At 62.9% G+C, this 114,270-nt stretch carries 112 protein-coding genes (1 of these 112 only partly in view); 62 read left to right on the forward strand and 50 right to left on the reverse strand.

The features are described 5' to 3' along the window. Positions 1-272: 272 nt before the first annotated feature. From NTCA1_RS18455 to NTCA1_RS18505, 11 genes are all read left to right on the forward strand, one after another. The gene (locus NTCA1_RS18455; RefSeq protein ID WP_159831356.1) at positions 273-1,583 is read left to right on the forward strand and encodes an integrase arm-type DNA-binding domain-containing protein; all 1,311 of its coding nucleotides are present in this window, start codon (positions 273-275) and stop codon (positions 1,581-1,583) included. A gap of 160 nt (positions 1,584-1,743) precedes the next feature. Continuing rightward, positions 1,744-2,988, forward strand: coding sequence for a hypothetical protein (locus NTCA1_RS18460; RefSeq protein WP_159831357.1), 1,245 nt, complete (start codon positions 1,744-1,746; stop codon positions 2,986-2,988). A 62-nt stretch (positions 2,989-3,050) separates the two neighbouring features. After that, positions 3,051-4,190, forward strand: a complete 1,140-nt coding sequence (locus NTCA1_RS18465) for a tyrosine-type recombinase/integrase (RefSeq protein WP_201282547.1) — start codon at positions 3,051-3,053, stop codon at positions 4,188-4,190. Continuing rightward, entirely contained in the window at positions 4,187-4,987 is an 801-nt protein-coding gene (locus tag NTCA1_RS18470; RefSeq protein ID WP_159831359.1) for a trypsin-like peptidase domain-containing protein, read from the forward strand. The genes NTCA1_RS18465 and NTCA1_RS18470 overlap by 4 nt, the downstream gene beginning before the upstream one ends. 19 nt (positions 4,988-5,006) lie before the next feature. After that, positions 5,007-5,675 (forward strand): PD-(D/E)XK nuclease family protein, encoded by a 669-nt coding sequence (locus NTCA1_RS18475; protein ID WP_159831360.1) that lies wholly within the window; start codon positions 5,007-5,009, stop codon positions 5,673-5,675. Positions 5,676-5,687: 12 nt separating this feature from the next. Beyond that, positions 5,688-6,308: a hypothetical protein gene (locus tag NTCA1_RS18480; RefSeq protein ID WP_159831361.1), complete on the forward strand. Its 621-nt coding sequence runs from the start codon at positions 5,688-5,690 to the stop codon at positions 6,306-6,308. Positions 6,309-6,376: 68 nt separating this feature from the next. Further along, complete coding sequence (locus tag NTCA1_RS18485; protein WP_159831362.1) at positions 6,377-7,117, forward strand: hypothetical protein; 741 nt, start codon at positions 6,377-6,379, stop codon at positions 7,115-7,117. A gap of 30 nt (positions 7,118-7,147) precedes the next feature. After that, positions 7,148-8,398: a hypothetical protein gene (locus NTCA1_RS18490; protein WP_159831363.1), complete on the forward strand. Its 1,251-nt coding sequence runs from the start codon at positions 7,148-7,150 to the stop codon at positions 8,396-8,398. A gap of 174 nt (positions 8,399-8,572) precedes the next feature. Beyond that, positions 8,573-9,682: a DNA repair exonuclease gene (locus tag NTCA1_RS18495; protein ID WP_159831364.1), complete on the forward strand. Its 1,110-nt coding sequence runs from the start codon at positions 8,573-8,575 to the stop codon at positions 9,680-9,682. Next, the gene (locus tag NTCA1_RS18500) at positions 9,679-12,330 is read left to right on the forward strand and encodes an AAA family ATPase (RefSeq protein WP_159831365.1); all 2,652 of its coding nucleotides are present in this window, start codon (positions 9,679-9,681) and stop codon (positions 12,328-12,330) included. Before NTCA1_RS18495 ends, NTCA1_RS18500 begins: the two co-directional genes overlap by 4 nt. Before the next feature lie 129 nt (positions 12,331-12,459). Further along, entirely contained in the window at positions 12,460-15,543 is a 3,084-nt protein-coding gene (locus NTCA1_RS18505; RefSeq protein WP_236549446.1) for a TrlF family AAA-like ATPase, read from the forward strand. 616 nt (positions 15,544-16,159) lie between these two features. On the opposite strand, the gene NTCA1_RS18510 is transcribed toward NTCA1_RS18505, so the two are convergent. Further along, positions 16,160-17,449: a hypothetical protein gene (locus NTCA1_RS18510; RefSeq protein WP_159831366.1), complete on the reverse strand. Its 1,290-nt coding sequence runs from the start codon at positions 17,447-17,449 to the stop codon at positions 16,160-16,162. Between the two features lie 109 nt (positions 17,450-17,558). On the opposite strand from NTCA1_RS18510, the gene NTCA1_RS28520 reads away from it, so the two are divergent. Beyond that, positions 17,559-18,518 carry a lytic transglycosylase domain-containing protein gene (locus NTCA1_RS28520; RefSeq protein WP_201282542.1) on the forward strand — a complete coding sequence of 320 codons (960 nt, stop codon included), beginning with the start codon at positions 17,559-17,561 and terminating at the stop codon, positions 18,516-18,518. 41 nt (positions 18,519-18,559) lie between these two features. Here NTCA1_RS28520 and NTCA1_RS18520 read toward each other — a convergent pair whose 3' ends face one another. Both NTCA1_RS18520 and NTCA1_RS18525 read right to left on the reverse strand, forming a co-directional pair. Continuing rightward, positions 18,560-19,087 carry an XRE family transcriptional regulator gene (locus tag NTCA1_RS18520; protein WP_159831367.1) on the reverse strand — a complete coding sequence of 176 codons (528 nt, stop codon included), beginning with the start codon at positions 19,085-19,087 and terminating at the stop codon, positions 18,560-18,562. Positions 19,088-19,155: 68 nt separating this feature from the next. Then, positions 19,156-19,680: a hypothetical protein gene (locus NTCA1_RS18525; protein WP_159831368.1), complete on the reverse strand. Its 525-nt coding sequence runs from the start codon at positions 19,678-19,680 to the stop codon at positions 19,156-19,158. A gap of 339 nt (positions 19,681-20,019) precedes the next feature. On the opposite strand from NTCA1_RS18525, the gene NTCA1_RS18530 reads away from it, so the two are divergent. The 20 genes from NTCA1_RS18530 (at position 20,020) to NTCA1_RS18625 (ending at position 39,573) form a co-directional block, all read left to right on the forward strand. After that, positions 20,020-20,340 (forward strand): TrbC/VirB2 family protein, encoded by a 321-nt coding sequence (locus NTCA1_RS18530; RefSeq protein WP_126001461.1) that lies wholly within the window; start codon positions 20,020-20,022, stop codon positions 20,338-20,340. Positions 20,341-20,398: 58 nt separating this feature from the next. Then, a complete protein-coding gene (gene traL, locus NTCA1_RS18535) occupies positions 20,399-20,689 on the forward strand; it encodes a type IV conjugative transfer system protein TraL (protein WP_069207811.1) in 291 nt (96 codons plus the stop codon). 1 nt (position 20,690) lies between these two features. Beyond that, positions 20,691-21,257, forward strand: a complete 567-nt coding sequence (locus NTCA1_RS18540; protein WP_159831369.1) for a type IV conjugative transfer system protein TraE — start codon at positions 20,691-20,693, stop codon at positions 21,255-21,257. Next, positions 21,257-22,060 (forward strand): type-F conjugative transfer system secretin TraK, encoded by an 804-nt coding sequence (locus NTCA1_RS18545; protein WP_159831454.1) that lies wholly within the window; start codon positions 21,257-21,259, stop codon positions 22,058-22,060. Before NTCA1_RS18540 ends, NTCA1_RS18545 begins: the two co-directional genes overlap by 1 nt. A gap of 1 nt (position 22,061) precedes the next feature. Beyond that, a complete protein-coding gene (locus tag NTCA1_RS18550; RefSeq protein WP_159831370.1) occupies positions 22,062-23,390 on the forward strand; it encodes a TraB/VirB10 family protein in 1,329 nt (442 codons plus the stop codon). Next, positions 23,377-24,258, forward strand: a complete 882-nt coding sequence (locus tag NTCA1_RS18555; RefSeq protein WP_159831371.1) for a DsbC family protein — start codon at positions 23,377-23,379, stop codon at positions 24,256-24,258. Before NTCA1_RS18550 ends, NTCA1_RS18555 begins: the two co-directional genes overlap by 14 nt. Further along, positions 24,255-25,163 carry a type IV conjugative transfer system lipoprotein TraV gene (gene traV / locus NTCA1_RS18560; RefSeq protein WP_159831372.1) on the forward strand — a complete coding sequence of 303 codons (909 nt, stop codon included), beginning with the start codon at positions 24,255-24,257 and terminating at the stop codon, positions 25,161-25,163. Before NTCA1_RS18555 ends, traV begins: the two co-directional genes overlap by 4 nt. A gap of 1 nt (position 25,164) precedes the next feature. Then, the gene (traC, locus tag NTCA1_RS18565) at positions 25,165-27,756 is read left to right on the forward strand and encodes a type IV secretion system protein TraC (protein ID WP_159831373.1); all 2,592 of its coding nucleotides are present in this window, start codon (positions 25,165-25,167) and stop codon (positions 27,754-27,756) included. Positions 27,757-27,760: 4 nt separating this feature from the next. Beyond that, complete coding sequence (locus NTCA1_RS18570; RefSeq protein ID WP_236549448.1) at positions 27,761-28,123, forward strand: hypothetical protein; 363 nt, start codon at positions 27,761-27,763, stop codon at positions 28,121-28,123. Further along, on the forward strand, positions 28,116-28,781 hold the full coding sequence (locus NTCA1_RS18575) for a TrbI F-type domain-containing protein (RefSeq protein WP_159831374.1): 666 nt from the start codon (positions 28,116-28,118) through the stop codon (positions 28,779-28,781). The genes NTCA1_RS18570 and NTCA1_RS18575 overlap by 8 nt, the downstream gene beginning before the upstream one ends. Next, positions 28,762-29,298, forward strand: a complete 537-nt coding sequence (locus NTCA1_RS18580; protein ID WP_159831375.1) for a S26 family signal peptidase — start codon at positions 28,762-28,764, stop codon at positions 29,296-29,298. The genes NTCA1_RS18575 and NTCA1_RS18580 overlap by 20 nt, the downstream gene beginning before the upstream one ends. Before the next feature lie 32 nt (positions 29,299-29,330). Beyond that, on the forward strand, positions 29,331-29,951 hold the full coding sequence (traW, locus tag NTCA1_RS18585; protein ID WP_374705204.1) for a type-F conjugative transfer system protein TraW: 621 nt from the start codon (positions 29,331-29,333) through the stop codon (positions 29,949-29,951). Continuing rightward, entirely contained in the window at positions 29,951-30,220 is a 270-nt protein-coding gene (locus tag NTCA1_RS18590; RefSeq protein ID WP_159831377.1) for a hypothetical protein, read from the forward strand. Before traW ends, NTCA1_RS18590 begins: the two co-directional genes overlap by 1 nt. Next, entirely contained in the window at positions 30,217-31,239 is a 1,023-nt protein-coding gene (gene traU / locus NTCA1_RS18595) for a conjugal transfer pilus assembly protein TraU (protein WP_159831378.1), read from the forward strand. Before NTCA1_RS18590 ends, traU begins: the two co-directional genes overlap by 4 nt. A 10-nt stretch (positions 31,240-31,249) precedes the next feature. Further along, positions 31,250-31,990: a type-F conjugative transfer system pilin assembly protein TrbC gene (gene trbC, locus NTCA1_RS18600; RefSeq protein WP_159831379.1), complete on the forward strand. Its 741-nt coding sequence runs from the start codon at positions 31,250-31,252 to the stop codon at positions 31,988-31,990. Positions 31,991-32,061: 71 nt separating this feature from the next. Then, positions 32,062-33,861 carry a conjugal transfer protein TraN gene (locus NTCA1_RS18605; RefSeq protein WP_236549460.1) on the forward strand — a complete coding sequence of 600 codons (1,800 nt, stop codon included), beginning with the start codon at positions 32,062-32,064 and terminating at the stop codon, positions 33,859-33,861. A gap of 40 nt (positions 33,862-33,901) precedes the next feature. Further along, on the forward strand, positions 33,902-34,234 hold the full coding sequence (locus NTCA1_RS18610; protein ID WP_159831381.1) for a hypothetical protein: 333 nt from the start codon (positions 33,902-33,904) through the stop codon (positions 34,232-34,234). A gap of 230 nt (positions 34,235-34,464) precedes the next feature. Next, the gene (locus NTCA1_RS18615; RefSeq protein WP_159831382.1) at positions 34,465-35,268 is read left to right on the forward strand and encodes a conjugal transfer protein TraF; all 804 of its coding nucleotides are present in this window, start codon (positions 34,465-34,467) and stop codon (positions 35,266-35,268) included. A 65-nt stretch (positions 35,269-35,333) separates the two neighbouring features. Beyond that, positions 35,334-36,734, forward strand: coding sequence for a conjugal transfer protein TraH (locus NTCA1_RS18620; RefSeq protein WP_159831456.1), 1,401 nt, complete (start codon positions 35,334-35,336; stop codon positions 36,732-36,734). 22 nt (positions 36,735-36,756) lie between these two features. Continuing rightward, entirely contained in the window at positions 36,757-39,573 is a 2,817-nt protein-coding gene (locus tag NTCA1_RS18625; RefSeq protein WP_159831383.1) for a conjugal transfer protein TraG N-terminal domain-containing protein, read from the forward strand. A 6-nt stretch (positions 39,574-39,579) separates the two neighbouring features. On the opposite strand, the gene NTCA1_RS18630 is transcribed toward NTCA1_RS18625, so the two are convergent. Continuing rightward, the gene (locus NTCA1_RS18630) at positions 39,580-39,795 is read right to left on the reverse strand and encodes a hypothetical protein (RefSeq protein WP_159831384.1); all 216 of its coding nucleotides are present in this window, start codon (positions 39,793-39,795) and stop codon (positions 39,580-39,582) included. A gap of 228 nt (positions 39,796-40,023) precedes the next feature. On the opposite strand from NTCA1_RS18630, the gene NTCA1_RS18635 reads away from it, so the two are divergent. The 3 genes from NTCA1_RS18635 to NTCA1_RS18645 are packed head-to-tail and all read left to right on the forward strand — an operon-like array spanning position 40,024 to position 41,533. Continuing rightward, positions 40,024-40,206: a hypothetical protein gene (locus NTCA1_RS18635; protein WP_126001443.1), complete on the forward strand. Its 183-nt coding sequence runs from the start codon at positions 40,024-40,026 to the stop codon at positions 40,204-40,206. A gap of 9 nt (positions 40,207-40,215) precedes the next feature. Next, entirely contained in the window at positions 40,216-41,073 is an 858-nt protein-coding gene (locus NTCA1_RS18640) for a hypothetical protein (protein ID WP_159831385.1), read from the forward strand. A 1-nt stretch (position 41,074) separates the two neighbouring features. Then, on the forward strand, positions 41,075-41,533 hold the full coding sequence (locus NTCA1_RS18645) for a hypothetical protein (RefSeq protein WP_159831386.1): 459 nt from the start codon (positions 41,075-41,077) through the stop codon (positions 41,531-41,533). A 9-nt stretch (positions 41,534-41,542) separates the two neighbouring features. Here the strand turns inward: NTCA1_RS18645 and NTCA1_RS18650 are convergent, their stop codons facing one another. Next, positions 41,543-42,592, reverse strand: a complete 1,050-nt coding sequence (locus tag NTCA1_RS18650) for a site-specific integrase (RefSeq protein ID WP_236549449.1) — start codon at positions 42,590-42,592, stop codon at positions 41,543-41,545. Positions 42,593-42,933: 341 nt separating this feature from the next. On the opposite strand from NTCA1_RS18650, the gene NTCA1_RS18655 reads away from it, so the two are divergent. Then, positions 42,934-44,670: a hypothetical protein gene (locus NTCA1_RS18655; RefSeq protein ID WP_159831387.1), complete on the forward strand. Its 1,737-nt coding sequence runs from the start codon at positions 42,934-42,936 to the stop codon at positions 44,668-44,670. Continuing rightward, a complete protein-coding gene (locus NTCA1_RS18660; protein ID WP_159831388.1) occupies positions 44,670-45,803 on the forward strand; it encodes a hypothetical protein in 1,134 nt (377 codons plus the stop codon). Before NTCA1_RS18655 ends, NTCA1_RS18660 begins: the two co-directional genes overlap by 1 nt. A gap of 180 nt (positions 45,804-45,983) precedes the next feature. Here NTCA1_RS18660 and NTCA1_RS18665 read toward each other — a convergent pair whose 3' ends face one another. The 19 genes from NTCA1_RS18665 to NTCA1_RS18755 form a co-directional block, all read right to left on the reverse strand. Next, complete coding sequence (locus NTCA1_RS18665) at positions 45,984-46,640, reverse strand: 2-dehydro-3-deoxy-6-phosphogalactonate aldolase (RefSeq protein ID WP_236549450.1); 657 nt, start codon at positions 46,638-46,640, stop codon at positions 45,984-45,986. A gap of 8 nt (positions 46,641-46,648) precedes the next feature. Continuing rightward, positions 46,649-47,140, reverse strand: a complete 492-nt coding sequence (locus tag NTCA1_RS18670; RefSeq protein WP_236549451.1) for a peptide-methionine (S)-S-oxide reductase — start codon at positions 47,138-47,140, stop codon at positions 46,649-46,651. After that, the gene (locus NTCA1_RS18675; RefSeq protein WP_201282544.1) at positions 47,137-48,000 is read right to left on the reverse strand and encodes an alpha/beta fold hydrolase; all 864 of its coding nucleotides are present in this window, start codon (positions 47,998-48,000) and stop codon (positions 47,137-47,139) included. Before NTCA1_RS18675 ends, NTCA1_RS18670 begins: the two co-directional genes overlap by 4 nt. Before the next feature lie 21 nt (positions 48,001-48,021). Continuing rightward, the gene (locus tag NTCA1_RS18680) at positions 48,022-49,557 is read right to left on the reverse strand and encodes an MmgE/PrpD family protein (protein WP_159831390.1); all 1,536 of its coding nucleotides are present in this window, start codon (positions 49,555-49,557) and stop codon (positions 48,022-48,024) included. Between the two features lie 130 nt (positions 49,558-49,687). After that, positions 49,688-50,188 carry a Dps family protein gene (locus NTCA1_RS18685; protein WP_159831391.1) on the reverse strand — a complete coding sequence of 167 codons (501 nt, stop codon included), beginning with the start codon at positions 50,186-50,188 and terminating at the stop codon, positions 49,688-49,690. A 189-nt stretch (positions 50,189-50,377) separates the two neighbouring features. Further along, positions 50,378-50,644 carry a hypothetical protein gene (locus tag NTCA1_RS18690; RefSeq protein ID WP_159831392.1) on the reverse strand — a complete coding sequence of 89 codons (267 nt, stop codon included), beginning with the start codon at positions 50,642-50,644 and terminating at the stop codon, positions 50,378-50,380. Between the two features lie 142 nt (positions 50,645-50,786). After that, entirely contained in the window at positions 50,787-51,542 is a 756-nt protein-coding gene (locus NTCA1_RS18695) for an SDR family NAD(P)-dependent oxidoreductase (RefSeq protein WP_159831393.1), read from the reverse strand. A 90-nt stretch (positions 51,543-51,632) separates the two neighbouring features. Next, positions 51,633-53,378 carry an arginine--tRNA ligase gene (argS, locus tag NTCA1_RS18700; protein ID WP_159831394.1) on the reverse strand — a complete coding sequence of 582 codons (1,746 nt, stop codon included), beginning with the start codon at positions 53,376-53,378 and terminating at the stop codon, positions 51,633-51,635. Positions 53,379-53,405: 27 nt separating this feature from the next. After that, on the reverse strand, positions 53,406-53,687 hold the full coding sequence (locus NTCA1_RS18705) for a DUF427 domain-containing protein (protein WP_159831395.1): 282 nt from the start codon (positions 53,685-53,687) through the stop codon (positions 53,406-53,408). A 45-nt stretch (positions 53,688-53,732) separates the two neighbouring features. After that, positions 53,733-54,005, reverse strand: a complete 273-nt coding sequence (gene grxC / locus NTCA1_RS18710) for a glutaredoxin 3 (protein ID WP_126001427.1) — start codon at positions 54,003-54,005, stop codon at positions 53,733-53,735. A 59-nt stretch (positions 54,006-54,064) separates the two neighbouring features. Continuing rightward, on the reverse strand, positions 54,065-55,798 hold the full coding sequence (locus NTCA1_RS18715; protein WP_159831396.1) for a cytochrome c biogenesis protein DipZ: 1,734 nt from the start codon (positions 55,796-55,798) through the stop codon (positions 54,065-54,067). Between the two features lie 118 nt (positions 55,799-55,916). Continuing rightward, a complete protein-coding gene (locus NTCA1_RS18720; RefSeq protein ID WP_236549461.1) occupies positions 55,917-56,273 on the reverse strand; it encodes a response regulator in 357 nt (118 codons plus the stop codon). A gap of 19 nt (positions 56,274-56,292) precedes the next feature. Beyond that, positions 56,293-57,891: a sensor histidine kinase gene (locus NTCA1_RS18725; protein WP_159831398.1), complete on the reverse strand. Its 1,599-nt coding sequence runs from the start codon at positions 57,889-57,891 to the stop codon at positions 56,293-56,295. A 180-nt stretch (positions 57,892-58,071) separates the two neighbouring features. Then, positions 58,072-59,142 (reverse strand): NADP-dependent oxidoreductase, encoded by a 1,071-nt coding sequence (locus tag NTCA1_RS18730; RefSeq protein WP_159831399.1) that lies wholly within the window; start codon positions 59,140-59,142, stop codon positions 58,072-58,074. 14 nt (positions 59,143-59,156) lie between these two features. Next, a complete protein-coding gene (locus NTCA1_RS18735) occupies positions 59,157-60,422 on the reverse strand; it encodes a thiolase family protein (protein ID WP_159831400.1) in 1,266 nt (421 codons plus the stop codon). Positions 60,423-60,501: 79 nt separating this feature from the next. Further along, positions 60,502-61,521: an NADP-dependent oxidoreductase gene (locus NTCA1_RS18740; RefSeq protein WP_159831401.1), complete on the reverse strand. Its 1,020-nt coding sequence runs from the start codon at positions 61,519-61,521 to the stop codon at positions 60,502-60,504. Positions 61,522-61,593: 72 nt separating this feature from the next. Further along, a complete protein-coding gene (locus tag NTCA1_RS18745; RefSeq protein ID WP_159831402.1) occupies positions 61,594-62,340 on the reverse strand; it encodes a ferredoxin reductase in 747 nt (248 codons plus the stop codon). Then, complete coding sequence (locus tag NTCA1_RS18750) at positions 62,333-62,938, reverse strand: sulfite oxidase-like oxidoreductase (RefSeq protein WP_159831403.1); 606 nt, start codon at positions 62,936-62,938, stop codon at positions 62,333-62,335. The genes NTCA1_RS18745 and NTCA1_RS18750 overlap by 8 nt, the downstream gene beginning before the upstream one ends. Before the next feature lie 373 nt (positions 62,939-63,311). Continuing rightward, positions 63,312-64,271 (reverse strand): VPGUxxT family thioredoxin-like (seleno)protein, type 2, encoded by a 960-nt coding sequence (locus tag NTCA1_RS18755; RefSeq protein WP_159831404.1) that lies wholly within the window; start codon positions 64,269-64,271, stop codon positions 63,312-63,314. A gap of 319 nt (positions 64,272-64,590) precedes the next feature. Here NTCA1_RS18755 and NTCA1_RS18760 point away from each other — a divergent pair, with 319 nt between their 5' ends. The 4 genes from NTCA1_RS18760 to NTCA1_RS18775 are packed head-to-tail and all read left to right on the forward strand — an operon-like array spanning position 64,591 to position 67,976. Further along, positions 64,591-65,064, forward strand: coding sequence for a peroxiredoxin (locus tag NTCA1_RS18760; protein ID WP_159831405.1), 474 nt, complete (start codon positions 64,591-64,593; stop codon positions 65,062-65,064). Between the two features lie 3 nt (positions 65,065-65,067). Further along, the gene (locus NTCA1_RS18765) at positions 65,068-65,556 is read left to right on the forward strand and encodes a DM13 domain-containing protein (protein WP_159831406.1); all 489 of its coding nucleotides are present in this window, start codon (positions 65,068-65,070) and stop codon (positions 65,554-65,556) included. A gap of 49 nt (positions 65,557-65,605) precedes the next feature. Beyond that, positions 65,606-66,610: a phosphogluconate dehydrogenase (NAD(+)-dependent, decarboxylating) gene (gene gnd / locus NTCA1_RS18770; protein WP_159831407.1), complete on the forward strand. Its 1,005-nt coding sequence runs from the start codon at positions 65,606-65,608 to the stop codon at positions 66,608-66,610. 31 nt (positions 66,611-66,641) lie between these two features. After that, positions 66,642-67,976, forward strand: a complete 1,335-nt coding sequence (locus NTCA1_RS18775; RefSeq protein ID WP_236549453.1) for an MFS transporter — start codon at positions 66,642-66,644, stop codon at positions 67,974-67,976. A 19-nt stretch (positions 67,977-67,995) separates the two neighbouring features. Here NTCA1_RS18775 and NTCA1_RS18780 read toward each other — a convergent pair whose 3' ends face one another. The 7 genes from NTCA1_RS18780 to NTCA1_RS18810 all read right to left on the reverse strand — a co-directional run bounded on the left by NTCA1_RS18780 (position 67,996) and on the right by NTCA1_RS18810 (position 72,995). Further along, entirely contained in the window at positions 67,996-68,445 is a 450-nt protein-coding gene (locus NTCA1_RS18780) for a hypothetical protein (RefSeq protein WP_159831408.1), read from the reverse strand. A gap of 67 nt (positions 68,446-68,512) precedes the next feature. After that, complete coding sequence (locus NTCA1_RS18785) at positions 68,513-69,085, reverse strand: hypothetical protein (RefSeq protein ID WP_159831409.1); 573 nt, start codon at positions 69,083-69,085, stop codon at positions 68,513-68,515. Between the two features lie 94 nt (positions 69,086-69,179). Then, a complete protein-coding gene (locus NTCA1_RS18790; protein ID WP_159831410.1) occupies positions 69,180-70,148 on the reverse strand; it encodes a magnesium and cobalt transport protein CorA in 969 nt (322 codons plus the stop codon). Beyond that, positions 70,145-70,849 (reverse strand): glutathione S-transferase N-terminal domain-containing protein, encoded by a 705-nt coding sequence (locus NTCA1_RS18795; protein ID WP_159831411.1) that lies wholly within the window; start codon positions 70,847-70,849, stop codon positions 70,145-70,147. The genes NTCA1_RS18790 and NTCA1_RS18795 overlap by 4 nt, the downstream gene beginning before the upstream one ends. 132 nt (positions 70,850-70,981) lie before the next feature. After that, complete coding sequence (gene msrA, locus NTCA1_RS18800; RefSeq protein ID WP_159831412.1) at positions 70,982-71,521, reverse strand: peptide-methionine (S)-S-oxide reductase MsrA; 540 nt, start codon at positions 71,519-71,521, stop codon at positions 70,982-70,984. Position 71,522: 1 nt separating this feature from the next. Beyond that, positions 71,523-71,966 carry a peptide-methionine (R)-S-oxide reductase MsrB gene (msrB, locus tag NTCA1_RS18805; protein WP_159831413.1) on the reverse strand — a complete coding sequence of 148 codons (444 nt, stop codon included), beginning with the start codon at positions 71,964-71,966 and terminating at the stop codon, positions 71,523-71,525. A gap of 153 nt (positions 71,967-72,119) precedes the next feature. Beyond that, positions 72,120-72,995, reverse strand: a complete 876-nt coding sequence (locus tag NTCA1_RS18810; RefSeq protein ID WP_159831414.1) for a LysR family transcriptional regulator — start codon at positions 72,993-72,995, stop codon at positions 72,120-72,122. Between the two features lie 156 nt (positions 72,996-73,151). On the opposite strand from NTCA1_RS18810, the gene NTCA1_RS18815 reads away from it, so the two are divergent. The 3 genes from NTCA1_RS18815 (at position 73,152) to NTCA1_RS18825 (ending at position 75,942) form a co-directional block, all read left to right on the forward strand. Then, positions 73,152-74,489: a bifunctional alpha/beta hydrolase/OsmC family protein gene (locus NTCA1_RS18815; RefSeq protein ID WP_236549454.1), complete on the forward strand. Its 1,338-nt coding sequence runs from the start codon at positions 73,152-73,154 to the stop codon at positions 74,487-74,489. A 50-nt stretch (positions 74,490-74,539) separates the two neighbouring features. Further along, on the forward strand, positions 74,540-75,064 hold the full coding sequence (gene msrA, locus NTCA1_RS18820) for a peptide-methionine (S)-S-oxide reductase MsrA (protein WP_255490540.1): 525 nt from the start codon (positions 74,540-74,542) through the stop codon (positions 75,062-75,064). A 107-nt stretch (positions 75,065-75,171) separates the two neighbouring features. Continuing rightward, positions 75,172-75,942, forward strand: a complete 771-nt coding sequence (locus tag NTCA1_RS18825; protein WP_159831415.1) for a ZIP family metal transporter — start codon at positions 75,172-75,174, stop codon at positions 75,940-75,942. Between the two features lie 30 nt (positions 75,943-75,972). Here NTCA1_RS18825 and NTCA1_RS18830 read toward each other — a convergent pair whose 3' ends face one another. Next, entirely contained in the window at positions 75,973-76,452 is a 480-nt protein-coding gene (locus NTCA1_RS18830; protein WP_236549455.1) for a MarR family winged helix-turn-helix transcriptional regulator, read from the reverse strand. Positions 76,453-76,762: 310 nt separating this feature from the next. Beyond that, entirely contained in the window at positions 76,763-77,449 is a 687-nt protein-coding gene (gene rpiA / locus NTCA1_RS18835) for a ribose-5-phosphate isomerase RpiA (RefSeq protein ID WP_159831417.1), read from the reverse strand. A 254-nt stretch (positions 77,450-77,703) separates the two neighbouring features. Between rpiA and gap the strand changes: the two genes are divergently transcribed. The 4 genes from gap (at position 77,704) to NTCA1_RS18855 (ending at position 80,469) form a co-directional block, all read left to right on the forward strand. Then, entirely contained in the window at positions 77,704-78,714 is a 1,011-nt protein-coding gene (gene gap / locus NTCA1_RS18840; protein WP_159831418.1) for a type I glyceraldehyde-3-phosphate dehydrogenase, read from the forward strand. A 190-nt stretch (positions 78,715-78,904) separates the two neighbouring features. After that, entirely contained in the window at positions 78,905-79,417 is a 513-nt protein-coding gene (locus NTCA1_RS18845; RefSeq protein ID WP_159831419.1) for a MarR family winged helix-turn-helix transcriptional regulator, read from the forward strand. Between the two features lie 48 nt (positions 79,418-79,465). Continuing rightward, on the forward strand, positions 79,466-79,951 hold the full coding sequence (locus tag NTCA1_RS18850; protein ID WP_159831420.1) for a YkgB family protein: 486 nt from the start codon (positions 79,466-79,468) through the stop codon (positions 79,949-79,951). A 77-nt stretch (positions 79,952-80,028) separates the two neighbouring features. Next, entirely contained in the window at positions 80,029-80,469 is a 441-nt protein-coding gene (locus NTCA1_RS18855; RefSeq protein ID WP_236549456.1) for a DUF6314 family protein, read from the forward strand. On the opposite strand, the gene NTCA1_RS18860 is transcribed toward NTCA1_RS18855, so the two are convergent. Further along, positions 80,457-81,425 carry a YeeE/YedE thiosulfate transporter family protein gene (locus NTCA1_RS18860; RefSeq protein ID WP_159831421.1) on the reverse strand — a complete coding sequence of 323 codons (969 nt, stop codon included), beginning with the start codon at positions 81,423-81,425 and terminating at the stop codon, positions 80,457-80,459. The two genes, NTCA1_RS18855 and NTCA1_RS18860, sit on opposite strands and share 13 nt — an antisense overlap. 432 nt (positions 81,426-81,857) lie before the next feature. On the opposite strand from NTCA1_RS18860, the gene NTCA1_RS18865 reads away from it, so the two are divergent. After that, positions 81,858-82,142, forward strand: coding sequence for a LysR family transcriptional regulator (locus NTCA1_RS18865; RefSeq protein ID WP_159831422.1), 285 nt, complete (start codon positions 81,858-81,860; stop codon positions 82,140-82,142). A gap of 80 nt (positions 82,143-82,222) precedes the next feature. Here NTCA1_RS18865 and NTCA1_RS18870 read toward each other — a convergent pair whose 3' ends face one another. The 3 genes from NTCA1_RS18870 to NTCA1_RS18880 form a co-directional block, all read right to left on the reverse strand. Further along, positions 82,223-82,639, reverse strand: a complete 417-nt coding sequence (locus NTCA1_RS18870; RefSeq protein ID WP_159831423.1) for a hypothetical protein — start codon at positions 82,637-82,639, stop codon at positions 82,223-82,225. Positions 82,640-82,723: 84 nt separating this feature from the next. Continuing rightward, entirely contained in the window at positions 82,724-84,097 is a 1,374-nt protein-coding gene (locus NTCA1_RS18875; protein ID WP_159831424.1) for a hypothetical protein, read from the reverse strand. Then, positions 84,098-84,667, reverse strand: a complete 570-nt coding sequence (locus NTCA1_RS18880) for a recombinase family protein (RefSeq protein WP_159831425.1) — start codon at positions 84,665-84,667, stop codon at positions 84,098-84,100. It abuts the gene before it with no gap. 140 nt (positions 84,668-84,807) lie between these two features. Between NTCA1_RS18880 and NTCA1_RS18885 the strand changes: the two genes are divergently transcribed. From NTCA1_RS18885 to NTCA1_RS18910, 6 genes are all read left to right on the forward strand, one after another. Further along, entirely contained in the window at positions 84,808-87,777 is a 2,970-nt protein-coding gene (locus NTCA1_RS18885) for a Tn3 family transposase (RefSeq protein ID WP_159831426.1), read from the forward strand. Between the two features lie 64 nt (positions 87,778-87,841). Next, entirely contained in the window at positions 87,842-88,600 is a 759-nt protein-coding gene (locus NTCA1_RS18890; RefSeq protein ID WP_374705205.1) for a bile acid:sodium symporter family protein, read from the forward strand. 631 nt (positions 88,601-89,231) lie between these two features. After that, complete coding sequence (locus tag NTCA1_RS18895) at positions 89,232-89,798, forward strand: RNA polymerase sigma factor (protein ID WP_159831463.1); 567 nt, start codon at positions 89,232-89,234, stop codon at positions 89,796-89,798. Continuing rightward, positions 89,795-90,781 (forward strand): FecR domain-containing protein, encoded by a 987-nt coding sequence (locus tag NTCA1_RS18900; protein ID WP_159831428.1) that lies wholly within the window; start codon positions 89,795-89,797, stop codon positions 90,779-90,781. The genes NTCA1_RS18895 and NTCA1_RS18900 overlap by 4 nt, the downstream gene beginning before the upstream one ends. Before the next feature lie 105 nt (positions 90,782-90,886). Then, entirely contained in the window at positions 90,887-93,472 is a 2,586-nt protein-coding gene (locus NTCA1_RS18905) for a TonB-dependent receptor (protein WP_159831429.1), read from the forward strand. A gap of 164 nt (positions 93,473-93,636) precedes the next feature. After that, positions 93,637-95,643, forward strand: coding sequence for an Atxe2 family lasso peptide isopeptidase (locus NTCA1_RS18910; RefSeq protein ID WP_159831430.1), 2,007 nt, complete (start codon positions 93,637-93,639; stop codon positions 95,641-95,643). A 53-nt stretch (positions 95,644-95,696) separates the two neighbouring features. Here NTCA1_RS18910 and NTCA1_RS18915 read toward each other — a convergent pair whose 3' ends face one another. The 8 genes from NTCA1_RS18915 to NTCA1_RS18950 form a co-directional block, all read right to left on the reverse strand. Continuing rightward, positions 95,697-95,828 carry a benenodin family lasso peptide gene (locus tag NTCA1_RS18915; protein ID WP_159831431.1) on the reverse strand — a complete coding sequence of 44 codons (132 nt, stop codon included), beginning with the start codon at positions 95,826-95,828 and terminating at the stop codon, positions 95,697-95,699. A gap of 223 nt (positions 95,829-96,051) precedes the next feature. Then, positions 96,052-97,740, reverse strand: coding sequence for an asparagine synthase-related protein (locus NTCA1_RS18920; protein WP_159831432.1), 1,689 nt, complete (start codon positions 97,738-97,740; stop codon positions 96,052-96,054). An 89-nt stretch (positions 97,741-97,829) separates the two neighbouring features. Further along, positions 97,830-98,441, reverse strand: coding sequence for a lasso peptide biosynthesis B2 protein (locus NTCA1_RS18925; protein WP_159831433.1), 612 nt, complete (start codon positions 98,439-98,441; stop codon positions 97,830-97,832). A gap of 139 nt (positions 98,442-98,580) precedes the next feature. Beyond that, on the reverse strand, positions 98,581-98,703 hold the full coding sequence (locus NTCA1_RS18930) for a benenodin family lasso peptide (RefSeq protein WP_159831434.1): 123 nt from the start codon (positions 98,701-98,703) through the stop codon (positions 98,581-98,583). A 124-nt stretch (positions 98,704-98,827) separates the two neighbouring features. Continuing rightward, the gene (locus NTCA1_RS18935) at positions 98,828-99,433 is read right to left on the reverse strand and encodes a GntR family transcriptional regulator (protein ID WP_255490543.1); all 606 of its coding nucleotides are present in this window, start codon (positions 99,431-99,433) and stop codon (positions 98,828-98,830) included. Beyond that, the gene (locus tag NTCA1_RS18940; RefSeq protein WP_159831436.1) at positions 99,430-100,317 is read right to left on the reverse strand and encodes a phytanoyl-CoA dioxygenase family protein; all 888 of its coding nucleotides are present in this window, start codon (positions 100,315-100,317) and stop codon (positions 99,430-99,432) included. Before NTCA1_RS18940 ends, NTCA1_RS18935 begins: the two co-directional genes overlap by 4 nt. An 11-nt stretch (positions 100,318-100,328) precedes the next feature. Then, positions 100,329-100,940 (reverse strand): acyl-homoserine-lactone synthase, encoded by a 612-nt coding sequence (locus tag NTCA1_RS18945; protein WP_159831437.1) that lies wholly within the window; start codon positions 100,938-100,940, stop codon positions 100,329-100,331. Positions 100,941-101,017: 77 nt separating this feature from the next. Continuing rightward, positions 101,018-101,749: an autoinducer binding domain-containing protein gene (locus NTCA1_RS18950; RefSeq protein ID WP_159831438.1), complete on the reverse strand. Its 732-nt coding sequence runs from the start codon at positions 101,747-101,749 to the stop codon at positions 101,018-101,020. 260 nt (positions 101,750-102,009) lie between these two features. On the opposite strand from NTCA1_RS18950, the gene NTCA1_RS18955 reads away from it, so the two are divergent. Together NTCA1_RS18955 and NTCA1_RS18960 are read left to right on the forward strand one after the other, a co-directional pair. Beyond that, positions 102,010-102,210: a transcriptional regulator domain-containing protein gene (locus NTCA1_RS18955; protein WP_159831439.1), complete on the forward strand. Its 201-nt coding sequence runs from the start codon at positions 102,010-102,012 to the stop codon at positions 102,208-102,210. 109 nt (positions 102,211-102,319) lie between these two features. Then, positions 102,320-102,793: a DNA -binding domain-containing protein gene (locus NTCA1_RS18960; RefSeq protein WP_159831440.1), complete on the forward strand. Its 474-nt coding sequence runs from the start codon at positions 102,320-102,322 to the stop codon at positions 102,791-102,793. Between the two features lie 33 nt (positions 102,794-102,826). Here NTCA1_RS18960 and NTCA1_RS28525 read toward each other — a convergent pair whose 3' ends face one another. Both NTCA1_RS28525 and NTCA1_RS18965 read right to left on the reverse strand, forming a co-directional pair. After that, positions 102,827-102,994, reverse strand: coding sequence for a hypothetical protein (locus NTCA1_RS28525; RefSeq protein ID WP_201282546.1), 168 nt, complete (start codon positions 102,992-102,994; stop codon positions 102,827-102,829). A 174-nt stretch (positions 102,995-103,168) separates the two neighbouring features. Then, positions 103,169-103,741 carry a MucR family transcriptional regulator gene (locus NTCA1_RS18965; RefSeq protein ID WP_159831441.1) on the reverse strand — a complete coding sequence of 191 codons (573 nt, stop codon included), beginning with the start codon at positions 103,739-103,741 and terminating at the stop codon, positions 103,169-103,171. 329 nt (positions 103,742-104,070) lie between these two features. On the opposite strand from NTCA1_RS18965, the gene NTCA1_RS18970 reads away from it, so the two are divergent. After that, positions 104,071-104,703: an SOS response-associated peptidase family protein gene (locus NTCA1_RS18970; RefSeq protein ID WP_159831442.1), complete on the forward strand. Its 633-nt coding sequence runs from the start codon at positions 104,071-104,073 to the stop codon at positions 104,701-104,703. Between the two features lie 187 nt (positions 104,704-104,890). Then, positions 104,891-105,541, forward strand: a complete 651-nt coding sequence (locus NTCA1_RS18975) for a hypothetical protein (protein ID WP_159831443.1) — start codon at positions 104,891-104,893, stop codon at positions 105,539-105,541. A gap of 122 nt (positions 105,542-105,663) precedes the next feature. On the opposite strand, the gene NTCA1_RS18980 is transcribed toward NTCA1_RS18975, so the two are convergent. From NTCA1_RS18980 to NTCA1_RS18990, 3 genes are read right to left on the reverse strand one after another with little or no spacing between them, the layout of a single operon-like run. Further along, the gene (locus tag NTCA1_RS18980; RefSeq protein WP_159831444.1) at positions 105,664-108,924 is read right to left on the reverse strand and encodes an error-prone DNA polymerase; all 3,261 of its coding nucleotides are present in this window, start codon (positions 108,922-108,924) and stop codon (positions 105,664-105,666) included. After that, a complete protein-coding gene (locus NTCA1_RS18985; protein ID WP_159831445.1) occupies positions 108,924-110,783 on the reverse strand; it encodes a DUF6504 family protein in 1,860 nt (619 codons plus the stop codon). Before NTCA1_RS18985 ends, NTCA1_RS18980 begins: the two co-directional genes overlap by 1 nt. Next, complete coding sequence (locus tag NTCA1_RS18990) at positions 110,701-111,495, reverse strand: ImuA family protein (protein ID WP_236549457.1); 795 nt, start codon at positions 111,493-111,495, stop codon at positions 110,701-110,703. Before NTCA1_RS18990 ends, NTCA1_RS18985 begins: the two co-directional genes overlap by 83 nt. A 264-nt stretch (positions 111,496-111,759) precedes the next feature. Here NTCA1_RS18990 and NTCA1_RS18995 point away from each other — a divergent pair, with 264 nt between their 5' ends. The 3 genes from NTCA1_RS18995 to NTCA1_RS19005 form a co-directional block, all read left to right on the forward strand. After that, positions 111,760-112,449, forward strand: coding sequence for a heavy metal-binding domain-containing protein (locus NTCA1_RS18995; RefSeq protein WP_159831446.1), 690 nt, complete (start codon positions 111,760-111,762; stop codon positions 112,447-112,449). A gap of 304 nt (positions 112,450-112,753) precedes the next feature. After that, the gene (locus NTCA1_RS19000) at positions 112,754-112,999 is read left to right on the forward strand and encodes a hypothetical protein (RefSeq protein ID WP_159831447.1); all 246 of its coding nucleotides are present in this window, start codon (positions 112,754-112,756) and stop codon (positions 112,997-112,999) included. A 304-nt stretch (positions 113,000-113,303) separates the two neighbouring features. Beyond that, positions 113,304-114,270, forward strand: partial view of a DUF4062 domain-containing protein gene (locus NTCA1_RS19005; RefSeq protein WP_159831448.1) — the 5' portion only. It continues 161 nt past the right edge of the window; the window shows 967 of its 1,128 coding nt (coding positions 1-967); its start codon is at positions 113,304-113,306; its stop codon lies beyond the right edge, outside the window.

Below are 114,270 nucleotides of genomic sequence, written 5' to 3' on the forward strand. Positions count from 1 at the left end.
GTGGAGCAGCCCGGTAGCTCGTCAGGCTCATAACCTGAAGGTCGTAGGTTCAAATCCTACCCCCGCAACCACCGCCTAGCCCCATGCAACCGTCCCGATTTGTCCGGCGACGTCCATGGGCGACCACTTTCCCAAACATATCAAATAATTCTGGCCATCCCGGCACGCGACTGAGCGTCCCGCTATGTCCCGTTCCATGCACCCAAAGCCATTTGGATTGGGGGTATTTTTGGGGGTACCATTTCGGCGATACCCCCAGGTGGACACAGCCGATGCCGCTCACAGAACTCGAGGTCAAATATGCCGCCAGGCGCGGCAAGCCGTACAAGCTTGCCGACGGCGGCGGACTGCATGTTCTCGTGCAGCCGAACGGCTCCAAGCTGTGGCGGATGAAGTACCGCTTTGCCGGCAAGGAAAAGCTCCTCAGCTTTGGCAAGTACCCGGACGTGTCCTTGGTCGCCGCCCGTGCCAGACGAAATGAAGCGCGCGAGCTGTTAGCGCAGGGGCAGGACCCCGGCGTTCAGCGCACGGCCGAGCGCCAGCACTCCGTGACCTTCGAGATGATGGCGCGCGAATGGCACAGTCGGCGAGAGGAAAGCCTCGACCCCGCGCATGCGCGGCGCCTCATGTCCCGTCTGGAGCGGGACGCATTTCCAGCTCTGGGCGCGACACCCATCCGTGAACTGACGGCGCCGGTGATACTCCAGGCGATCCGTACCGTCGAAGCGCGCGGTGCGCTGGATGTGAGCCGCCGAGTCCTGCAATCGATCGGCCAGATATTCCGCTATGCGATCGCCGAGGGTGCCGCAGAACACGATCCTTCGGCGCATCTGACCGGCGCGCTCAAACCGCGCCCCAAGGTTCGACATATGGCGCGGTTGCCGCTCCAGCGGCTTCCCGAGCTTGTACAGGCGATCCACGCCTACGACGGTGAGGAAGATCCCCGGCGGCGCGAGATCACGCGTGAGGCGCTGCTGTTCACGCTGCTGACCTGGGGGCGGACGAGAGAGACACGCTTCGCGGCCTGGCACGAGTTCGAGGACCTCGACGGCAAGAATCCGCTATGGCGAATTCCTGGCGAACGGATGAAGAAGAAGCGTGAGCATCTCGTGCCGCTTTCGCAGCAGGTGGTTGAGCTCCTCCGCCGGCGGCTTCGATCGACCAACGGTGAAGGTCTTGTGTTTCCCGGAACCAAGATCGGTAAACCGATCTCTCAGAATACCATGATCTATGCCTGCTATCGGATGGGTTACCGCGGGCGGCAGACCGTACACGGGTTCCGCGGCATGGCGTCGACCTGGGGAAACGAGCAAGAAGTCTATAATTCCGACTGGATCGAAATGGCGCTTGCGCATGTCGACGACAACGACATCCGCGGAGCCTACAACAGTGCGCTCTATCTCACTCCGCGTCGGCGCATGCTCCAGGATTGGGCGGACGTCATAACATCTGCAAGTCGGCAGGTTATTTCAGTGAAAGTGATGTGCCCCCAGTCGAAGATTGCGGCAGATCGCAGCAATGTAGTTGCGTTTCCAACCTCGAATTCCACGGAACGATATGGAGTCATTAACGATCAGTTATGATCTGATATAAACCCACCTTGGATGCAGTATAAGTCCGATATTTTACCGAAATTGAACTGATCAGTGGGCACGCGATAATTGCAGTTATCACATAAGCGGAATTGACAATGCTTTGTAAGGTGCGATATGCGTGCGCCGAGGTGGGCAGGGGCAATCACGCGTGGAAAAGATAGTTTTCTGGTCTTGGCAGAGTGATCTCGATGGCCGCGTGACCCGAGAGCTCATCCGCTCCGCGCTCGACCAGGCGATCGGCATGATTTCTGCCGACCTCGATGAGGCCGAACGTCCCAGCCTGACGTCGGGCACGCAGGGCGTGGCCGGCACGCCCGACATCGTCGCTACGATCTTGCGCAAGATCGACCAGGCGGCGGTTTTCATCGGCGACGTCACGCCGATCGCGGTCTCGGCCGACGGAAAAGCCTGCGCCAATCCGAATGTGCTGATCGAGTTGGGCTACGCCCACCGCGCTCTTGGCGAAAATCGCGTACTGCAGATTTGGAACACGGCGTTCGATGGAGCAACCCTCGACAAACTGCCGTTCGACATGCGCGGGCGCCGCGGACCGATCGGATTTCACCTACCCGCCGATGCCGATCGCGAAGAACTTCGGCGCGTCCGCGCGGATCTCGCCAAGCGCCTCGCAGAATATCTAAAGCTCGCGCTGGACCAGTTGCCGGCGCCGCCTCCCGAGGCCGTGCATTGGCAGCCGCACTGTCCCGGCGACCGTGATCTGTGGTTCGATCCCGAGGTTCCCCAGGTCGTGACCAGTCGCAGCGGCAGCAGGAAGGTCCGTTGGAAGCAGCATTTCCCCGGCTACGCCCGGATCATTCCGTCAAAGTGGTCGGCGAAGCCTGGCGCGAAGCAGGCATTGATCGAGCATATGGGCCATCCCGCGCTGCTCGCCCGCGCCAACTCCTTCAACTACGGGATGAGTCAGGGCGGCGTGATGACATATTGGCCGGCCACACCGGAAGATGATGTCGATCCAACGCTCGCGATCACGCAATGGTTTGAGAAAACCGGCGAATTCTGGGGCGTAGCGGGCGGATTTCTTTTTCAGCGCGATGGGGAGCGGATCACGCTCGCAACGGGGTCTTTTTTCAATCACTGGCTGAACTTTTTGAAGCGCAACTGCGCGCTCGCGCTAGAACATGGAGGATCGCTACCGATCCATGTGCGTCTGGGCATCAGCAACCTGACCGGTAGTTGGTGGCCGATGGGTCCGTTCAGTTTCCGCGATGAGGGCTATGCCGCGGTCGAACTTTCATATGAGTATGATCAAACGCTCACAACGATCGAGCCAGAGGCTCTTAAGGCTGTCGCCGTCGACGCATTCAACGGCTTAGCTGCAATCTACGGGCAGGAGCCTTTCACCTACGATGAGATCGTCGAGCTTTCCCGATGACCGCTTTGACGGACGATCTTGCACCGCAGCTCCCGGTCGAGGCAAATGACCTTCTTCGGAAGATGACTAGCCTGCATGCCGCAGGCAGGATCACCATCAATGCCGATCTGATCGCCGCCTATCAGGCTGCGTCCTCGCCTCACACTATCAGGGCGCTCAAGTCGGATGTCGAAGCGTTCGATTTTTGGTGTCGGCGGACCAATCGCATCGCGCTACCGGCTACGCCGGAAGTCGTTGCCGACTATCTCGACATGCGGGCCGGGGAGGGGGCTCGTCCGGCTTCACTCGGCCGCTACAAGGCATCGATCGCCAAGATCCATCAGCTGCTCGAGCTGAAGGATCCGACCCAGGCCGAGCTGGTCAAGTTGCGATTGCGTGCGATCCGGCGAGAGAAGGGCACAGCTCAGGCTCAGGCACGCCCGCTGCGCTTCAAGGGCCCGGTAAAGGATGTCGAGCGCGACAAACCCCGTGGGATCAACGTACGGGCGCTCCTAGAGGCTTGTGCGGGAGATCTGCCGGGGTTGCGAGACCGCGCACTGCTCTCGGTAGCCTATGACACTGGACTGCGCGCTTCAGAGCTGGTCGCGATCGAGGTCGAGCACATCCTCGAAGCGCTCGATCCCGAGGCGCGGCTGCTTTCGGTTCCGCGGAGCAAGGGCGATCAGGAGGGGGAGGGGGCAACAGCGTTCCTTAGCCCGAGATCGGTACGCGCGATCACCGCGTGGACCGAGGAAGCTGGCATAAACCACGGGCCGCTGTTCCGGCGCGTCCAGGTCCGGCGTTACAAGGCACGGGCTGCCGTGAAAGGACGGAGCATCGCCAGTTTCACGGGACGGGAGACCTGGGACTTACGCAAGACGCTGTCGCGGCCGGCAGTGGCGGCTCGCACCGAGTATGACATTGGCTCCGTCGCGCTTCACGCCGGCTCCATCGGACCCATCTACCGGGCGATGGTTCAACGCGCTTTCGAGAGTGGAGCGCTGGCCGATCTAACCGCTGATGATATGGTGCGGCTGCTCAAGGGTGTGAGCGCGCACTCGACCCGGGTTGGCCTCAACCAGGACCTCTTCGCAAGCGGTGAGGATCTTGCCGGGATTATGGACGCCTTGCGTTGGAAGAGTCCGCGCATGCCGCTTGCCTACAACCGCAACTTGGCGGCCGAAGCCGGCGCTGTGGGTCGCCTGCTGGAGAGGTTGAGGTGACGGCGCCCGGGATCGACACCTGCTCGCTAGTGCCCTTGTACATCGAGGCCTTCTTCGGCGATCAGCTCCTTGGCGGTGCGACGGCGTTCCCGTGGCTGCGGCTCGACGGGCGTTTGTCCCTGCTAACAAACTGGCACGTCGTCTCCGGCCGCAACAACGAGACCAATGAAGTCACCCATAAGCAGGGCGGTATTCCGAATCACCTACGGGTGCACGTCCCCCTGAACGATCGGGATCGACCGCCGCTGATCATCCGGGTGCCTACCGTCGATCCAGACAACGAGCCGCTATGGGTCGAGCACCCCGAACACGGCCGCACCGTCGACATCGTCGCATTGGATGTTGATTTGCCGCCGCCCGGTGAAGCGTCGTTGATGCCGATGAATGTCGTTCGCACCGTGGCGCTCAAGCAGCGGATCGGAATGCCGATTTTCATCTTGGGATATCCTTTCGGTCGCCTCGGTATCGGGCTGCCTGTCTGGAAGCAGGCAACGTTCGCCAGCGAGCCATTTTTTACCGCGAGCAAGCATCAGCGCTATCTGATCGTGGACTCCGCGTCGCGGCCGGGCATGTCCGGGTCACCGGTCATCCAGAGAGCGCACGGCCAGATCGAGCTGGAGGGCACGCACGGCCGAATTGAGGCCGGCGATGGTGCCGTCAACTTCATCGGCATCTACTCAGGCCGATTTCACACCAATGATCAGTCGGATGCCCAGCTCGGTCGCGTATGGCCAGCAGTACTGGTGCGAGAGGTTATAGCGGCGGCTGAGGCTCGCGCGAGGTCTCAACATGGCTAACGCTCTTCAGGCGGGTGCAATGGAAACCGCCTTCCTGGCTCTCCGTGCCGTGTTGCCAACCGGGCAGCCTCGCGCCCCAAAGCAATTCCACACGCTCGGCGACCTGCAAGCTGCTTTTCAGTCGCTGAGGGGGCCGCTCGCCACCGCCAAGGCGCGGGGCGGTCTCGTTAATCCCTGGGCCCTGGCAAATTTGGGTCATGATGAGGTGCGGAACGCGGGCGCACTAGCCGGGCTCTGGATGACCGAGTTCGGGGGCGACACGTCGAGGATGTTTCTGGCGCACTATCTTCTTGCCGCGCTGCCAACGACAAATTGGTTTGAAGCGCTGGAGACGGGGTACCGGGTCAGCACTGAAGTATGTCCTATGGGCGATGTTGCCGACCGGGTGGACCTCATTATCGAGACCAGCGTCCATCTGATCGGCATCGAGGTAAAGATACGTGCCGGCCTCGGCCGCGATCAGCTCGAAAGATACAAGGCGTCGGTGTTTCGGCGGGCGGATCTGCAGAAGCGATCGCCGCGGATCGTGTTGCTGGCGCCATTCTCGGCCGACGTGCTGGAGGTATCGTCGACAGGCTGGCCTGACATTGCACGCGCCGCTCGCACGGCAGCCGGCGTTTCGGCGTCTGGTCGATCCTTCGTACAACAGATGATTTCCAAGTTCGGCGAGCATGTCGACGCGTTTTAGGAGGAACTGATCATGCCGGAGCCCGCCGTCGGCGCGGTCATCGTGACCCATATCGAGGAGCTGGAGGCTGCCATCCGATACGCTCACAGCACGATGGAGCCCATGCTTGAGAAAGCCGTAGCAGCGCTACTCGACGACAAGCGTCGCGCGCTCGGCTGGGCGGGCGAGGCACCAGCTGATTTTGACAAAACGCAGTGGTTCGCTCCTGAAGAGTGGCGCATGCCGCAGTCAGACGAGAATGACTGCTACCTCTCGTTCGTTTTGGACACAGTGTCCTGCATAGACGGTCATGAGCCTGAAACTTGGGTCGGCACGATCGCAGGCTTCGCTGGCGCTGGTATCCGGTTCTCGGCAAGCACGGAGGCCTTGGGCCAGCGCGACTGGAAGGCGCTGTTGAGGTCGCAAGGCTCCCTGATCGATGAGCTCATTGATCGAGGCTTTCTCTTCGATCCGAAAACCGGCGATGTCGCCTTGACGATCCCGGTCAGCAGAGAAGCACTGGTGGCGGGGTTTGAGGAGGAGGATTTGGAGGCTGCACTCGAGCCGCTCGGCTTGGCGATCGATCGGATCCATGCGGCGAGGAGCCCGCTGGATCGGCTCGTAGAGGCAATCAAGGCGGCGCGGAAGACGTGACCGTCGGTCACGTCCAGTCTGGATCTGCAGATTATCCCCGGCGGCTGGCTGAAATGTGAGGGCAAGGCGTGCTCCTTGACTATGATCACCCGGCAAGCTGGCCGCCAGCGGTCACCGCCTTCCTCGACGAGCATCTCGATCTTCTGGACGATTGGGTGACGACGCAACGCTTCGCCACCGGATTGCAGTACGACCGTTTGGTCGAGCGATTGGGTGAGCTGCTACTACCCCACGAGATTCTAGCCTGGCATTGCAGCCGTTTGATGCCTCATGAGCGGGCGGCCATCCTGGCGGAGGGAATGGATCTCCCAAGTGTCGACGGGTTGATGGGAAGGATCGAAGCGGCGGTGTCGGCCGGCGCGTTTACACCGGAGATAGCAGCGCAATTCCGGCTTCGCCATCAGGCACGCTCTCCGACCCGAGCAGGACGGATCTGGTTCCTCTTCACGCGGCCGCGCAACGACGACGGGGTCGAGGATTTCTTCCGGTTCTGGGGCGGCGAGTCCCTGTACGCGGCGATCGACCGTGATACCGAGCTTGGGCCGATCCTCCGCGCGACGGGTGTGCCTTGCGTGGTGGAAGCGGTTATCCCGATTTCCTATTTTCAGGACAGCCTTGGCTATGAAACCCACATCGTGCGCAAGTTTTGTGGCTGGCGAAGGGGACGGCCCTATGACGGCGTTCCTCATGATCGCGCACTCGCCCCAGTACCACCGCGCTTGATCCGACAGATCGTGACATTCCATGATCCGGACTTTGCTGCCCTGAGCGGCTGCAACAGTTATTTCGAGCCGCTAACGATCGTATAGACGTCCCGCCGGGCTGCATAAGGATAGGAAATGAAGGTATTCTGGTCTTGGCAGAGTGATCGCGCGGCGAAGTTCAACCGCGACGTGATCCAGGCGGCTCTTGGCCGTGCCCTCGAAGCGCTCAGCGAGGAACTCGAGCTTCAGCCGAGCGAAGGGCCAGAACTCGATCACGACACCAAGAACGCCAAGGGCATGGCGGCGATCGCAGACACGATTTTCGACAAGATCAAGAATGCTGGTGTCTTCGTCGGCGACATGACGACGGTCGGGCGGTCTGAAGGGGGACGCGAACTGCCCAATCCCAACGTGCTGATCGAGCTCGGCTGGGCATGGGCGCATTTGACCCACGAGCGGATCATTCTTGTCGCTAACAAGTATTATGGCCCGAAGAAGCCGGAGAATCTGCCGTTCGACATCCGGCACAGGCGTGCTGTCATATTCTACAATCTGCCCAAAACCGCCGACGATGTGGCGATAGAGGAGGCAACCGCCGAATTGGCGGGGGCGTTCACCGAGGCGCTGCACACATCCTTGAGCGAGTGGTTGGCAGAGATATCCAGCACGCCAGGACCGGCGGGTATGCCGAGCCGGTCAGGCGACCCGTCTGTTTGGTTTGAGAAGGGCGCGGTGATCAAGCATCAGCCCTACCACGGTGGTGCCGGCGAAGAAGCGATTAAGCCGGTCGAAGCACGGCGGCTATACGTTCGGATCATACCGGAAAAGTTTAAAGGTGCACTGCCAAAGGCGCTTTCTGTCCATCGCTTCCAAGGCCCGCAAGGTAATTCGGGCATGAATCCGCTGGGCCCTTACAGTGGGGCCGAGGGCGGTCTGAATACGGAAGGCACGGTGATGTATGCGGTCGGGCGACGTGATGGTCAGGCGGAGACCTGGACGATGACACAATGGTTCCGAGAGACCGGGGAATTGTGGTCGTTCGACAACGCTCGGCTGGAGAAGGATCGCTTTTTTGTCGGATCGCTGATCACAGAGGTCGCGCAGTTCCTCGCGCGCGGCTTGCATATGTTGACGAAGCTTGGGGCGATTGGACAGATCCGCATCGAGGCGGGGGCCGTAGGTCTGCTGGGCACTGAGTGGGCGGGCAATTTCGCACACGAGCGAGGCAATGCCTTGCGGGATCGCGTAACAGTGTCCGAGACAAGGCGACGCTGGGATGAACCCGCCATCGACGAGTTCTTGTTGAATCTGGCGAATGAGATGGCGGATGCGTACGGCCGCGGCGAGTTGAAGATTGAGCAAGTGCGCGGTATGCTTTCTGGATAAGGCCCGCTGATCCGGCACACTCGGTAGCTGTAGGTCGCTCAAGTTCGACAAACGCGAGAGATTGGCGGCGGGTCGGGCAGCCGATGATCGCCTGCTCCGCGTCCCGTCGATTGTCATCATTCTAGTTGCCTGAGAACCGTGCGCTGGCACCGTCAGATCGGCTATACGCGGGCGATGAGATTCTTGCATTCCGCCGACTGGCAGCTCGGCAAACCATTTGGGCGTTTCGAACCCGATGTTCGTGCCGCGCTCACAGAAGCGCGCTTCGATGTGATCGACACGCTTGCCAAGACCGCTCTTGAGCACGGCGCAGCGCACATTGTCGTCGCCGGAGACATCTTCGATACGGAGGGGCCGGAGGATCGAACGATCGTCCAGGCCGTCTCAAGGATGGCTCGTTACCCGGTGAAATGGTGGCTCCTTCCAGGCAATCACGACTTTGCGCGCAATGGCGGCTTATGGGATCGCGTGCGCCGGCGAGCAGGGGAGGGGATCGTCATACTCTCCGAGGCATCTCCACAGGAAATCGAGCGCGGCACCTGGTTGATGCCGGCACCGCTTATCCATCGTCATAATCTTGAGGATCCTACAGACGAGTTTGACGCCATGGAGACGCCAGGGGCCAGTCTCCGCATCGGGGTTGCGCACGGTTCGATCCGCGACTTCGGCAATCAGGGGGAGACCAAGAACCAGATCGCTCCCGATCGGGCACGGCGTTCTAATCTCGACTATCTCGCTCTTGGCGACTGGCACGGCGCCCTGAAGGTTGATGCGCGGACCTGGTACGCCGGCACGCCCGAGACCGACCGCTTCCAACGTGACGATCCAGGCCACACACTGCTGGTCGATCTCGCGGCAGGTCGTGAACCCGAGGTAACCCCGCTCCGCACAGGCCGCTTTCAATGGCTCCGCCGCGATTGGCTGGTCAATGACCGTGCCTCTTTCAACGCCGAGCGTGATCGCCTCCTGACTTTTATCGATCCCGCGGCTACGCTGCTTCAGCTAACGCTTGCTGGCATCACGAGTCTGACCGACCGGGTCGGAATGCTCGGCCTCCTTGAGGACGATCTTGCCCATCGTCTCCGCTTCCTCGGCCTGCAGGCTGACAATCTGGTGGGGCGTCCGAGCGACGAGGATCTGGCGGGTCTAGCGGTCGAAGGGATGCTCGGTGCCGCAGCCGCCAAGCTCGCGGCGCGCGTTGATAATGGCGGGTCGGACGCCGCCCTTGCCAAGCGAGCGCTTGAACGACTCTTTGTGGAATATAGCCGGGAGGAGCGCGCGTGAGCCTTCGCCTTCGACGTATCGCCCTCGATGGCTTCCGCAAATTTCGCAGGCCGACCGTGATCGACGGTCTGACTGACGGCCTGAACATCATCATCGAAGACAATGAGATCGGGAAATCGACGTTGTTGGAGGCGCTGCGCGCCGCGTTCTTTGTTCGTCACAATACCAAGAACCAGCTAGCCCAGTCTTACGCGCCGCATGGGGAGGCAATTGGGCCAAAGATCGACGTGTCATTCGAGGCAAATGGCGCGCCTTGGTCGGTCTCGAAGCGCTTTCTTCGCAGCGCTGCCGTCGAGGTCACAGGGCCGCAGGGCCGGGCGACGGGCGAGGATGCCGAGGTGCAGCTCAACACGCTATTAGGTTCGGTAAAGGATAGTAGCCGTGGCGGCGATGTCGCCAGCTACGGCGCGCTCGGCTTGTTGTGGGTGGCCCAGACCGAGGCATTGGCTGTCGCGGCGCCTGGCCAGATCGTCCGCGATGGCGTGACCTCAACGCTCGAGGCTGAGGTGGGCTCGATCATGGGCGGCTCGGCCTACAAGAAGGTTCGTACCAGGATCGATGATCAGTACGGTGCCTATTGGACGCCGACCGGCCAAAAGAAGGGTAGGCAGACCGAAGCCCGCGAGCGCCTCGAAGCTGCCGAAATTTCGGCACGGGTGGCGTCCGAGCGGCTGGCCGCTCTCGAGCAGACATTTGCCGATCTGGAAAGCGCGCGCGCCAAGCTGAGGGGGATCGAACGCGAGATCGCCGACGAGACCGACGCAGAAGCGCGCCAAGCGCTGGTCGCGTCCCTCGAGATCGCACGCGCTGCGGTCCAGATCCTCGCGACTCGTCGAGCAGAGCAGGAGGCGGCAAAGGCAAAGGTTAACGGGCTTGAGGACCTAGAGCGCCGTCACCAAGCCGCAATAAAGACCCGAAACACAACACGACAGGCGCTCGAACGCGCGCAGGAGCGTCGCAAAGGGGTCGGCGAGCGATTGTTAGCGAGTAGGCAACGCGTCACGGACGCACGATCAAAGCTGGAAACGGCCCGGCAGGCGCGGCAGGCAGCGAAGGCCGCGTTAAGCGCCGGTGAGCAGCTGATCGTCGCCCGGCAACGAGCCTCTGCGTCCACGGCAGCCCGAGCGCGGCACGCTGAGCTCGTCGAGCTGGAAGGCGAGCACCGCGATGCCAAATTGCTCGCGGCAACCTCCATTCCGGGGAAGTCGATCGAGGGGCTCGAGATCCTGGAGCGCTTCGTCGCCGAGGCACGCGCGGTGGTGAACTCTGGCGCGACGCGGGTTGCGTTAGATGGTCCTGACGGTGTGGTTTTGATGGACGGAGAGCCGATAGCCGCCGGCGAGCGCACGTTGATCAGGGCAACGACCTTCACCTTCGGTGACGCGCGCTTGACTGTCACGCCGCCGAGCACTGCCGAGAGCGCCGAAGAGGCTTTGGCCGCCGCAATGCGAAAGCTGACGGCTGCGCTGGCTGAGCTCGGCGTCGATAACATCGCGGACGCACGCAACCGTAACGAGAGGGCTCGCGACGCGGCTGGGGAAATCCGGACGCTGGCCGCTCGCATCGAGGCCGCGACGCCTGCTGACCCAGCTATCGATCTGGTCGCGGGTCCCGAGGCTCTGAAGCTCTACGTCTCCGGGCTGGGTGAAGACGATCCACCAGTTCCAGGTGAGCTCCCTGATCTTATTTCGCTGACTGAAGCGCTGGAGATCGCTGAGGACGATTGGGCCAAAGCGGAAGGTATTCAAGAGAGCGCGGTCGATGCCCTGCGCCGTATTGAAGAGGAGGATGCGCCGCTGGCGACGGAGGAGGCAGGGTCAGCGAGCGACCTTGCCAATGCACTTGGCCAGATCAAGGCGGTTGAGAGCCACCCGGAACATCCAACGCTTGAAGCGACTCTAATGTTGGCTCGGGAACGCGCGGCCTACTGTGCCGTGAAGTTGGAGGAAGCGGAGCGCAATGCGACAGCCCATGACCCGGCAGCGATCACGAAGAAGATTGACGTGATAGATGCTCGGGGCAGAACCGCAGGCGAAACCCGCAATCGGCTTCTAACCGAGATCGCCCGGCTGGAGAACACGATCGAGATTGAAGGGGGAGCGGGGCTGGGCGATCGTGCGGCTGCCGCCGGTGAGGAGGCCGAAGCGGCGCGCGCCGCGTTCGAACGCGTGACTGTCGAGGCCGACACGCTCAAGCTGTTACGCGAAACGCTCGACGAGGCGCACGACGAGACCTCCGCACAGTTCGTCGGACCCGTGGCCAAGCGGGCGAAGCGGCACATCGAACGCCTGCTACCCGGCTGCGAACTCTGCTTCTCCGAGGACCTCGCTCTCGTGAGCGTGACCCGCAACGGGTTGGCCGAAGATTGCGAGCATTTGTCGCGCGGCACCCAGGAACAGCTGGCGGTACTCACCCGGATTGCTTTTGCCGACATGCTGCTCGAGCAGGGCAGGCCGGTGTCGCTCATTCTTGATGACCCGCTGGTCTATTCGGATGACGAACGCCTCGATGTGATGATCGAGATCCTCGCGGAAGCGGCGACGCGCATGCAGGTAATACTCCTGACGTGCCGGGATCGGGCGTTCCGGCATGTGCCGGGCCATCGCATAAGCTTGATGGGCGGAGCGATGTCGCGTCAGGAAACTTGATCATCGATTTGAGATCGCTTGACGCTTCCAGCCGGTAAATTCAGTCTTCCTCGGGCGGGGCGCTCGACCATGATCCAGGTAAAGTGCGCCGCGTCGAGATGACTAAGACGTTTGTGGTTCGAGGGCATAGTGAGCAAGCAATATCCGCGCGGATCTGAATGGCGGCAGTGGGATCTCCACATCCACACACCCGCCTCATTCCACTGGAAGGGCGAGAGATTCACGCAATCAGGCTCCGGCGATCGTGACAGACAACTCGTAGATGAAATGATCAAAGCGCTTAACGAAGCGCCACCAGCGGTGTTCGCGATCCAGGACTATTGGCATTTTGACGGCTGGTTCGCGTTGAAGCGGCGCCTATCCGAAGTCGGCTCGCCCGCGCTTGAGAAGACGATATTCCCAGGCATCGAGCTCAGGATCGCGGCTCCTATGGCGAGCCGCCTCAACGCTCATGTGATCTTTTCGGACAAGATCCCGGATCAGCTACTCCGCGACTTCCTGTCGGCGCTCAAGCTGGAGATCACCGGACAACCAGTCTCCGAGCACGCGCTTATGACCTACGCGCGAGCGCTCACGGCGGACAAGCTCAAGCTCCACAACTTCGATAAAGCGGCTGTTATGTCTACGGACTCTGTCGCGCTGGCGGCGGGCTACGTCACTGCGGAGATCACAGTCGAGAGTTACAAAGCCGCGGTGCGGGCCGTTCCGGATGGCTTGGCATCGGGGTTCATGCCTTTTGATACGAACGATGGGCTCGCGTCGATCAAGCATCTGGAGCATTACGCCTATGCCATTGGTCTTTTCGACAGCTCGCCGATTTTTGAGACGCGCAATGACGGGCTCTGGAATGCCTTCGTCGGGCGAAGGACGGTAGCCAACGAGAAGTTTTTCGACGATTTTCAGGAAACGGTCGGGAAAACTCCCCGGCTTCCCGTCTCCGGCAGCGACGCGCACCAGTTTCGGGGTCGGGCTGGCGACAACGACGCACGGGGCTACGGTGACTATCCTTCGCAGAAGATCACTTGGATCAAGGCAGATCCTACGTGGCGCGGCCTCCAGCAAGCGATTAAAGAGCCGCAGAAACGCTGCCATATCGGCTCCATGCCACCCAAACTGCAGCGGGTCGCGGCGAACAAGACTTTCTACATTGATGCCGTGACGCTCGCCAAGGTAAGTGGCAGCGCGCTCGCGGACGACTGGTTCGACGGCTGCTCGATCCCACTCAACGCCGACCTAGTCGCGATCATCGGCAATAAGGGCAGTGGCAAAAGCGCGCTCGCTGATGTGCTCGCGCTGATCGGGAACTCCCAGCAGCACTCGCATTTCTCCTTCCTCAAAGCAGATCGGTTCAGAGGAAAGTCCGGCGAGCCGGCGCGCCAGTTTGAAGGGGAGCTGCGCTGGCTGGCGGGTGAGCCGACGCGGGCTAATCTGGCGGATAATCCTGCGGCCGATAGGGTCGAGCTAGTACGCTATGTGCCGCAGGGCAGGTTCGAAGCCCTTTGCAACGAGCACGTCACGGGCCGATCGGAAAATTTCGAGAAGGAACTTCGCTCCGTCATCTTCTCCCATATTCCGTCCGAGGATAGGCTCGGGGCGCTTGACTTCGATCAGCTAATCGAAGCGCAGGAAGGTGTGCTCCGGGTCCGCCTCGACGAGGCCCGGAAAAACCTCGTCGCTGTTAATCGCCTCATTGCCGGCATCGAAGATCAACTTCATCCAACCACGCGGAGAAATATCGAGGAGCAGATCCGGCTGAAGGCGGTCCAGATTGCCGAGCTGGATCTAAGCAAGCCGCCGTCTGTTCCCGAACCGGCGGAAACACTCACGCCTGAGCAGGAAGCCGCGGCCACCACTCTGGCCTCGTTGGTCGCCACGAACGAGGCGCTAGATGCCGAAGAGAAGCTATCCGGCGAGACGCTGACCGCCCTATCGGCTCGACGCAAGGCCGTTCGCAATATCCGTGAGCGTCTAGCTCTGTTGAGAACTCAAGTGGCGACCGCGACATCCGAAATAGCAGAGGATCTTCAGCAAATTGGTCTTGAGCCCGCGGACGTCGTAGCTCTCGAGATCAAGGACGAAAAGCTGCGCGAAGCTGATGTAGACGCTGAAACCAAGACGATGGCGATCGCCGCACGCCTTCAGGAGATCAAGACGCTCAAGGCAGGTCATGCCGAGCAGATAGCTACCGCGACCGACGCACTTGATGGGCCGCAACGAGCGTACCAGGAATTTATAAATGCGCTAAGAACGTGGCAGACCTCGGTCGATGTTATCCTAGGCACGGCCGAGATACCGGACAGCAAACGCGGTCTTGAGGCGCGTCTCGCCCAACTCGACCAGCTTCCAGCGGCATTGGCGGAGCGGAGGCAACACCGTATCGATATCTCGGAACAAATCTTCGATATTCTTGCGATCCAGCGTGATCAGCGGTCTGTTCTGTTCGAGCCCCTTCAAAAGCTGATTGGGGAAAATACGCTCATCCGCGACGAGTACAGACTTCAATTTAAGGCAAACCTAGCGGCCTACCATGACGCGGTGTCCGAAAAGCTGTTTGCACTTATCAAGCAAAGTATCGGTGAATTGCGCGGTGAGGATGAAAGCCGTGCTGCCGTCAAAGCCCGTCTCGAAGCTCATGATCTGAACACCAGAACCGGTGCGCTGGCATTTGCGGCGGACGTGCATCAGCTTCTGCACGAGTCAGCTCGGCAGCGATCGCCAAGCCAGGCCGATCTTATGATGCTGATGCGCAAGGATCGGACTCCGAACGAGGTGTACGACCTGATTTATGGCTTCGAATATCTCGAGCCGAAATATACGCTCCTGTTCCAGGACACGCAGATCGAGCAGCTATCACCCGGCCAGCGCGGTGCCCTACTCCTTATATTTTACCTGCTTGTGGACAAGAAGCGGAATCCGATCATTCTCGATCAGCCCGAGGAGAATTTGGATAACGAGACGATCGTCAGTCTGCTTGTGCCTGTCCTTAACGCTGCCAAGGAAAACCGGCAGATCATCATGGTCACGCATAATCCGAACTTGGCGGTTGTGTGCGATGCCGAGCAGATCATTTTCGCGGAGTTCGACCGCAAGGCAGCCTGCAGCATCACCTACCTCTCGGGAGCGATCGAGGACGCAGCTCTCAATACCGCTGTCGTGAACGTTCTGGAGGGAACGAAGCCTGCCTTCGACAACCGCGGCCTCAAATACCAGTGACACTCACGACTCCGGAATTCTTGTGGAGCCGAGGTATTGTTCCTGACCGCTGACATCGCCGGCTCTCGAGAGGCGCCAATGACCCGCCTTGCCCGACTTCGGATCGCATCCCTGGGATAGCTGGCGGCGTAGAACGAGAGGCTGGCGGGCATAGGAGCGGTTCTGCTAAGCCCGAGCGTCCTGAGGCGTGCACGTAGAGCGAGTGCGGCCGTGCCGCTCGGCTATGCGGGGCGTAATCTTCATCGCTTCTCAGGCTGCGCCGTTCGTTAAAGACCAGGGGTTTGGAACGGACGATAGCAAGGGCCGTTACGGGCAGTGAAGGTTTGCGAGGCTGTATGGCTCACCTGTCGCCGATTGAGATAGAGAACTGGTTGGCGCTGTATGTCGCAGTTGGGATGTGCTGTGCATTTGCAGTTGCTCTTTCGATCACGACGACAGCGGTGCAGCTTTTCCGAGAAAAGGCTTGGAGTGAATTCCGCACAGTCCACGGCGCGCTCCTTTTCATCCCTCGAACCTGGTGGCGTTGGCAGAAATTGTATCTGCTATCGACTCCCGTAACGCTGGCAATCGTCGGTTCATTCGCTGCTACCCTGACTTGGAGCTGAGGCGGCACTAATCAAAGATGCTGCTCGAAACCGCCGGTGAGGCGGCGATAGACTAGCCCGTTCTCTACATCGCTCGGTTGAATCGTGATGGTGGGAGCGATCTGCTCCAGGCTCCGCCGAAGCGCGGGATGTACCTCGATCTCGATGTGCCCGGCTTGCGCAATCAGCTGCCGGATTTCGCCCGTCGAACGGGACCGCGCCTCGCAAAGAAAGTCGGGCCGGCATGATCCCAGCGGAGTGAGCCGATCGAACACCGGCTTCTCGATCACGAAATCGATCCCGTCGCGATCGAACGCCTTCCTCGCTTCCAGCAGCGATCTCAGAACGCGGCGCTCGAACTCCGTCTCGACCGGAATGAACCGATTACCGGAGAAGATCGGCTGCGCGTACGCCCTCAGCGGCGCGTAGCCTCTCGCTTCTGGATATTCGCCGACGACGACGATCACCAGATATGGCCCCTTCACTGCGTTGCCCAGCACCGCCGGCGATTGGACACGATTGGCAACCCTTATCGGGTCACATCCCGCCGGATAGATCATCGACCCTCTGAACTCCGAAGCGAAGACAGTGAGGAAGCCTTGCGGAGCGTGCCCGCGCGGCCATTGACAAGCGAGGGCTCGGATGCCGGCGTAGGCGCGTCTGCTGTGCAGGGCCCGACCGTGCGTCCAGAGTACTCGGCCGAGTTCGATGCCCGGCGCTATGTCGATGTGGGTGGCCGCCCGGCTCAGCGCGCGGAACTCTTCGACGATCGTCCGCTCCGCAGGCTCGTCGGCGAGCGGCGGACAGATATTGAGGCGGCTGGCGGCGAGCAGGCGCCACAAGAGACGAGCGAGACGCGGGACCGATGCGCTTCGAGTCCGGTCATCGCCACCGTCATCGTCTGGGCGCTGCGCGAGCTTCTCGGGCGCCGGTCTCAACACCTCGAAATAGCCGGTTGGTGGATCGGCCGGTGTCCGCGGGTCGCGCGTTTGCGTTATGCGGTTGGTCACCTGGTCGCGGAAGAACGGGCAGTCCGAAAGATGCTCTGGCCGCTTCGAGCTGGTCAGGCGACGAAGGTAATAGGTCTCGGCTTCAGACAGGAAGGCAGGCGTGAGGATGGGCGGCGGCTGATTGCCCCCGAGACAATCGCAGGCGAGCCATTTGTCTCCAATCCGAGCCTGTTGGACGAGCGTGATCCCGGCATCCTCGTCGTCGTGCGTCCCCTCGCCGCGGTACCACGTCACCAACGCCTCCCGAAGCGGCGATGGCAGGGGAATGCGGGTTCCACAGAGCCCGTCGGTATGGCGATCGATCAACCACATGGCACAGCCTGTTCGAACACTTGGTGTCGATGCTCGACACGAATCGCAGGATTGACAACCGCAATTCGCATGATCTCCACTTCTGGTCTCAGCCGGATCGGAGACCCGAATGCGCTTTCCTAGCTTTTGCATCGTCGCCGTCGCTGCGGTTCTCACCGGCGTGCAGGCTCAGGCGCAGCCGTCTCGACCAGGAAGAACCGTCGAGATACTCACGATGCCGTCACTGCCCGTAGCGCGGGCGATCGATCGAGACGAGGGGTCAGGGGCCGCCGAGTTCGCGCTGTCGGACGCCACAGCCGTGGTCGACGCCTTCCGCACTCATGATCTGAGCCGGCGCTGGGTTTCCTTCGAGATGGCGAGCAGTTTCGCCTCAGCAGGCACAGTGGATGCATCGTCGGACTCAGCTGCCATGTCGGCCGGCACAGCGATAGCTGGTCCCGATCGGCCGCCATTGGCGCTCCGTCCGCCGCCTGCGATCGCAATTCCGGGATGGATGGGCGGACGCCTCGCCTTCGCGGACGCAACGACCCGCTTCACACCTGGCTGCACTCCGACGAGCTACCGACCGGCAGGGTTCCTGAGCAGTAACGTCGAGAGGCGCCGATTCGGCTACTATGCGATGATGAGCAATATCGCCTGCGAGCATGGAATTCCGGTCGGTCTCTTCGATGCGATGATCATTCGGGAAAGCGGCTATCAGGCGGACATATACTCTCCAAAGAATGCCTTCGGGCTGACTCAGCTGATGCCGGCCACCGCGGTTGGTCTCGGCGTCGATCGGTACGATGTTGAGCAGAACCTGCGCGGGGGCGCACGCTACTTGAGGCAGCAACTGGACAGTTTCGGGCAGGTCCATCTCGCCCTTGCTGCCTACAATGCCGGACCGGGGCGGATTCGCAATGGCGCCGTTCCCAGGATCCTCGAGACGCAGAACTACGTTGACAGCGTCCTTCTCAACTGGCGGCGGCTAGCGGGCGTGCCGCGCGTAGCGATGGTGCAAGCGGCTGCCGGAGCGCCGTTCCCGCCGCCCCTCGCTACCGGGCGTACAGCGTCAGTATCATCCTTCTAAGGCGTTGCTCTGGATGCAAATCAACGACTGAATCGTACGAGCTACAGCCCGATCTTCGAAACCTCGGAAAGGAAGTCTCTGCGCGCCATCACGGCCGAGACTTCCTTGACGAGCTTCTCAACGAGCGCCTTGCGCAAAGGCCCGGCCCATTCCTTCCGGACCTCGGTGCCGTCCATGCCCTCGATCTCATCCAGCGCGGAAAGAAGCATCGACGGAAGGCCCTGGAAGAGTTCGGTCAACATTGCGATCGAGGTGGCAAACCGCTCGTCGTGGAAGAGGCGCTGATCGCGGTATGTCTCGACGGTGATGATCGCTTGGACAATGTTGATATCGAGCGCGTCGAGGATTTGCTGAAACTCCCGCAGCGACATCGTCGCTCGTTTGCCAGGGTCGCTGTGTAGAAGGAGACCGAGGCGACTTTTGCTGATGCCAGCCTTCAGCGCGAGCTTCCGCTGCCCCACGTTTTTCTCGGACATGGCTTCCAAGATCAGCGGGATGAAATCCCGCTGGTTGCCGTTGACCGAATTTCCGGCGTCCTCCGACGCCTCGATCCGGGCAGGGGAAGACATGCACCGAGCCCCCTCTACTAGGTTAGGGCTCCGACGAAACCATAGGTGCCCAGCCTTGGCAAGGTCGACTATCTCACTGCAACAGCACCGTTTTGGATGGAAGTGGCGCGAAGCCGGACCACGTTCCCGCCACTGGCGGACGATTCCGCCTCTGTCGCCGCGTCACGCGACCAGAGGCGCTGCAGAATTCCGGCAGCTTTCTGTCCGACGACGTAATTGAACAGCGCCACAGAGATCGTGTCCGCCAGCGTGAGGCTTCTGCCAAGCATTTCATCAAGTTGGCGCTTCAAGGCAGCCAGATTGTCGGCGCTCGCCTCAGCGATGTTTACAGAGATCTGGATGTCGCCCCCGGTAGGAACGGTCGAGAGATGCTCGCGAATGGTCTCGGCCTGCTGATCGACTGCGGCGGCATCGCAAAAGATTCTCCGGTCGAGGAGGCTATCGAGCGTCTGAAACTGCATCGTCTCGTTTGCATGCAGGCGCAGACTCTCGGTCGTAAGGCGGAAGAAGTGTTCAGAGATCTCGAGCGGAATCCGGCGCGGAGCCGCGCTCATTGCATCGATCGTCGAACGCTCCTCGATCACGTTTGCCAACCCGCTCGCTTCCCGGTGCTGCCACGCAGACCAGCTCGATCCGAAGATCGACGGCTGCGAATCTACTCTCATTTATGCGTAGTCGCAATAATCGAGCGGCGCCCCAAATTGTGGGCGCTACGCCCTTGGCCAGCGGGCGCAGCGCCCCTGAATCCGGGGCAGTCCGCCCGGTCCGACGGGGCAAGGTGCCCTGCGGGGCCGGGGTGGCAGTAGTCTTCGATGTATAAAGCGAGCTGATCCACGGGGCACGTTGGAAACTTTGTTGTCGGTCATCGTTGGGGAGGGTCACCCTTCAAATGGGCGCGGAAACAGTCGCGTTCGATTTGAAGGGAAACTCTCATGCAGTCTGTCCTCAAATACAGCGGCCGTGCGGAGCTGGCGATTCTCGCCCTCATCGCGTTGGCGTTCGCGCTGTTCCTCCTTGCCGGTCCGGCCTTTGCCGGAGCGGATACCACGTTCGACACCGCGCTGACGAAGTTCACCGACTTCCTCGAGGGTTCCGGTGGCAAGATCATCACCGTGCTTTCGCTCGCCGGCGGCATCGTGGCGCTCGCTTCGGGCCGTTTCTCGATGGGCCAGATCGCGATCCCGGTCGGCGTCGGCGTGGGCGCCGGCACCGGCATTCCGATCGTCACCTCGACCGTGACGGCAACGATCTAAAGAGTCCGATGGTCGGTCGGACTAGCAGATCCGGCCGGCTCTTGGAGGGGGTGGTGCAATGGCTGCGGACAAGTACGTCATTCCGTCTCATCTAGACGACCCGGAGCTAATCGGGCTGTGGACGCTAGATGAATTCCTGGCGATGGTGATCCCATTCGTTTGGGGAATCCTGTCTCAGCATATCCTTCTTGGCATGTTGCTTGCGGGCGCAGGCTGGTGGGGATTGAAGAAGGCTAAGGCAGGTCGGGCGGCATCCTGGCTGCTTCACATGGCCTATTGGCATCTTCCTGCCGGGTTCACCGGCATGAAGGCCACGCCACCCTCTTACCTCCGGCTGATGGCGGGGTAAGATGGAAATCTCCTACACCCACGCCCAGAGCCAGCGCGTCCTGAAGCAGCGCAACCTGCTCATAGTGACGACGGTCGGCTTGAGCATCCTCTCCGCGATCCTGCTGCTCGTCACCGCGACCCGTGATCGCGAAGTCGTCCTGCAGCCGGTGCTTCATTCGCCGCTTTCCGTGAGCAGCGCTGGCGTGTCGAGGGAGTATCTCGAGCTTATCACGCGGGACGTTGCCGTGCTGACGCTCGACCGCAGCCCGTCCAATCTCGAATACTGGATGAAGTCGGTCCTCGAGATCACAGCGCCCAGTGCGCAAGGTCGCGTCCGCGCCGATCTGATGAAGATCGTGAACGAGCAGCGCGGCTCGTCGATCGCGCAGTTCTTCACAATCCAGACGATGGAGATCGACCCGAAGAACCTCTGGTCGACGGTCACCGGCGATCTCCACACGATCGTCGGCAACAAAGTGATTGCCAAGGATCGGCGGACCTTTCGCTTCAATTGGCAATATTCCGGCCTCTCTCTGAAGCTTGTGGGCTTCGGGATGGTGACGACCGGCAAGGAGAGGGATCAGTGATGTCGGTCTTTGTAATCGGCAGCGCCGCGACCGGCGTTGCCCTCCTGAACCGCTACTATTGCTTCGTCAGTCGCTTCTTCGGCGCGTCGTTGGTTGCCATCGCCGCGCTGCTCATCGCCGCGCCGGCTTGGGCCGACCAGACCGTCCTGGCCTCCGATGGAAGCCAGGTCGACTGTGCTGCCTCGGCGAAGGACCTGACGCGGATCAGCCTGGTCGAGGATGAGTTCGCCTCGGTCTCGAAGATCTCGACCGGCAACACGCAGGACGACTTCTCGGTCGTGAACGAGCCGGTCCGGGGTGACATTTATCTGTCGGTGCCGGATGGCTTCGGCCGCCGGGCGCTCTCCTTCTTCGGCACCAGCAAGCGCGGTTATGTCTACAAGTTCGTCTGCCGCATCGCGGGCGATCAAGCGGTGCAGGTTTTCATCTCCAACCCTGCCATCGCAAAGGACAAGGCGGAGGAAGCTTCGCCGCAGGTCGCCGCGGCCAGTCCGCAGGACAACGCCGTTGAACTGGTGCAGGCGATGTACGCCAACCAAGTCGCCGAAGGCTACGAGATGCGGCAGCGCGCGCTGCGTCCGGTCTACGTCGGCGACCTCAAGGTGCAGATGATCGCCGAGTACCGCGGGGCGGAGCTCACCGGTCGTGTCCTTCGCATCGAGAACAGCGGCAGCGATGCGGTCACGCTGACCGAAGCGACCGTGGCGCCCGCCAGCGCGCTCGCCGTGTCGATCGCGGAACCAAGACTCGATCCCGGGAAGGTCACGACGGCCTACCTCGTCTCTTCGAACGGGAGGCAATGACATGGCTTTGAGCGATCTCCTGAGGCGCAAGCGCGCGCCCCTCGACAGCACCACGGATGAGGGTGTGTCCCCCGTCTCGAGCGACCTGACTACGAACGAAAGCGTGCGGAAGCGGCAGCGGATGCTGCTGGCAGGGGTCGCCGGCGTCGGACTCGTGGCGTCATCCTTCTGGATATTCGGTGACGATGGCGACCGATCGGGCGCGGCGCTGGACGATGCGACCAAGGTCGAAGTGTCGACCAAGGACATGGTCAACAAGAACCTCAATCAGCAGGAGTGGATGGCGCTCTCCGAAAATCAGATGCAGTCGGTCGAGAACCAGCTGAAATCTGTCAACGGGCAGCAGCAGCGCATGGACCAGCTCGCGCAGCAGGTCGAGCTGCTCAAGGGTCAGAATCAGGCGATGCAGGCCGACGGCGCCCGTGTCCTGTCGGCCTATCAGCAGGAGAACGATCAGCTTCGACGGGACATGGCATCGGCCAGGGCAGCGCCACCGCCGGCGCCAGGTCCCGGCGCCATGTATGGACCGGGTGGGACGCAGAGTTATCAGCGACCCGACAGCCCTTCCGCGACGCGGGCATTGCCTGCCGCCGGTAGCGGGGCGGAGGTCAAGCTGGTGAGCTTCCAGACTGCCGATGGCGGTACGGCGACGAGGATCGCCAAGGGAAGCACGACCTTCACCGACAGCATCAACTACCTCCCGCCGAACAGCTTCGCCAGCGCGAAGGTCATCGTCGGCGTCGATGCGAGCGCCGGCGTGAACAGCCAGACGGACCCTCTGCCGGTCGTGCTCCGTGTCACGGGGCCTGCGCGCTCGGTCTATCAAAACGGGCGTCTTCTTACGACGAAGATCGAGGGGTGCCTGATCAACGGTGCGGCGCGCGGCGATCTCTCGAGCGAGAAGGTCTACGTCAAACTTCAGAAGATGACGTGCCCGCAGCCGGGTGGCCGCTACGCAGTGTCCGAGGTCAAGGGCTTCATCGCTTTCGGCGGCAAGACCGGCGTTCGCGGCCGGGTCGTCAGCCGTGAGGGATCTCTCGCGATGCAAGCGTTCCTGGCCGGGTTGGTCAGCGGCGGCGGCAATGCGCTGAACTCGGCGTTCAATCAGCCGCTGGCGACCATCAGCGACAATGGAGAGGGCGGTCTAAATCGTACCCCCAATCTCGGCAGCGTCGGTTTGCGCGCGCTCGGCGGCGGCGCTGCCGAGGCCGGGAAGGACGTCTCGAAATACCTGATCGAGCGCGCTGAACAATATCAACCGGTCATCGAGATGCCGACGGGCGTCGACGTCGAGATCGTTTTCCTGGAGGGTGTCTATGTCCGCAACTGATCGGATGCGACGGCTCGGTGCCGTCGCCCGTTCCGCTCCTGCGATCCTGGCGGTCGGGGCGCTCGGCATCGCCGGTATCGCACTCGCGGCGGATGCGGCGAGGGTCGATGAAACGCAGGTCGTGAGCTTGCTGAAAACTCGGCTGCCCAAGACCGAGCTGACAAAGGTCGACTGCAAGAAGATCGACGGTCTGTGCGAGGTCACCGCAGGATCCAACCTATTCTACGTCAACCACGGCTCGCGCTATCTGATCATCGGCCGGGTCTACGACATGGAAACGCGCCAGGATCTGACTGCCGCGCGATTGTTGGAGATCAACCCGGACATGCTTGTCGGCGGCGCGGCGAGAGCCAATGCCGCCGCCGATGAAGCCGGCAGCCCCGATTCGGGCATTGCCGGTGTGGCGAGCGGTGCGAAAAGGGTTACCGTCCCGGCCAAGCCCGCCGCGCTGAACCTCGCGAGCTTGCCGGCCGACGGCGCGATCGTGTGGGGTAACCGGTCCGCCAAGCACACGGTTACCGTCTTCACCGACTTCCGCTGCAGCTACTGTCGGGCGTTGACCAACGTGCTGCGCAGCATGGAGGTCAAGGTTGTCGAGCGGCCGATATCGGTGCTCGGCAGCCGCGACATCGCCGACCGCGTCTATTGCTCCAAGAACCAGGAAGAGGCCTTGCACGCGGCATACGCCGGCGAGCCCTTCAAGGCGCCAAGTCCGTGCAATACCGCGGGCCTCGATGCCAATGAGAAGTTCGCACGAAAGCACGGCCTGAACGGTACGCCGATCATCGTTCGCAGCGACGGAGTGGTGATCGAGGGTTACCGGCCCAAAGAGTTCCTCGAGGCGTGGCTGAAGGGTGCGACGTCGTGAGCGCGCACGATCCACGGTGCGCTCGCAAACGAGCTTTCATCGGCGTCTTCGGGCTGGCTGCGCTCGGCGGGTGCACGACCTTCGGCGGCAACGTGAAGGGAAACTTCTCTTGCTCGGCTCCCGACGGCATCTGCGCGCCTTCGTCATCCATCGATGACCGCGCTCTGGCCATGATCGCGGACAGCGCCGGCAGCTCGGAATTGTCGCCAGCAGGCGGTTCCCAAGCTCAGGTATCGACCGCCAGGGTTTCCCGGAAGGCTTCCACTGTTCAGCCGCTGCCGCTCGGCCAGGCCGATCCTCGGCGAACCCAGGAGCGCGTCCTCCGCATCGTCTTCCAGCCGTACATAGATGATAGGGGGCGGCTGCATGAAGCAAGCGCCGTGCACGCGGTGGTCCAGCGAGGCGAGTGGCACCAAGAGGTGGTGGCCAATTCGACGAGCTTGCCCGATCGAAATGCGTTGCGAGCACCGGCGCCTGCGGAATCGCTCGCCGATGCCGTCAACCGCGCCGATCAAGGAAGCGTCGCGTTTGCCGTCGATCCGGACCTTCCCGATCCCGCTGCCGTGGCGGCCGCGCGCGCTCGCGCGGTGGATCCGGTGGCAGCTATTAAATCCGAGGTTGCGGCTCGCCTAGCCCCCAAGGCGGGCCGCACGCCGCGAGCCGCGCCTGGCGCCGAGGGCGTGGCAACGCCGAAGCCAGCGGCCGTCGCGCCCAAGGCGAGCAGTGACGTCGGCAAGGAAAAGCTTGGCGCAGCGGGGAGCCCGGAGAATCAGGCACCTCCGGCTAACGCCGCTACCGCGATCGCCGCCGCAGATGAGCCGCTCGCTCCCGCCGGCTCGCTTCCCGCCCCGAAGCCCACCGTTAGAGCCCCCGGCTTCCCCGGCGCTGGCCCGGAGGACAATTAACATGGGTCAAGGCTTCTTCGACGATCTTCTCGCCGGCGTCTTCGGCGACAGCAAACGGCCGGACACACAGCGACCGGATCTGGGAGTACCGATGCTGGCGCATTGGCTACCCTACCGGAGCTACGATCCGAAAACCGGCATCTTCTACAACAGCGCGTCGCGCGGGTTTGTGATCGAGGCGGCACCGCTGGTCGGCGCAGACGAGCGCACAGGGGAAATCCTCGCGCAGTTTCTTTCGGAAGGTATTCCGGCGCCAGGGTGCCTGCAGTTTCATCAGTGGATGTCGCCGCGGGTCGGAGAACGCCTGTCGAGATGGTATCTGCCGCGATACTCGGCTCGCGGCGTCTACGAGCGCATGGCAAAGCACCGCGTCGATTTCCTGACGGACGGCGTGTGGGCGTCGCTGTCGGCCGATGCCCCTTTCTGCCTCCGCAACCACCGCGTGGCGATCTCCTACTCGACGCCGGAATCCTCGAGCGTCTCGGTCGAACAGATCGTCTCGGTGATGGAAGGCATCATCTCGGCGCTTCAGTCGATCAATGTCTCGGCCCGTAAGATGGACCCCGTCGCGCTGATCGGCTGGATCGACGACATCACCTCGCCGACCACCGCGGCGGGCGAGGATGCGGTCAGCTATAATCCCCTCGATCCCATCGCCGACCAGGCGATCCGGCGGGACATCGAGCTGCACGTCGAGCCCGACCGCATGCTGCTGCGCACCGAGCGTTTCCGACCCACGGGTAAGACGCTCGAGGGCGCGCCCGAGATTGGTGAAATCTATCCCGACGTCTTCGACGTCCGATCCTTCTCGGTTCGCAACCTCCCGAACCGCTGGGCCCCCTGGGATGTCGCGCGGCTGATCGGCGACATGTTCACCGACAAGCTGCGCATGCCGTGCCCGGTCGCGACGAACCTGTGCATCGACTTTCCCGATGCACAGGCCACCACCAACAAAGCCAGCTACAAATTCATGCGGACGACGAGCCTGGCGGATTCCAAGTCATCGAAGTTCCTGCCGCAACTTCGCGAGCAGTCGCAGGAGTGGCGGCACGTCAATGAGGAGATCCGGCAGGGTCGCAAGCTCGTCCGGGTGTTCTTCAGCGTCACGTCCTTCTCACCGAAGGGCAAGGGCGACAGCCATGAGCGAGTGCTGAAGTCCATCTATCGCGCCGCAGGCTGGGACCTCCTCGACGATCGCTACCTCCAGGTGATGGGCCTGCTCTGCGCCATGCCGATGACGATGGCCAACGGCCTGTCGAAGGATCTGGAGCGCATGAAGCGTATGCGCACGCTGCTCACGACGACCGCCGCCAACCTGGCGCCCCTGCAGGGGGAGTATCTGGGAGGCGCGGTGCCCCATCTGCTTCTGATCGGTCGGCGCGGGCAGCCGTTTTTCTGGAGCCCATTCGAGAACGCAGCCGGCAACCACAATGTGGCGGTGTTCGGCAAGTCCGGCTCGGGCAAGTCCGTCGCGCTCCAGGAGCTCTGCGGGTCGCTCTGCGGCGCCGGTGCCAGGGTGGTCGTCATCGATGACGGACGGTCGTTCGAGCATTCCGCGAAGCTCCAGGGCGGGGCGTTCGTCGAGTTCACGATGAGCTCGGGCTTCTGCCTCAACCCTTTTTCCATGATCGATCAGGCGCAGGCCGCGGAGGATGAGGACTATCTCCTCGACTGCATGGCGATGCTGAAGGCGATCATCAACCAGATGTCGCGTCACATCAATCTGCTCGACGACACCGAACGCGGGCTGATCGACGGCGCCGTCAACCAAGTCTGGGAGGCCCACGGCAGCGAAGGTTCGATCGACTTGGTGATCGAAGCGCTCGAGGCGACCGGCAACCCGCTCGCCGCCAATCTCGCGATAGCGATGCGGCCTTTCTCGTCGGCCGGGACCTATGGTCGGTTTTTCCAGGGCCAGGTGTCGTTCGAACTGAAGGCGCAGCTGACAGTGTTCGAGCTCTCGGACCTGTCGGCGCGCGAGGAACTCCGCAGCGTCGTCCTGACCGCCATCATGTTCATGTCGCAGCAGATGATGCGCAAGCTCGATCGGTCGATCCCCAAGGCGCTTCTTCTCGACGAAGCCTGGCAGATGCTCCGCGGCGGGGCGATGGCCGACTTTATCGAAACCTATGCCCGAACGTGCCGAAAATATGGCGCGTCGCTCGTGACGGCCACCCAATCGCTCAACGACTATTACAAGTCGGCCGGGTCGATCGCTGCGCTCGAGAACTCGGACTGGTTCGTGATCCTGCAGCAGAAGCCGGAAACGATTGCCGACTTCAAGAAGCACGATCGCTTCGAAATGGACGACTACACCGACGCGTTGCTCCGATCGCTCAAGCGGAACGGGTTCGAATACTCCGATATCATGATCAAGGGTCCCGACACGCTCGCGGTCGGGCGACTCGTCCTTGATCCCTATTCGGCGACGCTCTTCTCCTCCAGCCCCAAGACCTTCGCCGCGATCGATGGCCTGATCGCCGAGGGCCTGAGCATGGACGAAGCGATCGAGCGCATCGCGTTCCCCGACAACCCAGAGAAATGGACCAGCAATCTCGATCAAAAGAGCGAGATCGCGATGGCCGCGGAGTAGGATCATGGCGACGATCATCGACAAGGTGCGGACGGCTGACGACGAGTGGAGCGCTCGCGCCGTTCCCTGGCGCGCTGTCCTCCACTTCATGCTTCACGGCTTGGGCGTCGTGGGTTCGACGCTGCTGATCACATGGGGCCTGTTCTTCCTGTTCTTCCTGCTCCTGGGCGACCTGTCGTTCGGTGGTCTCGTTCATCAGCTCCACAATTTCACGAGCCGTTACGTGGCTGCGGACGCGGCTCGCACGGCTGCCTTCCAGCATACGTTCGGCACAGCGCATCTGATCCTCTCGAGCGCGATCATCCTGCTGCGCCGGGACAAGCTTCTGCCCCGTCGTCGCGAAGAGGGAGCCGGTCGCCGTGGCTGAACAGACCGAACTCGACCTTCCGGCGGCGCCGGCGAGCGCCGGCGCAGTTGCCCCCACGGCTCGAAAAGCGGCCTTCGCAGGGTTCAGCCGACGCCAGATCCTCGCGGGAGCGGCGCTCTTCGCCGCGATCATATGGGGCATGTGGGTCACCCGCGCGCTTACCTCGGTAGAGGAGGAGCCCCTCGTGGCAGCGCGCCTGTCCGCCCTTGTCGGCGACTATGTCGAGGCTCAGCGATTTTCCGGGTCGCCGCCGGACCGCGTCCAGGCCGAGATGCGGGCCTTCATGGCATCGCTCGACAAGGAATTGCAGCGGCGAAGCGCGCGCGGGCAGGTGGTCCTCGTCGGCGAGGCGGTCCTGACCAAGAACGTGCCGGATATTACAGAGAGCTTGAAGGCCGCGGTGTTTGCGTCCGGTGTGCCGGTACCGAAGCGCGCCTCCGTCGAGGAACTGCAGCGCATGCAGGAACTGGCAGCCGCGCAGGCCGCGCTGGCGGCACGCCCCGCCCAGGCGGGTTCGATCGATCCGATCGGCGCGGCTCAGCAGCTTGTGCCGCCGGCTGCGCCCGTGCCTTCCGCGATGCTGGAGCCGAGAGGGCAGGCCGGGCAGGGCGCAACAGTATCGACGTTCGGAGGGCCCGATGGCAGCCCCCGTCCTTGAGGTCCCACCGCTTCGGTGGCGGCCGAGGAAGCGGCTGTGGGCCTTGCTCGGCGTCGCGGTCGCCTGCTCGATCGGGCTGAGTGCGATCGGCAGCTGGCGCGACAGCCATGTGCTGCTCATCAACACGACCGACTCCTTGCCCAATTGGGCTTTCCTGATCCGCCGCCACGCCATGCCGGAGAGGGGAGAGCATGTGTTCTTCGATCCCCCGCGCTCCGAGCTGCTCAAGCGCCATTTCGGACCGAAGCCGCAGATGTTCGGCAAGATCGTCTATGGTGTGCCGGGAGACATCGTCAGCCACTCCGGGCAGCTCGTGACGATCAACGGCGAGCCGGTCGCGCGCATGAAGCCGAGGACCAAGGCGGGCGATCCGCTGACACCGGGGGCGGTCGGTCAGATTCCGCCGGGCTGCTTCTTTGCTGGGTCTCCGCACCGTGACGGCTTCGACAGCCGATATGCCGAAATCGGTCTCGTGTGCGGCCGGCAGATTGTCGGCGTCGGGGAGCCGGTGCTGTGATCCGCCCTGTCGCGAGCGCTGCAGGCGTCGCGCTGTTCGGCGTGACGATTGCCCTAATGGGCGCGATGCGCAGCGAGGCGCGGGACTATGGTCAGGCGGCCCAAAGCTTCCCGGTCATCGAGCCGGACCTGCTCGCGACGATCGAAGCGCGGCTCAAGCGAGCTGAAGCGACAGGCGAGCTTGCACGCACGAACGCGATGTTCGCCAAACGCGTCGAGGCCAAGGTGCGCCGGCCGACCCCCGTCGCCGGTCTCTCACCGGCGTCGGTTGCGCGAGCTTGGGAGTATGATCCGTCGGTCCGGCTCGAGCGCGACATCCGTGATCAGAAGGGCAATCTCATCGCCGCGGCCGGTCAAACGCTCAACCCGCTGGACTTCGTGGCGGTCAAGCAGGCGCTCGTGTTTGTTGACGGGGACGATGCCGGCCAGGTTGCCTGGGCGACGGGTCGCTACGATGACCGAGCCGCCAAGATCATTTTCGTCGGCGGCTCGCCGATCGAAGAGATGACCCGCAGGAAGCGGCGATTCTACTTCGATCAGGAGGGCAAGCTCACCTCGCGCTTCGGCATCGAACACACGCCGGCGGTCGTTCGCCAGGACGGGCGCGTCATGCGCGTGACCGAGCATGTAGTTAAGCCCGGGGGGGCGAGCTGATGCCGCTCTGGTTCGATCTGCTCCGGACGCCAATGGCCGCCCCCGAAACCCGCGGACTGCGTTGCCTCAGGCTGGCTTGGCAGACGCTCTGCTTTTCGAGCGCACTCGTTATCGGCTTCTTCGGTCCCTTGCACCGCGCCGTCGGACGCCCCGCAGCGGTCGCGGCCGCGTCACTGCTGGCGGCGCTCCTGGTCTGCACCGCGGTCTACATCGCGAAGAAGCAACGCGCCGATCGGGCATTCCTTGAGCAGATCGGGGAAGCCGAATGACGTCGCGCCTGCTCCGCCATCTTGTGATCCTCGTCGGAATGGTCCTGACCGGCCTGGTTCTCTCGCCAAAAGCCGAAGCGGCACCAACCTGCCACGGCAAGTTCGTCAATCCGGTCACCGACGTTTGTTGGTCATGTCTGTTCCCGCTCTCCGTGGGCGGCTTGAAGATCTGGCCGAGCGGCCGACCCGATCCGAAAAATCCTTCCTCGCCGATTTGTGCGTGTTCCGATCCGCTCCCGCGGATCGGCATTGCGGTCGGCTTCTGGGAACCTGCCCGGCTCGCGGACGTGACGATGAAGCCGTGGTGCTTTCCGAATCTCGGCGGCGTCCGGATCGCGCCAGGTTTCGACATCGGGCAAGGCTATCTTGCCGGCCCTTCGATGGTCGGCGGCCGCTCGCAGAGTACGGCTAAGTGGCACGTCCACTGGTACGTATATCCGCTTCTATACTGGATGGAGATCCTCACCGACTTCGTCTGCTTCGAACAGGCTTCGTTCGATATCGCCTACATGACGGAGGTCGATCCGCTGTGGCAGGATGACTCGCTCGCGGCCCTGATCAACCCGGAAGCGATCGTCTTCGCGAACCCGGTCGCCCAAGCCGCGTGTGCTGGCGATTGCATCGCCGGAACGGTGAACCTCCCGCTGGATCCGCTCTTCTGGTGTGCAGGCTGCCAAGGCCCGATGTACCCGCTCAACGGGAACATCCCGGCGTCGATTGGCCACGTGCAGTCGTCCCGGCTCGCCCTGTCGCGATTTGCCTACAAAATGCATCGCCAGGCGCTGGCATGGGGCACGATGGGGTCGGCCGGACTCTGCAAAAAGTACCTGATGCCGGTGATGAGGAAGCAGCAATATCGCTTCCAGATGGTCAACCCGATCCCGACCGTCAGCGGACGCTTTGCCTGCTCGGCGATCGGGGCATCCACGATGCCACCCGATGCTGGACGCGCCTATCCCGCCGGTGGCGAGGACATGGGCTATCTCGTCTGGCGCAAGCGCAACTGTTGCGTCCTCTAGGGGGATTACGATGCGCCTTCTCACCCTTGGTGGTCTCGCCCTCTTCTGTACCGCAGGCCTGTCGACGCTGCTCGCGCAGTCGGTCGATGGCGTCGATGTCCAGGCCGTGAAGAAGCGGGCCGCCGATCTCGCAACGGAGGCCCAAGCGTTCGTCGAGCAGGTGAAGGATCGCGGCGATCGCTTCCGGGAAGATGCCGCGACGGTTCAGAGCGATGGCCTCGAGAACATGCGGCGGGTCGCATCAACCGATCTGCCGAAGGGGCCGGCGGGTGCGGTCGATTTCGATGAGATCGTGCAGGGCGCAGCTGGCAATATCGGCGCCAACGGCGGCGAGGCCCCCCAGTTCATCGTCTTCGCCAGCCTCTCGATGCCCGAAAACTCACTCCGGCAATTGGTCCGCGATACCGCCGCTGCTGGTGGGGTGGTCGTGTTTCGAGGCTTTCCCAACAACTCGGCGAAGGACTTCGTCGCGCGCCTCAGCAAGGTCGTCGATCAAGGCCAGCTCGCCAGCATCGGCATCGACCCACGCCTCTTCCGAGCATTCGAGGTCCAAGCGGTACCCACCTATGTGACGGTCTCGTCCGACTTCGACCTTTGCGCCGGCTTTTCCTGCCAGACGAAGCTGCCCCCTTACGACCGCATGATCGGCAACGTGACGGTCGAATACGCGCTTACGACCTTCGCCGAAGGCAATGGGCCGGGAGCGCGGATCGCCGCGGTTGCCCTGTCGAACATGAAGCGCAGCCGGTGAAGCTCAGGCGTATCCTGTCGAGCGGCTTATTGGCGCTCATTCTGACGGTGCATCCGGCCGGCGCACAGGAGATGACCGTTGAGCAGGCCCGCGAAGAGGGCAAGGCGATGGCCCAGCAGAAGCGCAATGATCCTTCATTGGTGCCTTCCAGCGACGAACAGGCGCAGGCGGTGCCGGGGTTCACCGGCACCAGTCTGCCACAGAGCACATATTTCGACGATCCGGACAGGCTTGTGGCGGATGCCCAGGCTTCGAAGGCGGGCAACGAGAGTTACCGGATCGTCACAGACGCTGACCGCGTGCGCCCGACCTTCAGCAATGCGGAGATTCTCGCGACGACCAGTCGCGCCACGCAGGTCGAGAACGATCCCACCGCGTTTCTCGATGGAGAAAGCATATCGGCGGGTTCGGGGACGTGCACGCCGTTGCCGCCGGGGATTGGAACGGAGGGTTATTACGAGGCGACCTGCAACACGGGCACCAAACTCACGGAAGAGCCGCGCACCTGTACGATCAGGATGGTCCCGCAGATTACGAACAGCGAGCGCTGGTTCTACTATGGCGTCCCGGCCAACCTGGCCGGCTACGGGTTCGCGGACTTCAATTATCTCAACGCCAAGTCGGTGGCGGGCGTCTGCCGGTCGACCGGAGTCAGCAAGCACATCTGCGATGCACAGATGGATCTAGGCGCGGGTGGCGATGATCCAGCCGCCTACCTGCGCTTCTGCAAGCGGCGGCTTTCCGGGACCGCAACCCAGTTCTCGTGCGGCGCCGAGCTCCCGCAAGGGGAGCTCCCTCATCATTATAACCATGCGACCGGGACCGTCTTCCTCAAGAAGGAAGGCGAGGTAAGCGTCACCGTCTCGCGTGACGACAGCAGCTGCGCTGGTTTTGCATCGGACGAGTTGTGCCGGAGATCGTCCGACGACGACGTCTGCGTTGAGGGCGCCGAAACGCGGACCTTCGAAGGCGTCCCGATCACCCAGTCGTGCTGGGCATGGCAGCGCAACTACATGTGCCACACGCTGAGCAGAGGAAACGACTGCACGGACCTCGAGAACAACCGCCAGTGCAATCATCTCCGAGATACGTGCCTGGACGATCCCCAAAGCGGACCCTGCAAGGTCGTTGAGAAGGTCTATAAATGTCCGGCGCCGGGCAGCACCGTGCCGGGTGACAAGCAGTATATCTGTGGAAGCGACGTCTATTGCATCAACGGCGATTGCGAGCCGATCGTCCGGGAAGCGTCGACCGAGTTCAGGGACGCGCTCGTCGGACTGCACTCGCTCGATCAGGCGGGGAAGGAATTCAACGAGGCTGATTACCGCGTCTTCAGTGGGAAGCGGGAAACCTGCCACAAGCCGGTCTTCGGATTGATCAACTGCTGCGCTGGCAAGGTATCCGGTGTCGTGCCGGTTGCGGCAGGGGCTGCGGCACTCGCCGGCGGACCGGTTGCCATCGCCGCTTTCGCCACGCCGTTCCTAACCCTGTTCGCCTGCTCACAGGATGAGATGAAGCTCGATATCAAGGATCGAATGGGCTTCTGCCACAATCTCGGCAGCTACTGCTCTTCGAGCTTCCTCGGCATCTGCAAGACGAGGCGCACCGCCTATTGCTGCTTCGAGAGCAAGCTCTCCCGCATTCTTCAGGAACAGGGACGAGTCCAGCTTGGAAAGCCTTGGGGTCCTCCAAAGCGGGAGCAATGCCAAGGCTTTGCGATCGAAGAGTTCGCCCAGCTCGATCTATCGCTGATGGATTTCACCGAGGTTTATTCCGACTTCATGGAGGCCGCGAAGCTGCCCGATGAAGTGCAGACGCTGTCCAACATCCAGCACAAGATCCAGGCCTACTATGACCTACATGGCAACTGATCCGCGGCCCGCCGGGGTTGGCAGCCCGTGCCCTTGGGCCATGACGGTCTTCGAGCTCGCCATCTTCCTGGCCGTCTATCGTGCCATGAGCCCGATCGGTTCGGACGCTCTTGCGGAGACATTGAGCGGCTGGTTCGAGACGGCGATCACCGGTGAGGACGTTACCACTGCAGCAGCTGGAATGGTCGGTCGCGGTTGGCTGGCGATGATTGGCGGCAGCCTGATGGCGACCGAGGAGGGCCGACGGGTCTCCCGCGTGCTCGCAAACGGCCTCATCCGAATGCTCGATCAGGGGACGCGCCTGATCGACGTCGCCCTGATGATGGCCGTGCTGCGCCTAACGACAGGGGAGCTGGACGATGGCCGTCTTTGAATTGCCCGCCATCGTGGCGTTGCTCCTCATCCAGTCGCCGCTTCCGCCTCCCAAACCCGGCCACCCATGCGGAACAAGAAGCACCCGCGGTTTCGACTGCTGCCTCCACCTCCCCGCTTGGAGCACGCCGGCCGCACCCGACCCACTACCCCACCTGCCCCCACCCTCCGCGACAAATCAAACTGACGGTGAAAGGACGCCAACGGATGTTGCGACACGCTAAGGTAGCGATGCTTCTGCTCGTCTTGTCGCCGGTCGTGGTTGGAACGCCGGCATTGGCGCAGGACGGAGCGGTCGCCGAAGACGGGCTCGATCGCGATGCGCCTGACGCCTTTTACTGCGGCGAGCGGAAGCTCGGCCAATGGTTTTATTGTGCCAAGCCGAAGCCGGCCGAGAACAGGGAAGCGCGCCAGCCGCCGCCCGTTGCCAGCGCTGCGGAGCGAATGGCGGCGATCACGAAGCAGCTCGACGAGTTGAAGGCGCGCGCCATTCTCGAGCCGACCGAGGCCAATGTCATCGCCTATGTGCGCTTCCAGCGAGAGCAGCTCGATCGGGCATCGACCTTCTCCGACACTTGGCAACGCGCGCTGTGGCAGAACCCCGATCTCGACTACACCCTACAACGGCCGGTTTCGACCGTTGGAAAGAGACTGTGGCTCGACAACCGGAAGGCCGATCGCGACGCCGTGCTCACCAGGCTGGGCCAGCGCTATGGGCTGTTCTACTTCTACGCGCAGAGCTGTGGTGCGTGCGAGGTGTTCGCTCCCATCCTACGATCCGTGACCGACAGTCACAGGATGTCGGTGATGGCCGTCTCGATGGACGGCGGACCGAGCAAGGATTTCCCGAACTACGTCGTCGACTCCGGCCAGCGCGCTCGAATGGGTCTGGCCGGAAACGAGACGCCGGCACTCGTGCTCTTCGACACCCAGACCCGGCGGACGATCCCGGTCGGCTACGGCGTGCTCAGCGCCGACGAGATCATGGATCGCATCTTCATGCTGACCAACACAAAGGTGGGGAGCGACTACTGATGGCTCAGGCAAGAGGGAAGGGCAGGCGCCCTGGATTCCGCAGGTGGGCATCGACTTGGCTGGGCCTGATGGCGGTGTCGCACTTCGCCCTGGTCGGCGTTGCGCGCGCGGACGTCGCATCGGAGATGAACGGCTTTTTCAACGAGGCCGGCGGCGCCGCGAACGTAACCGGGCCGACGGCGTTTCAGGGGCAGTCGGCCGGCTACTATTCGCTCGGGAACGTGTGGACCCGCTTCCCCCAGAAGAGCGTGTCGCCGTTCAATCTGCAACTTCCAAGCGCCCGGGCAGGCTGCGGCGGGATCGACCTGTTCAGCGGCAGCTTCTCCTTCATCAACGCCTCCGAGATCGTGGCGATGCTGAAGGCCACCGCGAACAACGCCTTGGGCTTTGCCTTCAAGCTGGCGATCGATTCCGTGTCGCCAGAGATTGGCAAAGTCATGGACGAATTCAGCCAGAAGGCTCAGCTGCTGAACCAGATGAACATCTCGAGCTGTGAAACGGCTCAGGCGCTCGTGGGCGGCATCTGGCCTCAGATGGACTCGACCCGATCGACGATTTGCGAGGCGGTTGGCAACAGTCAGGGAGTATTTTCCGACTGGGCGGCGTCGCGGCAAGGGTGCAACAACGGCAACAGACGTGACGCGACGATCGCCGGCAACACCGATGGCAGCATGAAGGATCAGCTCGTCGGTGAGCCACACAACTACACCTGGGAGGCACTGAAGAAGTCGGCCAAGTTCGGCGCGTTCGATCAGTCGTTCTCGGAATATGTGATGACCCTGGTCGGCACGGTCGTCACAACGCCTTCGACCGATCCGGCCGTTGGCGGCAAAGTTGTCATGTTCGGTCCCGCAGAGGAGGCAGTGGTCACCGCGCTCCTCGACGGGACGACGAATGCGCCGGCTGTGAAAATCCTGAAGTGCAACGATGCCGACTGCTACGACGTCGGCGAGCAAACGCTGACCGTTCCGGCCTCTGCCGCGCTTCGTCCCCGGATCGCCTCGATGATCAAGTCGATGAGCGGTAAAATCCGCTCCGATACGGCGTTGGACGCCGCCGAAAAGCAGCTTCTGAATATCGCCACTGTTCCGATCTACAAGATTCTGGCCGTTCAAGCCTACGCGCATTACGCCTTGACCGATGGCGAGATCGAGACGCTGTCCGAGATCGTGGCGGTCGATCTCCTGGCGGCGATGCTGGACAACATGCTCGACCGTGTCGAGCAGGCCCAGACGCATTACCAGACTTTCGATCAGGCGACGGCGGCGCAGTGGAAACAGCAGATCGCTGCGACCCGCCTGAAATTCTCGCAGCGCGACGTCAAGCTCAACAACAAGCTTCAGGTGACGATGCAGATCATCAACCGCAGCATCATGCTCGAGTCCACCCTGCAGAATTCGATGACGCCCGGGATGTCGTCGGCACTCAATTTCTCTCGCGGGCTCAACGCACAGGGTCTGATGTAGGGCAGCGGCAGGGGGTGGGGCGATGTTGGAGGTCTTCACAGTCGGAGGTGGCGAGTATCTCGTCAACACCTTCAACGCCGTCGCGGCCTGGTCGGGGGGAGGGGGCTACCGCTCGCTCATCCGCGTCGTGCTGGTCATGGGCTTCATCTACTCGCTGTTCGTTGTCGCATTCACCCTCAACTTCCGCGCCTGGTTCAACTGGTTTCTGCAGTCGACGCTGATCTATCTTTGCCTGATGGTCCCGACGGTTGACATCAAGGTGACCGACCGGATCAATCCTTCCCTCGCTCCCGCCACCGTGTCGAACGTGCCGCTGGGTCTCGGGGTATTAGCCAGCTTCACAACGCAGATCGGCGACTGGCTGACCCGCACGGCCGAGACGGTCTTCGTGATGCCAGGAGAGCTCAACTACACCACCAACGGCATGGTCTACGGTGCGCGCTTGTTCGATGCGACGCGCAACTTCATCATCAGGGACGCAGAGTTTTCGACCAATCTCGAGGAGCACTTCAAGAAGTGCCTCTTCGGCGACGTCATGCTCTACCAGAAGTCGCTGACCAACCTCGCGCAGTCGAAGAACCTCTGGGTCGACATCGGCCCGGGATCGGAGGCTCGCTCGCAGGAGTGGCTGGAGCGGCAGGGCGATGGCACGGTCAACAACTTCATTGTCACCTGCCGTCAAGCGTACCAGATGCTCGATGCGCAGTGGGCGCCGATGATCGAGGCCAATACGCCGCTCTGGGGGAAGGAGCTCTATCCGAAGCTGAGCAACGCGCTGGCGGGCGATAAGCTCAGGCACGACCTGCCAATCGCGAATGCCGCCTTCACGGGGGCAGGCAGCAGCTATACGGAAGCAATGCGCCAGAATACGGCGATCAATGCCTTCATGCAGGCGCGCAACAGCATGTCGGGTGGCAATGGCGCTGCGACGATCGATACCTTCGCGCAGACGCGCGCCGATATCCAGGCTCGAAACACCTACAACTCGATAGCGCAGCAGGCGATGGCATGGGTGCCCATCCTGAACATTGTGCTGACAGTAGTGTTCTTCGCGATGTTTCCGGTGATCTTCCCCCTGTTTTTGATGCCTCAAACGGGGGTCAGCACTCTGAAGGGCTATGCCGTCGGTTTCTTCTATCTCGCGGCGTGGGGACCGCTGTACGTCATCCTTCACATGATCTGCATGACGCGGGCAGAGGCGGCAGCGACCGGCGTGGCCGGCGGGGGCGTGACCCTCGGCTCATATGCCGGGGTCGCGGCGGTGAATGGCGAGACGGCGACGATCGCCGGCTTCATGCTGATGAGCATACCGTTCCTCGCGGCCGGGCTGGCGCGGGGCGCCATGTCGATCGCAGGCCAAGCGACATCGATGCTGGCTCCCGCGCAGAACGCGGCCGAGGCGGCCGCGGTCGAGGCGACCACCGGGAACTACTCCTACGGGAACGTGAGCTGGGCGAACGCGACTTCCAACATGCGGCAAAGCGACCAGTGGTCGATCGCCCCCAGCTTCATGGGCGGGTCGACCAGCGTTGGCTGGCGGCAGGACAACGGCGCCGTCGTATCCGGGTTTGGCAACGGCCAGGACGTAATCGATATGGGCGGCGCGATCTCGCGTCTTGGCTTCACGCCGACCATGAATAGCGGGACCGTCTCCGAGTGGCGTCAGATGGCGAGCCAGGCGCATCGACAGGCACAGGCGTACGAGAACGCGGCTCAAGAGATTCTGACAAGCACGCACACCGACCGTAGCGCTTTCGGTACATCAACCGAACGCACGACCGGTTTCGAGGCTGGAACCGGGCGCTCCTTCAACACGAACGTCGAGCAATTCGATCGCACATCGGGGTCGAGCTCGCAGGGTCTCGAGGAGCGATCTTCCACCGGGCAAAGCCAACGCATTTCGGAAGGGCATGATCGGACGGCAGGGACGCTCGACCAGGTGCAAGGCAGCCTGACCGGTGGGATAGGTCGGAGCAGCGGCGGGCAGCGTTCGGGCAGCAACGGCAGGGCAGGTGGCCTCCTGCCGAGCGTGGGTGGATCGCTCGGTGTAAGCAGGACGGGAAGCCAACAAGACACATTACGGTATGGCACTGACGAGACGCGCTCGACAGATAGCTCAAGCTCGTCTTCAAGTGGTGTGCGTGACGAACATTCCAGTGGAAGTGGCGCCTCGACATCGGACGGCACCTACGATCGTTCAGGCGTCTTTAGCCGAGCTTCTTCCACGTCTTCGTCCTCTCAAAGCACTGAGGACGCGCTAGCGCGAGCAAAGTCCTACTCAGAGGCAGCGCGGCGACTGGAGGAACTTTCTCAATCGCTTTCACGCGATGCGAGCTTTGCCGAGTCTCATGGCATGCAGCTAAGCGAGAATATGAGCCAGGATTTGGCCCAGTGGTATCGCCAACAGCAGGCTCTTCATCCAAACATGGACGCGCCAGAGCTTTGGGCTACCGACCTCACTTCACAGCAGAAGGCCGTTCGGGACCAGATGATACAGCAATGGTCTCAGGAAAAGCGCGATGACCTTTGGAATGAGATCAGCGGAGATATTAGGGAGCCGGCACTAGTTGACGTGAATCGCATTGGCATCGGTGGAAATAGTGACGTCCGCGCTTCGTATCGCCCTCACGGAGTTGGTCGCATTGGCGGCGCGCCGTTGGGCGGCGATCCGGACGCAGCTGCAAGTATAATCGCGGACGGCCGGGCTCGCCTTGATTCTGACCGAGCGGCTGCACAGGCCGCACGCACGAATCGCGGTCACGCGGCCGTGGATTTGCAGTCTTCAGTATCGGAAGATCACAATCGAGGATTCTTCAACGATCCAGACCTACGAAAATAGAGCCCATCATACAGCTAAATAGAAATAGATCACGGTAGCGCCAAGTAACGCTATCGAGACTGCTCCGCCGATTGAGCGCCCGAGACTCGTGGGCTCAGCTTCCCCCTCAGAAAGCTCGCTGTAATCCTCGCACAGCTCATGAGGCTCTCGATCGATGAGCCTGAGAATGGGGCCGCCCGGATTATCCTGTGTCGAGAGATAGGTCGTCGTATCAAGCATCATCGTTATCCTAGGTGATGATATCATGGCCTTAAGTGCAAGCCAATGACCACGCCGTAACCGATCCGGCCTGCGTGACGAATATAAGCGCGGACTGGTGATCGATCGCGAGGAGCCGACGCACGGAGGGGGCGAGCGTGCGAAGGGCGGTGCGAACGGCCGCCGCTATGCGGCGGAACCAATCGGGAACCAGACCTTTACTCCGAGGCGGATAGGACATAGATTATCGCCATGGCCACGATCCTTTCTTCACGCGAACAGGCTGAGACCGGTGCTCTGGCGCGCCGTGTGGGCGGCTATGACGTGATGATCCGGCTCGAAAGAGAGCTCAAGAGGATCCAGGATGCTGGCAAGACCGGCAAGATCGAGCGCGATCCGAAGACCAAGCAGCTCCGCGTCGTCGCAGTCGCGTAGTTCGCTACTATGGCGCTGACGCTTTCGGTCATCGCCGGCATTGCTCTGCTCCTTCCCGGACTGTTCGCGGTCCTGTTCTGGAATGTGCGAGCGCGGCGCCATTCCGCCTCTCGCCCAGACCTCCCGATCACGGCCGTGAGCGTGCTCGCCATCTCGATCTGCGTGTCGATGATGACCCATCTGACGATGTGGTACGTATTCTTCGCGGGCCGGTTGTTCGCGGTGCGGGTCGGTGACGGATTGACCTACCTGGCACCTGACCTCGCGCTGCTCCCGCCGCTGGCCAACCCCATAGAGACCATCGTGCAGCTTACCCACGGCACGGCGACGAGCCCAGGCGAGGTGGCATTGGTCGCAGTCACCATTCTGTTGGAGATCGCATTTGTAGCAGCCGTGGTCGCGGACGACGGCTTCGACCTGATGCTCGAGGGCATGGACCTCAACAATCAGGGGTGGGTCTACACGTATATCATCCGGCCCGCACAGAACGACTACCGCCCGCTGGCATATGTGCTCACCACGCTCCAAAAGGACAATCTCGGTATCGGATTCCGCGGTGTCGTCGCCGATATTCGGCAAAGCGAACGCGGTGAGACATTGGCGCTGAGCCTCAGCGAGCCGGAACGCTTCCTGTTCGAGCTGAATGCCGGAAAGGATGGGGGTGGATATGGCGGTGAGGCCAGCGAGCCAAGCTTCGTTCGGCATAAGGATGAAGGCGTCGGCGATGTCGTGTCGCTCGACGGCAAGGTCATTCAGAACATCGTGATCTCCAATCCGCAGGCGAAGCGGCTGCAGGAGCTCAAGTCGCTTCTAGACGCAGGTGGCATACCGGCGACGCCGGAAGAGCCGTCCTCGGAGGATCGCTGAGATGCTCAGCGCAATGTTTATCCGTGCGACGATCGTCGTGAGTATGCTCGTCGCGGTAGCGGCGATTCTCGGCGGTCTGGTCTTGCTGCTTCAACGACCATGGTGGCCGTCAGTCGTGTTTCAGACCGGGCAACGACCGCGAGCCTATGCTCCTTGGCTAATCGGGACATTCGCGGCGGTTGCGGTGCTTGGGTACACCTTTCTCGGTGGGGCGGGATTGGCGATGGCTACGCTACTTTGGTTCATCCTTGCGCCGGCGGTGATCGTTCCCCGCGCGACCAAGGCGGCTTGGAATGCCGACACCGAAGAGCAGAGGGAATCTGCGCTCGCTGTGCGCAACCGGGTCCGGCTCGCTGCGCGCGAGTCCGAACTCGACGGTACCGAGTGCTGGAACCAATATGTGCTCGATCGAGCCCGAGCCGAGCGACAGGCGGAGTATCAGCCTCCGGGCGCAGGCTAAGCAGCTACCTCACAGGAAGCTCTCTCCGGCATGGTTCTTGAACCTTTCGGCCGAGCGGACATAATCCGACAAGATCTGCACGGTTTTGTGCCGGCTGACCTCCTGCATTTTGAAGATCGTCGCGCCTCGGCTTGCCGCTTCGGTCAGAAACCCGGAGCGTAACGAGTGTCCTGAAAACGTGCTCGCGTCGAAGCCGGCGTCTGAGGCGCAACGCTTGACGAGCCGCGCTACCGCTCTGTCGGACATCGGCGACGCGGTGAGCTCGTCTCCGCGGGTCAAGCGGCGGAACAGCGGCACTCGCTTTGCTTCGGCCTCAGTCCGTTCCAGGCCGGCTTCGAGGATCCGCACCGCGTCGATCCATTCGAGCAGCAGCGCCTTCGGCATGATCTGAGCGCCTTCCGGGATGGCGATCGTCGCGCCTTCTCCTGCCTGGTCGGTCTTGCTCGAACCGAGGTACAACTCCAGCCCTTTTTCATGCAAGCCGACGCTTCCCATCGTGAGACTCACCAGCTCGGACCGGCGCAGTGCTGCGGCCATGCCGATCGCAAGGACCGCCCGGTCGCGCTTCGCCCGCAATCCCGCACCTTTGATTTCGGCGAGCATGCTCAGCAGCGCGGCAGCATCGGCCGCGCTCTTGCGAGACTTCCGAATCGTCTTGGTGTGGCGGATGCCGGCGAGTGCCTCGCGGAGGCCGCCGGCAGCCGGGTGCGCGGTCGGCGCAGGATAGTTGCTTGACCGGTGGTGGTGCCCGATCGCGGCGACGCGCCGCTCGATCGTCGACGCCTTGAACCCGGCCGTGGCTTGGTTGGCCACGAACGCGGCGATCTGCTCCGGATGCGCCGGCATGATCGCCAGCCCGCGCGATCCGCACCATTCGCAGTAGATGGCCCAGTCTGACCCGTATGCGCGGTGAGTAGCGGCTGCACGCGCGGCCTCCTTGAACGCCGCGGCCTGCTCGAGGTCCTCGCGCAGGTTAGCGAGCATGCCATCCTGCGGCGCCAGCGCCTGCAGGACAGTTCCGTCCGAACCAGCTACATCGTCCGTTGCTTCGTCCACCACGACCGCTACCGCCTCATATCGGACGGGTTTGGCATCCCTTCCGCGCCTTGCCACCTATGTCCGATAAGGCATCTTATCGGACATATAAAGTGACTTTGCGCGTTCGAAATGGTGGTTTCGCATCTTGCACATCCAGCGAATGAAGCGCGGGGACTTAGCAGCCGTTGCCGCCGCCTGTCGTGTAGCGAAGGTCCTGGCAGTAGCGGACGTTTGGCCGCCGTTAGCGGCAATCTTATTTTCTCTGCGACAACTTGGTCGGTGGTGATATCGTCTAGTCGACGGCGGTTCCGTTTTGTCCTGCGTAGCGAGTCGTAAGACCACAATGCTGGGGAGATGGACAATTGGCGCGTACCGAATTTCCGACGAGACAGACTGTAAGCAGCGCTGGCGTTGCTCGAGGTGCGGCGTCCGATGTCGTCGGCACGCTCACACGGGAGGACGATAAAGACATACTGTCCTCACGGCGGCTGGATCTGCCGCCCACGGGCAATTTGAAGGCCAAAGTCGCAGTTGATGACCGTCCATCCAACACCACGCAGGCGGGACCGTTGCTGCGCTTCGTCGCCGGGATTGATGCCGCCGCCGCGCCGATGTCGCTAGACGAGCTTAGGAAGCTCGGCGACCCCTTCTCGCGGGGCGTGCTGCTCAAGGGTGGCACGCCAAGGACCGTGCGGGACCTATTCGAGGCCGTGGCTGCCATCGACGAACCGCTGCTGCCGCTCCGCCGTCTCTTCCTGATAGCGGAAGGCGGGCAGGCTAGGCTGGGTAGGCCCGACTTCGAGTTTAACGCGAGACTTGTCGTGACGTGGCAGTCCGCCGTACCTGGCGCGAGCATCGACGTCATGTTGAGCACCGTGCCCGTCGCCGACGACCCCAGCGCGCTGATGCAGGTGATCGCGTGGTCGGAAACGGACGGCGCCTTCCACTTCTTCGAGCGGGAGCGCCGCTCCGGAGAGTGGGTATGGGCCGGAAACTCGTTCCACGCGCTAGACACGCGATCCCGCGGCAAAGGACCTTTCGACAGCCACATCAACGGGGGCCTTGTGATGAAGGAGCTTAAAGCTCCGTGGAACCATTGGCACAGCGTGAGCGCGGGGATCGCACCTGAAGCGATCCCCGCGGACAGCGAGCTGTTTGCCGAGGCGATTTTCAAACCGATCGAGAGCGCACATTTGCTCGAGCCAATCGTGATGACTGCTGTGCGCCGCTGGACCAGGAGCCGCATGCAGCGGTCCATTGCCGATGCGCGGTTACGCGACGCCCATGACTACCTTCGGCAGCTTCTATGGTGCACCTCGGTGAACTTGGTGTCTTCGAATCGGATTTATGGGCGGCCCGACGACGGCACGTATCCGCTTCCGACCAGCTTCTTCATCGACTTCGATGCGCTCGCCTTTTTGAGTGATGAGTTAGCGCCCGATCAGCCTCTGCTGCCAGCGACACGGCTGAGTGTGGCGGCCGACTTATACGAAGTCGCGGTCACCGCGGCCGGAGTCGGCGTCGTCGAAGACGGCGGAGACGGAACGAGGCTCGAAGGCGACACCCACTTTGCCTTCCTCGTCCCCGAACGCGCGTTCGAGGACTTCGCCTCGCTGCAGCAGCTGGTCTCGTCAGGAGCCCTTAGCGCTCGCACAGCGCTTTGCCTGTTGCTCGTCGACTTCCACAACCCTGTCTTCTCACCTGAGCGCGCCGCGCTGTTGGCACATGCCCCGGCGGAGATCGCGCTTGACGGTGGGTCTGACCTAGATGCCCAGCTCCGCCGCTCGATCGGCGAACCGGCGGCGGGGTCCCCTGAGGCCCACTTCCTTGAGCTTATGGACGACGCGGACGTAGTCGGAACCGCGCGCAAGCGGATTCTAGATTTCCTCTCAGCGGTGCAGGCACGCCTGCTGACGGCAGACGGGGCCGCTGAACTCGTCAGGCTGGCTGACTCCAGGCGTCGCGCCTTCGCGTCCCGCAAGTTGGCCGAATTCCGTTCGTCGCTCGCCATCGGGCGCAATCCGGTCGCACACTTAGCAATGGCGGCAGACGGCTCGCTAATCACTAAAAACACCGACTTCGCCGAGGGAGAACGCTGATGGCATACCGCGCGCCCGGACTTATCGACGAGCTTTCGCCCGCGACGCAGCAGGCGTGGAACGAGCGCCTCTCCATCATCTTCCAAAGCCAGATCGCGTTGGCGAAACGGCTTGTGGAGCCCGACGCCTTGCGCGCTTGGCTCTTCGATCCGATCGCGGATGGAACCGACGGGACAGCGGAGGCAACGATAAGCTGGACGGCCTTTCCCAAGCGGGTCTCCGGATCGGGGCTGCCACCGTCGCAAGGATGGCAGTTGGTGGACGCCGATCGAAACGGCCACGAGGAATATTGCGAGTGGGAGGTCGCTCGCGACGCATCGGGCAAGGTCGTACGCGTTACCTTCACCTGCGAGACCGAGGACTACTTCGAGTTCCTTTCTGACAATGACGAGGACCTGCTGCTCGAGCTCTACCGCCGGCACGTGTCGCCGAACATCGAACTAGCGGACCTGCGGTCCGCCAACGGTGCCTACAACCCGCAGAACCGGTGGAACTTTCCGCAAAACGGCGGGGCTCGTGGTTTGATCATGCATATGGGGCAGGTGAACAATAGCTTCGGCGCTGCGGTGAACCTGTCGGCCGTCGCGACTTGGCCGAGGGTCAGCGATAATGGCACGCCGATCGTGGGCGAGCAGGAGTTGATTGCCTGCGCGCGCTTTGGCGACCGGGTGAGGCACAGCGATCCCCATATCGGCTCCGAGATCAACAAGCTGGTCCGGACAGGCAACGAGATCAGCTTAGCGGACCCCGTTGGTCTCTACATGGACAGCATTGACCTTTCGGACTTCGAGCTGCCGGCTGGCGTTGCGCCGGGCGATCTAATGCGTGTGGTCAGGGGCTCCGCCAACCATATGCTGCGTGTTATCTTCGAGGCACCCGAAGGCAGCGGCTTCGTTCTGGGAGACGTCCGCATCGGCGGGAACCGCATCCGCTTCGGAAGTCAGATCGCAGAGAAGGTCAACGTCCGGATACGTGGAATCGCGCGTCCCGCTGCCAAGCAAGCCCCCGCGCTGCGATGCGACAACCGACCCGAAGCAACGTTCTTGGACGCCGCTGAAGCGAATTTTGCGACCTTGTCCGCAATCTCCAAGAGCAGACTGTCCGCGACCCTGAATAGTGTCTCGGCGGAGTGAGCCGACGTAGGCGAATAGCGCCATCCCGCATGCATGCACGCGGTTCTCACCGCCTTCGAGCGCTAATAAGCCGCGCCGCAGTCACGAGCGTTACGGGCAGAGAGATCGCGAGGCTCACCCCCGAGCACCTTCATTCGTTGGGGAAGGCTATTTACCTGCTCCCTGTCCCGAGCCCTCCGCCTATCTACTTGCCGCAAGAGCACGGTGAGCGGCTACAAACGCCTCACCTCGTGCTCGCACTTCGAAATGTGTCATACCAGCCGAGTAAAGCGCTGATCCTAGCCCGAAGCCGGCGGCGCCTGCCGATCGCCAGCGGGACATTGATTCAGGATTGATTCCGCCGGTCGGGAGTATGCGAGTTCGTTGCGGCAGCACCGCCAGCGCCGCGTGTACGAACGCGGGGGTGAAACCCTCGGCCGGAAACAGCTTAAGTGCCGCCGCACCTGCCGCTATCGCCGCATATGCTTCTGTGGGTGTCGCGAAGCCCGGCAGCGCCGCCATGCCTCGCTCGGACGCGGCGGCGATGATGCGAACGTCTGTATTTGGCGCGATGACCAGCGTACCGCCGGCATCCTCGACCCTTGGGACATCCTCGACGTGAACAACGGTCCCTGCCCCCACGATCGCGCGTCCCGCAAGGTGCTGTGCTAGAAGCTCGATACTGAGCAGCGGCTCCGGCGAGTTCAGCGGTATCTCGATTAGGCCGATGCCCACTTCTACGAGCGCTTCGCCGATCGCCTCCACTTCCCGAGGATGGACTCCGCGCAGGATCGCTATGAGCGGGCAGCGTTCGAAAGCGTCGTTGAACAAATCAATGTGCGAAGACTGATGCGTCACGGGACTGCTCATTTCGAGGGGAGCGCAATATCTGCATACTCTCGGCGGATGAAATCGAGCTTCGGATCGATGTACCGACGACAGAACGGCCGGCTAGGGTCGGTGCGATAGTAGTTCTGGTAGCGCTCGTCCGACGGTAAGAAGCCGGTGAAAGGAATCACCTGCGTGTGAACTTCTTTCGCAGCTTCTTCCGCGAATCGGCGCACTGCCCGCTCAGCTTCCGCAAGTTGGTTAGGTTCGAAGATGTAGACCGCGCTGCGGTACTTGCCGCGGGGTGAACGTGCTCTGCCTGAAGAGTGTGTTCTAAGATGTACTTCGGCCAGCGTCTCCAGGCTGATAACGGACGGGTCGAACGTTACAATTACGCCTTCGGCCCAGGTGTCCGCCGGCGGTTCGGATTGAAGGAAGCCCTGATCCACCTGGGCGACGCCCCTGAGCGCCTGAAAGACGCCCTCCGTGCACCAGTGGCAGCCGCCACCGAGGCCGATCTTCATCGTCATCGACTTTGGGTCAGCGGATGGGTGCCGTTCGTCCTATTGCGAGAGCGAACGGCGTTGATGAAAGTCGTGATCCGAGCCGCGACCGCACCCGCCATCTCGACATGGGGATAGTGGCCGGCACCCTCTACCATCATCGTCTCCGCGGTGAGCTGCGCTGCAAGCGCTTGCGCCTCGGCGCTGGGATCGAGGAAATCCGGATCCTTGGTTCCCATGATCACTAAGGCCGGGACGGTGCTGTCATCCAGAATGGCAGCAGTATCAGCCTTCGAGAGTGACAGCATCCTGAGCAGCGCGTCCATCCTGCCAGGCTCCTTGAGATTTCGGGCGATCGCCTCTTTCACCTCGTTATGATCTGGCGCTCGCTGAGTCGTAAAAAGGCTGGTCCAGTATGTGGTCCAGAACCATGTGCGCCATGGCCCGGCGAAACCGATCTTGAGGATGAGCTGCTGCGCGGTCGAGAGCGGCAGGTCGCGTACGATAGGCCCCAGCAAGACCACTCCTCTGACGAGGCTTGGCGCTTCCCGTGCTGCCCACAGCGCGGATCCCGCGGCAAATGAGTTGCCCAGGATGAACGCCGGACCCGCATCGAGGCTTTGCAGGACAGCGATAGCATCACGAGCTACCGCGCGAGCTGAATAGTCAGACCATTGCGCCGACGTTTCGCCGAAGCCGCGCACATCCATCGTGACGACTCTCAGGCCTGCCTGCTGCAGCGCCGGCCTGATCAACCGATACTCTGATCGGAGATCGCCCATGCCGGGAATGCCGAGAACGATCGGACCGGCACCTTCTGTGTCGTCGAATGCGACGGATCCGCCCTCGTGGCGAACTACGTGCGTGTTCGGAGTGCCATCGATCATGATGCTTCCTTGCAGGACATGTTAGGCCAGCGCCATCGATCCGAAGTCGAACAGACCGTGCTCGTGCCTATGAACGAGATGAGCCGGGCAGACGGCGAAGGACAGTTCTCGCACCTGGGCTGCTGTCAGCTCCGGAAGGCGAGCGACCAGCCCCAGAAAGCGGTCCTGCTCTTCGCGGCCGACGACGCCGTCGGAAAGATCGCGGAACTTTGCGATGTACTGCTCGCGCCCGAAGGGCCGGCGTCCCAATGGGTGAGCATCGGCCACGGCGATCTCATCCTGGATGACCGAACCGTCCAAGAACGTGACGGTGATCCGTCCGCCGAATGCCTTCTCCGCGGGATCGCTCGAGTGATACCGACGTGTCCATTCCGGATCTTCGAGGGTCGATATCTTTCGCCACAGGGCAATCGTTTCTGGCCGCCTCGCGCGCTGCGGCGCGTAGGAGCGCTCATGATGCCAAGCGCCGTCCTCCAGCGCGACGGCAAGAATATACATGACGGAGTGGTCGAGCGTCTCGCGGCTCGCCCCAGAATCCATCTTCTGCGGATCGTTGGCGCCAGTGCCGATGACGTGGTGGGTATGATGGCTGGTGTGCAGCACGATATCACGCACGCGATCGAAGCCGCCTGCGCCTCGAATTCTTGGTCCCAGGCGGCGCGCCAGATCGATCACCGCTTGGCTCTGATACTCGGCAGAATGTTCCTTGGTGTAAGTGTCCAGAATGCCGCGTTTGGGCTCACCCTTGGCGGGCAGGGGCACCCTGTAGACATGGTCCGGACCGCTCAGCAGCCAGGCGATGACACCGTCCTCTCCTTCCCACGCTGGAGAAGGGGCGCCCTCGCCCCGCATCGCTCGATCGACGGCTTCGACCGCCATCTTTCCCGCGAAAGCCGGCGCGTAGGCTTTCCAACTGGAGATTTCGCCCTTGCGCGACTGCCGGGTGGTGGTCGTGACGTGCAGCGCCTGCTGCACGGCCTGATAGATGATCTCAACTGGCAGGTTTAGGAGTGCACCGATACCGGCCGATGCGGAGGGTCCCAGATGGGCGATATGGTCGATCTTGTGCTCATGCAGACTAATGCCTCGAACAAGACCGACCTGAATCTCGTAGGCGGCAGCCAACCCTCGTATCAATGCCGCGCCATTCTTTCCGATATGCTGCGCGACGGCCAACACCGCCGGAATGTTATCGGCTGGATGTGCGTAGTCCGCCGCCAGGAATGTGTCGTGGAAATCGAGCTCGCGGACCGCCACACCGTTGGCCCAAGCGGCCCATTCGGGCGACACTGTCTGGTCAAGCCCAAGACCGAACACGGTTGCTCCGGGCCGGTAGGGATGAGCCCCCGCTTGGGCGCGCGCATTCGCCACCGGCCGGCGCGAAACCGAGGCCGCGGCCACGGCGGCGTTGTCGATGATCCGATTGCCGATCATCTCGGACACTATGTTTTCCACCGGCGTGCGATCCGCGGCGACCTCGGCGATCTTCCAGCCGAGTTGGTCCTCGCGTGCCAGCGGCTCCGCTGAGCGGTACGTGCGGACCTCGTGAACGATCATCGTGCCGTGGCTTTCGGATCGACCACCGCCGGACTGTTCCAAGTCTCAGAAGAGGCAGGGTCGCTGATTTTATGAAGCGACGCGCAAGACTTCGCTGCTCGCGCGAGCATGGCTGGCTGGTGAGAGCGCCTTAGCTCGGTCGGCCTGCCTCGAAGAGAAACCATGCGCGGCGTTCGGCCTCATCCGTCCAAGTGTCGATGAGGCCAGAGGTGGCATTGTCCTTCGCTTCATCCGCGACGTCCTTCGCCCGTCGAAACCCTTCGACCATGTGAAGGTTGTCGGCCCGCAGCTCGGCCAGCATATCCTGCGGCGACACGAGTTCGGCATCGTTGTCCTTGATTGTCTGGTGGCGTGCGATGTCACCGATCGATGTCAGCGTGCGATTGCCAGTCTTCCTGGCCCGCTCGGCGATCGCATCAGTGACGGCGAGGATCTCGGCCGCCTGTTCGTCGAGCAGGAGATGATAGTCCCTGAAATAGGGACCAGAGACATGCCAGTGAAAATTCTTGGTCTTTAGATAGACCGCGTAGCTGTTCGCGAGGATGATCTTGAGCGCATCGGCTACGGTCATCGTTGCGGACTCGTCGAGGTCAGTGGGAGTTGCAACTGGCGCGGGACTGGCGTTGGTCATCGATAAGCTCCCTGAGTGGTGGCTTTCACAGGAGCCGGCATCGATTCCCCTTCGGCCGCTGAGGCCGATAGAATGAGTTTGCCTCGGTTCGATGTCCAATAACCAGCGGCTATAGTTTCGATAGCCTTCGGCAACGAAGGCGCGAGCTGCATTTAGGTCGCAAATCTTACACCGCGCGCGAGATGGAGTTTATCTGGCGGTCGTAAACCCAAGTACAAAGCTCACCACTTTCTCCGAAGACATCTCGCAAGGCCTGAGGAACGTCTTGCCGTTCGCCACTCGGTACAAATTGAAGCTTACGATATCGGTGCCGGCGAGATCTCTCGCAAACAGGCTGTTTCGCCGGCCATCGTCAGACCGCTGTACCGTCACGCCGTAGCGGCGGCCGTCAAAAGTCCCTTCACTATAGCCGCGCGGCAGACCTTCGAGCGCTGCTTCGAAGTCGGCGTTCTCCATTCAGGCAGCCGGTGCACTATCGGGACGGGACGCGGTCGGCAGGCACCCTTGCGCGGCGCGCCAGCCGACCCGCCTGCCTGCTGCCCGCGGCGCCGCGGTGCGGCGACCCGGCGAGGACGCGACTACAATCACGAGCGCGCCGTTAGACCAAGACACCGCCCGAAACGTCGATCACGGCCCCGGCTGTATAGCTAGCCGTCGGACCAACGAGATAGCTTACCGCGGACGCGACTTCCTCGATGGTAGCGATGCGACGTATCGGATGCAGGTCCAGGACAGCTTCAGGGAAATTTTCCGCAGCTCCTGCCGCCATGTCGGTTGGCATAATGCCCGGCTGCACCACGTTCACGGTGATATTGCGCGGCCCCAGATCGCGCTGCACGCCGCGGGCATACCCGGCGATCGCCGCCTTCGTGCCTGCGTAATCGGCAACCCCTGGCACGATCGCGCGAGTGCCTAGTCCGGATCCGATGAAAACGATCCGGCCGCCGTCCGAAATTGTCTGTGCCGCCGCCCGGGTTACCGCCACGGTCCCGAGGACGTTGACGAGCCATTGCCTGTCGAAAGCCGGCCCATCAAGCGTGGGATCGTCGACCAGCTTGCCCTGGACCGCGATCGCTGCGTTGTTGATAAGGATGTTTAGCTTGCCGAGCTCCGAGATCACCTGCTCAACCATCGGTTGCGCAGCGGAGCTATCTGCCTGATCGCACTGGATGGCGATCGCGCGCACCCCTTTGGCCCTCACCTTCTGGACCACGGCTTCCGCCTTAGCGGTCGAGGCGGCATAGGTGATCGCGATATCAGCGCCCTGTTCGGCGAGCGTCTCGGCCAGCACGGCCCCGAGACCCCGAGAGCCGCCGGTGATCAGCGCGACCTTGCCTTGTAGAACCTTCGACATTTGAGCTTCTCCTGTTGAGGCTTGGATGTCTGCGCGCCGATCGAAAGCAGGGGCGCCGACAGGTGGGTAGTATGGGCGCGGTTCGAGGGTTCACGGCGCTCGAGGCATCTGCTGCATCGGTTCGACACCCATCAGCGCCATGCCGTTGCGGATGACTTGTCCAATGGCGTTCGCCAGCGAGAGCCGGGCGTGACTGAGCGGGGCGTCGTCTTCCATGAGGAAGCGGCGCTGCGGATCATCGATGCCGGCGTTCCACATGGCGTGGAATGCGGCCGCGAGCTCAGCAAGGAAGAAGGCGATCCGATGCGGTTCGCGCGCAGCTGCAGACGCCTCCACGACGCGCGGGAATCGTGCCGCGTGTTTCACGAGCGCGAGATCGCGGTCGTCCAGTCGTGTCAGGTCGGGTGTGCCCCCCTGCTCGATGCCGGCTTCGGCCGCGCGATTTGACAGCGAGTGGATGCGCGCATGGGCATAGTGCACGTAGAAGACCGGGTTGTCCCTGGACGCCTCGACGACCTTCGCGAAGTCGAAGTCCATCGGCGCCTCGGCTTTGCGGGTCAGCATGGTAAAGCGGACGACGTCCTTGCCGACTTCCCGAACGACATCGGAGAGCGTCACGAAGTTGCCGGCGCGCTTCGACATCTTCACCGGCTCGCCCGCGCGAAGCAGGCGAACGATCTGCACCAGCTTGACGTCGAAACGCTTGCGCCCTTCGGTGAGGGCATCGGTAGCCGCGACGATGCGCTTCACCGTGCCCGCATGATCCGCGCCCCAGACGTCGATCATCTGATCGGCGTCACGTGCCTTCTCGAAGTGGTAGGCCAGGTCGACGCCGAAGTAGGTCCAGCTTCCATCTGCCTTGCGTATCGGCCGGTCCTGATCATCGCCAAAGAGTGTTGAGCGGAACAGCGGCAACTCGATCGGTTGCCAGTCCTCCGGTTCCGATCCCTTCGGACGGTCAAGCACACCATCATAGATGAGATCGCGCTCGCGCAGCCACGCCTCGGCGGCGGCGGGCCTGCCCGCTTCGAGAAGTTCGGCTTCGGATGCGAAGCGGTCATGACGAACGCCCAGCAGCGCGAGGTCCGCGCGGATCGTTTCCATCATCGCTGCGACGGCGCGCGAGCGGAAGATCGGAAGCCACGCGGCCTGCGGGGCGTGTCGGTAGCGGTCGCCGAAGTCCGCAGCCAAGGCCTGGCCGACGGGCTTGAGATAGTCACCCGGATAGAGGCCTTCTGGAATATCGCCGACGCTGTCGCCCAGCGCCTCGAGGTAGCGGAGGTGGGCGGATCTGGCGAGGACGTTCACCTGCCCCCCGGCGTCGTTGACGTAGTATTCGCGGATCACGCGGTGCCCGGTGAACGCCAGCAGGTTCGCCAGCGCGTCCCCCACGACCGCTCCGCGGCAATGTCCCATGTGCATCGGGCCGGTCGGATTGGCCGAGACGTATTCGACGTTCACCGTCTTGCCGGCACCGGAGTCCGATTTGCCATATCGCTCGCCCGCGTGCGCGATCGCCGCCAGCTCGTCCCGCCACGCGTCGTCGGACAGGCGCAGATTGATGAAGCCCGGCCCGGCGACGTCGACCCTTGTCACTTCCTCGAGCGCCGCCAACTGGTGGGCGAGCGCCTCGGCGAGCTGCCGCGGCGGGACGCCGGCAAGTCTCCCCATCACCATCGCAGCATTGGTCGACAGGTCGCCGTGCGCAGCGTCATTCGGCATCTCCACGGTCACGCCGCTCCGTGCGAGACCGGCCGGCAGGTCGCCAGACGCCTCCAGCGTATCGAGCGCCCGCTCGAGGTGTGCGGCGACGCGAGCATGAAGCGCTGCCGGCATCAGCGGCCGCACCTGGCGAGGAGCTTGCTACGCAACCTCCACCCCTTTCCAGAATGCGAAATGATCCCTGATCGCTTCGGCATCCGCGGTCGGGTCGGGGTAGGTCCAGGCCGCATTCGGATTGCGCTCGCCGCCCACCCGAACATGGAAGTAGCGTGCCGAGCCCTTTATCGGACAGACGGACGAATGAGCACTCGCCTCGAGCCGGCTACGATCGACCTCCTCCGGCGGAAAGTAGTGATTGCCGTCGACAATCACGGTCTTTTCGCTCGCGGCGATAGTGGCGCCGTTCCAAACTGCCGAAACCATTTCCTATTCCCTCTTTTCATTGCTGGCTGGACGCGCCCAGGCGCATCAGGTGGCAGACGCCTCACCCGCGAGAAGCTTGTCGAGGCCGCCTTTGGCATCGAGCTCCAAGAGGTCGTCAGACCCTCCGATGTGCGTGCCGTTGATGAAAATCTGTGGAACCGTGGCCCGGCCCGACGCCTCGACCATAGCCTGCCGCTGAGCAGGATCTTCCTCGATGTCGTGTTCAGTCCATTGCACGCCCTTCTGCGTGAGCAGCGCCCTCGCGCGGCGGCAAAAAGGACACCAGCTGGTCGTGTAGAGAGTGATTTCGGGCGTCATGGCTACTGTCTCCGATCGTTCGCTGTTGAGGTCGATTGTGATGCCTCGGGCATTTCGTCTCAGCCGAAGGTGAAGGCGAAAGCCTGAGCGCCGGCGTCGAGGAACTCGATCGAGAAGGTGCGCTCGCGCACGGCTCCCTTCTGCCGAACGAGCTGGTAGAGACGTTGCCCCTCGATCATGCCGTTCCCAGCGTCATCGATGTCCGTGCCGTGATCGCCAGCGGGTGGCTTGCCGTCGATCGTGACGCGGAACCGAACCCGCCGGCCCGTGGCGGAAGGGCCGAGCACCAGGTGCACGTCGCGGGCATGAAAGCGGTAGACGATGCGGGCGCCGGCCGATTGGGCCGTGGCATGTTCCGACCCTGCAATCCAGCGTCCGGAAAGCGCCCAGGCATTCAGAGGCAGCCGAGGCGGCGCGACATAGTCATGCCCGGTTTCGCGCACGAGGCCCCCCGGTGACGTGAAACGCTCGCCACGCACATAGCCCAGGTAGGTCTCGGGTGAGCGTACATCGTTCCAGCTCGCTGCCGCCGAGCTTCCCGCAGTGCGCACCGATACGGTCCGCATGTCGCCGACGGCCTGGCCATTCTCGGCGAGGAGCCGCTGGATGACCTTTTCGGATTCGGCGTAGTTGCCTTCGCCGAAATGATGGTATCGGATGCGGCCGCGGCCATCGATGAAATAGTGGGCCGGCCAGTAGCGGTTGTCGAAGGCGCGCCAGATCGCGTGATTGTTGTCCAGCGCGACGGGATAGGTGACGCCTAGGTCACGCACCGCCTTCGCGACGTTGCCGGGATCCTTTTCGAAGGCGAACTCGGGGGCGTGAACGCCGATCACGACGAGCCCGGCCGCCCGATACTTCTGCTCCCAGGCTTTGACGTAGGGCAGCGTTCGCAGACAATTGATGCAGCTGTATGTCCAGAAATCGACCAGCACGACCTTGCCGCGCAACGCCTCTCGCGTGAGCGGTGGAGAGTTCAGCCAGTTCGTTGCACCGGTGAGCGGTGGCAACTCCCCCTCGATGGCGAGCGGGCCGTCTCCCAGCATGCTGGTTTGTGCCGAGCGATCATCCAGCCGGAACCTGTCCAGGAGTTTCTGTTCGACGGTCGACGTGCCGGCGAGCGAGAGCCTGGTCAGCAGGCCCGTGTCGAGCCCCAGCGCGATGGCGGCCACGGCGACGAGCACCAGCGCGCCGAGTGAGCGGCGGAACCAGTCGCCGACGCGGATCGACCGCTTCATCGCAGCGAATACGCGCCCGCCGACGAGTAGCGCCAGCGCGAGCGACGTTGCCGCGCCGGCGGCGTAGGCGAGCAGCAGCAGCGACGTGCCGACATTGGCGCCCTGCAGGGCAGCTCCGGTCAGAATCAACCCGAGGATTGGTCCCGCGCATGGCGCCCATAGAAGACCGGTGGCGAACCCTAGCAGCAGGGATGCCCAGAAGCTGCCGCCGGAGCGTTCCGGGCCGGTCGCCTCCGTGAGACGGGCGCCCAGCTTCACGAGCGGCCTGGTGGCCCGATCCGCGAGCGCGGGAAAGAGCAGCAGAAGGCCGAACAGCCCCAGTATCAGCAGCGCCACTGCTCTCCCGAGGCTGTTCGCCTGCACGGCCCAGCCGCCTCCGACAGCCGCCAGCGTCGCCACCCCGGCGAAGGTTACCGCCATACCCAGCAGAAGCGGCAGGCCACTGCGCATGAAGGGCTGACCTGCTCGCGCGAACACGAAGGGCAGCACTGGCAGGATACATGGGCTGATGATCGTCAGCACGCCGGCGAGGTAGGAGAGCATCAGCAGCAGCATCACGAGCACTCTTTCAGCGAGAAGAGGAGTAGCCGGGGTCTCCAGGCATCAGCGTCTCGTCCCGACCGGGGGCTGGAGCTTGCGCCGGCATTGATCCGCAGCGAGCGGGCGCGAGGTATCATGCCGCCATCCTCCGGACTGTCTCCAACACCCGGTCCTGACGATATGGCTTCGAGAAAAAGACGATGTCCTCGGGGAGGTCGGTCCCTTCCGGCCAGGGTCTCCCCGACGTGATGATGATCTGAATGGCGGGCCAGCGCTCGCGAATGCAGATCGCCAGCATGATGCCGTCGATCCCGCCGGGCATGTCTACATCGGTGAAGACGACTCGGACATCGAGCCGATCTTCCAGAGTGACGATCGCGTCCGTGGCATCGGCCGCTTGCAGCACCTCGAAACCGGCCTCCTCGATCATGTCCGATGCGAAAAGCCGAACAAGTGGCTCGTCTTCCACGACGAGAACCACGGGCCTCATCATTATACGCATTCCTCCGTCAGCCCTTGGCCAGGTGGCGCATGGGGGCTTGCAAGTCGGCCGCGAAACCGCCCGGGTCGTAGCGAAGGTCCACTCCGCCGGTGCCGGCCAAGCCGATGCTGATGAGCTTCGAGCCGAAGCCGCGTCGCGTCGGTGGAGTGACTGGAGGTCCTCCCCGCTCGCGCCATTTGATCATGAGGCGATCGTCACCATCGTCACTCTCGATCTCCCAGGTCAGCGAGACTTCGCCGACGTCGCCCGTCAGAGACCCGTATTTACAGGCGTTTGTCAGAAGCTCGTGCACGATCAGCGAGAAAGAGAGCGCCGCCCGCGCGCCCAACGCCACTGGTGGACCGTCCATCTTCACGCGATCCATGAACCCGATCGCCTCGACCACGGTCGTCGCGATCGACTTGAGGTCGGCCTGCGCCCAGCTATTCTGAAGCAGTGCGTCATGCGCGGCGCTCAGCGCCATCAGGCGGCGTTCGAAGGCATAGACTGATTCACGGTCGCTGGCCGATCGCAATGTCTGGCTCGCGATCGCCTGAACCATGGTCAGCATATTCTTCAGCCGGTGCGCTATCTCACCATTCACGATGCGCTGCTGCTCGTCCGATCGATGTCGCGCCACGCCGGCTTCGAGACGGTCGGTCGCGCTACGGAGGAACGCAATTTCTTCTGCCAGCCAAGGCCTGGGCTGCGCTGAATGGACGAAGAACAAGGCGATCGTCCTGCCATGTTCCCGTACCGGCATGTCGATGAGCGCGCGAACCCCGATGCGCATTGCGATCGAGAGGTTCGAGAATGCGCGTTCGTCGGTGAGAGCGTCAGCGACCACCAGCGGGTCGCCATAAACGAGCGGCTCCCGCAAACTCACATACTCGTCGAGGCGATGACGGCCGGCGATGCTGAGAATGCCGGGTGCAGTCCAGTCGGTCTTGATGTCGATCGTCTCGACTGCGTCATCGACCGACCCCAGGCCGGCGCGATCTGCGGTCAGCACGCGACCGACGATAGCGGCGGTAGCTGATGCCATCTGCCCAGCGTCTCCGCTACCCCGAATGGCCTCGCCGATCTCGACCAAGGCGGCCTGCAACTCCGTCAGGCGATTGCTGACCCTGGCGGTCCGACGAAGCTCAAGGTTCTCGCTGGCGAGGCGAGCGAGAGCACGCAACATCGCCCTTTCCAAGTCGCTCAGCCCTTCGGGGCGTGGCTCGGTGTCGATCACGCACAGCCGGCCGACCACGGTGCCGGAACGCAGAACCAGCGGTGCGCCGGCATAAGCGCGGAAGTGCCGGGCGCCTGTGACGAGCGGGTTGCAATTTGTGCGATGATCGGCGGTCAGATCCGCAATTTCGAGCATGTCTCCGCGATCGATCTCGATCCGGCATACGGAGTGCTCGATCTCCGTTTCCCGGACGTCGAGGCCGTACTTGGCCTTGAACCACTGTCGGTCGACATCGAGGAGGGTGATCAGCGCGATCGGGACATCGCAGGCCTTTGCCGCGATGAAGACGAGGTCGTCGAAGGCTTGCTCGTCAGGCGTGTCGAGAACCATGAGATCCGCAAGCGCACTTGCCCGATGGACCGAACCGGCGTCTGCAACGTCAGCGTTCACTGCCACTGATCGCCTCCCATCAAGGAACCGCCTTGTCGAGACGCGTGATCGCGAAAGGCCGCGGCGAAGCTTTTCGGCGCGCGAGACACGGCCCGCGCATGCCCGCTCGGGTAGCTGCGTACCGAAACAGCCCCGAGCTGCCGACGGGCGCGAGCAAAAGTTGGGGCGAGCGCCTGCACGTCAGTGTCCGATGGTGCGCGGCGGCCATGTCGCCGGAGACACGGCAGATGATCCTTGAGGGCGCGGATCTGCGCCATCAACGGTGAGAACGATCTTCCCTTGGATGTGCCCATCCGCAGCGCGCTCGTGCGCGGCCGACGCCTGCGAAAGCGGGTAGGTGCTGTCGACGGCAACACGGACGGCCCCGCTTTGAAGCAACTGCCCTAGCTCGGCGAGCTGCGCGCCGTTCGATCTGACCTGTGTCGCCGAGACGGTTACACCGAGGCGAGCGGCCTCGTCCTGGCCGGCGAAGCCTAGAGGGAAAATCGGGAAGAGCGCGCCCCCGCGTCGGATCGTGCGCAGGAAGCGGTCCGCCGTAGGACCGCCGACGGCGTCGACCACAAGATCGACGTCGCGCACGACATCCTCTGGCGCAGTCTTCGTATAGTCGATGAAATCGTCCGCACCGAGATCGTCCAGGAAATTCTCGTGCCGGCCGGATGCGACGGCGATAACGCGCGCGCCCTGTTGCTTCGCAAGCTGGACCGCGAGATGGCCCACCCCGCCAGCCGCGCCATTGACGAGAACCCATTTGCCGGCAAGCGGGACGGGATCGTGACGATCTGGCTGCAGCGGATTGGGCTCGTCGTGACCCAGATTGATTAGGAATTGCCAAGCTGTGAGGCCCGACATCGGGACGGCCGCGGCATGCACGTGATCAATCGCCCGCGGCTTGATGACCAGGTCCGATGCCGGCGCGGATACATATTCGGCATATCCCAAGCTGTCGCCGTAGCTCGGGAAACGGATCATGCCGAAGGCTTCGTCGCCCGGCGCGAATCCCTGCACATCGTCGGCGACAGCAACGACGACACCGGACACGTCCGACCCGGGAATGACCGGGAACGCGACCTCCGGCCGCCATTCCGGCGGCAGGGCCTTGTACCCTTCCCGCAGATACCAGTCGGGGGGGTTGATGCCCGCGGCGAGCACGCGGACGAGCACTTCTCCCGGTTTGATGTCAGGCTTTGGAGCATCTTCGTATCGAAGCACGTCCGGAGCGCCGAATTCATGGAATCGGATGGCTTTCATATTGCTGGCCTCCTTCAGACGCGCTCGAGGAGCGCGACGGTGCCCTGTCCGCCGTCGGCGCAGATGCTGACGATCGCCCGTGATCCCGCCGGCAGCGCCCACAGCTCCTTCACCGCCTGGCTGAGGTCGCGGGCGCCGGTGGCGCCGAACGGATGCCCGATCGCCACGGAACCGCCGTTCGGGTTGACGCGATCCCAGTCGAACTGGCCCATGTCTTCGTCGACACCCGCCTTCGCGCGTACCCAGTCCCGGTCGGTGATGGCCGCGACGTTCGCCAGCACCTGGGCCGCGAACGCCTCGTGGATTTCCCAAAGCGCGATGTCGGAATAGCTAAGCCGATGCCGAGCCAGCAGGCGCGGAATGCCATAGGACGGCGCCATCAGCAGACCTTCGGCGTGAAGGTCGACCGCTGACACCTCGTAGTCGACCAGCCGGACGCACGGCGTGTCGGTCGGCAGTCTTGCGACGCCCGCCTCGTTCGCGACCCAGCAGCCGGCGGCACCATCGGTGATCGGCGAGCTGTTGCCAGCCGTCAGGGTCCCGGAACCGCTCTCTCGGTCGAAGGCAGGCTTCAGGGCGGCGAGGCGCTCGGCCGACGTGTCAGAGCGCGGGTTAGCGTCACGCGTCAGCTCGGGCAGCCGGATAACGAGATCATCGAAGAAGCCGGCATCCCAGCCAGCGACCGCGCGCAGGTGGCTCTTGAGCGCCCAATCGTCCTGGGCTTCGCGCGAGATCGACCAGGCCTTGGCCGTCTCCTCCATGTGATCGCCCATGGTTCTGCCGGTGATGCGGTTGGCCCACCCCTTTGTCGGCAGGACATAGTCGCGCGGCGTGAGGGCCTGCAGCGCCGCCAGCGCAGCGGCGGGATCCTTCGCGAAGAGATCCGTGAGCCGTTTCGATGCATCTGGGGTCACGGCCAGCGAAGGCCGGCTCATGACCTCGGCGCCGCCGACCAGTGTCAGGTCAGTTCCGCCGCCGAGCATTCCTGCCGCTGAAAAGGTCGCCGTCATGCTGGTCGAGCATGCGAGAACCACGGAGAATGCCGGCACGCTCGGATTGAGCCCGGCATCGAGCCAGACCTCGCGGGCGATGTTGCTCCAGCCCAGGTTCGGGATCACGGTTCCCCAGAGGACGAGGTCCGGCTCCGCCTGCCTCGCCATCGCCTGCGCCACCGGGACGGACAGCGAGACCGTGTCGTATCCCGCCAGCGCTCCGCCGCCGCGGCCAAACGGGGTCCGAAGGCCGGCGGCCACGAAGACGGGTTCGGCGAAGCGGCTCATGCTGGTCTCCCGAGAGTCTGGAATTGCGCTGGAATGAGGTAGAGGGACGCGGTCGCGGTTGCGCGGCGTGGTCGTCGCATCACGATCCTCCCTGGGGATCGCCGCGCAGGTCGATCACCATCTTGCCGCTGTTCTTCCCCGCGAAGAGGTCGAGGAAGGCAGCTGGCGTGTTCTCGAGGCCGTGAAGCACGGTCTCCTGCCATTTGACCTCGCCGTCCAAAATCCATCGCGCGACGTCGCGCTGGAAGTCTTCCCACACGGACATGTTGTGGATCGTGATGAAACCCTGCAGCAGGATGCTTTTTTCGATCGCGGCGTAGATGTTGCGGGGGCCGGACGGCTCGCTGTTATACTGGTCGATCATTCCGCAAAGGGCGAAGCGGGCAAAGTCGTTCGCGGCGTTCAGCGCTGCCTCTAGATGCGTCCCGCCGACATTGTCGAAATAGACGTCGATGCCTTCTGGTGCTGCCTTGTCGAGCGCTGCCGACATGTCCCCCGCCTCCTTGTAGTTGATCGCGGCATCGACGCCCGCCTCGTCGCGTAGCCAGCGAAGCTTTTCCTCTGAGCCGGCGGAGGCCACGACCCGGCATCCCTTGATCTTTGCGATCTGGACGGCGAGCGAACCGACCGAGCCGGCTGCGGCGGAGACGAAGACGGTTTCGCCCGACTGCGGCTTTCCGATCCGCAGAAGGCCGATGTAAGCGGCGAAGCCGGGAAACCCGAGCGGCCCGAGATAGGCTTGTTCCGGGATCGCAGGATCGAGCTTGGTGGCAGAAGTGGCTTCGATGACCGCATAGTCACTCCACCCGGCGAAGTGGCTTACGACATCGCCCGGCTTGAGGCCGGTGTCTTCGCTTTCGATGACGACGCCGATCGCGGCCCCATCCAGGGGCTCGCCTATCTCAAACGGCGGCATGTAGCTTTCGCGCCCGGTCATCCTTCCGCGCATGTAGGGGTCGACCGAGAGCCAACGATTGCGGACGAGAACCTGCCCGGTGTGCGGAGGCGCGAGCGATCGTTCGACGAGCTCGAAGTTGTCCGGCGTGGGTAGGCCGTCAGGACGAGCCCTGAGATGAAACTGTCGCGCGACGACCGTCATCCCATCAGCCCTCCCCGCCTATCGCCGAGGTTTAGCGTCCTTGGCCGAGAGGGCGCGGCGAGACCCACGCCGCTATCCACCGTAGCGCTCGGTTTTAATTACCGCGGCATCCAGACCGGCGAGCAGAGCGCCATCGGTCGCTTTATTCACGAAGCCGTTCGACCCGCAGACGAAGACGTGGGCAGGCGTGCGGGGAAGCCGACCGATGACCTCCTGGACGACTGCGCTATCGATCCGCCGCGCGAAGTCTGTCGCGCGCCTCGGAGATTCACGCGTGATCGCCAGCGTTAGCACGAAGGCGGGATCATTCAATTCGATGACCTGCAGCTCGTCCGAGAACAGGACGTCACGAGCCGTGCGGGCCGACAGGAGCAGGGCTGTCGGAACAGTCTGTGCCATCTCGCGGCGCTGTCGGATCATCGCCATCAGCGGGACCAGGCCAGAGCCTGCTCCGATCAGGAGGATCGGCTCGGCTGCCTGCCCCGGCCAGAGGAAGTGCCCGCCGAGTGGGCCGCGGAGTTCGATCTCGTCACCGACCGCTGCCACGTCGTGGAAGAAGGGGGACACTTCCCCGTCGGGCAAGCGTTCGATGGCGAGCTCAAGGACCCCTGTATCGTTGGTTGGCGAGGCGATCGAATAGCTACGCATCGCCGTGTAGCCGTCAGGCGCCGTCAGGCGCACGTCGACGTGCTGACCCGCCACATGGGTGAAAGGCGTGCGCAGCCGGAAGAAAAAGCTTTTGATCGCCGGGGTCTGTTGGAGGACCCGGTCAATCACAGCCTTCTGCCACGGCGCTGCCTGCACGGCGCCATCAGTCATGAGTGTATCGCTGCTCGCGCCACGGATCGCCGTAGATGTGATAGCCGCGAAGTTCCCAGAAGCCGGCTTCGTCGCGCGTTGTGAACTGCAGCGCTTTCACCCACTTGGCCGACTTCCAGAAATACAGGTGCGGCACGAGCAGGCGCGCTGGGCCGCCATGATCGCGCGGAAGCGGCTGCCCGGCATATTTGAGCGCGACCATCGCCTTGTCCGAAAGCAAATCCGCCAACGGCACGTTCGTCGAGTAACCGTCGTACGAATGCACGAGGACGAAATCGGTGGGGTGCTCGAGCCCGGCGTCCGCGAAGATGTCCTCGATGAGTACGCCTTCCCATGCCGTATCCAGCTTGGACCAGGACGTGACGCAGTGAATGTCCTTCTTCACCTTGGTCTGAGGCAGAGCGTTGAACTGGCTCCAGTTCCAGACCTTGACTGGCTTCGGCCCGATCTTGACCGTGAAATTCCATTTCGCGGTATCAAGATCTGGCGTCGGCCCAGCCGTCAGAACCGGAAAGTTCTCGACGAGATGCTGGCCAGGCGGAATCCGGCCGGACTGGTCGCTACCCGATCCGCGACCGGTAAAACCTCTGGTGACCATGCCGGACTCCCCTTGTTCGTCGCGACAGCCCCGGCCTAGTTTTCAGCTCACTCTCCTGCGTCACAAGTCTTACGCACGCGGATCGAAACGAAGATAAACTTTGTGAAACCTAGGTGCCCGATGCTTTGCCAGTATAGACATGATTTCGTTCGTCATGATTCGTGACGACAGCGTGTTGATTATAACTTCGGAGCAGAGCCGTTTCCCAATAGCCTGTGACTATAGTTTCAATAGCTATGAGGGCATTGGTTGCCGCGCGATCGCCAGAACCCAGGCAACCGCGAGCACCCGCAAAGCTGGGGATTAGTCCGCAAACGCGAGCGGCTGCACCGCGATCGACCGCGATCCGATCCAGTCGAACCCCGATATGCATTCAAGGTTCGATCGAGCTATCTCGCAAATCCACTTCATGAGCGGAAGCGAGCTGCGCCTTTAGCACCGGCCAGCTGTCGCGAATGTCTTGGCGGTAGGTTTCTCCATCGCTGACACGCTGCAACAGCGGATCGGCAAGCCAGGCGGACTGCTGCGGGCTGAGCAAGTCAGGGATCGAGTTGCGGTACGGCACGGCCAGATTGATCCGAGTTCGCTGCGCCGCCGACAGCGGCAGGTGGCGGACGGCATTCTTGCGCAGGTAGAATTGCGGCTCGCGGTCTAAACGGAAGCTGCCACGCGCCACCGGTGCGAAGCCCTCCGCACGGGCGTAGGCGTTCAAGTCGACCCGAGTGACGGCGCGCGGGTCGAAATGCACCTGCACCGCTTCTTCGCCATCCACCCAACCCGCATCGGTCGTGATCACGGCGGGATGTTGAGCGAGGCTCGTCTCCCCCGACCAAAAGCACGGCGTCGTAAAGATAGCCCCCTCGCTCAGACCATGTTCGATGAGCAGATCACGCCCCAGCAGACGGAAATAGGCCGGCACGTCGCTGCCGAGAGCTTCCAGAGCAGCGCTGAGCTTCTCGTGAAGCGCGAGCGGATCGTATCGATTCGCTAGACGGGGCAAAAGCTCGGTTCCATCTGACCGAAGGAAGCGCATGACCGGGTTGTTCCAGGATCTTTCGCCATAAAGGCGCATAATCCTGGCATCAGCGCCGGGATGATTGTTGAAGACCGCCACCGGCACGAACCGCTCGGCGATCAGCTCCACCATCAGTGGATGCGTAAGAACGTCCTGCCCGAAGTTCACGCAGGTCGCGCACCCCGGAATTTCCTGAAACAGCAGCAAGACAGGCCTGCCCTGAGCGGCCGCGAGCGAGGTGGCCTGATCATAGTCGCGCAGCCATGCGACATCGCCGAGCTCATGATGCTCGCGATGTGAAACTCGTGTCTTTGTCATGCCATCTATTTAGTAAAGCGAAGCGGCAATGCACCTGATCGATATCTGCGGCGTCGAATATTTCGGCTCGCAGAAAGCGATCCAAGCCGCTGATCTTACAGCTTGGCTATCGAAACTATAGCCCACGGCTATTGGAAAACAGAAGGCGCAAACTTCATAGTGCCGACGCCCGGATCGACGTCGAAGCTTGTGCAAGGTGCGGTCATGATCTCGCGGACAAAGCAGATCATAAGCACCAAGCCATTCAACAGGCTGGCCGCTGTGATCTGGAGACATTGATTTCGGATGTCGAACGGCATCTCTGAGGAGGAGAGACGCAGTGGCCGCTCCCGAGCAATCAGCCCCCGAATTGCGGGTTAGCCAGTGGATCGGAGGAGACGGCACGAAGCTGGACACCCCAATTACACTTTCTCAATTGGGGCAAGGACCGAAGATCCTCTTTGCGTTTCAGCACTGGTGTCGCGGTTGCCACCTGCACGGCTTCCCGACCTTGCAGCGCCTCTATGCCGGCCTGGCGCCGAAGGGCGTCGGCTTTGCCGTGATTCAGACGGTTTTCGAGGGAGAGCACGAAAACAACTTCGAGAAACTGCGGGCAAACCAGCTGAAATATGAGCTTCCGGTCGTATTCGGCCATGACCCTACTCCGCAAGGCGCCCGCCTTCCGACGTTCATGGAGGATTACCGGACGCGCGGCACACCTTGGTTCAGCGTCATCGATGCCGCGGGCGCGGTCGTATACTCGGACTTCCAACTCGACGCGGACAAGCTGGTGGCGCATCTGGAACAGGCTTGATCGATGCGCCGTTGGCTCATCCTTGCCATCACCCATGTCGCGACGCTGTCACTGGGGTTTGCCGCCGGCATCTACGCTCTGCCGATCCTGACGGCGCCGCCTCCGCCGGATGCGGCGGCGTTCGCGTCGACCGAAGCGGAAGCCCTCTATACCGGGCGATTTGAGCGCCGTCTCGAGGGCAGCGATTTCGTCCACTGGGGCGAGGGAGAGGTGAAGGTGTCGCGCGACCGGATAGCGCACATCGGCCGTCTCTCCCCCGGTCCGGATTACAAGCTCTATCTCGCTCCGCGCTTCGCAGGCACGAAGGACGCGTTCCTCGCCATCAAGAACAAGTCGCGCCGCATCGGCGATGTGAAGACCTTTGATGGCTTCCTCATAGCCGTCCCGGCCGACGTCGACGTCGCCGCCTTCAACACGGTGGTGATCTGGTGCGAGGCGTTCGACCGCTTCATCAGCGCGGCCGAGTACCGACGCCCTGCGCGAGCATCATGAAACCTGAGGGGCGCGCCGATACCGCACGTCCGATGCGGCCACCTTCACAATGTGCTGCAAGGCGGAGAAGAATATGAAGATCGGCATCATCGGGCTCGGCCGCATGGGTGCAAACATAGCCCGGCGGCTGATCCGGCACGGCCATGACCCCGTAGTTTATAACCGCTCGCCCGAGCCTGTTGCCGAGCTCGTGCGAGAAGGAGCAGTCGGTGCCTCAGGGCTGGCCGACATGCGCAGCAAGCTAGACAAGCCGGCGATCTTCTGGGTGATGCTGCCGGCCGGCAAGCCGACCGAGGTCATGATCGCCGCGATCGCCGACCTGGCTGCGCCGGGCGATATCATCATCGATGGCGGCAACGGCTTCTACAAGGACGATATCCATCGCGCCAAGGGCCTTGCAGAGCGCGGTATCCATTTCGTCGATGTCGGCACCTCGGGCGGGATGTGGGGGCTCGATCGCGGCTATTGCATGATGATCGGCGGCGAGAAGCCGGTGATCGACCACCTCGATCCCATTTTCTCTGCTCTTGCGCCGGGGCTGGGAACGATACCGCGCACCGTCGACCGCCGCGACGGTCACGACCCGCGCGCGGAGAAGGGCTACATCCACGCCGGCGCTGCTGGGGCAGGCCACTTCGTCAAGATGGTCCATAACGGCATCGAGTATGGGCTCATGCAAGCCTATGCCGAAGGCTTCGACATACTCAAGGGCCGGTCGTCGGCGAAACTGCCTGAAGACGAGCGGTTCGACATCAACCTCACCGATGTTGCCGAGGTGTGGCGTCGCGGCAGCGTGATCTCATCCTGGTTGCTCGACCTGTCGGCTGCGGCGCTCGCGCGGGACCAGATGCTCGAGCAGTTCTCGGGCCATGTCTCGGACTCAGGCGAGGGCCGATGGACGATCGAGGCGGCGATGGAAGAGGCGGTCCCGGTCAACGTCCTCTCGGCCGCGCTGTATGCGCGTTTCAGGAGCCGCGTCGAACATACCTTCGGTGACAAGCTGCTTTCGGCGATGCGCTTCGGCTTCGGCGGACATGTCGAGATGCCGCAGTGATCGTGACACCCTTCGGCGACAAAGGCTCGCGTTGGCCAATCCCCAGGCGATCACGCCGCAGCTGGGTGGTCCGGCGGGACAGAAGATGACCCCTCCGATGGAGTCGGTTAAGGCGGCTGCCACGCGCGGTCTCGCGCTCGCGCCCGTGGCCGCGCTGCTGCTGAGTGTCGCCTTCCTTTTGCTCGGCAACGGATTGCTGGGAACCCTGCTGATCGTCCGGGCCGGGCAGGAGGAGTTCTCCAGCAGCAGCATCGGCGCTATGATGTCGGCCTATTTTTCGGGGTTTACCATCGGCGCGCTTTTGCTGCCGCGCGTCATAGTGTCCGTCGGTCATGTGAGGACGTTCGCCGGCTTTGCGGCCATCGCATCGATCACCGCCATTCTCCATGCCGCACTGGTGGAGCCGTTTGCGTGGATGCCGCTGCGCATGATCACCGGCGTGGCCTACGCCGGCATGATCCTCGCGACAGAAAGCTGGCTCAACGCGCACGCATTGCCTTCGACGCGCGGGCAGCTGCTGTCGATCTTCGGCGTCGTTTCGATGGGATCCTGGGCAGTTGGCCAAGCGCTCCTGAACATCGCGCCACCAGCCGGGGTGACGCTGTTCCTGATCGTGTCCGTGCTGATATCAGCGGCGGTGGTGCCGATCACCCTGCTGCCCAGTCACCCGCCGGCCGAAGTCGAACAGGAACAGGTCGCCCTCCGGGATCTCCTATCGCTGTCACCTCTCGCGACAGTCGGAGCCTTGCTGACGGGTCTAGCCATCGGCGGGTTCTGGGGCATGGGTCCGAGCTTCGCCCAAAAAATCGGTCTCGATGTATCCGGAATCTCCGCCTTCATGGCTGCGGTCCTAGGAGGTACGCTCGCACTGCAATGGCCGCTTGGCTGGCTGTCCGACCGGGTGCCACGAAATCTAATCATCGCCGGCGCCGCCTTGGCATCGGCGGCGGCCGCCGTAGGTGTAGCGTTGACGGCCGAGGCACCCCTGCCCCTGCTACTCGCTGCGGGAGCGCTCTTCGGCGGATTTGGGATTCCGATATACTCGCTGTGCGTCGCGGTCGCGAACGACGATCTCCCAGCTGCTCGTCTTCTGGGAACCGCGCGCGGTCTTTTGCTGCTCAACGGCATAGGTACGGCCGTGGGACCGCTGGTCGGGGGGCTGGCAATGAGCCTTGCTGGTCCCGGCGGCCTCTTCCTGTACGCCGCGGCGCTGCTGATGGTCCTTTCAGCGCTGGCCATCATCTACCGGTGTCCAGAGCACTCATTGCCGGTGAAGGCCACCCGCTGCCCAAGTGCGCCGATGATCACGGGGGCGCTCGACGCGATGATACAAAAGCAAGACCGACGTCGAAGCGGCACACGCTAAGGAACGACCACGTCAGGTCCTACGCGACCTCCTCCACCAGTAGATCGCGGCCATTGAACTGCACGGTCTCTCCGGGTTGCGCGCCCTCGATGGCTTCGTAGATCGGCGCCATTGTCGAGATCCCCATGAGCTCTTGTCCGTGGCACATGAACTTGCTCGTCGAGACGGCGATTACGAAAACGCGGCCCGACAGCTTTACGAGCGCGCCTTCCGAGACTGCGGATTTCGGTCCGAAGTCGATCTTCCTGAGTTTGTCGAGCTTGTCGGCGTAATCATCGAGCGTGTCATCGAGCGCCTCCGCAAAGTCGCTCGCGACCTCGGCCTGGGCCTGTTCGTCGTTCTCGATCGGCTCGCTTCGATCGAGCCGGGCGGTGGAAACATAATCCAGATATTTCTCGCGGGCGCTTTGCAAGGCAGCCGTTTCAAGCGAGAGCATCGTGTCTCGAACGTGATCCTTATTCCAATGCATGACAACCTCGTTGCATTTCGCTTACGTACACCGGAGAGAGCAGCGACTGCTCGCCGCACCAAGTCCGCTACTCGTCTGTGACGACATCTTCGCCCTGGTACGGGATGCGGATGAGGCGCGGGTCACGAATGATGCTCGTGACCAGCCATACGTAGGTTTGCTCTGCGGTGTCGAAGCCTAGAATGCTGAAGGCGCCGCCGAACGGACAGGCAGGGAAATCCGGAAAGCCTTCGCGGAGAACGTATCGTTCGGGATCGCTGTCGAACTCGGCTTTGTAGACCTTGCGCAGACCGTGCTTGCTTGGCACGTCTTCATCGCCTGCGGGCATCGTTTCGCGCTGCTCTGAGAGACGGTCGGCCAGATCGCGATGGCAAATTTCATCGAAGACGTCGAACGCATCGATCAGCAGCCCTTTGTGTTGGGTTGCGGGATCGGTGATCGCGTAAATGTTGGAGGCGTCCTCGGCATCGTCTCCACTTTCCAGACGCAGGGCGGCATCCACCTGAATCGCGCAGGCATCCAAGGTCGATCCGAGCTCGAGATCCAAAAGGCGCCCTTCTTTCACGCGATACTCCCGATCGTATCCCTTCGCTACGAACGACTGCACGGCTTCTAACACGGCGGAGACCTGAGAGTTCATGATTGCACCTTTGCGTCTTGTATGATCCGGGCCGCTTGAGCGTGATCTGCACGTTGGCAGGGAGCGCAATTGCCAAAATGTGTTGGAGTGGCGCTCACAGCCACTTCGCCTTCTTGAAGCGCAGGAACAGCAAGAGGCAGAACAACGTCATTACACCGAGCACGACGAAGTAGCCGTAGGCCGTGTCCAGTTCCGGCATATGCTTGAAGTTCATGCCGTAGATTCCGGCTATCGCCGTCGGTACGGCGAGGATCGCCGCCCAGGCCGCAAGTTGACGGGTGATAACCCCGGTCCGCTGCGCTTCCAGCAGGCTGCTGAACTCGAAGACGGACGACAGGACCTGCAGGAGGCCGTCGACCATGGTCTGCACTCGCGAGACATGATCCGCGACATCGTTGAAGTACGGCCGGACCTCGGTGCTGATGCAGGGGAAGTGCCCGCGGACGAGCTTTCGGACCAGCTCCGCCATCGCTCCCAGGGTCCGCTGGAATCTCGTCAGCTCGCACCTCAGGCCGAAGATGCGAGCGACTTCCCTGCGGCCGAGGAAGTCGTCCAGCGATTTGCGCTCCATGGCCAGAACGTCGTCCTCGATCATCTCGAAGATCGGGAGGTACTGGTCGACGATGCGGTGCAGGATCGCATGCAGGACGTAATCGACGCCTTTGCCGAACAGCGTCGGCGAGGCTTCGAGCTGCTCCCGGAGATTCCCCAAGGCGCCGGGAGTGCCGTGTCGCACGGTGATGAGATGATTGTGGCCCATGAAGATGGCCGTCTTGCCGTATCGGATGCGGTCGCCGTCCAGCTCGGCCGTTTTTGCGACCACGTATAGCTCGTCGTTGTAGACCTCGAGTTTTGGAGGACATTGCGGGTGCATCGCGTTGTCGATGGCCAATGGATGCAAGCCGTAGGTTTCCTGAAGCGAGCGGAGTTCGCCCGTCGTCGGTTCACTCAATCCTATCCAGCAAAAGCCCGACCGGCTCTTGTCCAGCGCGACACATTCGTCGATCGCGACTTCTCGTACGCGCTTTCCCTCGTTGTAGTAATAGCTGGCGATGACGCTCATGCGGTTCTGGCCGGAACGAGCAGCCCGCGCTTCACCGCTGGCCGCGCGAGACCGCGCTCGAGCCAGGCCGCTATGTTCGAGAAATCGCTAAGTCCGAGAAGGTCGCCGGCGTCATATGTTGTGACGAGCGCGTTCACCCAGCCGAGCGTCGCAATGTCAGCGATCGAGTATTCGCCGACGATCCAGTCGCGGCCATCCAGCCGGCGATCAAGGATCTCGAGCAGCCGCTTGGACTCATCCGCGAAGCGCTGCTGAGGGCGCTTGTCCTCGAAGTCCTTGCCGCCCCATCGCAAGAAAAAGCCCAGCTGACCGAACATGGGCCCGATCGCCGACATCTGGAAGAATACCCAACTCAGCGTCTCGTAGCGCGCAGCCGGAGCGATCGGGATGAACTGGCCGGTCTTCTCCGCCAGATAGACCAGAATGGCTCCGGACTCCCAAACGCCGATCGGCGTGCCGCCCGGGCCGTGGGGATCGATGATCGCTGGTATACGGCCGTTCGGATTAAGCGATACGAAGGCCGGGTCCTTTGACTCGTTCTTGGAGATATCAACGAAATGCGGCTCGTAGGCGAGCCCGGTCTCCTCGAGCATGATGGAGACCTTCACGCCGTTCGGCGTCGGTGCCGCGTAAAGCTGCACCCGCTCCGGATGTGCCGCTGGCCATCGCCGCGCGATGGGGAACGAGGAGAGTTCTGGCATACGGCTGCGATCCTCGGGACAGGCTTGGTCCGAATAGGTGCCGGTCAGGCTTCAATTCGAGGACCGCATCGCACGACGATGCGGTCACGAAGTAAGCGGTCTCAGTCGACGATGGCGCGTGAGGGCGCCGGCCTATTCCGCTCGGGCGGTCGCCGCAGCCTGCGTTTCGCCGGCTTCCTGGCGCTTCGGAAGCACCCAGTCTTTTCGCTCGAAGTGACAGGTGTAGCCACCCGGACGCTTCTCGAGATAGTCTTGATGCTCCGGCTCGGCTTCCCAGAAATCGCCTACGGGCTTGACCTCGGTGACGACCTTGCCGTTCCACAAGCCCGATGCATCCACGTCGGCGATCGTATCTTCGGCGACGCGCTTTTGCTCCTCGTCGACGTAGTAGATGCCTGAACGGTAGGAGAGCCCGCGATCGTTGCCCTGACGGTCCTTCGTCGTCGGATCGTGGATCTGGAAGAAGTATTCCAGGATGTTTCGATAGCTCGTCACCTCTGGGTCGAAGACGATCTCGATCCCCTCGGCATGCGTGCCATGGTTGCGATAGGTGGCGTTGGGGACGTCGCCGCCGGTATAGCCCACGCGGGTCGAGATGATGCCGGGTTTCTTGCGGATCAGATCCTGCATGCCCCAAAAGCAGCCGCCGGCGAGAACAGCGCGCTGTTGCATGTTAAGCCTCCTCTACCTGGTCGAGATATTCGCCGTAGCCTTCCGCCTCCATCTCATCGCGCGGGATGAAGCGGAGCGCTGCCGAGTTGATGCAATAGCGCAGGCCGCCCCGGTCGGCGGGGCCATCCGGGAAGACGTGGCCAAGATGGCTGTCGCCATGGACCGACCGAACTTCCGTGCGGACCATTCCGTGCGAGCTGTCTCGAATCTCATTCACATGCGCGGGAACGATCGGCTTGGTGAAGCTCGGCCAGCCGGAGCGCGAGTCGAACTTATCGGTCGAAGCAAAAAGCGGCTCGCCCGAAACGATGTCGACGTAGATGCCCGGCTCCTTGTTGTCGTTATACTCGCCAGTGAAGGCCCGCTCGGTGCCGTGCTCCTGGGTAATGCGACGCTGCTCGGGAGTGAGGCGGTCAATTGCCGCCTGTGTCTTCTCAAACTTCATGATCCGATCTCCAATGCTAAGTTTAGATTGCCAGGCGCACTATGTTCAGCTTGACTGATCTGTCGTCACATCAACTATCGCAGTGACGACATCACTTATCCAATACGCTGTATGCATAGTTTCCATAGCTTTGACGCCCTTGCTCCGCGTGGCTCACTGCCACACATGTCGGGCCGCGAGCTGTGCGACCTTCCGGATTTCGACCGGAGCCGTCGAACCGGAAACCGTTGCGATCACCACCTCTCGTTCCAAGGTGAACCCTTCGATCGGTCGCGTGACGAGGCCGGTTTCTGCGGCTGATCGTTCCGGCACGATGCATATCGCGCGACCTTCGGCGACGATGCGATGAACCCAGTCTTCCCGCTCTGCACGGAAGCGCGGGCGCATCACCACGTCGCGTCGCGCAAAATGCTCCAGAATCTGGTCACGAAACTCGCACTTTAGACGATCGACGAGGGGATACTTCGACAAGTCCTCACCCCGAACAATGTCCGCCGTGGCTAACGGATGCTCGACCGCGCAGGCGAGTACGAACCGCTCTCGAAAGAGCGTGCGGATATCGAGCTTGCGATCCGGGCGAGTTTCCCGCGGCAGAATGCAAGCGTGGTACTTGCCGGACAAGACCTCCGACGTGTCTTCGCTCGATTGAAGCGAATGCAGCCTGATCTCGATCGACGGCACTTTGTCCAAGGCAACTTCGAAGAAAGCCGCGAACGCCTTGGGTCCGACGGTTGGAGCAACAGCGATATCAAGAACGCGGTGCCGCCCCATCGTCCAGTTCTCGGAGTGATCGCGCACGCTCCTCAACGCCAGGAGCATTCTCCGGAACTCTGCCTCGACATCCTGGCCTAGCCCCGTAAGACGGCTGTTCTTTCCGTCACGATGGATCAGCGCACCGCCGAGCTCCTCTTCCAGGCGACGGATGGCGCGGGTCAGGCTTGGCTGCGACACGCCGCTCAGCCGAGCTGCCTCGGTGAAATTCAGCGTCTCAGCCAAGTTAATGAAATAGCTGACCTGATTGAGTTCCATCACCCTTCGGCCCATGTGTCTGTCGCAAGCCTTCCCGCAGCGTCGATCTGGACCGACGGCGTTGGAGAAGTATGCGTGACGCATATAGTTTTCGGGTTAGGGCTTGTCTATATGCGTGACGCATATAAAAAGCATGTCCTGTAGTGATAGGTGCCGATGCCCGATGCTGTGCGGCCCAATGAAACGCGAGGCGGTGGCGATCGCCCCTCTTGCGGGCTGGCGGAGATCGTCGATCAGCGCCCTGATATGACGGGAGGTATCGACGTGCCGGGCAGATCGTTCACGTTCAAAAACGAAGAGGGCAGGCTTCTCTCCGGACTCCTGGAGTCGCCGGAAGGGACTCCCCGTGGATGGGCAATCTTCGCCCATTGCTTCACATGCGGGAAAGACAGCCGAGCGGCTGTCCATATATCCCGTGCGCTGTCGCGGGCGGGCATCGGCGTCATGCGATTCGACTTTGCTGGCACCGGGATAGGCGGCGCCCAGGGCGAGGCAGTCAGTTTTGCCTCGGATGTCACGGATCTCAAATCCGCGGCGAACGCGATGACGGCCGCGGGAATGACCCCCTCCCTCCTCATTGGGCACAGCCTCGGTGGAACCGCCGCATTGGTGGCTGCGGTCGATCTGCCTGAGATCGTCGCCGTGGCGACCATCGGCGCGCCGGCGGAGCTCCAGCATATCCTGAAGGTCTTCAATGCCGACGATCTCGACACCGTCAGGCGCGACGGCGAAGCGTCGGTCGAAATAGCCGGCCGGCCCTTTCTCATTCGTCGCAGCTTCATCGACGCCGTCGAGGAGGTGGACGTGGAGAAGGCGGTCGCTGCCCTGCGTCGCCCCCTGCTCGTCCTGCACTCCCCCATCGATCAGGTGGTCGGGGTCGAGCATGCGTCGCGCATCTTCGTCGCCGCTCGCCATCCGAAGAGCTTCGTGTCGCTCGATATGGCCGATCATCTCCTCGCCGATGCCGCCGACGCGAACTTCGCTTCAGCGATGGTGGCAAGCTGGGCGAACCGCTACCTGCCGCCCCTCGTAGCCGATCTTCCGCAGGTCGAGGCTGCGGATGGGGTCGAGGCGATCGAAACGTTGGCAGGCAAGTTCCAGCTCAAGGTCCGCAGCGGCGAGCATACGATTTACTCGGACGAGCCAGCCTCGGTCGGCGGACTAGGGAGCGGTCTGTCGCCATATGAGCTGGTCTCGGCAGGTCTTGCTGCCTGTACGGTGATGACGATGCGTCTCTATGCGAACCGGAAGGGGTTTCCGCTCGAACGGGCGAGCACGAGGGTCGAGCACAAGAAGGTGCCGGACATGATGCCGCCAGACAGATTCACGCGCACGATCGTCCTCGAGGGGCCTCTCGATGACGAACAGCGCGCTAGGATACTCGAGATCGCCGATCGCTGCCCCGTCGATCTGACGCTCATTCGCGGATCCGATGTGCAAACCGAGCTCGTCGATGCGCCCAGCCCCCATCCCAGCTCCCAGTCGGTAGCATGACCATGGCATCCGGGGAGGACGGACAGGATCGATCAGGAGGCGCGCGGTCTGTGAGCGACAGTGATGCCGGAGATGGGACGAGCCGTACGGAGCGAGCGATACTCGCCGGCGGCTGCTTTTGGGGCATGGAGGATCTGCTGCGCCGGAAGCGGGGTGTCATTTCGACACGCGTCGGATACATCGGCGGGGAGACCGCGGACCCGACCTACGATGATCATCATGGTCACGCGGAGGCGGTGGAAGTGGTCTTCGACCCGGCCGTCCTGAGTTATCGCTCCCTGCTGGAGCTCTTCTTTCAGATCCACGATCCCACGACGTACGAGCAGCAAGGCAGCGACGTCGGTCCGAGCTATCGCTCCGCAATTTTCTATACCGACAAGCGTCAGATGGACGTTGCCCTGGCCACGATCGACGAGATCGAGGCGTCAGGTCGATGGCCAGGGCCGGTCTTATCCGAGATCAATCCCGAAGAGCCTTTCTGGGAAGCCGAGCCGGAGCATCAGAAATACCTCGTCCGACACCCAAGGGGGTATAGCTGCCACTTCGCGCGTCCAAGCTGGCGCCTGGATCGATAACGGTGAGGATGTGGCAACGCCGCCAGTCACGCGCGCGTTCGATCGCCAGGGGATGCACAAGCAAGCGATCCTGCGCCTCGACATCATTTGAAGGAGCCTGAGCTTCTATGGGCTCTCCGATCCCTGAGTTCGTTGTTGCCGGTTTGTGGGGCCTAGTGTCCGGCAGCGGGCTGCTTTTGGGCGCGATCGTTGCGGACGCCTTCTTCGGCAAGCTCAGCCATCGAATGGTGGCGGCCGTCATGGGCTTTGGCGGCGGGGTCTTGTTTGCCGTGATAGCCACTGAACTCGTCGTCCGGCCGGAAGCGGCTGGGGCGGATTTGTGGCCAACCGTCGCCTTGCCGGCAGGTGCGGCGGTATTCAGCAGCATAAACTGGTATCTCGCCAGCCGCGGCGCGAAGAACCGGAAACGCTGCGGCGAATGCGTCGAGCAGCCGAACGAGGCAGAGCATCACGGCAGTGGATCGGCGATCGCAGTAGGCAGCGTGCTTGACGGCATCCCCGAGGCTCTGGTGATCGGGATGTCAGTCGCCGGCGGCGGCACGATCAGCCTGGCGGTGATCGCGGGCTTCTTTCTAGCGAACGTGCCCCAGGGGCTGTCGAGTACCTCGGGCATGAAGCAGGCCGGGCGCTCGCGTCGGTACGTCTATACGATTTGGATTGGAATACCGCTGCTCATCGGGCTCGCCGCCGCCGTCGGGAATTTCCTGCTCGGTTCGGCATCGGCGCAGGAGCCGGCGATCCTCCTGTTCGCGGCGGGAGCGGTACTAGCCATGCTGGCCGAGGCCATGATCCCCGAAGCATTCGAGAATGCGCCTCCCTTCATAGGCCTGATCACGGTTCTTGGCTTCCTGGCGGCCTACCTGATCGCGCAGCACTAAGCCGGCACGTATCCGGATGGACGCGGCCCCTTACGCGCGGTCCAGCCCCCGCTCGTGCAGCTCGGCGTCGATAGGGCAGTCGGTACAGCCTTCGTAGCAGCATAGGCGGCAGATGCGATACGAGTGCTCGAGGTTCTCCAGGCGGGCGCGCAGCACGCGCTCGGCAATGTCAGCCAGAAACTTCATTTCGCCCTTGTTGAGGATCGATAACCCCTCGGCGATCACCTCATCTCTCGCGGCCAGGACCGCGGCGCTGGCCTCCTGACCGGCCGAGGTCAGATACAGGGAGCGGACCCTCCCGTCGGTCGAGGTTGCCCGGCTCTCGATCAGTCCCTGGGTGGTGAGGCGATCTGCAAGACGGACCGCCGCCGCGTGCGACAAGCCTACGCCAATCGCGAGCATTCTCACCGAAAGCCCGGGCTTGTGCGCAATCAGCGCCAGCGCCGAAGCGGCAGGTCCTTCTTCGGGCGCCCGCGATGAACTAGCGCGAACGATGTCCTCGCTGATCATGAGTGCGAACGCCCCGAACACGTTACGGTCTCGAGGTCCATCCATTCGCGCCGTTATATGTGCGTGGCGCATAGACAGCAAGCTTCGGCGCGGTTTGACACACACGGCTCGAATGCTGGTAATTCCCCTATTATCAAGCTGTTACGGCGATATGGCAGCCGTCCGGCTCTCCAGAATTTGCGACGGGCTGTCGAGCGGCGTGATACGCGGCGGCTATGACAGCTAAGTGAACGCCAGGTCTCGTGCTGTTTTCCTCCATCTCATCGACGACGTGGGGTGCGATCAATCGATGCAAGCCATTGGGTGGGCATCAGAACCGCTCCGCGTGTCGAAGTTCGACCATGCCGCCGTGGGCAAGAACGACGGTGTCGATCTCAGAGAGGAAGAGGCCGTGCTCGGCGACGCCCGGAATGTCTGAGATCGCGAGCGCGGTCTGCTGACTATCGGCAATAGACCCAAGCGAAACGTCCAGAATGTGGTTGCCCTGATCGGTCAGAAATGGGTGGCCGTCCTTCATTCGGAGAGTCACCGGGCCTCCGAGATCAGCGAGGCGCGCGCCGACGAATTTGGTAGCGAATGGAAATGCCTCGACCGGTAGCGGAAAACGGCCCAGCCGCGTCACAAACTTGCTGGAATCAACCACGGCAATGACGCGGGCCGACGCGGCGGCAATGACTCTTTCCCGCAGCAGGGCACCCCCACCTCCCTTGATCGCCTGCAAACGCTGATCGATCTCGTCGGCGCCGTCGATTGTGAGGTCAATGGAGCTGAGACCTTCCATGGAGGTCAGTGGTATGGCCAGCTTGCGGGCCAAGACTTCGGTCATTCGGGAGGTTGCCACCGCTGTGATGCGGAGCCCGTTGGCAATCCGGTCGGCAAGGTATCTTACCGCGTAGTTCGCCGTGCTGCCTGTCCCCAATCCGACAACCATGCCGTTCTGGACTTCATCAACCGCTCGCGCAGCCGCGAGAGCCTTTTCAGCTTCAAGGTCAGACATACTCTCGTCTCCTGTCCTGCCCTCGGGCCATCACTTCGCGTGATGCGTGCCAGCGTTATCGGTAGCGAAGGAACTGTCTGGTGTTCGCCTCGGTCTTTCGCCCGCCTTGCGATATTGACCCGCTAGGCGCCTACGACTAGGTCTATGCGTCACGCATATATATACTGCGCCGGCATGAGTCTCAAATGTCTTCCGAACAGTAGCGAGGCGATGCCCGCTGCCAGTGACCATTTCAGCAACCGAAGGAAATGCGCATGACGGTCAGGGTCGCGATCAACGGTTTCGGGCGCATCGGTCGCCTGACATTGCGCTCGATGGTCGAGCTCGGCCGTCAGGATATCGAGGTGGTCGCCATCAACGACCTCGCATCGGTGGGCACCCTGGCCCACCTTCTCAAATACGATTCCATTCACGGTCCCTTCCCGGGCGAGATCAAGATCGGCGCCGACTGGATCGACGTCGGCTCCGGAAAGATCGAAGTCACTATGGAGCGCGACCCCGCGGACTTGCCTCATCAGCGATGCGGCGTCGACATAGCGCTGGAGTGCTCTGGGTTCTTCACTTCGAAGGACAAGGCGAGCGCACATCTTCGCGCGGGGGCAAAGCGTGTTCTCGTCTCCGCGCCCAGCGATGGCGCCGACAAAACGATCGTCTTCAAGGTCAATCACGATATGTTGACCCCCGAGGATGTGATCGTCTCGAACGGGTCCTGCACGACGAACGTGCTCGCACCCGTGGCGAAGGTTCTGAACGATCTGTTCGGTATCGAGCGCGGTTACATGACGACGGTCCACGCCTATACCGGGGACCAACCCACTTTGGATGCCGTCCACTCGGACCCGTATCGAGGCCGTGCGGCCGCTCTCTCGATGATCCCGACGTCGACGGGCGCAGCGAACGCCATCGGCCGCGTCCTGCCGGAGTTGAAGGGCAAGCTGCACGGATCTTCGATACGGGTTCCTACCCCCAATGTGTCGGTCATCGACCTGGCCGTGTCCGCCATGCGCGACGTCACCATCGAAGAAGTGAACGAAGCCATCCGGCATGCTGCCGATGAATCGATGCAGGGCGTGTTGGCCGTCACAACCGAGCCGCTGGTCTCGATCGACCTGAGCCATCGGACCGAATCATCGATCGTCGCGCTCCCCCAGACCGACGTTGTCGACAAGCGATTGGTTCGCGTGCTCGCTTGGTATGACAACGAGTGGAGCTTTGCGACCCGCATGGCCGATACAGCGCTCGAGATGGGCAAATTGGACAGCTGACCGGACGACGGGACGCCGACGCTCGGACGACCCTAGGCCTGACCGTCGTCTCTGCGCCGGGCTCGCGATCCTCGTAACCTCGTCCAACGAGACGTGATCCGAACTATCGGCGCAACTATTTCCGGTTCGAACTCGACAGGGGCCGATTGAAAGTGTATGCGTGGCGCATATATCCCGTCGAGTCATGCTGATGATGGACGAGCCCTCAGATCGACTGATCAACGTCTTCGGCGCGCTCTCTCAGGCCGTGTCCGATCGGGTGCGGATCGCGATCGCCGAAGCGTTTACCGCGGGCGGGGAAACCGCAGCCGCGCTGATCGCGATCGGTCACGAGCCGGGGATGTCGATCGATCAGATCAGCCGGATCCTTCGCCTTTCACACGCCGGAACGGTCCGCGTGGTCGAGCGGCTGGATGATCAAGGCTTTATAGGAAAATCACAGTCGCCGTCCGATCGCCGCGTCGCGCATATCACGCTCACGCGGCGGGGTCAGGCCGAACGAACCAAACTTCTCGGTCTGAGAAATGCAGCGGTCGCCGGCTTGCTGGTTCGGGTTCCTGACCAGGACCGCGCGGTCTTGGAGCGGATCGCCAACACCATTCTCACTTCGCTGCTCGACGATCCGCAGAGCGCGCTGTCGACGTGCCGCTTCTGCGATCAGGCACGATGTCTTGGCTGCCCGATGGGCGCGCGGCGCCATTGAGCCACTCGTCTCTACACAACGAACATCATCTTCATTGAGGAGTTTCAGATGCCGTTTCTGAACCGCTACCGCTTCCATATTGCCGAGCAAAACCGAAAGGATTTGGCGCTACTGAGATGGGCGCTCGTCCTGGTCTTTCTATGGTTCGGTGCCATGAAGTTCACTATGTACGAGGCTGACGGGATCGCTCCGTTCATCGGGCATAGCCCACTGATGAGCTGGCTCGGCATGTTCGGAACGCAGGGACAGAGCTACTTCATCGGGGTCATCGAGCTCTCGACGGCCGCGGCTCTTGCCATCGGCGCGTTTCGACCGATCTTCTCGGCGCTGGGTGCGCTGATGTCCGTTGCCACCTATCTGATCACGCTGACCTTCTTCGTCACCACGCCGGGCGTCGCGGAAGCCAGCGCAGGAGGATTCCCCGCGATTTCGGCCGCGCCGGGCCAGTTCCTGCTGAAGGACGCCGTCCTCCTCGCAGCGTCGCTCGTTCTGTTCTTCAATTCGGTCGAGCGGCGACCGGCGCAGTTGGCGTGACGGACGCATGCTCGCGCTTCAGGTCATAGGCCTGAAGCCCGTCAGCGCGTGTAAAAAACGCAGGAGGACGGTTCGCCGTGATTGAAGGGCCCAGCCTCCTTCGAAGTCTGAGCGGCGCTTGGCAGCTTGATCGCGAGATTAGAGGTGTCGGGGCGCAGCTCCATGGCGAGGCGACCTTCGAGCCTGGACCTGATGGCGCTTTCGCATATCGGGAGTGCGGTACGCTTCGATTGCGAGACGGCCGTGAGTTGTCGTCTCACCGGCGCTACTCTTATCGGCCCTCGGAAGGAGGCTTCACGGTCGCGTTCGCGGATGGGCCGACGATAGGCAGCGACTTCGTGCGTCTGACCTTCCAAGCCTTGGACGGCGAACGCCTGGTAGCTGACGACGTCCACCACTGCGGTGACGACATTTACGAGGTTCGTTATGTTCTTGCGCTGCCGAGCGCATTCGAGACCATCATCGACGTGACGGGACCGGCCAAGGCCTATCGTCTGATCAGCAGCTATGTTCGGTGAGGATCGATGCGCCCGCCGCGGGTCAGTCTGCGGCGTCCGATCAAGCCAAGCAATATGGTAGCGGTCATCGTGAGGACAGCCGCGAATCCGGCTGGCGACAGCGCAGGTATCGCCGACAGGATCAAGCCGTCGTTTCCGCCGGGGATGAGTGCGATCCCGATTCCCATGAGAAGGCCGCCGCCGAAGGTGCGGACGAGGTCACGAGCCGAAGGCGTTTGCAGGCGCATGGTGCCTTGACCCACCGAGGCGGCCAGTGCGCCCAAGACCGACGCAGCAACGGCCGGAAATGCGATAATTCCGGTGCGCATATCCCCGAGCAGAAGGCTGTGCTGCAACAAGTGCGCGAGGGTCCAGGCTGGGGACAGCGCAAAAAGCGCGCCGCCGGTCGCTCCAAGGACCAGCATCGATAATGCCAGTGGCCATCGTGCCCTAGGCAGCAGAGGCTCGGTGGCCGTTAGCTTGATCGATGCCAGCGTCAGGACGATCAGAAAGCTCAGCAGGCAGACCGTACCCAGCAGGCTCGGCGTCGAAAGCGGGCTCGGCCACGTCGCGAAGGGAGCAAGTCGCGCCTGGTCAATGAGCAGGATGCCGGCCGACAATCCGAATGGCAGTGCCAAGAGCCGTATTTCCCCGTCCCCCAAACGAGCGAGCGATCCCAACAGGCATGCGTCGTTGACGAGGGCTCCGATGCCAAAAGCAACGGCACCCACCACGAGAGGAATATGGATGCCGGCTGCGGTGATCGATGGTCCGTCGGTCGCGGCGGTCCAAGCGAGCGGCACGGCAGTGAGGCCGGCAGCTGCAGATGCTGCGATAAGTCCGATGAGAACTCTTGGAGGGTGTCGTCGGACCAACTCGTCAGCAGCCGCGACCAGGCATGTGCCCCCTTGGTTGGCAGAGAAACCAAAGCCGAAGGATAGCGCACACAGAGCGACATCGAGCCACGACAGCATCATGCTAGGCCCCGCAATGGAGGCGGCGCATTTTCACCGTCGGAAAGCTGCTCAATGCGATCTCCTTTCGAGGGCGGAGAGCCCTTTCCAAGCTTGGGCACTCCGATGAGGCGCATTGCATAGCCGATTTTATATGCGTGACGCATAGACATCGACCGCGTGATAGTGTATGCGTGACGCATATAAACCGAGTTCCGCGACATGGGTAGTTTCCGGTGCGGGACGTTCCGTCGTCCCGCTGAACGAACGCGGCGCGCTCCGCCCGGCATGCTGGTCAGCCAGCGAAGCGGAGGCCAGGCCTTACGGCGACGGGCCGTCGTCGAGCACGAACTGCGCGCGATGTCGCGGATGAGGGGCAGCTGGCTTCTCCATACAGAAAAGCAGAATACGGCGAACGGCTCGGCGAGCGGCACTCCTGTTGGCCGGCGCTAGCGTATGTCCAGGGACGACCTAGCTGATCTGGTTGCCTTTGCCGCGGTGGCTGAAATGGGCAGCTTCACGAAAGCCGCATCGCGGCTCGGCGTATCGCAGTCGGCATTGACCCGGGCGGTGCAGCAACTGGAGGGCCGGCACCAAATTCTGCTGCTTGAACGGACCACCCGACGTCTGTCGCTAACTCCTGCCGGAGAGGCACTGCTCGACGTCGTTCGCCCTGCGCTGCAGATCATTCAGAACCAGCTCGCGCTTCTCGAAAGTCAGCGGGAGCTGCCTTCTCCTTGAGGCGGCGGTCACGCTGGCTCGGCTCGCACAACGAGGGCGCCGGCCGGCAGCCGATTTACTGGTGCTGGATGGTGGGTCGATTATCGGCGTAGGGCTGCGAGCGCGTCAGGTACGATCGTGTAGACCGCCTCGCGCTGCGCCCCACGATTTTCATGATCGACGCGGTAGCCTTGATAATGGCGCCGCAGCAGCCCGGCCCGAACAAGGTCCGAGACTGCCCGGCTAACGTTGCAACGGCCCGAGCGGCGGACGCGCTCACGCACCTTCTGCTCGATGAGAAGATCGGCTTTGGTGGCGTCAACAGGGAGCGCGTTCGACTTCTCGAGGTCCTCGCGCACCGCTTGGACCGTTGAGCGTCGGCGTGCGTCGCGCTGCGCCATCGGGACTAGACCGTCGCAAAGCCAATCCCGCACCGGCATCGCCGCGCCGTTGACAGCAACGCTCGGACCTGCCCGGCCTTTTTCGTCGGCAATCTCAGCGATTAGCTGAAGGAGCATATAGGCAAACTTGAGGGCATAGCGTGGAAGGTACGCCAGACAACGCTAAGGGAGAACAGTGCAGGAACGGCAGTGTGATGGCGGTCAACAGCGGAGATCGATGATACCCAGTTCGTTCCACATCCACGTAAAATCATAGGTAGCCATCGGATCGCCCGCACCGGATTTTGCCGAACCATTCTCTATATATTTGAGCCAGTCGGCGACTTTCGGTCGGCCTGCCTTGGTGCGGGCCAGAGCGCGTGGTGACTTGTTACCAAGCGCAGGCACCGGCTCGTCAAGCGTTTTCACATATTCACGGGTCAGCATGTCGTGAACGATGCGCTCCATTTCGTCCGGCGGGATATCGAGCGGCTCTTCCAGCGGAGCGCGTGCGGCATCATCGGCCATGAACTGGGCCATAGTCCGGATTTCGGTCATGGGTGCGCTCACGCAATCACCAAGCCATTCGCCTATTTGCGCAATCGCCTGCTCCGCGCGGGCGGCGCTGTTGACCTCTACGATCAGTTTGCGTCCCGCCAACTCGACATTGGCAAAAACGGGTGTGCCGTCCTCCATAGTTGTCACAAAAGCCTGCCCGCTTTTGGTCGTTCGTGGTTTCCTCTTCTTCGTCACCGGCGCCAACCAGTTCCAGAAACTGTCGCTGGCAGGTTCAAGCCAGGAGGCTGCGTCCAGCCTTCTAGACACGCTCTTGCCGATTACGCCCTTTGCCAGGGGGAAGACGATCCGGTGGAACACAAGATCATCGCCATCGGCGTTAATCATATCCGGAGTGCTGCCGGGCATCGCCTTGCCCAGGCAATCGAGCAGCCACATATTTGTGAACATCGGTCCAGATGCCCGCAGGAGAGCGTCCTGGTCGAGTGGGTCCAATCCGACAGTGTCCTGTGCATCGTCCGCAAGTCGAGAAAATGCGCCGATTACGCGCGCGGCGCCATCAGCGCTGAACGGCAACAGCGCTCCGGAAATGCCGTAGCGACCGTTCACGTCAACAATTCTGGCTGCGACCTTGTCCCAGTTGACGAGGGTCTGGGTTGCGCCGTGTTCCCGCACCGTCACCGGGGAAGCGTCGCGCAGCAGATCGCGCAAGGTCATTGACTGGCCGGGGACGACCTCGCTGACCTCATAGAGCGACATGACCGTATCGCGTAGCGCGCGCATGTAGGCTTTGTTCGGCGCCTTTTCGTTCCAACCCCGGCGCTTGAGATAGTCATCGACCAGATTGCCACCGTCCGGTTCCATTTCCTGCGTGAGCAGATCTTCAAAGGCGCAGCCCCATAGCGGCCCTTGCCAGTGATCACCGATGATTTCGAATATGGCGTCAGGCTCAAGTCCGGTTGCCTCGCACGCCGGACCGAGGTGCGCGGACAGCATTTCGGCCATCGCTTCATCCCAGGGCTTACGATCCGCGTATTTCATCAGGCCCGAAAGATCATGGGCGGATTTCGGTCTGGACATTCAGGCGGGCCTTTCCACGCCGAGACGGCGCATTTCGCGATATATGGTTGATCGACCGATACCGAGTTGTCGTGCAGCCTCTGTCGGGGAGATGCGAGCTTCGACCAGCTTAATCGCGGCATACACCTTGGCCATGTCGAGCGGCTGACGGCCAGGTTGCTTGCCCTTGGCACGCGCAGCCGCGATGCCGTCCCTGGTCCGCTCGGAGATCAGACGTCGCTCGAAATGGGCGATCGCGCCGAACACATGGAAGATGAGTTCGCCGGCGGCCGATGAGGTATCGATCTTCTCCTCCAGGCTCAAGAGCGCGATGCCCTGCCCGTGCAGCGTCTCGACCGTGGTGAGCAGTTCGCTGAGCGAGCGCCCGAGCCGATCGAGCCGGACCACCGCCAGCGTGTCGCCCTTGCGGGCATAGGCGATCAGGTCGGCGAGACCGGGCCGCTCCATGCTTTTGCCCGACATGACATCAGTGAACAGCTTTATCGCACCGGCCTTCTCCAGACGCATGATCTGGCCTGCGACATCCTGGTCGCCTGTGCTGACGCGGGCATAGCCCAGAATATCGCCCATGCCATGCGTCTCCAAAATGGCCGTTCTGTGGACGCTCTGAAGCGCGACCACTTCGCCCTATCCAAATCCGTCCACATACTATGTCTCTTTACTCATCGCTGTCCATAGGCGCAAATGACCTTTTGTGGACGGGAATCGGCATGACCAAGCGCAAGCATCAACTGCTGACCGAAAGCGAGCGCGATCAGATCCTCGCCATCCCGACCGACCGCGACCGTCTGGCCCGGCTCTATAGCTTCGAGCCTTCGGACATGGAGATCATCGGCGCGCGACGTGAACGAGGGAACCGGTTGGGCGTCGCGCTGCAACTCGCCCTTCTGCGGCATCCCGGCGTCACGCTCGCGCAGTTGGTACGCGACAGGGGAGCGATTCCCCATGAACTCGCCGCCTTTGTCGCGGAGCAACTCGGCCTGCGCGTAACGGATCTGGCCGACTATGCTGCGCGGGATCAGACGATGACGGACCATGCCCGTGAGTTGGCGGCGAGCTTGGGCCTTCGGGGGCCGACCCGCGCAGACATTCCCTTCATGATAGAGGCGGCCGCGAAAATGGCATGGGCGACCGACAAGGGGATGACGATTGCGAACGGCGTTATCACCTCACTGCGCGAGGCCAGGATTCTGTTGCCGTCGATCTCCACCATCGAACGCGCCAGCAGCGCGGGACGCGCGCGTGCCCGCAAGCAAACCGCCTATGCCCTGATCGCCGATCTCAGCGCCGAACAGGTCCACGCCCTCGATCAGCTCTTTGACGATGCCGGCGGCATGAGCCAGCTCGCTATGCTCAAGACAATCCCCGTCGCGGCCAAGCCCGATCACATCCGCCAGATTCTCGACCACCTTAGGCAAGTGCGAAAGATCGGCATTCCCCCGGACGTGGCTGGCCGCATCCATGCGGATCGCTTCCGGCAATATGTCAGGGAGGGCAGCGCTTCGCCGGCCTATATGATCGAGCGCTATATCCCCTCCCGGCGTCGCGCCACGCTGGTTGCGTTTCTGCTCGATCTCGAAGAACGGCTGACGGACAGCGCCCTGGAGATGGCGGACAAGTTGATCGGCAGCATCTTCACCCGCGCGAAGAACGCTCAGGCGCGTAGCTATGCCACCACATCGAAGAACGTGGCGCGGCTGATGCTGATCTTCCGCAGGACGATCGACGCGCTCACCGAGGCGGTCGACACCGGCGAAGATCCCTTGGACGCGCTGGACGCATCGGTCGGATGGACAAATCTCCTGAAGGCGAGGCCGGAGGTGGCCTCGATCGCGGAGACCGCCAGCCTCGACCCGCTGACAGTTGCGGCCGATCGCTATGCGACGTTGCGCAAGTTCGCGCCCGACCTGCTTGAGGCGCTTGAGTTCCGCGCCGGGAAGGGTAGCGCGAAAACGATCGCCGCCATCGAGATGCTGCGCGCCCTCAACCGGTCGGGCAAACGCGATCTGCCTGCCGACGCTCCAATGCCGTTCCGCAAGGAATGGCGGAAAATCGTTGTTGGCGATGACGGCAAGATCAAACGGAGGCTTTGGGAGATCGCGACGATCGCGCATCTGCGCAACAAGTTGCGCTCCGGGGATGTCTGGGTGGAACGATCGGCAGGGTATCGCCGGTTCGACAGTTACCTGCTTAGCGAACCCAAGGCGAAGCCGATCGTGTCCGCCCTCGGCTTGCCGCCGACTGCCGGCGAATGGCTAGAACAGCGAGGCCGCGAGCTGGAATGGCGGCTGAAGAAATTTGCCCAGCGCCTGAAGCGCGACACCCTGGAGGGTGTGCGATACCGTGACGACCGTCTCCAGATATCTCCGGTTCGCACGATCGCCACGCCCGATGCCGACGCCCTGGCCCACCGGCTCGATGCCATGATGCCCCGCATCCGCATCACCGAATTGCTGCATGAGGTAGCACAGGAAACCGGCTTTCTCGCAGCATTCACCAACCTGCGCACCGGCGAGCCGTGCCCCAATGAAAACGCGCTGCTTGCCACCATCCTCGCTGACGCCACCAATCTCGGCCTGTCGCGCATGGCGGCCGCGAGCCAGGGCGTCACGCGCGATCAGCTTCTATGGACCCATGACGCCTATATTCGTGACGACAGCTACCGCGCGGCGCTGGCCGTCCTTATCAATGCACACCACCGCCTGCCATTCTCGCGGGTCTGGGGCGACGGCACCACGTCCAGTTCCGATGGCCAGTTCTTCAGGGGCGCAAAGCGTGGCGCATCGGGGGGCGACATCAACGCCCGCTATGGCGTCGATCATGGCTTCAGCTTCTACACCCATAATTCCGATCAGCGTGCGCCCTACCATGTCAACGTCATCTCGGCCGCAACACATGAGGCTCCCTACGTCCTAGACGGCCTCATGAGCCATGCAACCGATCTGAAAATCGTCGAGCATTACACTGACACCGGCGGGGCGACCGATCATGTCTTCGCCCTATGCGCTATGCTGGGATTCCGCTTCTGCCCACGCCTGCGCGACTTTCCCGACAGGCGGCTTGCGCCAATCGCGCCGGTAACGGCCTATCCGTCGATCGCTCCGCTCTTGGGCAAGCGCATCCGCACCGACGTCATCGCTGAACAATGGGATGACGTGCTCCGCCTCGTAGGGTCGATCAAGGCCGGCCATGTCACGCCGTCGGTCATGCTGCGAAAGCTAGCCGCCTATGAACGGCAGAACCAGCTCGACGTCGCGCTACAAGAAATCGGCAAGATCGAGCGTACCCTGTTCATGCTGGACTGGCTCGAAAATCCTGATCTGCGCCAGCGGTGCCATGCGGGCCTCAACAACAGCGAACAACGTCATGCCTTGACGCAGGCGATCTACACCTTCCGGCAGGGCCGCGTCATCGACCGCAGCCATGAAGCCCAGCAATATCGGGCGTCCGGCCTCAATCTGGTCATCGCCGCGATCGTTTATTGGAACACGATCTACATGGACGTCGCCGTCCAGCATCTGCGATCTACGTCTGCCCCGGTGCCTGATAATCTCCTTGCCCATACGTCCCCGGTAGGCTGGGAGCACATTGCTTTCTCCGGCGATTTCCTCTGGGATAGAGCCGCCGCTTCCGCTGGCCGCAAGGCTCTCAATCTACCCCCGGATAGCCGCGCAGCCTAAGCGTTCGCTGATTGTTCGTCCTTAGCGTTGTTTGGCGTACCTTCCACGCTATGTCCTCTATCTGGTGTTTCCCGTCCTCGGGCTCGCGGTGAGCGCACTGCCTTTCCTAGATCCGCCGGTCGCGATGGGAATCCTCTTCCTGACCCTGCTCCCCTCGACCGTGCAGTCGTCGATCGCCTTGACCGCGATGGCGAAGGGCAATGTCGCAGGGGCAGTCTGCAGCGCTTCGTTTTCCAATCTAGCGGGTATCTTTGTAACGCCGCTGTTGGTCTCGGTGCTCATGACCGGGAAACAAGGGGGATTTTCCATCGAAGCGGCGACGACCATCGCCTTGCAGCTTCTCCTGCCATTCATCACGGGCCACCTGCTGCGCACCGTGATCGGTGCGTGGATTGCTAGCCAAAAGCATCTGATGATGGTGGTAGATCGTGCCTCGATCCTGCTCGTCGTCTATACGGCCTTCAGCGCGGCAGTAGTTCAGGGTCTATGGAGCCGGGTGTCCTTGGCGGATCTTGCCGCGATCCTGGTGGTCTCTGGAGTGCTCCTGGCGCTTGTCCTGACTCTCACCGCCCTACTCGGCCGCTGGCTTGGCTTCAACAGCGCCGACCGGATCGTCCTGCAGTTCTGCGGATCGAAGAAGAGCCTGGCCTCTGGCGTGCCGATGGCAGGGGTGCTTTTCGCGCCTCCCCAAGTCGGCGCAGTGATACTGCCGTTGATGTTCTTCCATCAGCTGCAGCTCATGGTTTGCGCCATCCTCGCGCGTCGCTACGGTGCCGAGACGGACCGCGCGCAAATGGATGGCCTAGCTATGGCTTCGGTTTAACCGTCGCGCCGGATCTCATCATCAACAACCAACCGCACCCGCGCGAGGAGCTGCGTCACCTCCAGTGGGATCAAGAGCATCGATCAAATTGATAACACAAAGTATGTAAAGCGCGGTGCCGCGGACCGAATGCGGGCACAATGTCCTGCGTGGGTGGAGCACATCTGGCGCGTCATTCTTGCTTTTCCGCAATACACAAGGGCAAGGAAAGCAAAGTGTGCCGATCGCTTCGACAAGGGCTCTTCGTGCAGACGAAAGCGAGTTTCGCGCGTCGACAGAGTAAAACACGTCAGGCGCGGCCAAACTGTGCCATTTCGGGCACGGTTCAATGGAAAGTGAATTTCCGCTTGCAGACTGGTGAGAGTTCATTACCTTTTCCCAAGCGTTGCACCATGTGAGCAATGCCGAGGCGTGAGAACCTCGCAAGAGAAACAGTTTCCATTACGTCATCGTGTATTCGGCTGACGTGACCGGGTAGTTGATGCTCTGTCCAGGCTGCTTGCGGCTAAAGGCATCGACGCGTGCTCTTGTGCGTTTCTCACCACCCGGTCTTAGCCGGTCCTGCCTCGTAATCGAGGAGAGCCGTGCACATGGAGTTGCTGGTCACTTTCTGCGAAACCGATTGCAGCCGATGCGCTTCGGGTTGAGTCTGGCCCGCGCGGGGGTCGACGAGTCCGACCCGCTCCCCCCCGATCACGATCGCCCGAGCGGAGAGGCTGCCGCTCTCGAGAAACTCTATCGCCGTGAACGCTCCGGCCTTGTCGGCTTCGTCGCGCGAAAGGCAGGTTTCGACGATGCAGAAGATATCGTCCAGCAGGTCTTCGCCCGGTTCGTAGCCAGGGGGAATGCAGAAACTCTTGAAAAACCGGGCCCATATCTGCGGCAATGCGCCCAGAACCAGCTGGTCGACAGAGCGCGTGTCGCGGGGCGGCGGGGGCAAGACAAGCACGTGCCTATCGAAGAAGTCTCGCTGGCGGACAGCGATCCGATTGCGATGCTCGAGGCGCGCGACCGACTGCGCCGCATCGAGGATGCGCTAACCCGCCTGAAACCGCTGACGCGTCAGATTTTTCTGGCATGCCGGGTCGATGGCGTTAGTCATGCCGAAATCGCAAAGCAGACGGGCTTGAGCGTGAAAGGGGTGGAGAAGCACATGGGCAAGGCGATCAAGCACCTCGGTCGGCATTTGCGGCCATGACGGACGGTGAGGGGTACTCGCTTGCCGATCAGTTTCACGGAGAGGCGTCGAACTGGCTGTTCACGCGAAACGCTGGAGAGCCGGGGATCGAGGACAAGCTTGCCATTTGGCTGGAGGCTGATCCGCGGCACCGCGAAGCTTTCGATGAAGCCGAAAGAGTCTGGGGAGGTTTGCGCGAGTTGAAGCGCAGCGAAATGCGCCCATTTGGGATCGGCTCGGAGAGGCTGGGGCGCGCGCCCTTCTACATGCGCCGCAGCACGCATATAGCTGTGGGCGTTGCCGCTTCCATCGCCTTGGCGTGTTTCGCCGCTATTGCGCTCGCATCCAACCCTTACATTCCCGAACTGATCACCCCGGCATCCGCAGCGACATACAAAACCGGTCTCGGGGAGATCAGGACCTTTCGCCTCACAGATGGGCCTTCCATTACGCTTGACACCGACACCGAAGTGAGAGTTGGCGGCCATCGCGGGGAGCAGCGCCTTTTCCTCCTGAAAGGCCGGATACGCGTCGATGGTGGAGTGGGCGCGCGCCAATTCGTAGTTGCCACTCCGCAGGGAAGCGTTCGTGTCGATGGGCCCGTGTTCGATGCCGCCAATGTTGATCAGCGCTTGCAAATTGCTGCGCCGGCGGAGGCGATTGCCGTCACGGGCGACGTGGGTGGGATGTCAGAGCTCAAGCTGTCCTTGGGTGAGGGAATAGAGTTCGCAAACGGCCGGATTGCCGCGTCCCATTCCAACAGGGGATGGCCTTCCGGGATGCTCGCTCTCGACGGTGCTCGGCTCGATGATGCGGTCGCAGCGCTGAACCGATACAATCGCACCAAGCTTGTACTGGCGGGGAACAATCTCGGCCGCCGACCTATCAGCGGAGCCTTCCGTGTAAGTGAGCCGGGCAATTTCGCCGCAGTTATTGCCAGGATGTACGACCTGCGTATTGATCGCTCCCAACGTGATCAGATCAGGCTTTCGCCGCCGATCTGATCCCAGCCTCTTCCTCTTCAAAAAAATGTGGGGGGACCGTCAACCCTACGGCCGTCTCCATCCTTGACCCGCCGACGTTCGGCGCAGGGGTGAAACGGCAGAAAAATGAAAAAGACGGGATATGGCATTACGCTGTGGTTGGCGACGACGTCGCTGACCGGAGTACTTATTGGCCCGACGGTCGCACACGCGCAGCAAACTGCGCGACTTTCCATCGATCTTCCGGAGCAGCGCCTGGCAGATTCGCTACGGGCTCTGGCCCTGCTCTCGGGCCGGACGGTCCTTGCGGATGACGGGAGCGTCGCCGCGAGGCGCGCTCCCGCTCTGCGCGGGCAGTACACGTTGGAGGAGGCGCTGCGCCTGCTGCTTGCAGGCAGCGGCCTCGAAGCAGTGCGCAGCCACGACGGATTTGCCGTAAGGTATATCGCCGCACATGTCCTGCCAGCCGGTCCCGAAGCTTTGGAAACAGCCGACGCCGGTCCTGCGATAACGGTTACCGGCAGCCGTATCCGCGGTGCGCCGGTCACTTCTCCCGTGATTGCGGTCGACGCCGATCAGATGCAGGAGCAGGGAAAGACCGAGCTTGCCGATGTGGTGCGCAGCATACCGCAATCGTTCGGCGGCGGCCAGAATCCGGGCCTCGGTTCCAATGTCCCTACTGCAAGCGGCGTCGATGTCGGCGGAGCATCGACGGTCAATCTGCGCGGTCTCGGCAGCGATGCCACACTGACTCTCATCAATGGACATCGGCTTGCGTACAACGGTTCGCGGCAAGGTGTCGATATTTCAGCGCTGCCGTTTGCGATGGTCGAGCGCGTCGAGATTGTCGCTGACGGCGCTTCGGCGCTCTACGGTTCGGATGCCGTGGCCGGTGTCGCCAATGTCATACTTCGCCGCGACTACGACGGCATCCTTACATCGGCCAACCTCGGCACTTCCACAGGGGGCGGCGATTTCCGCCAGCAGTACGGTCTCACCGCCGGGAAGCGGTGGCGGTCGGGCGGCTTCGTTGGCTCCTACGAATTCGCGCGCAACTCGCAAATCCTGACCGGGGATCGCCGTTTCTCGGCATCACGCCCGGGCAACACGCTGATCCCGCCGATGAAACGGAACGCTTTTGCCGGTGCGGCCCACCAGGATCTGACGGATACACTCACTATCGAGGTCGACGGCCTGTTCAACAACCGCGACAGCGTACTTGTCCAGCCAAACAACACGGCCGGCAATCTTGCGGTCAGCCGGACCGAGAAGGTCTCGCAGAGCAAATCGTTCTCGATCGCGCCGTCGCTCAAATTGAACCTTCAGGGGGGCTGGCGGCTGGCGCTTTCGGGGGTCTACGGCACCGAGGACGTCCATCTTGCCAGCAATTCCTACGTTGGAAACACGCAGACCGGCACCATCCCGCTCTGTTACTGCAACAAGGGCAGTTCGGCGGAACTGGCCGCGGATGGACCGCTGTTTGCATTGCCGGGCGGCCCCGCCAAAATCGCCATGGGGCTCGGCTATCGATACAACCAGCTGTTCATTGATCGCGGGGCCGGGAACTACCTGACCGGCCACCATTCGCAGGACAGCTACTATGCCTACGGCGAGCTCAGTCTCCCGGTGGTTTCGCCAGGTCAGAAGATCAGCTGGATCAACCGGCTGAGCTTCAGCGGGGCCCTTCGTTTCGAGCATTATCCTGGGATCGACGATGTCTTGACGCCGAAGCTGGGCATGATCTTCGCGCCCGTTCCGGATCTCGCGCTCAAGGCCAACTGGGGCAAATCCTTCCGGGCGCCGACCCTCTACCAACAGCATCTGGCGCAGAGCGTGCTCTACTACAATGCGTCGTCGCTCGGGGGCACAAGCGGCACCGCGATGTTGCTCACCGGCGGTAACCCCGATCTCAAACCGGAAAAGGCGACGAGCTGGACGACCACGCTCGAATACAAGCCGCATCAGGTTCCGGGTCTCGGACTGCAGGTCGGCTATTTCTCGACGCGCTACACCGACAGGATCGTCACGCCGATTACCTACGCCTCACAGGCGCTCAGCAATGGCCTCTACGTGCCCTACGTGGAGCGGAGCCCCAGTCTTGCCGCCATCGACGCGCTGGTCGCCAACTCCGCGACATTCTACAATGCCACCGGCGCGCCCTTCGACGCTTCCCAGGTTGTCGCCATTGCCAACAACACCAGCGTGAATGCGGGCAATCAGCGCATCCACGGCGTCGATATCTTGGCCGATTACACCCAGGATCTCGGAGAAGGGGCAGGCTCGCTCGCGCTCTCTCTCAACGCCAGCTATCTGCGCAGCACCCAGACCCTGATCGCCGGGGCGGCGACGACGCAGCTTGCGGGCACCTTGTTCAATCCGCCGCATTGGCGCGGGCGTGGGAGCGCGACATGGAGCTTTGACGGGTTTTCGCTTAACACCACGGTGAGCCGGATCGGCGGGGTCGATGACGAACGCGCGGTGACGCCGGTCGATATCAGCGGCCAGACGACGGTTGACCTGACGGTGCGCTATGCCTTCCAGCAGCCGCACGGTCCGCTGCGGGGCCTCGTTCTCACCCTCACGGCGCAGAACCTCTTCAACGACACACCGCAGACCATCGCGACAACCAGTATCTACGACACCGCATTCGATACGACCAACTACTCCGGGATCGGGCGGTACATCGGCTTTGGGATCACCAAGGCATGGTGAGCGTATCCGTTCCGCCTGTCCGTTCCCGTGCTCTGGCGGCGTTTTTCATGGCAGGTGCCGCTTTCCTTCCTTCGATTGCATGGGCGCAATGCGAGGATTTGTTGCCGCCCTTTAAGGGCAACCAGCCTGCGAATGCAGCGAGGTCGCCAGGCGCTGGTAGAACCTTGCGACCGATAACGGCCGACGATCTGGTCCGGCTGCGCGATCTTGGGCCAGCGGACGGCTCCGTCACGGACAAGCCGAGTCCATTCGGCGTTTCGCCCAGCGGCAAGGAATCAGCATTCGTGCTCAGCCGCGCAGACCCAGACAGCAACAGCTACTGCCGGGCTCTGGTCGTACTGGACCTTGAAAGCGGGGCTCTGCGGATCGTCGACCGCGGCGGCGACTACATGTTCGATGCTTTCCCCATGTATGGACGGGTGCTTCGGAACGGCTTCACGGCAGTCGTTACGCCGCGGTGGTCGCCTGATGGATCGTCGATTGCCTACCTTCGGCGCGACAGCGATCGTGAAGGCGGCAAGGTGCAGGTATGGACAGTGCAGGCGAACGGGGAAGGTGCCCATTCGGTCACTCAATCTACCGTCGATGTGGAAGCGGTTTCATGGAGCGATGACGGGAGGCGGCTGCTCTATTCCGCCCGTTCGTCCACCGAGGCGGCAGAGCGAGCCCTGATGCGCGAGGGCAGGTCGGGCTGGCTCTACGACGAAAAGATCGTTCCGACCATTGGCCCGACGCCGATCGTTCCGGTGCAACAGCTCGAAACGCTCTCGATCGCGGCCGACGGCACCGGTTCCCGGCGAGCGAATGAAGGGGAGGTAAAGCAGTTCGAGACCCATATCGCGGTCGATAATGCCTTGCGGGCCGTCCGGTCCGACGGTCGCCGGGCCTCGGCAGGGCACATCGACAACAACACTTATGCGCCCCGCCAGATCACGATCGAAGCGGCGGAATCGTCTTCGACCGATCAACCTGGGGTCAAGTGCTCGGACGCAAGTTGCCGCGGGGCCTTCATCGGCATCTGGTGGCAACCGGATGGGAAGAGTGTGTTGTTCCTGCGGCGTGAGGGCTGGAACAAGGAAACCGCGGCGCTCTACCGTTGGTCCGGTGAAGCGGGCGCGGTGCCGGTATCGGTCCTCAAGACCAGGGATACCCTTCTGGGATGCGTCCCCGCCGGAGTGAACCTGCTGTGCACCCGCGAAAACGCGGTCACGCCCCGGCGGGTGGCGCTAATCGATACAACCAATGGCCAGATCTCCGACCTGTTCGATCCGAATCCCGAGTTTGCCGGCATCAGACTCGGTAAGGTCGAACGGCTCCACTGGCGCAACAATCTTGGGCTGGAAGCCTGGGGCGACCTTGTCCTGCCGCCCGGCTACCGCAAGGGCACGCGGTTGCCGATGGTCGTGGTTCAGTATCACAGCCAGGGGTTTCTGCGGGGCGGAACCGGAGACGAGTACCCGGTCCATGCCATGGCCGCCGCAGGGATTGCCGTCCTGAGCCTTGAACGTCCGGGGCCGGTTACCTCCCTCCATCCCGAGGTGCGGACCATGGATGATGCTCTCAAGGTTCTGAGCAAGGATTGGGCCGAGCGGCGCAGCATCCAATCCTCGATCGAAACCGGGGTCAAAGCCGCTGTCGATTTGGGTGTCGCAGACCCCAGGCGGCTCGGCATAACCGGACTTAGCGACGGAGCGTCGTCCGCGCGGTTTGCACTGATCAACTCGAACCTCTTCAAGGTCGCGGCGATCAGCACATGCTGCGTCGACGAACGGGCACTGACCTACAACGGGCTAGCGGTCGAAAGGACCTTCGAGGCGATGGGCTATCCGCCCCCGGCCCGGGAGGACCCGGAATTCTGGAAACCTTATTCGTTCGCGCTGAATGCCCAGAGGTTGGGCCAGCCGCTCCTGATGCAGCTTGCCGATGACGAGTACCTCGGCGCCCTCAATACTTTTGCGGTCCTCAAGTCCGCCGGGCGACCGGTCGAGATGTTCGTGTATCCTGGGGAGCACCACAACAAGTGGCAGCCCGCTCATCGCGGCGCTGTCTACACGCGCAATCTCGACTGGTTCGCGTTCTGGCTGCAGGACAGGGAAGATCCCGATCCCGCGAAGCGAGCCCAGTACGAGCGGTGGGAAGCCCTGCGAGATCGCCCTCGGCCGCGTCCCTGACCGATGGGTGACGAACCGCGGCCGCCTTGCCATTCGGCGGCCGCGGTTCGCATTCAGTCGTCGCCGAGGCCGGCTTCCGGGAAGCCAAGCGCTTCATCGATGGGCATCGGCCCGCCGCCGTGGGTCTCGGTGCTTGCCGCGCCGAGATCGATGAGATCCTCGGACCGTTCGTTCTCACTTGCCATTATCGTACTCCTCGTTTGTGCTGCCAGGGGCGGCAGCATGTTCGAGGCTATGGCCGGGCCGGGGATATCCGAAATAGATACGGATTCGATTTCGCGAATATCAGATCTGCCGGTTTCCAGCATCTTGCGTGGTTTGTGGTGTGCGGTGCAATTGAAAGCGCACCGCAGAATACGGCGCGTCGTCTGCTCGAAAAGAAGCACGAAGGATGAGAATGCGTTGGGTTTAGGCCCAGCTGGCGGCCCAAGCTTCGGCTTCGGCGAACTGGAGGACCCTGCGAAACCGACTATCGCGGGGAGGGCGCGGATCGTCGAGCACCTCGAGCACTGCAGCCCTGTCGATCACGCCTTGCCGCGCGAGTTCGCCGTCGGCGAGTAGTTCCCTGATCTGCGGGCGCCAGGTTTCGAAGATCTCTGCTGTGAAACTGTCCGGAGTGCCTTTCGAGTGCCGGAATATCACATGTTTGGGGAGGTCCAGCGCGAAAGCCTGCCGCGCGGCGTAGCGGTTCAGCCCCCCGCCGAACCACAGCCAGCTTGGAATGCGGAGACAGGCTTCGACGAGCGGCTGGGAAAGAAGGGGGGCAATGACCTGCGGCGCAGATCGAGGGTCCAGTGTCTCGACATAGCTCTGTCCCGCTCCGATCATGCGCGCATGGGCCTCCTGTCCGGGAAGGAGCTTTCCCGGGCGAGGCCGTGGACCATCGTTCTCAGGGTCCGTAAGGGAGCCGCAGAGCATGCTGATGTCACAGGGGGTGCCGGATGAGCGTTTACCCAGCCATGCCCGCCGGACCCCATCCGCGATGATCGTTGCAACCGGGACCTCGGTGATCTCGCTCAGGATGCCGGCCATGCGCCAGGCCGTCTTGCCGGGACCGAAGGTTCGCAGCGCATCAGCGACCGGGTTCGAGGAGTGCAGCGAGCAGAAGACCTGATCGCCGCCGCCGCCATTCAAAATCGCCCCTGCATCCGTTTCGCGGGCAAGACCGTGCGAATGGCGCAGGCTTTCCTGCCACATGAACCTGCCGGAAGGGCGCGGCAATCCGGCGGCGCTGCTCCAGTTGATATCGATCTCGTCAACCTCTCGCTGTCTCTCGTGGAGGATGATGCCGAGATGGTCGCAAACGGCCCGGGCATAATCGCGCTCGTCTCCCAGCGCGTCGCGCGTTACCAGGGTCATGGCCTCGACATGGACACCGGCCCCGACAAGCGCGGCGGCGAGGATCGAGGAATCGACCCCGCCCGACAGCATCAACACGGTGCGCTTCAGGCCCGAAGTTCTGGAACCGATGCACATGCGCGTCTGGTCAGCAACGAGTGCGATAGCATCTTCGATATGGTCGATCCGCGGCGCAGCGCAAGCCTGGGATGGGGACCAGACCGTGGCTGCTCGCCGGCCCCGAGGCCCGAAAGCCTCCATCGTGCCGCCGCGCAGTTCCCGCACGCTCCAAAGGCATGTGGCCGTCGAAACGCGGTCCTTGCGGGCCAGTTCACGTGCAAGCTCGCTCCAATCCACCAGAGGATCGTAGAGGCCGAAGGCGCTCAGCATATCGACGTCGCTGGCGATTGCGAAAGCTTCGCCGACAGGCACGACAAGGCAGGGCAGCTCGCCGAGCGGCGCGCGCAGCACGCGGATTTCGGGAGTGTCGGCGTCGTGCACGATGGCGAGGTAAGGTCCCCAGTATCGATCGATCAGCTCGCGAAAATCGCCGGCGGCGATATGGGCTGCTTCTTCGCTGCTGAAGCGCGTGACCCGCGATCCATCATGCTTGCGAAAGACCTCCCCGATCACGGCACCGTGAGGGCCAAGGGGAATTGATGCGTTGGGGCCCGCCGCGAGCGTGACGGACCCGGTGTCCAGCGCGACGCTCCATGCGTCCGAGTTTCCGACACGCGCGGTGAAGCCTTCCCAAAGCATCGGATGTGCGCCCGGCGAAGTGCGAAGGAGGCCGACGAAGCGCGAACGGGTCAGGTTGTTTCGGGCTTCTAGATGCGGAGAAACGCGCATCATACGACCAGGATCGGGGTAAATGGCCGGACATTGTCCAGACGGTCATTGAGCAGGTCGGTACCGGCCTGAACCCAGCAATGGGCGGCAAACGGCCGCAGGTGAACGCCCATGACCAGATCGACCGGCCAGCCCCGGGCGAGCGCGTAACGGGCAAGGGCGAGCGAGCGCGGAAGGCAGCGATCGTGCGCCTGCGTCAAGCGCGCCGTTCTTGCGAACTGGCTCGCGAGGTCGCGCATAGCCGCTTCGTCGATTTTTCGGGTGTCCCTGATTGCCGCCTTGCACTCGGAAAGCCCTGAGATCATCCGGTGTAGCCGGCCGATCCGCAATGCGAACCGCGCCAGGGAAATCCGTACTGCGAGCATTCCGATGGCGAGTGGGCGCGCGGCTTCGCGCGGAGCGTCGAGAAAGCTGGTCCGAGCACGACTAGGAAGCAGGCAGGGCGCGACTGCCGTCGGTCCCGGTACTTCCGCCAAAAGGCCTGACAGTAGCAGCGGCGCGGCATCATCGGTTCGCTGCGCATCGCCAGCGTCCGACAGGATAGACCGGAACGCTGCTTCAAGGCGCGGCGAGAGGCAAAAGTAGCGATCCGCGGCCAGATCCAGGAACACCAGTCGGTCGCTTACCTCGCAATACGTCAGATCGCTTCGCAACCTGTACCCCATGACCACCTCCCGCACATGGCCCGGTCGGGCCCAAAAAGGTCGGGCCGCGATCGGCTACCAGCGCCGGTCGCGACCCGCTCTTCTGTCAGTCGTCGGAGAGGCCGGTGACCTGGCCGAGGATTTCATCGGCGGGAACCTGGCCCTGGCCATGCGTCTCCGCGCTGGCGGCGCCGAGTTCGATCACGTCTTCGTTCAGTTCGCGTACCATTTTCCTTCTCCTTGTCGCGCTGCCGTAATTGGCAGCAAGAGCAAGACTAGGTCTTGGCCACGGGTATCGAAAATTTATACGGATTCGATCTGGCGAATATCAAATCTGCTTCAGACGGCGCGCTTCATTCTGTTCGGTAACGCCGGCGAAGCAATTCGGCAGCGGACTTCAGACGCCGCCGATGATAGGAATTCACGAATTTCTTGAGGTCTTCGATGCCTTCTGCACGCGTTGCCTCCGTCAGTCTTTCAAATTCGCTATCGAGATCGTCAAAGGTTTCAGGTTCGCCCAAACGGACAGCGTGCAGCCTGGCATTCGCCTGGGAAATGGCGGGAATGTATTCGGCGTGCCCCGACGCGTGCACGATCGCGCTGAATGCGGCGGCGATGCGGCCGGGATGGTCCATGGTGCCTGGCGGCGGTAGCTCGATCAGTGCCATGGAACCCGCCGCGCGTCGCAGTGCAAGGCTCAGTATGTCGGCAGACCAGCCGATAAGGTCCTTGAGTCCGGGCTCGTCGAGGAGCGGCAGGTGGTAGCCCGTACTAGTGCGCGTCTCGACCAGCCTTTCGCCGACAAGACGGTTGAGCGCCTCGCGAACGGGCGTCGTGCTCGAGTTCAGCTGCCTTGCCAGGATCGCGGGATCGAGGCGGATTCCCGGTGTGGTTTCCCGGCTGGTGACGAGATCGTGCATGTCCAGGTAAATCCGTTCGGATGTTGGACCCGCGTTCATGTCCGTGGTCCAGCGTGGTGGGTTTCGGCTTCAGTCAGCTGCGCGACGAGGGCGGCCTGGTCCGGGCGCAGTGCATCGGTTGCCGCCAAGGGACGATCTGGGTCGAAGCGTTCACCCAGCAGAACCGATGGACATTGGCCTTCGAAGTTGCCGAGATTGGGCCGGTGCTGCCGGTATCCGACAAGCGCGGCGAGTTCGCGATCGAACTGCCCGGCGATCCCTGGTGGGTAAGCCAGCCACTGGTTCTCGTAGGGTTTAAGCCAGCCCAATGAGTAGCCGACGACGATCCCCCGGCGGACGGTCTCGGTACGATTGTTACCGGCGCCGTGCAATGTCGAACCAAGGAAGAGGAGCGCTGCTCCGGGCGGCATTTCAATCGCGATGGGTGGTTCGGGAGGAACGGGCTCCATGGCGGCAGGGCCATGGCTCTTTGGCCAGACCAGCGTTGCCCCATTGTCGTTGGTGAAGGGAGTAAGCGGCCACATGACATTAACGAGGTACTCGGCATGACCCTTCGGAGCCGCCCACATGTCCTGGTCGCGGTGTGGCAACTGCGCGGGCGCGCCGCCGTGGACGGCGATCGCCTGCGTGGTGTTGAGCTGAATGCATTCGCACCACGGCAGCAGGATCTGCTCGATGATCGAGACGATCAGCGTGTGGCGAACAAGGGCCTCGGCGCGGGGCGACCGTATCAGCAGGCGTCCGAAGCGTTTGGTTGTCGCCCCGTAGAAGCCGCCCTCGCAGAACGGGGTTGCCTCGAACCGCTCGGCGAGCTCGCCGTCCAGAGCTTCGACCGTCTGCCTGGAAAGCGCATCGGCAATGATGCAATATCCATTTTCCTTGAGCTCGGCGGCATAGTGCGCGACTTCGCAGAAGAGATCCATGATCCTCTCCTTCAATTGGCTGCGAGAGGGTTGGAAAACCACGGCGAAACAATCCCGGCATCGAGAATGCGCTGAGGCGTGTCACGGTCGATCTCGATATAAAGCGCGGCCAGCATTTCGCCTTCGTGGTGGCGCGGTGGCCCCAGTGGGCGACAGGTCCAGCCGAATGCCAACACCTGGCGGAACCATCCCTCCGATGCGATCGCGGTGTAACCGGTAATGCCGTTCATCAGGGCACATTCGACCAGGCGGCACACGAGAGCGTCCCTTGCTTCCCGGCGATCCGCCGCCCGCAGCCGCCGGTCGAGGCAGAACCGCGTGATCTCGCGGATCGTCGGCCCGCACGGAGGTCCATCGGCGCAAAACCCGGCGTAAAAGCTACCCAGGATATGCGCCCGTGTTGTCGGCAATATTCGCGTGGATGCGAGGTGGGTGCCGTCCTGTTCCGAGAGTATCAGGTAGCGGGCATGTTCGTTGTCGAACTGGTCGATCTCGTACTTCCCCGCAAGCACCGGCACGTCCCACTTGAGCAAGTCGACGAATACCGACTTGCGCGCAGCGAACATCGCCCGCATCGCCTCGTCAGGTGCTTCTTTCCCTTCAAAGGTCGTAACGTTGAGCATGGGTCTGACTCCTTGACCGTGATCGGCCAAGGGTCAGCCCGTTCAGGCCATCGGCGCCATATCGGAAAACCGATATGTCATCGGCGAAAAATCTGGGTCAACGTGATCGTCCCGTCGAACAGTGCCCGGACCACCAGTAATGTGCGTTTGGAAACTCCGTAACACTCGCAGGCATTCCTGAGATGCAGACCCGCGGTCTGCTTAGTGACCCCTGTAAGGTCGGCGATCTCGCCATCGGTCTTCCCCAGGGCGGCAAGGGCAGTGAACTCGCGCTGACGCATGGTCAGAACGGGCGCACCGGCGCCGCCGGTACCTCTTCCGCTCGAGAGACGACGCGCCTTTTCGAAAGCCCAGGTGCCGAACAGCTGCGCCAACGGCAACAATGGCTCATGGAGCGGAATGCCGGTGCCGGTGACGAAGGTCACCGACCCATTCGCTTCGCCGGGGACGTTGATGGGCACGGTAAAACCATTACCGATCCCCTGTTGGCGTCCAAGTTCCATGATCTTGTGATCCTGGAGGTTGAGTGGGATCATCGCGGGGATTTCTCTCCACGCAAATCCGCTTCCTGTCACATGGCTGGCGCGGTGGACCGGGTCACTGAAGCCGATGCCGTGGCGGTCGTAGAAGTCCGCCCATTGCGGCGGGTAGTTATGAAGTCGCATGACGCGTCCACCGGCATGCATGAGGTCCACGTGATGGGTCAGCGCGTAGCGCTGAAAGCCAAGCGTCGTGGTTGCTTCGGTCAACACCGCGCCGAGGTCGTCCATCGTTGCCGACATTTCAAAGAGGCGCCAGAAGTACGCCATCAACTCGATTACTTGCTTGCCCAAGGTCCGACATTACGAGCACCGGCGGCGTCTCTTGCCCCCGGAAATCCGGTGATCGCCCTTCCTGTTTTTATGAAGCCGGCCGGCGGTTTCTCAAGCCGCTACCCGGCAGGTTTTGTCGCAAATGTGTCATATCATTGCCGGGCCCCATCGAAGTATACCTCAAAAGGGGTATCCGGCCCGTACAGCGATGAAAATGTTGTAATAGCAAGGATTGCAGCCGGTTCGCGGCGGCCGAGTTGAGCACGCCGCATAACCGCTGGATGCCGCACTGGCGAAATGGCGAGGCCTATGCGCGTCTCGCTCAAACCGATCGCGCCGGTCTGATGTGGGAATGGCTTCGCCGCGATCCCGGTTATGTGGATTGGCATCTCCAGGCGAGCCGGACAACTGGCGGCACGCATGGCGAACCCTCGAAATGGGGGCTGCACTTTCGCTGAAGACCCGGCCCGGGATGCGCTCTCGGCCCGGATCCTTTGGCATGCCGGTCTCGATCCGGGGACGCTCCGGGTCGAAGCCGAATTGGGCCGACCCGGTGACGCCGAGTGCATGGACATGACGCGCCTGGCGCCGTGGCTGACCGTGGTTCAGGGACAAGAAGGGCATCAACATGCAGTCCTGTCCGACGGACGGCGGCGAATCAGGATCGACGTCACGTCAGGGCGATTGGCACCGGAACGCTCGATGCGCCTGCGTTTCCGGCTCGACGGTCTGATATCGGCCGAGGCGGGCGTTCTGCCGATGCGGCGCCTGCTCCTGCTTTACAAGCACCGCCGCTTCGGGCGGATGCTCTATCCAAGAGACCCCGCACTTGACCGCGGTATCACGCTGCTGCGCGTGCATGACGCTCTTGCGGCGGGTGCGACGCATCGCGAAATCGCCAATGTTCTGTTTGGACAGGACAATGTGGATCGCGGCTGGGACCACACGTCCGACTCCCTGCGCTCGCGCATTCGCCGGTATACTCGCCAGGCACGTTCGATGGCAGGCGGCGAGTTCAGACGGCTGATGGGTGGCGGCTGACGTATCGAGATCGGTGGCGGCGGCGGCGTGGCTTCACTTCTCGGTCTCGCCAATAAGCTTCGCGCAGGCGAGAGCGCCGATCATGTAAGGACCCTCGTCCCTTTCACCGGCGCGTATCTGACGCAGGAACTTCCGGTTATCGAGGCCACGCCGCTCGAGTTCGGACGCCACCGCGGCCCGGAGATCCTTGATCCTGTCCATAATCATATGCCTCCAAAAGAGAACATATAAAGAACATAAATCGAGTCGGTCAACATCGGCGCGGCGGGCGGAGGCGCGGGAGCGAGACTCGGGTTTTAGACGCGACCGGCGCGGCAGGTGGGGCCGCTTGACCAGCACCTGCCGTGTTATCGGTGATGAATGCTTACGCCTGGTTTATGCCTCGCCCGCGGCAATCCCGAGTTTCTTGCGCGAACGCGGCTTTGTCGTCCTGGGGCTGGGTTCGATAGCGGGCTTTGGAGCCGAATTCCGAGCTGCCTTGGGAGCCGCTTCGGGAGCAGGGGCACCGGTAGGCTCGGTGATCGGCTGCGCGCTGCCGCTCGCTGCTATCGCCTTGCCGCGCGGTTTGCGGCCAAGGCCGATCCGCTTGGCGAGTTCCTTGCGGGTATTCGCGTAGTTCGGGGCAACGAGCGGATAGTCGGAGCCGAGGTTCCAGCGCGCGCGGTACTCAGCCGGCGTCAGTTCATGGTCGGTCGAAAGATGGCGCTTGAGCATCTTTAGTTTGGTCCCGCACTCCAGGCAGGTAATGGCATCGGGCTTTACCGAGGCGCGCAGGGAGACAGCGGGTTTGCGCTCTTCCTGGACAGGCTCTCCTGGCTTGCCGAGGCTGTCCAGCGATCCGTAGACGGCAGCGATCAGCCGCGGAAGTTCTTCCGTCGAAACGGCATTGTGGCTGACGTGCGCGGAGATAATGTCTGCGGCCAAAGTAATAAGTGTTTCGTTCGCCATGCTGCTTTTAACCCGATCGTTGTATGTGCGAGGAAGTCGGCACAAGCATAATGCGGTATCTGGCGCAAATCTGTCGAGCGTAAAGGCTATCGATTTCGAGTAGCGTTCTATGTGGGGACAAATGTGAATTTTTGCCTACCCGCCCAGACGGGATAATGAGAGCGTATTCACGAATTGCCTTGTAGCGCTTTTTCAAGAGCAAAGGGCCGCTCCATTTGAACGTGCCCGGTGCAAGGGGACCTGTGCCATTAATGGATCAGCAACAATGTTTTGGCGCGCTCATGGACTTGCATCATGATGCGTATCGCGGAGAGCGGGAGAATAGTCGGATGTGCAACCGGGCGAGAATGCGAGGCGAGCCGGAAACCCTGTTCGGGTCAGTGGCCGAGCTGTTTACAGAACGCCCTCGTGACAACCGGTTCGATCCGCAGGAACTGTGGCCCAAGGGCAGGGCGTATGTCATCCGCGAGGAGGGCGGGCGGCGGGGCTGGGATATCATGTCCTGGGACGTGCTGGGAGGAAAGGGCGCCTGGCCGATGACGAATGTTCGCCGCCTCGCGGAGCCCCAGTGGCGGCGTCTCGCCGAGCGTCCGGAAAATCGCTGCCTCGTGCCGCTTACAGAATTCTGCGAGTTTACCCCGGACAAGCATGATCTTGGCGACGGCAAGCCGGCGCTGAAGGGAGAGATGTGGTTCGGCGTGACCGATCAGCCGACTTTCGCGGTGGCCGGGTTCTGGCAAACGACCGCGGTTGGCGACGCTTTCGCGATGGTGACCTGCAATGCCAACGAACTGGTGGCGCCGATCCACCCCAAGGCGATGGTTACGATCCTCGAGCCCGAGGCCGTGACCGCCTGGCTCCAGGGGAGCTACGAGGAAATCGCGGCGCTGCAGCGGCCTTACGATGCCGCGAAAATGTCGGTGAGGGGACCGGTATTTCCGACCCGGAGGCAGGAAGCCTGATCGAAAAGGTACTGCGATGCCGAGTTGGCGATGCGGCGGACCATGCGGCGCGCGCAGCGAGCTGCGGGGCAGGCTCGGGGACTTGCATTGCAGTAATTCTTTTTACTATCAGCAAATTACGTAAATTGTTGAACGGATACGGAGCCGAATTTTGAACCGATATGTATTGCTCGCCCTCGGAAGCGCTTTGCTGCTGAGCGGATGCTCCGATCCGAAGAAGGCCAGCAAGGGCAATTTCCAGGCGGCGATCGGTCACTGGATCGAGAAGAACCCGCCCTGCCTCCGGGTCCCGGAGGGAACGATCAAGCCGGCCAAGGACAGTGACGCGGAATATCCCCGCTATGTCGATGCTTCGCCGCTTACCGCCAAGTTTGCGATCGAGAGCCGCGAGCGGGCCGAAGCGCCCTTTGCCGCGCTCGTCGATGCCGGGCTGATGACGGTGCGCGATGCGCGGATCTCGATCAAGGCAGGCATCTTCGACAACACCGAGAAGGAAGTCCCGGTCCACGCCTACGAGCTCTCCGCCGAAGGCAAGAAGGCAATCGCCAAGACCCAGGATGCCTCAGGGCTCAAGTCGATGTCGCAGCGCTTCTGCTATGGAACACCGACGGTGGACGAGGTCGTCCAGTTTACCGAACCGGCAGAGATGATGGGCGTGAAGCTCTCGCAGGTGTCCTATCGTCATCACCTCAAGGACCTTCCGGCCTGGACGGAGAATGCCAAGCTGCGCGCTGCCTATCCGCAGCTCGAACGCGACACTGCCAAGAGCCTCGACGGCAAGGCCGCGGTCGTGCTGACCAACGAGGGTTGGGTCCACGAAAAGGAAAGCGGCCTCTGACGAGGCGGTTTGGCATGTTCCCCTCGTCTGGCCTTCGGGCGGGGGGCATGCCGTTTCCGAGGCAGGGCCAGTCCGCCGGGAGGCTGGGAGCAGCCGATAGCGGGGATGCGCCGCTGCTGTGCTCAGTGAAAGTCGTGGCTGCGGATGGGCACGAGGTCGTCCGCAGGGGGCGCCGTCTTGTAGGGCGGCGACGCGAGCGTGCTGCCTGCCGGAAACTTAGGGTCGCGGGGATCCGGACCGCCGCCGTGGGTGGCGCCGTCGCCGCGCCCCGGCGGCACCGAGAAACGGCTGCGCGCGATCGAACGCAGCATGGCATCGTGATCGATGATCCGGTCGCAGATGACGTGGATGATCTCGCCTTCCTTCTGCACGCGTCCGCGCATCGCGATCATCGAGGCGGACATGATCTGCCGGCGATAGATCTCGAACTTGTTGGGCCAGAGGATGCCGTTCGCAATCCCGGTCTCGTCCTCGATCGTCACGAAGAGCACGCCCTTGGCGGAGCCCGGCCGCTGGCGCACCAGGATCACCCCTGCGACCTCGATGTTGCGCCCATCGCGGATCGAGGAAAGATCGGCGCAGCGCACGATGCCCATTGCATCAAGCTCGGCGCGCAGGAATTCCAGCGGATGGCCGCGTAGCGACAGCTGGAGCGAGCGGTAGTCCTCGACCACCTCGCGGCCGGCGCTCATCGGCCGCAAGGCAACCTCCGGTTCCAGGCCTTCCGGCGAGAAGCGCGCCTCGCGCGCGTCGGCTGCCGCGAACAGGGGAAGCGGCGCCTCGCCGAGGCCCTTCACCTTCCACAGTCCCTGGCGGCGGTCCTCGGCCAGGCAGGAAAAGGCATCGGCCTGCGCCAGCCTTTCGATCGCGGCGCGCGGCACCCCGGCTCGGCGCCAGGCTTCCTCGACGCTTGCGAAAGGAGAGGGGCCTCTTGCCGCGGCGATCGCCGCGCCGTGGACATTGGCCAGCCCGTGCACTTGCCGGAAGCCGAGGCGAACCGCGAGATAGCGGCCTGGCGCAGGCTCGAGCGTGCAGTCCCAGTGGCTGTGGTTGATCGAGACGGGACGAACCTCGACGCCGTGGGCGCGTGCGTCGCGCACGATCTGGGCCGGGGCATAGAAGCCCATCGGCTGGGCGTTGAGCAGCGCCGCGCAGAACACGTCGGGGTGATGGTGCTTCATCCAGCAGCTCGCGTAGGCGATCTTGGCGAAGGAGGCGGCGTGGCTTTCGGGAAAACCGTAGGAGCCGAAACCCTCGATCTGCTTGAAGGTGCGTTCGGCGAAGTCCCTGGGATAGCCGCGCGAAACCATGCCGTTCACCAGCTTGTCGTAGAAATGGCTGACCCCGCCGGTGAGCTTGAAAGTCGCCATCGCACGCCGCAACTGGTCGGCTTCCGCCGGCGTGAACCCGGCGCCGACGATCGCGACCCGCATCGCCTGTTCCTGGAATAGCGGCACGCCCAGCGTCTTCCTGAGCACCGCCTCCAGTTCCGGTTTGGGATACTCGGGCGTCTCCTTGCCTTCGCGGCGCCGCAGGTAGGGATGGACCATGTCGCCCTGGATCGGCCCGGGACGCACGATCGCGACCTCGATCACGAGATCGTAGAATTCCCTCGGCTTGATGCGCGGCAGCATCGACATCTGTGCGCGGCTCTCGATCTGGAAGACGCCGAGCGTGTCGGCCTTCTGGATCATCGCATAGACGCCCGGATCATCGTCCTGCAGGTCGGCCATCGTCTTCGTGACGCCCTTGTGCGCCTCGAGCAGGTTGAAGGCGCGGTTCATGCAGCCCAGCATCCCGAGCCCGAGCACGTCGACCTTCATGAACTTCAGGGCATCGATGTCGTCCTTGTCCCACTCGATGATCTGGCGGTCCTCCATGCGCGCGGGCTCGATCGGCACGAGGTCGTCGAGGCGCTCCTGCGTCAGCACGAAACCACCCGGATGCTGCGAGAGGTGGCGCGGCGTACCGATCAGCCGGCGCGAGAGATCGAGCGTGAGGCGCAGGCGGTGGTCGCCCGCATTGAGGCCCAGGCTCTCGATCTGCGCATCGGTGATCCCTTCCATCGACCAGCCCCAGACGAGACCCGTCAGCATCCTGGTGAGATCGCGCGGCAAGCCGAGCGCCTTGCCGACTTCGGCGACCGCGCCGCGGGTGCGGTAGCGGGTGACGACGGCGGTCAGCGCCGAGCGGTGGCGGCCATAGGTCTCGTAGATCCACTGGATGATTTCCTCGCGGCGCTCATGCTCGAAATCGACATCGATATCGGGCGGCTCCTTGCGCTCGCCCGAGACGAAGCGCTCGAACAGCAGCTCGTGCCTGATCGGGTCGATCGAGGTGATGCCGAGCATGAAGCATACGCAGCTGTTGGCGGCCGAGCCGCGTCCCTGGCACAGGATGCCGCGCCGCCGGCTCTCCGCGACGATCGCGTTGACGGTAAGGAAATACGGGGCGTAGCCGAGCCGCTCGATCAGCCCGAGCTCATGATCGATCTGCCTGGCGTAGGCCTGCGGGAGCCCTGCGGGGAACATGCGTGCGGCCGCATCACGGGTCAGCGCAGCCAGCGCCTGCTGGGCGCTGCGCCCGGCCATCACTTCCTCATAGGGGTACTGGTAGCGGATCTCCCCGAGGTCGAACCGGCACTGTGCCGCGATATCGGCGCTGGCCTGGATTGCATCCGGAAACGCCGCGAAGCGCCGCTCCATTTCTTCGGGCGATTTGAGGTTGCGGTCCATGAACCGCTCGCGCCGGAAACCCAGCGCATCGATCGTCGTCTTCTCTCGGATCGCGGTCATCACGTCCTGCAGCGGGCGCAGTTCGGGCGCATGGTAAAGCACGTCGCCGGTCGCGACGCAGCGCACCCCGGCGGCGCGCGCCAGGCCGGCGAGACCGTGGAGGCGCGCCTGGTCGCCCGGCCGGCGCCGCAGCGCGAGCGCGCAGTAGCCGTCGGCTGCGAAAACGGATCGCAGCTCGGCGAGGTGCCCGGCCGTCTCGGCGTTCGGCATGTCCGGAAGCAGGATGGCGACGAGGTCCTCGGCGTGCTCGGCCAGATCGCTCCATTCTAGGATGCAGCGGCCCTTGCCCCCGCGCGCCTTGCCCCGCGACAGCAGCCGGGTGAGGCGCGACCAGGCGGCGCGGTCCTTCGGGTAGAGCAGTAGCGCGCGGCCGCACGCGAGATCGAGGCGCGATCCCGCGATCATGCGTACGCCGGTGGTCTTCTGGCCTTCCCAGCCGCGCACCACCCCGGCGAGCGTGCCGCGATCCGCCAGGCCCAGCGCGGTGTGCCCGAGCGCAGCAGCCTCGGCGAACAGCTCCTCGGGCGAGGAGGCGCCGCGCAGGAACGAAAAGTGGCTCGTCACCTGGAGCTCGACATAGGTCGCCATCAGCCGAACACCCCGTGGAGATACCAGGTGAGATCGCCGGTCGGCGCATCGACGCCGTCGCCGCGCCGGAACACCCAGAAACGCTCGCCCCCGTCTGTCTCGACGATGAAGTAGTCGCGAACCGCCGAGAGCTCGCGCTCGCTGCGCCACCATTCGCCGTGGATCCGCTCGGGACCTTCGCCCGCGGCAACCCGATAGGACTTGCCGCGCCAGGTGAACCGGCGCGGGGGGTGGTCGGGCAGCAGGGCCACCACGCCCGAGAGCTGCTCGGGCCGGGGCAGCAGGCGGATAGGTCGCCGCCAGCCCGGCCACCGGGCGGGCCTCGCCAGCGGATCGGTCCGCCTGGCGGCGCGTTCGGGAACATCGCTCTCGATCGCGGTGATCCGGAACAGCGCGTCCTCGCCGACCCGGCCCGCGAGCTGATCGACGAGCGGGGCGATGTCCGGCGCCTGCGGTTCGCCTGCGAGCCCGTTGCGGGTCATCTCGGGCTGCAGGATTTCGGTGCGCGGCGCGGCGAGTTCCATCGCCTCGATACCGAGCCCGGGATCGATGCGCTCGACCCGCATTGCCAGCATGCGCGCGAGATGCTTCGCGTCCCGGGTGGCGCGCGCGGTGCCGATCGCGATGCGCTGATCGATGCCGTCGACGCGGCGGCAGGTCAGCACCGCGCTGCGCAGCCCGAGGCGGCGCCCCTCGAGATCGCGCACGAGATCGCCGAGCAGATCGCCCGCCACCTGGTTGATGGCTTCGGCGGTTGTGATCGGCTCGAGCAGCCGCCGCTCGGCGCGCGGCGTCTCGAAAGGGACGATCGGCACGATCGGTTCCGCGACGAGCCCGCAGGCCTGATCGAGACGTTCGACGGCCTTGAGGCCGAGGCGTTTGGCGAGCGGCCCGCGCGGCATCGGATAGAGATCGGCGATCCGCTCGAGCCCGAAACGGCTTGCCGCGTTCAGCACCTCGTCCGGCAGCCGCAAGGCGGCCAGCGGCAGGTTCGCGATGGCCTGTGCTTCGTCGCCGGGGGGCAGGATGGTTATCGCCGCGCCCGCAAAGCGGGCGAGGGCGTGGGCCGCGCCGGGACTAGCGGCAATGGCAATCCGGGCGGTGAAGCCCAGCCGCTCCAGGAAGCGCAGGGCGCGCCGGCAGAAGCGTGCTTCACCCCCGAAAAGATGGGTAGTGCCGGTGAGGTCGAGCCAGAGACCGTCCGGCGCGCAGACGCTTGCCGTCGGAGTCCAGTGCCGGACTGCATGAAGCGCGAGGCGATCCAGCCAGGCCTGATCGCCTTCGCGGTCTGCCTCGCGGACCTCGAGATCGCTGACAAGCGCGCGGGCCTGGGCCGCGGCCATGGCGGGATGGAGGCCGAGTTCGCGTGCCAGTGGGCAGGCTGCGGTAACCACTTCGCGCTGGCCGCTGCGCTCGATCAGGACCGTCGGCCGCTGCCACAGGCTGGTGATGTGCTTTTGCGGGGCCGAGACCGGGGATCGGCCGGCTCGCGAAGGGCCGTCGTCCGGGCGCATCGCCCGGAACGGATGATCGGCAGGCTCGCTCCGCCGGCCCATCTCGCGCATGGTCGGGCGCTGATGCGCGGGCAGCGCATCGATGGCGGCCTGCTTCGCTGCGGGTGCTGGCACGGCGCCTTGCGCCCAGCGCGCGCCCGGCCGCCAGCCGCCGCCGCGCGGCACCGAGCAGGGGCCGGGGTCGTCGTCGATCGGCGGGGCGCCTCGCAGCGCCGGGCGCAATCCGGATGCATCCGTCTGATGCCGCGCGGGCGCGCGCGTCTCAGGCGGCGCGGGCGGCAGCTCGGCCCGGCGCAGCCGCTCGATCGGCAGGTGCGGCAGGTAGAGCGAGGCGACCCTGGTCATCGCAGGCCTCGACAAGAAGGGAGAAGGGATTGCCGCCGCGCTGGCGGACAAGTTCGATCTGCCAACGTCCACGACCGACGCCGGAATGGGCGAGAGGGCGGGACGGCGCTGCGGCAATGCTCCAGCGCGTCATGGCGGCCGAGGGCTGGGCAAGCGGATCCCGCCCGCGGGTACGGTGCCGGTGGTAGAGCAGCATCGGGGTCCCGCTGTCGCCGGCGGCAAGCTGCAGGCGCCGTGTCGCGGTCTGGTCGGCCATTTTGACTTCGGCGATCACGCAGGCCAGCGATCCGTCGCGCAGGCCGTCCTCGGCCATGGCCAGGACATCGGTGTCCTTTGCCCCTTGCGCATAGAGCACTTTATCCGGGCCGAGCCCGACCTGCTCGAGCCCCGGCGCATAGAGATCGAAGCGCGACAGCGTCCAGAGCACGGTCATCCCGGGCTCTGCTGCAAAGCGCGCGGCGATGCCGGCGGTGAACAGCGTGGCTGCGGCATCGTCGCTCCAGGCCGCGCTGGCGCCCGCGATTTCGTGGAGGGCGCCGCTGCTCAGGCCTCGGTCGGCGAGGGCGCCGTCGATCTCGTGTACCCCGAACGGCAGGGCCGGGCCGCGCGCGGTCTGCGCTGCGGCGACTTGCGCGCGCAGCGCGGCGAGCGCGTCGGCAGGCAAGAGGGATGAAAGGGCGGTGGTCAGGAGCATCGGATCAGGGTGACTCATTTGTTCGCTCTATGTTCTGTTTGTTTATCAGCGGCGTCAAGACGGCTGACGGGATGTTCCCGGGTCGTTGCCCGCTAACCAGCGGGCTGAAAACGATAAAGAATTTGCGCGGGTCCGGTATGCTCAGAAGTGCCCATTTGGTGGGGCCGATGACACTTGGTGGCTTGAAGCAGCGGGATCTGCGTGACGTTGATTTTCCAGATGAGGCTTTAACCGCCCGGTCACGGCGAGAGGGTTAGGGTCGGGTCCAGCAAGGGGAAAAATATGAACGATACGTGCTCGAACTGCGATGCCGAGATCTCCGATGGCGGCTTCCTGAAAACGCCAAATCGCCGGTACAGTGCGCGGCAGGTCTCCTTCGTGAACTTCGTGACCGATGCCAGTTATCCCGATCTCTGCGAGAAATGCGGTGATGCCGAGTATCGCGGTGCGGTCATCGGCACCAAGGCGCAGCGCGAGGAGTGCCGGCAATACGTCCAGGATCACATCGTCGACTTCCCGATGATGACGATCTCACAGGTTCCTCCAGGGGCCCGCTGCCGGATCAAGTCGATGGTGACGGCAAACGTGACCGTCGGCACCGGATTTTTCAACGAACTCAGCCAGGGATTTTCCGACATGTTCGGCGCCACCAACGTTGCGACCGGCATGGCCTTCAAGGTGAACTCGGGTGAAGCGACCGCGCGGTCGGTCCTGGTGGAAAAGGCAATCGCCATGGGCGCCAATTGCGTGATCGGCGTCGATATCGACTACGGCACCACGAACAACAATGCAGCCACGGTCAACATGCAGGGCACCGCTGTCGTCATCGAAAACCTTGAGAATATTTTGAGCGACGATGTGCTCGAGCGCTTTCGGGTTTTCGAGGAAAAGCGCGGCCGCGTTCAGGAAATCAGCCGCTGGCTGGCAGGGGACTTCGAAGGCGTCGCGGTTCCCGATGTCGAGACGGTCTGACGGGGCTCTTCGCGGCGATTATCGGATCTCTCCCGCGGCCGTGCGGCTTCGCGATTCAGGCCGGCGTGAGTCGAGGAGGGCGCGCTTCCGCAGGAGGATGCCGATGCCGGCGTGTGCGGCACCAATCCACGAGTCGCGCACCGACTCGGCCTGTGCGGAAGGCTGTTGGTATTCTGTTGATAAAGGGGCGGGCGGGTGCGTTTTTACTGGAGCCGGGACTCGCGCCTCGTTAAGCGGATCCGGCGCGCTTCGAGGGGGATCGACCTTCTCGAGGATGCCATTTCGAACATCGACGGAGCACATCATGACTGGGGCCCAACTGGCCGCGGCCCGCAGGAATCGCGGCCTCACTGAAGCGGAACTCGGCAAGGCCATCGGTTATCGCGATCCCGCCCGCGCGGTCCGCCGCCTCGAAGCCTCGGGCGCGGTCAACTCGCGCGCGCTGACCATGATCAAGGTCGTTTTCGGCACCGTCGATCAGAACAACGCCCGCGAGCGCGGGCATCGGCGGCGCGCGGTAAATCCCGACCAGCTCTCGTTCGCATTCTGAGCGGGCCGGGGACACCGTATGATCTCTCGGGTCTGCTGCGCCGCGGCTGACCTGGGATCGAACACCGGCTCCCGGACCCGACGGCCCGGCCCGCGCAGCGAGGGCGGTCTGGCGATGACTGGCGCTATGGGTGCGGGAGGCGGCTGCGCCGGTTCGCGGTATGCCTGGCGAGCCGCGGGATCATGCCGCCCTCCGCCGAGCGCAGAGGCCTGGGCTCATCGGCCGTTGAAGATTGATCGCGATTTCCGCGAGATGGTTGCCATTCGCCCGTGGACAATCGGCGGCTCGCCCCTAATCTGGCCTTATGCGGATTTTCATCAGCTCGCTCATTTCCGGCTTCGAGCCCCAGCGGGCGGCTGCCCGCCGCGCGGTGTCTACCTTGCGCCACGAGCCGGTCATGGCAGAGGACTTCGGCGCTCAGCCGCACTCGCCGCAGATCGCCTGTCTTCAGGGCCTGCGCGGATCGGACATGGTCGTTCTGATTCTCGGCGAGGGTTACGGCTTCGTGCCTCCCGGATCGCCCCTGTCCGCAACGCACCAGGAATACCGCGAGGCGCGGGAGACCAGACCGGTCCTCGCGTTCGTGCAGGAGGGTATTGCGCCCGGGCCTGAACAAGCGGCCTTCATTGCCGAAGTCCAGGCCTGGGAGGGCGGCCTGTTCCGCGGCAGCTTCATGGGACCAGAGGATCTCCAGGACAACATTACCCGCGCGCTCCATGACGTCACGCTTGCGAATGCCACGGCGCCTGTCGATGAGCAGGAAATGACCGCGCGCGCTGCCGCCATGCTGCCGGCGGAGAACCGGCATCAGGCATCGCCGGGTTCGCTCGACCTCGTTGTCGTCGGCGGGCCGCGCCAGCGGATCCTGCGGCCTGCCGAACTTGAAGCGCCCGGTCTTGCCGAGCATCTGGAGCAATCCGCGCTCTATGGAACGAGCAGGCTGTTCGATCGGACGCTCGGTACCGTCAGCCGGCTGGACGGTTCCGACCTCGTCGTCTCGCAGGATCGCGGCGCCGCCATCCGCGTCACGGAACAGGGGGCCGTCGCTTTGCGGCTGCCGCTGGACGCGCCGCCAAGCAGCGGGCGGAACCTCGACCTGATGAGCGGCATGGTGATCGTCGAGGAGGCCGTGCAGGAGCGGCTGGGCACGGCGCTGGGCTTTGCGGCAAGCGTCATCGAGCGCATCGATCCGACCCAGCGTCTGACGCATCTTGTCGTCGTGGTCCGCCTGACCGGCGTCGAACATCGCGGATGGCGCACGCGCGCGCAGC

It is taken from the genome of Novosphingobium sp. TCA1, from assembly GCF_009811895.1.
GTDB classification, from domain to species: domain Bacteria; phylum Pseudomonadota; class Alphaproteobacteria; order Sphingomonadales; family Sphingomonadaceae; genus Novosphingobium; species Novosphingobium panipatense_A.

Coding starts and splice junctions, on each gene's coding strand:
- NTCA1_RS18455 (WP_159831356.1), top strand. CDS start 273: ATGCCGCTCACAGAACTCGAGGTCAAATATGCCGCCAGGCGCGGCAAG.
- NTCA1_RS18465 (WP_201282547.1), top strand. CDS start 3,051: ATGACTAGCCTGCATGCCGCAGGCAGGATCACCATCAATGCCGATCTG.
- NTCA1_RS18475 (WP_159831360.1), top strand. CDS start 5,007: ATGGAAACCGCCTTCCTGGCTCTCCGTGCCGTGTTGCCAACCGGGCAG.
- NTCA1_RS18480 (WP_159831361.1), top strand. CDS start 5,688: ATGCCGGAGCCCGCCGTCGGCGCGGTCATCGTGACCCATATCGAGGAG.
- NTCA1_RS18490 (WP_159831363.1), top strand. CDS start 7,148: ATGAAGGTATTCTGGTCTTGGCAGAGTGATCGCGCGGCGAAGTTCAAC.
- NTCA1_RS18495 (WP_159831364.1), top strand. CDS start 8,573: ATGAGATTCTTGCATTCCGCCGACTGGCAGCTCGGCAAACCATTTGGG.
- NTCA1_RS18510 (WP_159831366.1), bottom strand. CDS start 17,449: ATGTGGTTGATCGATCGCCATACCGACGGGCTCTGTGGAACCCGCATT.
- NTCA1_RS28520 (WP_201282542.1), top strand. CDS start 17,559: ATGCGCTTTCCTAGCTTTTGCATCGTCGCCGTCGCTGCGGTTCTCACC.
- NTCA1_RS18520 (WP_159831367.1), bottom strand. CDS start 19,087: ATGTCTTCCCCTGCCCGGATCGAGGCGTCGGAGGACGCCGGAAATTCG.
- NTCA1_RS18530 (WP_126001461.1), top strand. CDS start 20,020: ATGCAGTCTGTCCTCAAATACAGCGGCCGTGCGGAGCTGGCGATTCTC.
- traL (WP_069207811.1), top strand. CDS start 20,399: ATGGCTGCGGACAAGTACGTCATTCCGTCTCATCTAGACGACCCGGAG.
- NTCA1_RS18540 (WP_159831369.1), top strand. CDS start 20,691: ATGGAAATCTCCTACACCCACGCCCAGAGCCAGCGCGTCCTGAAGCAG.
- NTCA1_RS18545 (WP_159831454.1), top strand. CDS start 21,257: ATGTCGGTCTTTGTAATCGGCAGCGCCGCGACCGGCGTTGCCCTCCTG.
- NTCA1_RS18550 (WP_159831370.1), top strand. CDS start 22,062: ATGGCTTTGAGCGATCTCCTGAGGCGCAAGCGCGCGCCCCTCGACAGC.
- NTCA1_RS18555 (WP_159831371.1), top strand. CDS start 23,377: ATGTCCGCAACTGATCGGATGCGACGGCTCGGTGCCGTCGCCCGTTCC.
- traC (WP_159831373.1), top strand. CDS start 25,165: ATGGGTCAAGGCTTCTTCGACGATCTTCTCGCCGGCGTCTTCGGCGAC.
- NTCA1_RS18570 (WP_236549448.1), top strand. CDS start 27,761: ATGGCGACGATCATCGACAAGGTGCGGACGGCTGACGACGAGTGGAGC.
- NTCA1_RS18580 (WP_159831375.1), top strand. CDS start 28,762: ATGGCAGCCCCCGTCCTTGAGGTCCCACCGCTTCGGTGGCGGCCGAGG.
- NTCA1_RS18590 (WP_159831377.1), top strand. CDS start 29,951: ATGCCGCTCTGGTTCGATCTGCTCCGGACGCCAATGGCCGCCCCCGAA.
- traU (WP_159831378.1), top strand. CDS start 30,217: ATGACGTCGCGCCTGCTCCGCCATCTTGTGATCCTCGTCGGAATGGTC.
- trbC (WP_159831379.1), top strand. CDS start 31,250: ATGCGCCTTCTCACCCTTGGTGGTCTCGCCCTCTTCTGTACCGCAGGC.
- NTCA1_RS18605 (WP_236549460.1), top strand. CDS start 32,062: ATGACCGTTGAGCAGGCCCGCGAAGAGGGCAAGGCGATGGCCCAGCAG.
- NTCA1_RS18610 (WP_159831381.1), top strand. CDS start 33,902: ATGACGGTCTTCGAGCTCGCCATCTTCCTGGCCGTCTATCGTGCCATG.
- NTCA1_RS18615 (WP_159831382.1), top strand. CDS start 34,465: ATGCTTCTGCTCGTCTTGTCGCCGGTCGTGGTTGGAACGCCGGCATTG.
- NTCA1_RS18625 (WP_159831383.1), top strand. CDS start 36,757: ATGTTGGAGGTCTTCACAGTCGGAGGTGGCGAGTATCTCGTCAACACC.
- NTCA1_RS18630 (WP_159831384.1), bottom strand. CDS start 39,795: ATGATGCTTGATACGACGACCTATCTCTCGACACAGGATAATCCGGGC.
- NTCA1_RS18635 (WP_126001443.1), top strand. CDS start 40,024: ATGGCCACGATCCTTTCTTCACGCGAACAGGCTGAGACCGGTGCTCTG.
- NTCA1_RS18640 (WP_159831385.1), top strand. CDS start 40,216: ATGGCGCTGACGCTTTCGGTCATCGCCGGCATTGCTCTGCTCCTTCCC.
- NTCA1_RS18645 (WP_159831386.1), top strand. CDS start 41,075: ATGCTCAGCGCAATGTTTATCCGTGCGACGATCGTCGTGAGTATGCTC.
- NTCA1_RS18660 (WP_159831388.1), top strand. CDS start 44,670: ATGGCATACCGCGCGCCCGGACTTATCGACGAGCTTTCGCCCGCGACG.
- NTCA1_RS18670 (WP_236549451.1), bottom strand. CDS start 47,140: ATGACGATGAAGATCGGCCTCGGTGGCGGCTGCCACTGGTGCACGGAG.
- NTCA1_RS18675 (WP_201282544.1), bottom strand. CDS start 48,000: ATGATCGATGGCACTCCGAACACGCACGTAGTTCGCCACGAGGGCGGA.
- NTCA1_RS18680 (WP_159831390.1), bottom strand. CDS start 49,557: ATGATCGTTCACGAGGTCCGCACGTACCGCTCAGCGGAGCCGCTGGCA.
- NTCA1_RS18685 (WP_159831391.1), bottom strand. CDS start 50,188: ATGACCAACGCCAGTCCCGCGCCAGTTGCAACTCCCACTGACCTCGAC.
- NTCA1_RS18690 (WP_159831392.1), bottom strand. CDS start 50,644: ATGGAGAACGCCGACTTCGAAGCAGCGCTCGAAGGTCTGCCGCGCGGC.
- NTCA1_RS18695 (WP_159831393.1), bottom strand. CDS start 51,542: ATGTCGAAGGTTCTACAAGGCAAGGTCGCGCTGATCACCGGCGGCTCT.
- argS (WP_159831394.1), bottom strand. CDS start 53,378: ATGCCGGCAGCGCTTCATGCTCGCGTCGCCGCACACCTCGAGCGGGCG.
- NTCA1_RS18705 (WP_159831395.1), bottom strand. CDS start 53,687: ATGGTTTCGGCAGTTTGGAACGGCGCCACTATCGCCGCGAGCGAAAAG.
- grxC (WP_126001427.1), bottom strand. CDS start 54,005: ATGACGCCCGAAATCACTCTCTACACGACCAGCTGGTGTCCTTTTTGC.
- NTCA1_RS18715 (WP_159831396.1), bottom strand. CDS start 55,798: ATGCTGCTGCTGATGCTCTCCTACCTCGCCGGCGTGCTGACGATCATC.
- NTCA1_RS18720 (WP_236549461.1), bottom strand. CDS start 56,273: ATGAGGCCCGTGGTTCTCGTCGTGGAAGACGAGCCACTTGTTCGGCTT.
- NTCA1_RS18730 (WP_159831399.1), bottom strand. CDS start 59,142: ATGAAAGCCATCCGATTCCATGAATTCGGCGCTCCGGACGTGCTTCGA.
- NTCA1_RS18735 (WP_159831400.1), bottom strand. CDS start 60,422: ATGAGCCGCTTCGCCGAACCCGTCTTCGTGGCCGCCGGCCTTCGGACC.
- NTCA1_RS18740 (WP_159831401.1), bottom strand. CDS start 61,521: ATGACGGTCGTCGCGCGACAGTTTCATCTCAGGGCTCGTCCTGACGGC.
- NTCA1_RS18745 (WP_159831402.1), bottom strand. CDS start 62,340: ATGACTGATGGCGCCGTGCAGGCAGCGCCGTGGCAGAAGGCTGTGATT.
- NTCA1_RS18750 (WP_159831403.1), bottom strand. CDS start 62,938: ATGGTCACCAGAGGTTTTACCGGTCGCGGATCGGGTAGCGACCAGTCC.
- NTCA1_RS18755 (WP_159831404.1), bottom strand. CDS start 64,271: ATGACAAAGACACGAGTTTCACATCGCGAGCATCATGAGCTCGGCGAT.
- NTCA1_RS18765 (WP_159831406.1), top strand. CDS start 65,068: ATGCGCCGTTGGCTCATCCTTGCCATCACCCATGTCGCGACGCTGTCA.
- gnd (WP_159831407.1), top strand. CDS start 65,606: ATGTGCTGCAAGGCGGAGAAGAATATGAAGATCGGCATCATCGGGCTC.
- NTCA1_RS18780 (WP_159831408.1), bottom strand. CDS start 68,445: ATGCATTGGAATAAGGATCACGTTCGAGACACGATGCTCTCGCTTGAA.
- NTCA1_RS18785 (WP_159831409.1), bottom strand. CDS start 69,085: ATGAACTCTCAGGTCTCCGCCGTGTTAGAAGCCGTGCAGTCGTTCGTA.
- NTCA1_RS18790 (WP_159831410.1), bottom strand. CDS start 70,148: ATGAGCGTCATCGCCAGCTATTACTACAACGAGGGAAAGCGCGTACGA.
- NTCA1_RS18795 (WP_159831411.1), bottom strand. CDS start 70,849: ATGCCAGAACTCTCCTCGTTCCCCATCGCGCGGCGATGGCCAGCGGCA.
- msrA (WP_159831412.1), bottom strand. CDS start 71,521: ATGCAACAGCGCGCTGTTCTCGCCGGCGGCTGCTTTTGGGGCATGCAG.
- msrB (WP_159831413.1), bottom strand. CDS start 71,966: ATGAAGTTTGAGAAGACACAGGCGGCAATTGACCGCCTCACTCCCGAG.
- NTCA1_RS18810 (WP_159831414.1), bottom strand. CDS start 72,995: ATGGAACTCAATCAGGTCAGCTATTTCATTAACTTGGCTGAGACGCTG.
- NTCA1_RS18815 (WP_236549454.1), top strand. CDS start 73,152: ATGCCCGATGCTGTGCGGCCCAATGAAACGCGAGGCGGTGGCGATCGC.
- NTCA1_RS18825 (WP_159831415.1), top strand. CDS start 75,172: ATGGGCTCTCCGATCCCTGAGTTCGTTGTTGCCGGTTTGTGGGGCCTA.
- NTCA1_RS18830 (WP_236549455.1), bottom strand. CDS start 76,452: ATGATCAGCGAGGACATCGTTCGCGCTAGTTCATCGCGGGCGCCCGAA.
- rpiA (WP_159831417.1), bottom strand. CDS start 77,449: ATGTCTGACCTTGAAGCTGAAAAGGCTCTCGCGGCTGCGCGAGCGGTT.
- gap (WP_159831418.1), top strand. CDS start 77,704: ATGACGGTCAGGGTCGCGATCAACGGTTTCGGGCGCATCGGTCGCCTG.
- NTCA1_RS18845 (WP_159831419.1), top strand. CDS start 78,905: ATGATGGACGAGCCCTCAGATCGACTGATCAACGTCTTCGGCGCGCTC.
- NTCA1_RS18850 (WP_159831420.1), top strand. CDS start 79,466: ATGCCGTTTCTGAACCGCTACCGCTTCCATATTGCCGAGCAAAACCGA.
- NTCA1_RS18860 (WP_159831421.1), bottom strand. CDS start 81,425: ATGATGCTGTCGTGGCTCGATGTCGCTCTGTGTGCGCTATCCTTCGGC.
- NTCA1_RS18865 (WP_159831422.1), top strand. CDS start 81,858: ATGTCCAGGGACGACCTAGCTGATCTGGTTGCCTTTGCCGCGGTGGCT.
- NTCA1_RS18870 (WP_159831423.1), bottom strand. CDS start 82,639: ATGCTCCTTCAGCTAATCGCTGAGATTGCCGACGAAAAAGGCCGGGCA.
- NTCA1_RS18875 (WP_159831424.1), bottom strand. CDS start 84,097: ATGTCCAGACCGAAATCCGCCCATGATCTTTCGGGCCTGATGAAATAC.
- NTCA1_RS18880 (WP_159831425.1), bottom strand. CDS start 84,667: ATGGGCGATATTCTGGGCTATGCCCGCGTCAGCACAGGCGACCAGGAT.
- NTCA1_RS18885 (WP_159831426.1), top strand. CDS start 84,808: ATGACCAAGCGCAAGCATCAACTGCTGACCGAAAGCGAGCGCGATCAG.
- NTCA1_RS18895 (WP_159831463.1), top strand. CDS start 89,232: ATGCGCTTCGGGTTGAGTCTGGCCCGCGCGGGGGTCGACGAGTCCGAC.
- NTCA1_RS18900 (WP_159831428.1), top strand. CDS start 89,795: ATGACGGACGGTGAGGGGTACTCGCTTGCCGATCAGTTTCACGGAGAG.
- NTCA1_RS18905 (WP_159831429.1), top strand. CDS start 90,887: ATGAAAAAGACGGGATATGGCATTACGCTGTGGTTGGCGACGACGTCG.
- NTCA1_RS18915 (WP_159831431.1), bottom strand. CDS start 95,828: ATGGCAAGTGAGAACGAACGGTCCGAGGATCTCATCGATCTCGGCGCG.
- NTCA1_RS18920 (WP_159831432.1), bottom strand. CDS start 97,740: ATGCTTTGGGAAGGCTTCACCGCGCGTGTCGGAAACTCGGACGCATGG.
- NTCA1_RS18930 (WP_159831434.1), bottom strand. CDS start 98,703: ATGGTACGCGAACTGAACGAAGACGTGATCGAACTCGGCGCCGCCAGC.
- NTCA1_RS18935 (WP_255490543.1), bottom strand. CDS start 99,433: ATGAACGCGGGTCCAACATCCGAACGGATTTACCTGGACATGCACGAT.
- NTCA1_RS18940 (WP_159831436.1), bottom strand. CDS start 100,317: ATGGATCTCTTCTGCGAAGTCGCGCACTATGCCGCCGAGCTCAAGGAA.
- NTCA1_RS18945 (WP_159831437.1), bottom strand. CDS start 100,940: ATGCTCAACGTTACGACCTTTGAAGGGAAAGAAGCACCTGACGAGGCG.
- NTCA1_RS18950 (WP_159831438.1), bottom strand. CDS start 101,749: ATGGCGTACTTCTGGCGCCTCTTTGAAATGTCGGCAACGATGGACGAC.
- NTCA1_RS18960 (WP_159831440.1), top strand. CDS start 102,320: ATGGACATGACGCGCCTGGCGCCGTGGCTGACCGTGGTTCAGGGACAA.
- NTCA1_RS28525 (WP_201282546.1), bottom strand. CDS start 102,994: ATGGACAGGATCAAGGATCTCCGGGCCGCGGTGGCGTCCGAACTCGAG.
- NTCA1_RS18965 (WP_159831441.1), bottom strand. CDS start 103,741: ATGGCGAACGAAACACTTATTACTTTGGCCGCAGACATTATCTCCGCG.
- NTCA1_RS18970 (WP_159831442.1), top strand. CDS start 104,071: ATGTGCAACCGGGCGAGAATGCGAGGCGAGCCGGAAACCCTGTTCGGG.
- NTCA1_RS18980 (WP_159831444.1), bottom strand. CDS start 108,924: ATGGCGACCTATGTCGAGCTCCAGGTGACGAGCCACTTTTCGTTCCTG.
- NTCA1_RS18985 (WP_159831445.1), bottom strand. CDS start 110,783: ATGACCAGGGTCGCCTCGCTCTACCTGCCGCACCTGCCGATCGAGCGG.
- NTCA1_RS18990 (WP_236549457.1), bottom strand. CDS start 111,495: ATGAGTCACCCTGATCCGATGCTCCTGACCACCGCCCTTTCATCCCTC.
- NTCA1_RS18995 (WP_159831446.1), top strand. CDS start 111,760: ATGAACGATACGTGCTCGAACTGCGATGCCGAGATCTCCGATGGCGGC.
- NTCA1_RS19000 (WP_159831447.1), top strand. CDS start 112,754: ATGACTGGGGCCCAACTGGCCGCGGCCCGCAGGAATCGCGGCCTCACT.